103 protein-coding genes, 3 tRNA genes and 1 other annotated feature (1 of these 107 running past the window's edge) are annotated in these 115,343 nt (G+C 44.1%); of the genes, 73 read left to right on the top strand and 33 right to left on the bottom strand.

Going from position 1 to position 115,343, the window contains the following annotated elements; translation table 11 throughout:
- Positions 1-58 precede the first annotated feature (58 nt).
- Positions 59-1,477, top strand: a complete 1,419-nt coding sequence (locus tag NXZ84_RS08610; protein ID WP_258839855.1) for a SpoVR family protein — start codon at positions 59-61, stop codon at positions 1,475-1,477.
- Between the two features lie 80 nt (positions 1,478-1,557).
- On the opposite strand, the gene NXZ84_RS08605 is transcribed toward NXZ84_RS08610, so the two are convergent.
- The 6 genes from NXZ84_RS08605 to NXZ84_RS08580 form a co-directional block, all read right to left on the bottom strand.
- Complete coding sequence (locus NXZ84_RS08605) at positions 1,558-7,209, bottom strand: WIAG-tail domain (RefSeq protein ID WP_258839854.1); 5,652 nt, start codon at positions 7,207-7,209, stop codon at positions 1,558-1,560.
- Between the two features lie 180 nt (positions 7,210-7,389).
- On the bottom strand, positions 7,390-7,875 hold the full coding sequence (locus tag NXZ84_RS08600) for an N-acetyltransferase (protein WP_258839853.1): 486 nt from the start codon (positions 7,873-7,875) through the stop codon (positions 7,390-7,392).
- Positions 7,876-9,192, bottom strand: coding sequence for a YheC/YheD family endospore coat-associated protein (locus tag NXZ84_RS08595; RefSeq protein WP_258839852.1), 1,317 nt, complete (start codon positions 9,190-9,192; stop codon positions 7,876-7,878).
- Between the two features lie 12 nt (positions 9,193-9,204).
- Positions 9,205-10,584 (bottom strand): YheC/YheD family endospore coat-associated protein, encoded by a 1,380-nt coding sequence (locus NXZ84_RS08590; protein WP_258839851.1) that lies wholly within the window; start codon positions 10,582-10,584, stop codon positions 9,205-9,207.
- On the bottom strand, positions 10,581-11,702 hold the full coding sequence (locus NXZ84_RS08585) for a YheC/YheD family endospore coat-associated protein (RefSeq protein ID WP_258839850.1): 1,122 nt from the start codon (positions 11,700-11,702) through the stop codon (positions 10,581-10,583). Before NXZ84_RS08585 ends, NXZ84_RS08590 begins: the two co-directional genes overlap by 4 nt.
- Entirely contained in the window at positions 11,699-13,126 is a 1,428-nt protein-coding gene (locus NXZ84_RS08580) for a YheC/YheD family endospore coat-associated protein (RefSeq protein ID WP_258839849.1), read from the bottom strand. The genes NXZ84_RS08585 and NXZ84_RS08580 overlap by 4 nt, the downstream gene beginning before the upstream one ends.
- 166 nt (positions 13,127-13,292) lie before the next feature.
- Between NXZ84_RS08580 and NXZ84_RS08575 the strand changes: the two genes are divergently transcribed.
- From NXZ84_RS08575 to NXZ84_RS08560, 4 genes are all read left to right on the top strand, one after another.
- A complete protein-coding gene (locus NXZ84_RS08575; RefSeq protein ID WP_258839848.1) occupies positions 13,293-13,643 on the top strand; it encodes a YlbF family regulator in 351 nt (116 codons plus the stop codon).
- A gap of 11 nt (positions 13,644-13,654) precedes the next feature.
- A complete protein-coding gene (locus tag NXZ84_RS08570) occupies positions 13,655-14,344 on the top strand; it encodes a metal-dependent hydrolase (protein WP_258839847.1) in 690 nt (229 codons plus the stop codon).
- A gap of 181 nt (positions 14,345-14,525) precedes the next feature.
- Positions 14,526-14,807, top strand: a complete 282-nt coding sequence (locus NXZ84_RS08565) for a hypothetical protein (RefSeq protein ID WP_258839846.1) — start codon at positions 14,526-14,528, stop codon at positions 14,805-14,807.
- A gap of 82 nt (positions 14,808-14,889) precedes the next feature.
- Entirely contained in the window at positions 14,890-16,203 is a 1,314-nt protein-coding gene (locus NXZ84_RS08560; protein ID WP_258839845.1) for a DRTGG domain-containing protein, read from the top strand.
- A 43-nt stretch (positions 16,204-16,246) separates the two neighbouring features.
- Here NXZ84_RS08560 and NXZ84_RS08555 read toward each other — a convergent pair whose 3' ends face one another.
- From NXZ84_RS08555 to NXZ84_RS08530, 6 genes are all read right to left on the bottom strand, one after another.
- Positions 16,247-16,552 carry a YtpI family protein gene (locus NXZ84_RS08555; protein WP_258839844.1) on the bottom strand — a complete coding sequence of 102 codons (306 nt, stop codon included), beginning with the start codon at positions 16,550-16,552 and terminating at the stop codon, positions 16,247-16,249.
- A 44-nt stretch (positions 16,553-16,596) separates the two neighbouring features.
- On the bottom strand, positions 16,597-16,797 hold the full coding sequence (locus tag NXZ84_RS08550) for a YtzJ family protein (RefSeq protein WP_258839843.1): 201 nt from the start codon (positions 16,795-16,797) through the stop codon (positions 16,597-16,599).
- Between the two features lie 166 nt (positions 16,798-16,963).
- Positions 16,964-17,461 carry a hypothetical protein gene (locus tag NXZ84_RS08545; protein ID WP_258839842.1) on the bottom strand — a complete coding sequence of 166 codons (498 nt, stop codon included), beginning with the start codon at positions 17,459-17,461 and terminating at the stop codon, positions 16,964-16,966.
- Positions 17,462-17,788, bottom strand: coding sequence for a YtrH family sporulation protein (locus NXZ84_RS08540; RefSeq protein WP_258839841.1), 327 nt, complete (start codon positions 17,786-17,788; stop codon positions 17,462-17,464).
- An 89-nt stretch (positions 17,789-17,877) separates the two neighbouring features.
- The gene (locus NXZ84_RS08535; protein ID WP_396654016.1) at positions 17,878-18,573 is read right to left on the bottom strand and encodes an L-lactate permease; all 696 of its coding nucleotides are present in this window, start codon (positions 18,571-18,573) and stop codon (positions 17,878-17,880) included.
- Between the two features lie 56 nt (positions 18,574-18,629).
- Positions 18,630-19,388, bottom strand: a complete 759-nt coding sequence (locus tag NXZ84_RS08530; RefSeq protein WP_258839840.1) for an L-lactate permease — start codon at positions 19,386-19,388, stop codon at positions 18,630-18,632.
- Between the two features lie 186 nt (positions 19,389-19,574).
- Between NXZ84_RS08530 and NXZ84_RS08525 the strand changes: the two genes are divergently transcribed.
- The 10 genes from NXZ84_RS08525 to NXZ84_RS08485 all read left to right on the top strand — a co-directional run bounded on the left by NXZ84_RS08525 (position 19,575) and on the right by NXZ84_RS08485 (position 31,589).
- Positions 19,575-23,003 (top strand): DNA polymerase III subunit alpha, encoded by a 3,429-nt coding sequence (locus tag NXZ84_RS08525; RefSeq protein ID WP_258839839.1) that lies wholly within the window; start codon positions 19,575-19,577, stop codon positions 23,001-23,003.
- A 93-nt stretch (positions 23,004-23,096) separates the two neighbouring features.
- Complete coding sequence (locus NXZ84_RS08520) at positions 23,097-23,603, top strand: phosphatidylglycerophosphatase A family protein (RefSeq protein WP_258839838.1); 507 nt, start codon at positions 23,097-23,099, stop codon at positions 23,601-23,603.
- Between the two features lie 70 nt (positions 23,604-23,673).
- A complete protein-coding gene (locus NXZ84_RS15235) occupies positions 23,674-23,814 on the top strand; it encodes a DUF4260 family protein (protein WP_396654034.1) in 141 nt (46 codons plus the stop codon).
- A gap of 191 nt (positions 23,815-24,005) precedes the next feature.
- Positions 24,006-25,244 carry an NADP-dependent malic enzyme gene (gene ystJ / locus NXZ84_RS08515; protein WP_258839837.1) on the top strand — a complete coding sequence of 413 codons (1,239 nt, stop codon included), beginning with the start codon at positions 24,006-24,008 and terminating at the stop codon, positions 25,242-25,244.
- 29 nt (positions 25,245-25,273) lie between these two features.
- Entirely contained in the window at positions 25,274-25,924 is a 651-nt protein-coding gene (locus NXZ84_RS08510) for a FadR/GntR family transcriptional regulator (RefSeq protein WP_258839836.1), read from the top strand.
- Positions 25,925-26,109: 185 nt separating this feature from the next.
- Positions 26,110-26,970: an acetyl-CoA carboxylase, carboxyltransferase subunit beta gene (gene accD, locus NXZ84_RS08505; protein ID WP_258839835.1), complete on the top strand. Its 861-nt coding sequence runs from the start codon at positions 26,110-26,112 to the stop codon at positions 26,968-26,970.
- Entirely contained in the window at positions 26,967-27,929 is a 963-nt protein-coding gene (locus tag NXZ84_RS08500) for an acetyl-CoA carboxylase carboxyltransferase subunit alpha (RefSeq protein WP_258839834.1), read from the top strand. Before accD ends, NXZ84_RS08500 begins: the two co-directional genes overlap by 4 nt.
- A gap of 201 nt (positions 27,930-28,130) precedes the next feature.
- Complete coding sequence (gene pfkA, locus NXZ84_RS08495) at positions 28,131-29,090, top strand: 6-phosphofructokinase (RefSeq protein WP_258839833.1); 960 nt, start codon at positions 28,131-28,133, stop codon at positions 29,088-29,090.
- A 15-nt stretch (positions 29,091-29,105) separates the two neighbouring features.
- Positions 29,106-30,863, top strand: a complete 1,758-nt coding sequence (gene pyk, locus NXZ84_RS08490; RefSeq protein ID WP_258839832.1) for a pyruvate kinase — start codon at positions 29,106-29,108, stop codon at positions 30,861-30,863.
- 333 nt (positions 30,864-31,196) lie between these two features.
- The gene (locus tag NXZ84_RS08485; RefSeq protein WP_258839831.1) at positions 31,197-31,589 is read left to right on the top strand and encodes an FxsA family protein; all 393 of its coding nucleotides are present in this window, start codon (positions 31,197-31,199) and stop codon (positions 31,587-31,589) included.
- Between the two features lie 58 nt (positions 31,590-31,647).
- On the opposite strand, the gene ytvI is transcribed toward NXZ84_RS08485, so the two are convergent.
- Positions 31,648-32,790 (bottom strand): sporulation integral membrane protein YtvI, encoded by a 1,143-nt coding sequence (ytvI, locus tag NXZ84_RS08480; protein WP_258839830.1) that lies wholly within the window; start codon positions 32,788-32,790, stop codon positions 31,648-31,650.
- A gap of 401 nt (positions 32,791-33,191) precedes the next feature.
- On the opposite strand from ytvI, the gene citZ reads away from it, so the two are divergent.
- From citZ to NXZ84_RS08455, 5 genes are all read left to right on the top strand, one after another.
- Positions 33,192-34,304, top strand: a complete 1,113-nt coding sequence (gene citZ / locus NXZ84_RS08475) for a citrate synthase (RefSeq protein ID WP_258839829.1) — start codon at positions 33,192-33,194, stop codon at positions 34,302-34,304.
- A 115-nt stretch (positions 34,305-34,419) separates the two neighbouring features.
- A complete protein-coding gene (gene icd / locus NXZ84_RS08470) occupies positions 34,420-35,721 on the top strand; it encodes an NADP-dependent isocitrate dehydrogenase (protein ID WP_258839828.1) in 1,302 nt (433 codons plus the stop codon).
- Positions 35,722-35,741: 20 nt separating this feature from the next.
- The gene (gene mdh / locus NXZ84_RS08465) at positions 35,742-36,677 is read left to right on the top strand and encodes a malate dehydrogenase (RefSeq protein ID WP_258839827.1); all 936 of its coding nucleotides are present in this window, start codon (positions 35,742-35,744) and stop codon (positions 36,675-36,677) included.
- A gap of 89 nt (positions 36,678-36,766) precedes the next feature.
- Positions 36,767-37,243 carry a PH domain-containing protein gene (locus NXZ84_RS08460; protein ID WP_258839826.1) on the top strand — a complete coding sequence of 159 codons (477 nt, stop codon included), beginning with the start codon at positions 36,767-36,769 and terminating at the stop codon, positions 37,241-37,243.
- Positions 37,236-38,729 (top strand): PH domain-containing protein, encoded by a 1,494-nt coding sequence (locus NXZ84_RS08455; RefSeq protein ID WP_258839825.1) that lies wholly within the window; start codon positions 37,236-37,238, stop codon positions 38,727-38,729. The genes NXZ84_RS08460 and NXZ84_RS08455 overlap by 8 nt, the downstream gene beginning before the upstream one ends.
- A 27-nt stretch (positions 38,730-38,756) precedes the next feature.
- On the opposite strand, the gene NXZ84_RS08450 is transcribed toward NXZ84_RS08455, so the two are convergent.
- Positions 38,757-40,037, bottom strand: coding sequence for an SGNH/GDSL hydrolase family protein (locus NXZ84_RS08450; RefSeq protein WP_258839824.1), 1,281 nt, complete (start codon positions 40,035-40,037; stop codon positions 38,757-38,759).
- A 190-nt stretch (positions 40,038-40,227) separates the two neighbouring features.
- Between NXZ84_RS08450 and NXZ84_RS08445 the strand changes: the two genes are divergently transcribed.
- The 9 genes from NXZ84_RS08445 to NXZ84_RS08405 all read left to right on the top strand — a co-directional run bounded on the left by NXZ84_RS08445 (position 40,228) and on the right by NXZ84_RS08405 (position 50,026).
- Complete coding sequence (locus NXZ84_RS08445; protein WP_258839823.1) at positions 40,228-40,698, top strand: MaoC/PaaZ C-terminal domain-containing protein; 471 nt, start codon at positions 40,228-40,230, stop codon at positions 40,696-40,698.
- A gap of 187 nt (positions 40,699-40,885) precedes the next feature.
- Positions 40,886-41,599: a response regulator transcription factor gene (locus tag NXZ84_RS08440; protein WP_258839822.1), complete on the top strand. Its 714-nt coding sequence runs from the start codon at positions 40,886-40,888 to the stop codon at positions 41,597-41,599.
- Positions 41,596-43,368, top strand: a complete 1,773-nt coding sequence (pnpS, locus tag NXZ84_RS08435; protein WP_258839821.1) for a two-component system histidine kinase PnpS — start codon at positions 41,596-41,598, stop codon at positions 43,366-43,368. Before NXZ84_RS08440 ends, pnpS begins: the two co-directional genes overlap by 4 nt.
- Before the next feature lie 199 nt (positions 43,369-43,567).
- Positions 43,568-44,497 carry a PstS family phosphate ABC transporter substrate-binding protein gene (locus NXZ84_RS08430; protein WP_258839820.1) on the top strand — a complete coding sequence of 310 codons (930 nt, stop codon included), beginning with the start codon at positions 43,568-43,570 and terminating at the stop codon, positions 44,495-44,497.
- Between the two features lie 100 nt (positions 44,498-44,597).
- Positions 44,598-45,521 carry a phosphate ABC transporter permease subunit PstC gene (gene pstC, locus NXZ84_RS08425; RefSeq protein ID WP_258840369.1) on the top strand — a complete coding sequence of 308 codons (924 nt, stop codon included), beginning with the start codon at positions 44,598-44,600 and terminating at the stop codon, positions 45,519-45,521.
- Positions 45,521-46,441 (top strand): phosphate ABC transporter permease PstA, encoded by a 921-nt coding sequence (pstA, locus tag NXZ84_RS08420; RefSeq protein ID WP_258839819.1) that lies wholly within the window; start codon positions 45,521-45,523, stop codon positions 46,439-46,441. Before pstC ends, pstA begins: the two co-directional genes overlap by 1 nt.
- A gap of 13 nt (positions 46,442-46,454) precedes the next feature.
- A complete protein-coding gene (gene pstB / locus NXZ84_RS08415) occupies positions 46,455-47,213 on the top strand; it encodes a phosphate ABC transporter ATP-binding protein PstB (protein ID WP_258839818.1) in 759 nt (252 codons plus the stop codon).
- A gap of 15 nt (positions 47,214-47,228) precedes the next feature.
- Positions 47,229-47,888: a phosphate signaling complex protein PhoU gene (phoU, locus tag NXZ84_RS08410; protein ID WP_258839817.1), complete on the top strand. Its 660-nt coding sequence runs from the start codon at positions 47,229-47,231 to the stop codon at positions 47,886-47,888.
- A 161-nt stretch (positions 47,889-48,049) separates the two neighbouring features.
- Positions 48,050-50,026 carry an SBBP repeat-containing protein gene (locus NXZ84_RS08405; RefSeq protein ID WP_258839816.1) on the top strand — a complete coding sequence of 659 codons (1,977 nt, stop codon included), beginning with the start codon at positions 48,050-48,052 and terminating at the stop codon, positions 50,024-50,026.
- 12 nt (positions 50,027-50,038) lie between these two features.
- Here the strand turns inward: NXZ84_RS08405 and NXZ84_RS08400 are convergent, their stop codons facing one another.
- Complete coding sequence (locus tag NXZ84_RS08400; RefSeq protein ID WP_258839815.1) at positions 50,039-50,521, bottom strand: acyl-CoA thioesterase; 483 nt, start codon at positions 50,519-50,521, stop codon at positions 50,039-50,041.
- Positions 50,522-50,823: 302 nt separating this feature from the next.
- On the opposite strand from NXZ84_RS08400, the gene polA reads away from it, so the two are divergent.
- The 14 genes from polA to NXZ84_RS08330 all read left to right on the top strand — a co-directional run bounded on the left by polA (position 50,824) and on the right by NXZ84_RS08330 (position 61,992).
- Positions 50,824-53,475 carry a DNA polymerase I gene (gene polA, locus NXZ84_RS08395; protein WP_258839814.1) on the top strand — a complete coding sequence of 884 codons (2,652 nt, stop codon included), beginning with the start codon at positions 50,824-50,826 and terminating at the stop codon, positions 53,473-53,475.
- Between the two features lie 29 nt (positions 53,476-53,504).
- Complete coding sequence (gene mutM, locus NXZ84_RS08390; protein ID WP_258839813.1) at positions 53,505-54,332, top strand: DNA-formamidopyrimidine glycosylase; 828 nt, start codon at positions 53,505-53,507, stop codon at positions 54,330-54,332.
- Between the two features lie 91 nt (positions 54,333-54,423).
- Entirely contained in the window at positions 54,424-55,086 is a 663-nt protein-coding gene (gene ytaF / locus NXZ84_RS08385; RefSeq protein ID WP_258839812.1) for a sporulation membrane protein YtaF, read from the top strand.
- A 14-nt stretch (positions 55,087-55,100) separates the two neighbouring features.
- Positions 55,101-55,715, top strand: a complete 615-nt coding sequence (gene coaE, locus NXZ84_RS08380; protein WP_258839811.1) for a dephospho-CoA kinase — start codon at positions 55,101-55,103, stop codon at positions 55,713-55,715.
- The gene (locus NXZ84_RS08375; protein ID WP_258839810.1) at positions 55,673-56,311 is read left to right on the top strand and encodes a lytic transglycosylase domain-containing protein; all 639 of its coding nucleotides are present in this window, start codon (positions 55,673-55,675) and stop codon (positions 56,309-56,311) included. Before coaE ends, NXZ84_RS08375 begins: the two co-directional genes overlap by 43 nt.
- A gap of 99 nt (positions 56,312-56,410) precedes the next feature.
- Positions 56,411-57,451: a glyceraldehyde-3-phosphate dehydrogenase gene (locus NXZ84_RS08370; protein WP_258839809.1), complete on the top strand. Its 1,041-nt coding sequence runs from the start codon at positions 56,411-56,413 to the stop codon at positions 57,449-57,451.
- A gap of 65 nt (positions 57,452-57,516) precedes the next feature.
- The gene (nrdR, locus tag NXZ84_RS08365) at positions 57,517-58,011 is read left to right on the top strand and encodes a transcriptional regulator NrdR (RefSeq protein ID WP_258839808.1); all 495 of its coding nucleotides are present in this window, start codon (positions 57,517-57,519) and stop codon (positions 58,009-58,011) included.
- A gap of 82 nt (positions 58,012-58,093) precedes the next feature.
- On the top strand, positions 58,094-59,542 hold the full coding sequence (locus NXZ84_RS08360; protein WP_258839807.1) for a DnaD domain protein: 1,449 nt from the start codon (positions 58,094-58,096) through the stop codon (positions 59,540-59,542).
- Positions 59,539-60,468: a primosomal protein DnaI gene (gene dnaI / locus NXZ84_RS08355; protein ID WP_258839806.1), complete on the top strand. Its 930-nt coding sequence runs from the start codon at positions 59,539-59,541 to the stop codon at positions 60,466-60,468. The genes NXZ84_RS08360 and dnaI overlap by 4 nt, the downstream gene beginning before the upstream one ends.
- 71 nt (positions 60,469-60,539) lie before the next feature.
- Positions 60,540-60,615, top strand: a tRNA-Phe gene (locus tag NXZ84_RS08350).
- A gap of 3 nt (positions 60,616-60,618) precedes the next feature.
- Positions 60,619-60,693 (top strand) — tRNA-Gly (locus tag NXZ84_RS08345).
- 4 nt (positions 60,694-60,697) lie between these two features.
- Positions 60,698-60,786, top strand: a tRNA-Leu gene (locus tag NXZ84_RS08340).
- 154 nt (positions 60,787-60,940) lie between these two features.
- The gene (locus NXZ84_RS08335; RefSeq protein WP_258839805.1) at positions 60,941-61,531 is read left to right on the top strand and encodes a nitroreductase family protein; all 591 of its coding nucleotides are present in this window, start codon (positions 60,941-60,943) and stop codon (positions 61,529-61,531) included.
- Positions 61,532-61,677: 146 nt separating this feature from the next.
- Complete coding sequence (locus NXZ84_RS08330; RefSeq protein WP_396654033.1) at positions 61,678-61,992, top strand: riboflavin biosynthesis intermediates N-glycosidase; 315 nt, start codon at positions 61,678-61,680, stop codon at positions 61,990-61,992.
- Positions 61,993-62,070: 78 nt separating this feature from the next.
- Here NXZ84_RS08330 and queC read toward each other — a convergent pair whose 3' ends face one another.
- The 4 genes from queC to NXZ84_RS08310 form a co-directional block, all read right to left on the bottom strand.
- The gene (gene queC / locus NXZ84_RS08325; RefSeq protein WP_258839803.1) at positions 62,071-62,742 is read right to left on the bottom strand and encodes a 7-cyano-7-deazaguanine synthase QueC; all 672 of its coding nucleotides are present in this window, start codon (positions 62,740-62,742) and stop codon (positions 62,071-62,073) included.
- Between the two features lie 39 nt (positions 62,743-62,781).
- Complete coding sequence (locus NXZ84_RS08320; protein WP_258839802.1) at positions 62,782-63,486, bottom strand: 7-carboxy-7-deazaguanine synthase QueE; 705 nt, start codon at positions 63,484-63,486, stop codon at positions 62,782-62,784.
- Positions 63,483-64,010, bottom strand: a complete 528-nt coding sequence (queD, locus tag NXZ84_RS08315; protein ID WP_258839801.1) for a 6-carboxytetrahydropterin synthase QueD — start codon at positions 64,008-64,010, stop codon at positions 63,483-63,485. The genes NXZ84_RS08320 and queD overlap by 4 nt, the downstream gene beginning before the upstream one ends.
- 95 nt (positions 64,011-64,105) lie before the next feature.
- Positions 64,106-65,023 (bottom strand): 1,4-dihydroxy-2-naphthoate polyprenyltransferase, encoded by a 918-nt coding sequence (locus NXZ84_RS08310; protein WP_258839800.1) that lies wholly within the window; start codon positions 65,021-65,023, stop codon positions 64,106-64,108.
- Between the two features lie 205 nt (positions 65,024-65,228).
- Here NXZ84_RS08310 and NXZ84_RS08305 point away from each other — a divergent pair, with 205 nt between their 5' ends.
- From NXZ84_RS08305 to rplT, 13 genes are all read left to right on the top strand, one after another.
- Positions 65,229-66,638 carry an isochorismate synthase gene (locus NXZ84_RS08305; protein ID WP_258839799.1) on the top strand — a complete coding sequence of 470 codons (1,410 nt, stop codon included), beginning with the start codon at positions 65,229-65,231 and terminating at the stop codon, positions 66,636-66,638.
- Entirely contained in the window at positions 66,635-68,398 is a 1,764-nt protein-coding gene (menD, locus tag NXZ84_RS08300; protein WP_258839798.1) for a 2-succinyl-5-enolpyruvyl-6-hydroxy-3-cyclohexene-1-carboxylic-acid synthase, read from the top strand. Before NXZ84_RS08305 ends, menD begins: the two co-directional genes overlap by 4 nt.
- Positions 68,382-69,248, top strand: coding sequence for a 2-succinyl-6-hydroxy-2,4-cyclohexadiene-1-carboxylate synthase (menH, locus tag NXZ84_RS08295; protein ID WP_258839797.1), 867 nt, complete (start codon positions 68,382-68,384; stop codon positions 69,246-69,248). The genes menD and menH overlap by 17 nt, the downstream gene beginning before the upstream one ends.
- A complete protein-coding gene (gene menB / locus NXZ84_RS08290; RefSeq protein WP_258839796.1) occupies positions 69,241-70,056 on the top strand; it encodes a 1,4-dihydroxy-2-naphthoyl-CoA synthase in 816 nt (271 codons plus the stop codon). Before menH ends, menB begins: the two co-directional genes overlap by 8 nt.
- 109 nt (positions 70,057-70,165) lie before the next feature.
- Complete coding sequence (locus NXZ84_RS08285; RefSeq protein WP_258839795.1) at positions 70,166-71,656, top strand: o-succinylbenzoate--CoA ligase; 1,491 nt, start codon at positions 70,166-70,168, stop codon at positions 71,654-71,656.
- Complete coding sequence (gene menC, locus NXZ84_RS08280) at positions 71,653-72,765, top strand: o-succinylbenzoate synthase (RefSeq protein ID WP_258839794.1); 1,113 nt, start codon at positions 71,653-71,655, stop codon at positions 72,763-72,765. The genes NXZ84_RS08285 and menC overlap by 4 nt, the downstream gene beginning before the upstream one ends.
- A 102-nt stretch (positions 72,766-72,867) precedes the next feature.
- Entirely contained in the window at positions 72,868-73,524 is a 657-nt protein-coding gene (locus NXZ84_RS08275; protein ID WP_258839793.1) for a metal-dependent hydrolase, read from the top strand.
- A gap of 108 nt (positions 73,525-73,632) precedes the next feature.
- Positions 73,633-74,532: a putative sporulation protein YtxC gene (gene ytxC, locus NXZ84_RS08270; protein WP_258839792.1), complete on the top strand. Its 900-nt coding sequence runs from the start codon at positions 73,633-73,635 to the stop codon at positions 74,530-74,532.
- A 321-nt stretch (positions 74,533-74,853) separates the two neighbouring features.
- Positions 74,854-76,761, top strand: a complete 1,908-nt coding sequence (gene thrS, locus NXZ84_RS08265) for a threonine--tRNA ligase (protein ID WP_258839791.1) — start codon at positions 74,854-74,856, stop codon at positions 76,759-76,761.
- Between the two features lie 37 nt (positions 76,762-76,798).
- Entirely contained in the window at positions 76,799-76,939 is a 141-nt protein-coding gene (locus NXZ84_RS08260) for a hypothetical protein (protein ID WP_258839790.1), read from the top strand.
- Positions 76,940-76,961: 22 nt separating this feature from the next.
- Complete coding sequence (gene infC, locus NXZ84_RS08255; protein WP_309495815.1) at positions 76,962-77,510, top strand: translation initiation factor IF-3; 549 nt, start codon at positions 76,962-76,964, stop codon at positions 77,508-77,510.
- An 18-nt stretch (positions 77,511-77,528) separates the two neighbouring features.
- On the top strand, positions 77,529-77,729 hold the full coding sequence (gene rpmI / locus NXZ84_RS08250) for a 50S ribosomal protein L35 (protein WP_258839789.1): 201 nt from the start codon (positions 77,529-77,531) through the stop codon (positions 77,727-77,729).
- Between the two features lie 25 nt (positions 77,730-77,754).
- Complete coding sequence (gene rplT / locus NXZ84_RS08245; protein ID WP_258839788.1) at positions 77,755-78,114, top strand: 50S ribosomal protein L20; 360 nt, start codon at positions 77,755-77,757, stop codon at positions 78,112-78,114.
- A 154-nt stretch (positions 78,115-78,268) separates the two neighbouring features.
- On the opposite strand, the gene NXZ84_RS08240 is transcribed toward rplT, so the two are convergent.
- Positions 78,269-78,838 (bottom strand): nucleotidyltransferase family protein, encoded by a 570-nt coding sequence (locus tag NXZ84_RS08240; protein WP_258839787.1) that lies wholly within the window; start codon positions 78,836-78,838, stop codon positions 78,269-78,271.
- Positions 78,839-79,226: 388 nt separating this feature from the next.
- Here NXZ84_RS08240 and NXZ84_RS08235 point away from each other — a divergent pair, with 388 nt between their 5' ends.
- From NXZ84_RS08235 to NXZ84_RS08225, 3 genes are all read left to right on the top strand, one after another.
- Complete coding sequence (locus NXZ84_RS08235) at positions 79,227-81,629, top strand: heavy metal translocating P-type ATPase (RefSeq protein WP_258839786.1); 2,403 nt, start codon at positions 79,227-79,229, stop codon at positions 81,627-81,629.
- A 180-nt stretch (positions 81,630-81,809) separates the two neighbouring features.
- Positions 81,810-83,066: an MFS transporter gene (locus NXZ84_RS08230; protein WP_258839785.1), complete on the top strand. Its 1,257-nt coding sequence runs from the start codon at positions 81,810-81,812 to the stop codon at positions 83,064-83,066.
- Positions 83,067-83,310: 244 nt separating this feature from the next.
- Positions 83,311-84,099, top strand: a complete 789-nt coding sequence (locus tag NXZ84_RS08225; protein ID WP_258839784.1) for an alpha/beta fold hydrolase — start codon at positions 83,311-83,313, stop codon at positions 84,097-84,099.
- A 147-nt stretch (positions 84,100-84,246) separates the two neighbouring features.
- Here NXZ84_RS08225 and NXZ84_RS08220 read toward each other — a convergent pair whose 3' ends face one another.
- The 4 genes from NXZ84_RS08220 to thiD all read right to left on the bottom strand — a co-directional run bounded on the left by NXZ84_RS08220 (position 84,247) and on the right by thiD (position 86,448).
- Positions 84,247-84,453, bottom strand: a complete 207-nt coding sequence (locus NXZ84_RS08220; RefSeq protein ID WP_258839783.1) for a CDGSH iron-sulfur domain-containing protein — start codon at positions 84,451-84,453, stop codon at positions 84,247-84,249.
- Positions 84,454-84,623: 170 nt separating this feature from the next.
- A complete protein-coding gene (locus NXZ84_RS08215) occupies positions 84,624-84,899 on the bottom strand; it encodes a hypothetical protein (RefSeq protein ID WP_258839782.1) in 276 nt (91 codons plus the stop codon).
- 99 nt (positions 84,900-84,998) lie between these two features.
- Complete coding sequence (gene thiE, locus NXZ84_RS08210) at positions 84,999-85,640, bottom strand: thiamine phosphate synthase (RefSeq protein ID WP_258839781.1); 642 nt, start codon at positions 85,638-85,640, stop codon at positions 84,999-85,001.
- Between the two features lies 1 nt (position 85,641).
- Entirely contained in the window at positions 85,642-86,448 is an 807-nt protein-coding gene (gene thiD / locus NXZ84_RS08205) for a bifunctional hydroxymethylpyrimidine kinase/phosphomethylpyrimidine kinase (protein ID WP_258839780.1), read from the bottom strand.
- Between the two features lie 178 nt (positions 86,449-86,626).
- On the opposite strand from thiD, the gene NXZ84_RS08200 reads away from it, so the two are divergent.
- Positions 86,627-86,800, top strand: a complete 174-nt coding sequence (locus tag NXZ84_RS08200; protein ID WP_258839779.1) for a hypothetical protein — start codon at positions 86,627-86,629, stop codon at positions 86,798-86,800.
- 82 nt (positions 86,801-86,882) lie between these two features.
- Positions 86,883-87,965 (top strand): M42 family metallopeptidase, encoded by a 1,083-nt coding sequence (locus tag NXZ84_RS08195; RefSeq protein ID WP_258839778.1) that lies wholly within the window; start codon positions 86,883-86,885, stop codon positions 87,963-87,965.
- A gap of 63 nt (positions 87,966-88,028) precedes the next feature.
- Here the strand turns inward: NXZ84_RS08195 and sspI are convergent, their stop codons facing one another.
- Positions 88,029-88,256 carry a small acid-soluble spore protein SspI gene (gene sspI, locus NXZ84_RS08190; RefSeq protein ID WP_258839777.1) on the bottom strand — a complete coding sequence of 76 codons (228 nt, stop codon included), beginning with the start codon at positions 88,254-88,256 and terminating at the stop codon, positions 88,029-88,031.
- A gap of 114 nt (positions 88,257-88,370) precedes the next feature.
- Between sspI and NXZ84_RS08185 the strand changes: the two genes are divergently transcribed.
- The 7 genes from NXZ84_RS08185 (at position 88,371) to NXZ84_RS08155 (ending at position 94,943) form a co-directional block, all read left to right on the top strand.
- Positions 88,371-89,024 carry a potassium channel family protein gene (locus NXZ84_RS08185; RefSeq protein ID WP_258839776.1) on the top strand — a complete coding sequence of 218 codons (654 nt, stop codon included), beginning with the start codon at positions 88,371-88,373 and terminating at the stop codon, positions 89,022-89,024.
- 3 nt (positions 89,025-89,027) lie between these two features.
- Entirely contained in the window at positions 89,028-89,828 is an 801-nt protein-coding gene (locus tag NXZ84_RS08180; protein ID WP_258839775.1) for a TrmH family RNA methyltransferase, read from the top strand.
- Between the two features lie 56 nt (positions 89,829-89,884).
- Positions 89,885-90,147: a binding site (T-box leader), on the top strand.
- A gap of 46 nt (positions 90,148-90,193) precedes the next feature.
- Positions 90,194-91,228, top strand: coding sequence for a phenylalanine--tRNA ligase subunit alpha (gene pheS, locus NXZ84_RS08175; RefSeq protein WP_258840367.1), 1,035 nt, complete (start codon positions 90,194-90,196; stop codon positions 91,226-91,228).
- 12 nt (positions 91,229-91,240) lie between these two features.
- Positions 91,241-93,673 (top strand): phenylalanine--tRNA ligase subunit beta, encoded by a 2,433-nt coding sequence (pheT, locus tag NXZ84_RS08170; RefSeq protein WP_258839774.1) that lies wholly within the window; start codon positions 91,241-91,243, stop codon positions 93,671-93,673.
- Positions 93,674-93,818: 145 nt separating this feature from the next.
- Entirely contained in the window at positions 93,819-94,070 is a 252-nt protein-coding gene (zapA, locus tag NXZ84_RS08165; protein WP_258839773.1) for a cell division protein ZapA, read from the top strand.
- Entirely contained in the window at positions 94,070-94,597 is a 528-nt protein-coding gene (locus NXZ84_RS08160; RefSeq protein WP_258839772.1) for a CvpA family protein, read from the top strand. Before zapA ends, NXZ84_RS08160 begins: the two co-directional genes overlap by 1 nt.
- Before the next feature lie 139 nt (positions 94,598-94,736).
- Entirely contained in the window at positions 94,737-94,943 is a 207-nt protein-coding gene (locus NXZ84_RS08155) for a hypothetical protein (protein ID WP_258839771.1), read from the top strand.
- A gap of 109 nt (positions 94,944-95,052) precedes the next feature.
- On the opposite strand, the gene NXZ84_RS08150 is transcribed toward NXZ84_RS08155, so the two are convergent.
- Entirely contained in the window at positions 95,053-97,365 is a 2,313-nt protein-coding gene (locus tag NXZ84_RS08150) for a transglycosylase domain-containing protein (protein ID WP_258839770.1), read from the bottom strand.
- A 153-nt stretch (positions 97,366-97,518) separates the two neighbouring features.
- Between NXZ84_RS08150 and sleB the strand changes: the two genes are divergently transcribed.
- Entirely contained in the window at positions 97,519-98,553 is a 1,035-nt protein-coding gene (gene sleB / locus NXZ84_RS08145; protein WP_258839769.1) for a spore cortex-lytic enzyme, read from the top strand.
- Between the two features lie 126 nt (positions 98,554-98,679).
- Positions 98,680-100,821, top strand: a complete 2,142-nt coding sequence (locus NXZ84_RS08140; protein ID WP_258839767.1) for a 1,4-alpha-glucan branching protein domain-containing protein — start codon at positions 98,680-98,682, stop codon at positions 100,819-100,821.
- Positions 100,822-100,875: 54 nt separating this feature from the next.
- Here the strand turns inward: NXZ84_RS08140 and NXZ84_RS08135 are convergent, their stop codons facing one another.
- Positions 100,876-101,592: a class I SAM-dependent methyltransferase gene (locus NXZ84_RS08135; protein WP_258839766.1), complete on the bottom strand. Its 717-nt coding sequence runs from the start codon at positions 101,590-101,592 to the stop codon at positions 100,876-100,878.
- Positions 101,593-101,802: 210 nt separating this feature from the next.
- Here NXZ84_RS08135 and NXZ84_RS08130 point away from each other — a divergent pair, with 210 nt between their 5' ends.
- Positions 101,803-103,440: a thiamine pyrophosphate-dependent enzyme gene (locus tag NXZ84_RS08130; protein WP_258839765.1), complete on the top strand. Its 1,638-nt coding sequence runs from the start codon at positions 101,803-101,805 to the stop codon at positions 103,438-103,440.
- 30 nt (positions 103,441-103,470) lie between these two features.
- On the opposite strand, the gene NXZ84_RS08125 is transcribed toward NXZ84_RS08130, so the two are convergent.
- On the bottom strand, positions 103,471-103,821 hold the full coding sequence (locus tag NXZ84_RS08125) for a phage holin family protein (protein WP_258839764.1): 351 nt from the start codon (positions 103,819-103,821) through the stop codon (positions 103,471-103,473).
- Positions 103,822-104,045: 224 nt separating this feature from the next.
- Between NXZ84_RS08125 and NXZ84_RS08120 the strand changes: the two genes are divergently transcribed.
- Positions 104,046-106,406: an endonuclease MutS2 gene (locus NXZ84_RS08120; protein ID WP_258839763.1), complete on the top strand. Its 2,361-nt coding sequence runs from the start codon at positions 104,046-104,048 to the stop codon at positions 106,404-106,406.
- A 150-nt stretch (positions 106,407-106,556) separates the two neighbouring features.
- On the opposite strand, the gene NXZ84_RS08115 is transcribed toward NXZ84_RS08120, so the two are convergent.
- The 5 genes from NXZ84_RS08115 to recQ all read right to left on the bottom strand — a co-directional run bounded on the left by NXZ84_RS08115 (position 106,557) and on the right by recQ (position 114,514).
- Complete coding sequence (locus NXZ84_RS08115; RefSeq protein ID WP_258839762.1) at positions 106,557-107,729, bottom strand: S8 family peptidase; 1,173 nt, start codon at positions 107,727-107,729, stop codon at positions 106,557-106,559.
- 609 nt (positions 107,730-108,338) lie between these two features.
- A complete protein-coding gene (locus NXZ84_RS08110) occupies positions 108,339-109,745 on the bottom strand; it encodes an RsmF rRNA methyltransferase first C-terminal domain-containing protein (RefSeq protein WP_258839761.1) in 1,407 nt (468 codons plus the stop codon).
- Positions 109,746-109,907: 162 nt separating this feature from the next.
- Positions 109,908-110,930 carry a hypothetical protein gene (locus NXZ84_RS08105; protein WP_258839760.1) on the bottom strand — a complete coding sequence of 341 codons (1,023 nt, stop codon included), beginning with the start codon at positions 110,928-110,930 and terminating at the stop codon, positions 109,908-109,910.
- 170 nt (positions 110,931-111,100) lie between these two features.
- A complete protein-coding gene (locus NXZ84_RS08100; protein WP_258839759.1) occupies positions 111,101-112,108 on the bottom strand; it encodes a hypothetical protein in 1,008 nt (335 codons plus the stop codon).
- Between the two features lie 252 nt (positions 112,109-112,360).
- A complete protein-coding gene (recQ, locus tag NXZ84_RS08095; RefSeq protein WP_258839758.1) occupies positions 112,361-114,514 on the bottom strand; it encodes a DNA helicase RecQ in 2,154 nt (717 codons plus the stop codon).
- A gap of 217 nt (positions 114,515-114,731) precedes the next feature.
- Here recQ and NXZ84_RS08090 point away from each other — a divergent pair, with 217 nt between their 5' ends.
- A protein-coding gene (locus NXZ84_RS08090; RefSeq protein WP_258840366.1) for a spore germination protein crosses the window boundary here: on the top strand, positions 114,732-115,343 show its 5' portion. 831 nt of this gene lie beyond the right edge of the window; only the first 612 of its 1,443 coding nucleotides appear in the window; the start codon lies at positions 114,732-114,734; its stop codon lies off the right edge, out of view.

Here is a 115,343-nt window from a genome sequence, read left to right as displayed (position 1 = left end):
ATAATGATAAATATCACCGTGAGTCTGTGTGACCCACTGGGAAAGGGGAGTTGCAAGCGTGACATCAGCAGATCTTAAAGGGTTGGAGCGAGCAATTGATGAAATAACTGAAATCGCACGTGGTTTTAAACTGGATTTCTACCCCATGCGTTATGAGATTTGCCCTGCAGACATTATATATACTTTTGGTGCATATGGAATGCCGACCCGATTTTCGCACTGGAGTTTTGGAAAGTCATTTTATAGAATGAAACTTCAGTATGATCTGAATTTAAGCCGTATTTATGAGCTGGTGATCAACTCTAATCCGTGCTACGCTTTTTTGTTGGAAGGAAACAGCCTGATTCAAAATAAGCTAATTGTTGCCCATGTATTGGCACACTGTGACTTCTTTAAAAATAACGTTCAGTTCTCCCATACATCGCGTGATATGGTGGAAAGTATGGCGGCAAGTGCAGAGCGAATTCGTTCTTATGAAATACGGTATGGGAAACAAGAGGTAGAAGAGTTTTTAGATCATGCGTTAGCGGTGCAAGAACATATTGACCCAAGCTTAATGAGACAGAATTCTGACTGGGAGCAAGAGGATAAGAAAGAAGAGGGGGCAGCTAATCGTCCTTCTGCCCCAGCTCCATATGACGCATTGTGGAGATTGGATGATCGTGCGAATGAAGAGACAAGGGTAGAGCGCAAAAAGAGTAAGATGGAACCACAGAAAGATTTGCTTTTGTATATTATGCACCATAGTCAGGTGTTGGAAGAGTGGCAACAAGATGTACTAACGATGATACGGGAAGAGATGCTGTACTTTTGGCCACAGATGGAAACAAAAGTGATGAATGAGGGATGGGCTTCGTATTGGCATATTCGTATTTTACGCGAAATGAATTTGACAGAAGAGGAGACAGTGGAATTTGCAAAGCTTAACGCATCTGTTATCCAACCGTCTAGCACATCGATCAATCCGTATTACCTTGGGCTAAAAATGCTAGAGGATATTGAGCGCAGGTGGGATGAGCCATCAGAAGAAGAACAGGAGCGTTATGGACGAAAACCAGGTAGTGGGCGGGAGAAACTTTTTGAAATTCGTGAGGTGGATTCGGATACTTCCTTCATCCGTAACTATTTGACAAAGGAGCTGGTAGATGAGCTTGATCTTTATCTCTTCGGACGTAGAGGTAATGATTGGACCATAGAGGATAAAAATTGGGAAAAAGTGCGTGATCAGTTGGTGGCGAGCCGCATCAACGGAGGACATCCGTACTTGGTGGTACAAGAGGGTGATTATATGCAAAATCGAGAGCTTTATCTGAAACACCAGTATGAGGGGACCGAACTAGATGTGAAATACTTGGAGAAGACGCTACCCCATCTATTTGAATTATGGGGGCGCACGGTACACATTGAAACGACGATTGAAGGACGGAGTGTGTTATTTAGCTTTAATGGTAATAAATGCAACCGTCGTTTCTTGTAAATTAGAATAGAAAAGTAGCCACATAAAAGCGGGAATTCCCGCTTTTATGTGGCTTTTTTAGTTGTTTTTATAAAGTGGGTTTATGGATGTGTCCACTTGCCGTCGCTTTGAAACGGGGTAGGGATACTAGAGAGATCGCTTAGATCTTTTTGTGAGCGACGAATATGTTGATGAGCGGGAGAAGCTCCCATAGCGATCCAAGAGATGGAGCCTTGACAATCTGTTTCCTCACTATGAGCGCATTGTTGTACATTTACAGTAAAGCGTTTTTGTTGACGATCTACCAAGTGAACCTGAGTAGCATTGTTGTCAGTCATCGCGACAACAACATAGTCGCTGGCAGTGAAGTGTTGCTCCAAATCAATATGAATGAGGGTGTTGGTTTCATTCTCTTGAATTTGGAAATGGTGTGTTCCACATTGTGCTGAAAAGGGTGAATGGAAGATGATATTGGGATGAAAATTAAGTTTATCCAGTCCGATGGAGTGGGGTGCTATATGTTTGTTGCCGATGGAGCCGTTAGTTATATGTTCTGCCGAGATCGCTTGTGAAGCGATATGCTTTTGTTGAATGGCTTCAGCTTGAATGTGTGTGCTCACAATAGAATCGGGTGAGAGATGCTCAGCATGAATCGTATTTTTATCGAGATGAGTAGAGGTAACGCTTCCTTGAGATATATGGTTAGACTGGACAGATGAGGGTTGAAGATGCTTCGCTGTGATCGCTTCAGGAGCAATTTGTGTTTCGGTAATAGCATGCTCAGCTAGATGGGTTTCATCAATTGTGTTATGAGCGATATGAAATCCATGTACCACATCTTGCTGTAGGTGATCAGTGGCAATGGATTCGGGGGCGATGTGGTTACTGGTAAGGGTACAATCATTCAAATGCTCAGACTGGATACTCCCTTTTTTCAAATGTTTACCGTCAATGATTTGTTCCTGTAGATGTTCGCTGTGGATTGATCGTGGTGAAAGGTGTTCCGGTTGAATCGATTGTTTGCTGAGGTGTTCGCCCGTTACTGCGTCATGATTAAGCTGCTCACTGTCGATACTATTCGGTTGTATATGATCTTTCTCAATACTGTTGGTAGTAAGATGCTTGGCTTGGATACTTTGTGGTGCGATGTGGGCTCTGTTAATGGCTTCAGCTTCGATATGGCGTGTGCTGACTGCCTGATCTGCAATATGATCTCGCATGATGGAGCCAATTTTGAGGTGAATGTTGCTGATTGTATCAGGAGAGATATGCTCTCCTTGAATCGCTTCATTGCTGAGATGACGGTTGGTAATGACCCCATTTGAAAGATGGGCAGCAGAGATGGAATCACTTTGTATATGTTCCCCGCTGATACTGTTTATTTGAAGATGTGAATGATGAATTGCTTGATCAGCGATGTTTTCACCCGTTACAGCTTTTTTAGTTAGGTGATTGGTGTAGATGGAACCATCGGCGATGTTTTCACCCGTTACAGCTTTATTGGTGAGGTGATTGGTGTAAATGGAATCATCGGCGATATTTTCACTCTGAACGGCTTGTTGTTGTAGGTGACGATGGGCGACTGCTTCTGGCGTAAGATGTTGGCTGTAAATGATGTCTTCTTGTAGGTGAGAAGTGGAGATGGTTTCCGCTTGTAAGTGTTGATTACCCACACTTTCTGGCTGGAGATGGGTGGTGGATATCGCAGCGGGTGCAATATGCTCTGTTGAAATGAGATTTCTGGATAGGTGTCGGGCTGAGATTGCTTCATCAGCGATATTGTCGCTGTGAACGGTATCGGATTGAAGGTGTTTATGTTGAATGGATTGTTGTGTAAGGTGCTCGCTTTGGATGATATTTCCTTTAAGGTGTGTTGTATCAACTGTTTGTGCCTGTAAGTGTTGACTGCTGACACTTTCGGGTTGAAGATGAGGCGAAGCAATGGCGGCGGGTGCAATATGATCAGTCGTAATGGCTTCATTTGAGAGATGTCTTGCTTGAATCGATAGATTAGCAATATGCTCCCCCTGCACGGCATCTTCTTGCAATTGCGCTTGCCCGATGGATTGATCGGCGATGTGGTCGGCAGTAATGGCTTGACTGGTGAGGTGCTTTGTATGAATGGAATTCGGGGCGATATGTTCACCATGTACAGCATCCTGTTGTATTTGTTCGTGGCTGATGGCGCGATCGGTGAGATGATCTGTTGTGATGATATCATTTGAGAGATGTTTGGTGTCTATGGATTTAGCTGCGATGTTTTTGCTGTGTACTATATTTTCTTGCAAATGCTCATTGCTGATAGCATAGGGAGCGATGTGTTCATCTGAAATGACATGTTTGCCCAAGTGCGGAGCCTGGATAGCCTGCTTGGCGATATGTTCGTTTTGTATGGCTTCTGTTTGTAGGTGCGTAGAATGAATTGCCTGTGGTGCGAGATGTTGGGCTGCGATTACATGGTGGGTAAGGTGAGGCGTAAGAATGGAGTGATCGGCAATATTTTCACTGTGCACGATATTTTCTTGTAATTGTTCATACCCGATGGCTTGCTTTGCAATATGCTCACTTTGTACTGCCGCTTTTGTTAAATGCTTCGTCTGGATGGATTGGTCAGCGATATGTTTACTTTCTACGGCAGCGGTAGTAAGATGCTTGTTGTGAATAGTAGAGGGTGCTAAATGTTTCGCCTGCACGGTTTGTGAACTCAAATGTTCGGTGGAGATGGAATTGGGCTGAAGATGCTTTTGATTGATGGAGTGTGCGGCGTAATGGTGTTGCTGGATGGCATCTTCTTTGATGTGATCAGAACCGATACTTTGTTCGGTTAGGTGTTGGGTTTGCACACTATGTTTTCTAATGTGATCAGAATCGATAATACTAGGAGCTAGATGCTTGGCAAGGATAACTTTTTCTCCAAGATGTGCGCTAATTACGGTATGATCACGTAGGTGCTCTGTTGCAATAGAGCGGTGAGCCAAATGCTGCCCTTGAATAGAACCTGCTTGCATATGGTTTGTTTTGATAGATTCATCTTTTAGGTGCTCACCCGTTATAGAGTCAGGGGCGAGATGTTGTGCCTGGAGTGTTTGTTTCTTTATATGCTTTCCTTGAATGATGGTCGGTTTGAGATGAGTAGAATCAATGGCCTCATCCACTATGTGTCTACTCTGCACAGATTGGTGCTTAAGGTGGATATGATCCACGGAATTGTCCGCTAATTGCTCATTGGTTACTGAATCGATCGCTAAATGTTGGGAGTGAACAGAGAAGTCTGCTAGATGCTCACTTTGAATGGACTGGGGTTTTATATGGGTATCGCCAATAGATCCATCAGATAGGTGCTCATCTAAGATTGATTGGATCGCAAGATGGTGGGATTGAATGGAAAACTCATCAATATGATCCCCATGGATAGCGTTTTTTTGGATATGAGTCTGATCAATAACTCCCGGAGCAATCTGTTCAGATGTAATCGAATCTTTAGCAATGTGATCTTGTGTAATTGATGGGGGAGTAAAATTTTGCATAATGTCATCACTCAAGTGTTCGGAGGCAATGCTTCCGAGGGCGAGGTGTTCACTTTGGATCGAAGCGGGAGCAATGTGCTGACTATTGACAGATTGGTCACTCAAATGAGTAGATTGGACGGCCCGTTCAGCTAAATTCTTTCCCGTAACCGCTCCATTGTCGAGGTGTTTGTGCTGAATGGTTTGTGCACAGAGATGGTGTGGTGAAATGGTGTTGGATCCGATATGTTGGCTAGTGACGGATTGGCGGGAGAGGTGGTTAGAATGGACTGCTTCATTTGCTAATTGATCGCTGGTGATCGTTCCCTTAGTCAAGTGTTTGGGTGAAATACTCTCTTTTGCGATGTGTGATCCATCTATAGCCCCTGCTTTAATATGATCTGAGTCGACAGAACGTTCAGTTAAGTGCTTTCCTGAAACAGAAAGAGCACTTAAGTGTGTAGAAACGATCGACTCATCATCAATATGGTCGCTAGTGATCACTCCTTTTTGAAGGTGCTCACTTGCAATCGCTTCTTTAGCAAGGTGTTTACCTTGGATTGCTTCGTTATTCACATGTTCACTATTTACAATTTGTTCTCCCAAGTGATCGCTGGCGATCACTTGCTTTCCCAGATGGTGTGTTTGAATAGATTCGTCTTGCAAATGAAGGCTGTTGACGGTTTTCTCTAGGAGGTGTTGTTCTCCAATCGATTGTGGGGCTATTTTTTTTCCTGAGATGGCCTCTTTTTGGAGATGTTCACCTGAAATCGCTTCTTTGGCGAGGTGTTCGCCTTGGATTGCTTCATTATTCACATGTTCACTATTTACAATTTGTTCTCCCAAGTGATCGCTGGCGATCACTTGCTTCCCTAGATGATGAGTGTGAACGGATTCATCTTGCAGATGCTGACTATTTACAGTTTTATTCATTAGGTGTTGTTCTCCAATCGAATGTGAAGCTATCTTTTCACCTGAGATCGAGTCGTTAAAGAGATGGTCGCTGGTGATCGACTGGGAAGCGATATGTCGAGATTGAATCGCATGAGGTGCTATTTTCTTACCGACAACGGCTTGACTGTCCAGATGATCAGTTGTAATGCTAAGAGCACTGATGTGATTCTTTTTGACAGAGTCTTGTGTTAAATGTTTGGCTTGAATCGACTTGGGGGCCAGCTTTTTACTAGTTACAGACTCATTAGCTAGTTGGTCTTCTTGGATCGCCTGAGGTAGAATATGCTTCGCTTCAATAGACTTAGGATTGATGTGCTGAGATGCAATTGCGTTGGATAATATATGCTCACTTTGAATGGCTCCTTTTTTAAAGTGGACTCCCTCGATCGATCGAGAGGAGATATGTTTGCTGTGGATGGCTTGAGGAGCAATGTTATCCGTAGTGATGGAGTTGGGTGATAATTTATTTCCACTGATGGAGTGATCACGAACATGATGATTTACAACCGCTCCATGTTCTAGGTGCTGCGATTGAATGGCATGGGCAGAGATTTTGCCGCCTGTTATGGCTTCATTTTGAAGATGAGAAGTAGAGATCACCCCTTCCATCAGATGTTCACCACTTAAAGAGGCCGGAGCGATATAGGGGGTAGTAATTCGTCTAATGATGCTTTCAGATAAGTGTCTTCCTGCAATACTGCGATTTTGGATATGTTTTGCCTGAACAGCGCGTGGTAATATGTGATGGTCATGGATCGCTCCGGCTTTTATATGAGAAGCATCCACAGATTCAGTATGAAGAAAGGATTTCTTCCCCGTATTGGCTGTTTCGGAGGTATGGTCTGTAGTATGGATGACCTCGTCGTTTGAGTCCTCGTCCTCATCGAGTTCGGTGTTACCCCATTCTGTAGATCCGGCAAAGTCCCGAATATAGGAGGGGGGTGGGGCACCAGGCTCACTTTGCGAATGAGGATCAATCATGGATGAGATAAAGCTAACATCATCTGATTGCGCTTGTATTGATGAGGAAGAGAATTCTTCTTCATCTCGAATGGGTCCTTGTTGAAGGGAATAGTTATCTGGTTGGTGTAATTGATGATTTGATTCCACAGATCCTTTTTTTCTCGTATTCGTTGCGCCCCCGTTATCGGAGAGCCAGATGGTTGCCTGTTTTACCGGTGCAGGGTCACCGTGATGATGGACAATTTGCTTAAGTATACGTTCATCTTCCTGCGTAATATTTTTTTTCCCTTTTACAGAGCGCTTCGTTGGTCTTTTTTTGTTTTGTGCCAAAATGTCTCAGCCCCTTTCTAATTCGTATCTACTTATACCTATATTCATGATGGACGAATATGTAGACGTAAAGTAAAAAAAGGTACAACCCTTTTTCATATTTACTATAAGAACAGTGTGCAGGTGAATAAATAGACAAAGAACCCCGCTCATATTCAGGCAGGGTCCTTTGTTCTCCCTTTAAAGCGGAAGGGAGTTCTCATCTAGATAATGATCCAGTTCTTCTTCGCTCCAGTCGCCCCCTGCAAGCCATAAAGTAGGTTTTCCTGTGGTTCCCTGGATCAGTCGAAAGGCCATTAAACCGGCGTTGAAGCAAGCTTTTAAGCTAGCGGAATTGTCACACTCAATTCGACCATATAATTTCCCTAACTCCTCTTTCGCTTGTAACAGGAGGGTCTCTGCAATTTCTTGATTACGATAGGTGGAGTGTACGGCTAGCAAGGACTCTTCTATTCCATATCTACCCAGGACGAGAGCGCCAGCTAGCCTTTTTTGAGCGAGGGCAACAGTGGCGATTGTTCCTAACTCATATCCAGTATTTTGTTGGTTGTGTAGCCAGCGCAAGGATTGATAAGTGATGCGCTTCTCACCTTGGTTTTTGAAAAAATGAATCAGGTATGGACACATACGTTGAAACTGTTCAGATGTGAGAGTTTGGAACTCCATCTACTCCCCCTCCCCTTGCGGCTGATAGCCACTAATATAGAGAGAGTATTGGAGAATGCGTTGTAATGATAGTTGACGGATTTGTGGTTCGTCAAATTTCATTGGTTTCGAATTAGCCTCAAAGAACCAAATCTCTCCCTCTTTATCTACACCCATATCCATTGACATTTCCCCTAAAGATTGTCCTGACTGTACTTCGATATGCTTGGCGATTTTTATCCCTATCTTTTCTGCTTTTTTATAAATATAAGGATGATGGGTACCAAATACTTCACTTAATACCACGGTGGTATCTTCAATAGATCCGCCTCGAGGCACATGAGTAGAAATCGCTTCCTTCCCAGCCAATCGAGTACCGATGCCAGTAACGCCCCATTTTCCATTATTATCTTTTTGGGCTAATAGTCGGAGGTCGAAAGGGCGATCGCGGTATAGAGCAAGGCTAATTCCTTGTTGTAAGATATATTCGTGTGACTGTATGAGTTTATTTAGAAATGAAAAGAGAGTATTATTGGAAATTCCCTGGTATTTTTTTTGGCTCGACTTTGTTTGATAAACAACATCATAAGCATCATTTTGTTTATTGATGCGAATCATGCCGATGCCCGCTTTACCATCAACAGGCTTTAGGTAAAGGACGGGATGCTTTTTTATCAGTTGTTTACAGCGATCGATATGACTCCAAGGTGTCGTGTCGGGTAGTAGGGATGTAAGCGAGCTGGAGCGCCGAAGTAGTTTGTACAACGTCCATTTGTTAAAAAACGAGGGATTGAAAATAGGGATGTTGAGCTCGTTTAACATTTTGAGAGCCTGTTGCTCCAAGGGTCTCTCCTCAAAGGAGCGGTAGGGAATTCGGTTGTAAATAACATCTGGCATGGGAAGGGTACCTAACACCCATTTGTTTGTTTTGAAGCGAGGATCGAGAAGATAACCTTTCACGGTAGAGCGAGAGGGTTTAATGCCTTCGGGTGTTAATACGAATACGGTAATCCCCATCTTCCGTCCCATTCGGATTAAATCAGCAAAGTTTAGTGAGTTGCCGCGAAAAGGAGTGCGGCGATCGGCTGATGTTAAGATTGCGACAAATGGGCCGACACGGTATTGATCAGGAGCGACTTGAATGATGCGAGTAGGCATATAACGAGGAGAGGGTGTTGCATGCACGGTCGAGTGTGAAACAGGTAGCATCGCTTTCATCTTTTTACCTATCTGTGCCGGCAGTGTAGACGGCAAGGTAATTTTTTGCTGTTTATGAGGGATGAATACAGGCGACTGTTCTCTGGGATTCAACGCCAGCCATCCAGTTTGAAGCATCATAGGTTCCCTCCATTACACAAAATTGGTTAGTTTGAGACTATATTCGGTAATCATACGTGCGGACTGAAATCCAGCCGCTTTTAAACTGGGGTGAACGAAAATATGACGACCTGGCTTTGCGTTCACCTCAAAAAGCCATACATGGTGATTACAGTCAATTCCGATATCAAGTCCTAGTTCACCGATGGGACCATCAATGTATTGTTCCATCGTCTCTGCAATAATGATGGAGGCTTGCTTAATTGCCTTTTCTGCTAATGCGGCTTGGGATTGGAAAATGTCTGTCAATAATTGCTCTGTAGAGACTATTGATCCACCTGTTCGCGTGTGAGTAGTGACACTACCAAAGCCAGCCACTTTAGAACCAATACCAACTACTTGCCATCTCCCTTGTCGATCTTTGTTCATGTGTACGCGGAAATCGACAGGGCGATCATGATATCTGACTAGACGAATTCCCTGTTGAATAAGATATTGATTAAAGCGTTGCTTTTGATGTCCGAAATGATGTTCAATCAGGTTGTTAATAGAAGAAAATTTACGTAGAATATTACGGTCACCAGTACGAAAGCGACAAAAATAACCATTTTTCTTGTTTTTCGTAATGCGTAATATCCCTAATCCTAAACTCCCGCCATTAGGCTTGAGATAAACCATCTTGTGTTTATCCACCATATAGCGAACCAGTTCGATAGTGGGTGAGATATAGGTTTCGGGAATGAAGTATGATGTTTTTGATTGCTGATATAGGATTTCATGAATGGACCACTTGCTGAAGAAACCTTGATTAAATACTGGGCAGGCTCCTAATTCCTTCAGACGTTTTAGGCAAGATTGAACTTGGGGTAAAGATTCTGCTTTACGGTTGGGTATACGCTCATAGATGACATCAGGGAGGGGAGCTGTGCGCCGACTCCATCCATAGTCACCGTTACTTTTTTTATAATAAAACCAGCCAGTAGTCGTGTTCGTATTCCAGTCCACCATTTCAGGAGAAAAAACATAGAATATGGGATGCTCTTGTCTAGAGGCAAGCAAAAAACTACGAAATAAATTAGAGCGATTACCAAATGGCTTATCAAAGGAGCCTGTATACCCCGTGGTGAGAATGGCGATAACCGGTCCAAAGCGAAGGTGTCGATCACTGTAATGAACCCGCAGTTCTTTAATAGGGGGGAGGGCGAGTTGTTGAGCGAGGGTGGGATGGATATAGACAGCGTGTTCCTTACTGGGTAGATGAATTACACGGGCAATCAAGGTTTTTTTACCGACTGAAATTTTGATCGACTGTCTCTGAGAACAGCTCCATGTATCGAACAGTGGTTGCGTCAATATGATTGCTTTTAAAGGAACTTTAGTGAGACATTTTATTTTACAGATGAACGAGCTCATTGTTTCCCTCCTACTATACCTTCTAGTAAAGTATTAGCGTACTGAATAGGGAGTTCTATAGAGCGAGTACGAACCTCTTTTTCTCCCGTACGTAAAAAGACGGTGCGTCCCGGCTTTGAATTTACTTCTAGCAACCACACTTTACCATTCCTATCAATCCCCACATCTAAACCCAATTCAATCAATCGACCATGTTGCTTCTCAATATAGAGAGGAACGTGCTTTGATAACCATTGGATTGCAGTAAGGATATCAGGCATCTGCTTAGGGTAATGCTTGCTTAAGAACGGAATGATCCTTTCTGCACTTCCTCCGCCATGCAGGTTGGACGTCAGCGTATGTGGCTTTCCTAAGCGGACGGCCATGCCTGTGGTGGACCATTGTAGATTTCGATTTTTCTGTACAAGGATACGTACGTCGAAAGGTCGATCGTCTTTTGTTGTTAGTGAGAGGAAGGGTTGGTATATATAGCGCGCACTACCGATGAAGGCTTTCAACCAGGTTTGTAATGCGCTCGACTGATTGATGGTATGCTCGAAAGATTCATTATTTTGGGATCGTCCGCGGATTAAATATTCCTTTCCTTCAGAGGTAATGGCGATGATTCCTCTACCATGACTTCCCCCATTAGGCTTAAGTAAGCAAGAACCATGAGTACGCAGGAAATCGAGTACACCTTGTGACTCAGTCCAAGGGTGGGTGTTAGGCAAATAGGGGAGCAGGTCGGGGAGAGTTTGTAGCATTTCATGTGTACGCCATTTGCCACTTAAGGGACGACCAAGAATTTGACAGTCAGGATCTTGATGGATTTTGGTTACATAAGGTTTATAGGAAAGGAAGTGTTTTGTGTTTATATAGTAACAGCGGTCATATATAATCTGTGGCAAGATACTTGTCGTACGCACCCAACGATGAGAAGATTCTTGATACTGCCAGGCAACGACATAGCGAGTATTCCAGTCAATGGATTTGGGAGAAAAGACGATCAACTGAATGCCTAGCTTTTTTGCTTCCATGCTAAGGCTTTTAAAGTAAGATTCCTCATGAAAGGGGGGAGTGTGGTTAGCTTTGCAAACGATAACCCCCAATCTTTTTGTCTGTTGATGGAAATTATTCATATTGAAAGCCTCCATGACTTCTTTTGTTGGGACTTAGTAGGATTAGGGATGAGCAAGGATTGTTTAGAGAGATAGTAGCAATAGTCCATTAGTCTTCTAGCAGAAGGGCGGGGAATAGAACGCTCTTCCGTTACAGTGTCATCTGTTTTAGAAGGTTTAGAATTAATTTCTAATAACCATGATTTACCGCGGTTATCAAGCGCAAGGTCGATACCGAGCTCTGCGAAATGCCCAGGACAAACTTGATCAAATGATTGTGCGATACTTTTTGCATGTGCACATAGTTCCTTAACAGTGGGTTTGGTTGGTACATTGATCTCTTCTAAAGCATCACTTGCTTTTAGTACAGTTCCACCTCGGGCGAGGTTGGAGACGACATGTTGATCGTTTGCTATCCTGCCGACAGCAGAGGTGACGGCCCATTCTCCTTGACGGTTTTTTTGGACCAGAATACGAAAGTCGAGGGATCGCTTTTGGATGCGTACGAGATTTAGACCTTGTTGAATTAGATAGGGGTTTCTTCTTGTTTTTCGTTTAAGTGAATAGAGAATGTCATCGTGATTATCGAATGTCAGGGTGATTGCATTACCGTCTGCAGTGGTATATTCAATGGTGTATACTTCCTTAGGACAGCTGACCTTCATTACTCCACTGCCATGGCTGCCATTACTGGGCTTGAGGAAAACAGTATGGTATTTATTTAGTAAGGGGAGGAGTAAAGGGGTTTGATAAACGTAAGTTTCTGGAAGGTAAGTGCGAATTTCAGGGATATTTTTGAGAAAATCATACACCTGTTTTTTGTTAAGGAATTTCTCATTGAAAATGGAGACATTGTGCTTATTTCTTAATTGCTGTAGTGCTTCCTGGATTGAGGCTTGATTTTCTATTTTGCGCGAGGTGATCCGATTATATATGATATCGGGAAGGGGGGTTTTGGTGTACGTCCACTGCTGATCCTTAAATATCATCCCGTGTATCAATTGTTTCCCCAGAGATAGATCACTGGGCTTAAAGACAGTAACCACAATACCGCGGCTCTTCCCAGCTATGGAGCATTCTTCAAAAAAACGAGTCATTAATCCGGCAGCAGGATCTTGTTTGTCAGGATAGAGATCTGTATTGATCAAAATTCCGAGTAAGGTTCCGGTCTTTAACAGATGTCGTTTGGGATTATATTGAATGTTCATGGTTGTCCCTGGCATCAGGTTTAGATTTTTTATAAGTGTTGCACTCATGTGGATATAGGGGATGTGGGTATTGCTGGTAGTAACTAAACCTTTCGCGATGGAGGATCCAAAGGAGATCCAGATCGGATGGCGAGGAAGTCCAAGGGTTTTTGCGCTTTGTGTATCTATCACGAGATGAGAAGATGAGGGTAGCAAGTGGTCTGGAATTTTTTTTATTGTCTTGCATATATGCCCCATTAAAAATCCCCTTCCCCTGTAAGTAACTACTTCATCGTATGAAGGCATGTATCTTGCGGTGAAAAAAAGAGGCTTGTCAAAAAGGGATGGGGTATCCAGTTGTTGTATATGCATAGTAATGAGAAAAAGAAAAAGATGAAGGGTTAAAACAGAGAGGATGGATAGAATGCAAAATTTGTATGATATTGCGCACGAGATGGCTAAAGCATTTCGTCAATCAGATGAGCTAAGTGCTTTAGAGCGAGCGTTAAATGCGGTAAGGCTAGATCCTGTGCAGGAACAGTTATTAGTAAATATGCGTCAGAAGCAGACGCAGTGGGCACAAAAACAGATGAGTGGGGAGCAACTTACGGATGAGGAGAAGCAGGAAGCGAGCGAGTTGATGGAGAAAGTTAAGCAGTCGTCTGCACTACAAGTGTTTATGCAGGCAGAGCAGAGGGTAGGGATCATTTTACAGGATATTAACAAAATCATTTCTGAACCGATTGAGCAAGTATTTCAACAAGCAGAGAAATAGGAGGTTTTATCATGCAGATCACTTTCCATGGCCAAAGCTGCTTTCAATTGCAAAATAATAGTCATCGTTTAATTATTGACCCCTTTATTTCAGATAACCCGCTGGCACAAATAGATGTGAAAGACATTGAAACAGATTATATTTTACTTACTCACGGCCATGGTGATCATGTGGGCGACACCGTATCGATTGCCCAACATAACAAGGCAACAGTGATTGCCCCTTTTGAATTAGCAACGTGGTTAGGATGGCAAGGGTTAGAGGTGCACCCGATGCATATTGGGGGAAGTTATATGTTTAACTTTGGTCGGGTAAAGCTAACCCCAGCTTTTCATGGTTCGGCTTATGTGGATGAAAGGAAACAAGAGATTGTGTATACAGGTATGCCAGCGGGAATCTTGCTTACGATGGATGGAAAAACAGTATATCATGCAGGGGATACAGGTCTATTCCAGGATATGAAGTTGATTGGAGAGCGGGAAGATATTGATTTAGCTCTATTACCTATTGGCGATAACTTTACGATGGGTCCTGAAGATGCTTTGCTTGCGGCTCATTGGGTAGGTGCGAAGCAAGTGATTCCGATGCACTATAATACCTTTCCCGTAATTGAACAAGATGGTGATGCATTTGTTGAAGCGTTAAAGAAAGAAGGTGTCGATGGGAGGGTACTAGCACCAGGGGAATATATAAGAATATAGCTTCTTATAAGAGGGTCGTATTCTCTTTGGAATGGGACTAGGCTCGGCTTAGAGTCTCCCGATCTTAAGCTTAAGGAGAAGAAGGGCTTGATGAGTGCGCCTGCGGGTGCGCTCTTTTTTGTGCATGGGGGATAGTGTCTGTACATATTGTGATAGAGAAACCTTATGAGGAGGAGATGATGTGATGACACGTGCTAAAACAGGATTAATACTAGCAAGTAGTCTTATGTTATATGGAGTAATAACAATTCCGACCCCAGGCTGGAGCAATGGTGCTTCTCTTTTTTCATTATTGTGGATAGGATTGGCTCTACTTATGGTGGCGGCCTATTGGAAAAAGATTTTAATGATTGTGGAGGTAAGAAATAGGAAAGAGGAGCGTAAGAGGTGGGAAAAGTGGTTAAGAGAACGAGGAGAAGAACAAAGGCTTGTTAAGCGAGGCAGAAGGAGAAGAAGTGGATGATAATCCCTTTCGCTTTGTGATTACGTGGGAAAAGAGTGTATAATGTGTTAAAAGCGAGTCGGAGAAAGAAGGGTTTATAGACGTGGCCACAAAGCATGAACAAATCTTACAATTTATAGAAAGCCTTGAGGTTGGTCACAAAATCTCAGTACGGCAGATTTCCCGGGAACTTAGTGTGAGCGAGGGGACTGCTTATCGGGCGATTAAAGATGCAGAAACCAAGGGATTAGTGAGTACCATTGATCGGGTGGGTACCGTTCGCATTGAAAAAATGCAGCGTTCAGAGATTGAGAGGTTAACCTTTGCTGAAGTGGTTAATATCGTGGATGGCAATGTGTTAGGTGGACGAGAGGGATTACACAAAACGCTAAATCGCTTTGTGATCGGTGCGATGAAATTAGAAGCGATGATGCGGTATGTGGAGCCGGGCCATCTTTTGATTGTGGGAAACCGAGATAATGTACATCGAATATCCTTAGAGCGGGGCGCAGCGGTCTTGATCACAGGTGGATTTGAAACAACGGAGGAAGTAAAAGAACTAGCAGATGAATTAGAGCTACCAGTGATCTCTAGTAGCTACGATACCTTTACGGTCGCTTCTATGATTAACCGTGCCATCTATGATCGCTTGATCAAAAAAGAGATCTTATTGGTAGAAGATATGTTGGGTGAGGAGGCAGAACCGGTTAGTCTGTTCCTTAAAGACCCAATTTGGAAATATGATCAGAGCGTGCTAGATACGGGGCACAGTCGTTATCCTATTGTGGATGAAGCAGGCAGAGTACAAGGAATTGTTACAGCTAAAGATGTGATGGGTCATGCTTCACACGAATTATTAGAAAAGGTAATGACGAAAGACCCGATTATGGTGCGCCCGCAAACGTCGCTTGCGACAGCAGCGCATAAGATGGTGTGGGAAGGGATTGAGTTATTACCTGTATGTAATGAGCAACGTCATCTTCTAGGAGTGATTAGCAGGCAGGATGTGATTAAATCCCTTCAATATATGCAAAAGCAACCGCATGTGGGGGAAACCATCAATGATTTGATTTTTCAAGGTTTTGAGGAAGAAGAGGGTGAGGGAGGAAATCGTCTTTTTCGTGGTCGAGTGACTCCTCAGATGACGGATGCCCTTGGTAATATGAGCTCGGGAGTATTGACTGGTCTGATGACAGAGGCTGCTTTTCGTCATTTGCGTCGAAAACAGCGTGGAGATTTGGTGATGGAAAGTTTTACGATGTACACCTTAAAGCCAGTACAGTTAGAAAGCGAAATTGATATTCTTCCACGTGCATTAGATATTGGACGTAAGGTAGGTAAGGTGGATATCGAGGTATATGCAGAAGGACAGATCGTCGCAAAGGCGATGTTGAGTGCACAGATGATGGAGCGATGATGAAAACGAAAAGTAATCACCTTCGGTATGCTACCGGAGGTGATTACTTTTGTGAAGAGTGGGTATCTGTTTCAGGCTGATTGTGGTATCGTCTCCAGTTTCGAATCCCCACGATGAGATTAAAACCTCCAATTAGACTGATAAGAATAATAATGAGTAGGCGGAGGAAACCACCCGTATAGGAGAGGTTTAATGCGCCGACCGCAATAAAGAGCCACCCCATATAGAAGTTCATCTTCGCTTGTTGAAGTCCACGAAGGCGAGGTTGGGTCGCCCGATGATAGCGCATACTGTGATAAGTAGTTAAGCCTAAAGTGATCGTAATTATGGTAATGAAGAGTAAATTCACTCTGGGTTCCTCCTGCTGGTATGCGTATTTTGGCGTGAGTATAATTAATTCATGGTTCGTTCCTTGGCTTCCTCAGGAATGAACCAGTTGCCATGGGGGGTTCGATCGATGAAGACAGGGATCTCCAATTGTTGCAGCTCTTTGATGAGTAATTGCGTTACTTGGTCCGATTCCGTATAAGCGGAATACCCCTCCAGTAATCTCTTCAATTTTGCTTTGCACATACTTTTATGGTTAATAATCATACATGGATGCCCCCTTCCCTTCCACCTTTATTATACCCAATTGGGGAGAGTTTTGCGACTACTTTTGTACTTCTGTAACCAGTTTGTTAAGATTTTATGTTTATGCATGGAAGTAGACAAAAGAATGGGGCTCTCTATAGAGAGGGTAGAGGAAGGGGAGAAACAATTACTCCTCTATTTTTTTGGCTTCCACCCAAATACGGAGGGTGGAATGTTCGAAGACTAGATATTTTAGCGATAAATTAACTTTTATAGTGGAATTACCAGTGCCTGAAACATAAATGGTCCGATCAGTTAACATGTTATCTAGCATCTCTGGGTTAGTGCTAATCCATTTCATTGATTTTCCGATAAAAGGGTCGAGAATAGTGGCCACTTCCTCTTTAATATCTTCTTGTTTGAAGCGTTGCTCACTAATTAATTCTATCTGAAATTTCTCGATAAGGTCAGCTTGTTCTTGGCGATCTAGATCTTTTTGAGCGTATTTTTCAATCTCATCTGTGAGACGAACAATTTCTTTTTGTTTTTGATTATTAGAGTAATAAAGTTGAGCTCGTTCTAAGTACAAGTTGTCTAATTTTTGTCCAAAGATAAATAGCGTTCCGATGGCACCAATTAAGCTTCCGAAAATAAATGCCACCAATAAGCGGGAACGAACCCTCATTTAGGAGGGCTCCCCGATGAGCCACCGGATGAGTACGGTTCCCGTATGGGCTCCAATGAATGCACTGAGAATAAAAATAAATTGTTGCCCTACCTGATTTAACTCTCCACCTAGTATATTAACTTCAAATGCACGTATCGTATCAAAAGTGCCCCCTAGCGCGGCTACCAAAGCCCAGATCTTTAATTGATCGGCGAGATTCCACATGGTGTCCATCGGAGGTTGGTTTGTCAACAGCGCTCCAATCCCTCCCAAGACGGACCCACCTAGGACAACACCTAGTGCGATAAAAAAGTCTAAGACGGTTGTAGACCAGAATTGTCCCATATATCTTCCTCCTAAAAGCTTGTCTTCTTCTTTTCATCATATGAGGGAAGGGCAGTGGTTATGAGAAGAGTACGGACGGAAGATGGAGACTAGCTGGGTGATATCTCAAGCGAATAGAATAGATGCGTACTGATATATATCTCGCACATTAATAGAAGAATGGTTCCTAGTCCGATAAGAAATATATAACGAAGCAGTTGATTTTCACGCTCACCGATCCCACCGATGGTGGCGGCGAGCACAATACGAGCGGGGAAAGTCATCACTAGATGTGAAGAGCTGCTATTTTGGATCCAGGCAACGAGGTCGGGAGAGAGTTGAAGCGTTTCCGCAGTCTTAAGTTGAAGTTGGATAAACATGGCATTAGCACCTGTATTACTCCCCGTGAGAAAACCGCCCAGTCCACCGATAAGTGGAGCGATGTATAAATAGTAAGAACCAAAGAATAGTGCAAACGACTGGGAGATTAGAGTGATCATATTGGCATACACCATTACTTGCGACATAATGACAAATCCGAGTGTAGAGAGAAGGACAGGAGTAAATTGGCGAATCGAATGACGCATGCTCTGTGCGATAGTTACTCCCGTAAGGCGGAAGGAGATGATCGTATAGAGGCAGGCGAGCATGAGATAAAACCCTGGTGAGAAGAGAAGAGCGAGTGTAAAATCGTACTGAGGTAAGGAGATAACAAAATAGTGTCTAAATACGTCTTGTAATGCTGGGATCGTGCGGGTAATAGATAAAGATAAAATAAGAAAGAGATAGGGGCTTAATGCACGCACAATCTCTTTATAGTAAGGTGGTGATGTATAGGCAGATGCAGATGCCCTCTTTTTTCTTAACCACTGTAAATAGAGTAAATAGAAAGTGCCAACAGTCCTCCGAATACACCTGCTAACTCCACACTGACAGAAGAGCTGAAAAACCAGATTGAGATGGACAATGTACCACTGACCAACATGATTTCCCCGGCATGCTTTTTCAAAGCGGGGAGACCACCAGCGAGCAGAACGATGATGATAGCGAAATAAAAGAAGATGGGAATGGAAAACAAGGCTGTACCTGTTCCTAAGCGCTCGAGGGGCATATCAATTAAGCTGACTCCGATGAGGCTACCGGTCGCTAGTGCTCCCCAGGGGACAGCGGTAAGTCCGATAATGGACATGGCTACTGCTTTGAAGCGATCAAATCCTAAAGAGATTAGAATAGGGGTGATCACAACAACAGAGACACCAAAGCCACTAGCTGATTCCAGAAGAGGGGAAAAGGCCAGTACGAGCAGTATGACTTGGCGTGTTGGATTGTCCGTTGTACTGGCGACAAAGTGAGCGATAGACTTAATCGCCCCTGTCGCGTTCATTAGATGATAGAGAAAAATACCGAATATCAAGACATAGGAAACGATACTTGTTGTTAATATCCCCTTTATGACGGCTTGTAAGAGATCTGTAAGTGGGAGTGAGAAGTTAGAAGAAAAAAACGGTACCAACATGGCGAACATACAAGCGACGAGTGCAGCTTCTACAGTGGAACGTTTACAGATGAAAAGAAGAAAAAAGATGATAAGAATAGGTAAGGAAGCGAGAAAAAGTGTCATTGATGTTCCATCCTTTAGTGAAAGAGTAAGTGGACAAGTACATGCCTTAATTTCTTACATGATAGTAGATGGTCTGGTTTTCGTAAATAGTTGAGGAGTTACACCTTTAGCTCGATGGAAATGGAACGAAACGTGCGCTATACTTATTGTAAATAAGCGATCATAGGTTCGGAAGGTAGATGGAGTATGGGTTCATTTGTTCACCTGCATGTACACACAGAGTATAGTTTGTTAGATGGGGCGGCACGTATTGAAGAGCTTGTGAAAAAAGCGAAATCATTAGGAATGAATGCCTTAGCCATGACAGATCATGGGGTTTTACATGGAGCCATTCCGTTCTATCGTGCCTGTTGCGCTCATGGGATCAAACCGATTATTGGATGTGAGGTTTATGTGGCAGCGGGTGATCATCGTGAAAAATCGCAGGAACGTGGGAAAGATATTTATCATTTGCTTTTACTGGCCACCAATCTACAAGGATATCGGAATTTAATGAAGCTCACATCTTATGCTCATCTCGATGGTTTTCATTATAAGCCGCGCGTTGATAAGAAGCTGTTGCGTCGCTTTCATCAAGGGCTAATCGCAACGAGTTCCTGCTTAGCAGGAGAGATTCCAAGAGCGATTCTGGCTGATCAAACGGCGGAGGCACAGCGACTAACGAGGGAGTATCAAGATATCTTTGGAGAAGATCACTTTTACTTTGAGTTACAAGATCATCAACTTGCAGAACAGCAAAAAGTGAATCGTAAATTGATTGATTGGTCACGAGCATGGGGAGTTCCGTTAATAGCTACGAACGATGTTCATTACCTTGAACAAGGTGATAGTGATGTACACGATTGCCTGCTCTGCATTGGAACAGGTCGTAAACTTCAAGAGTCGAATCGTTTGCGGTTTCCCTCAGATCAATTTTATCTCAAGTCGGAAGAGGAGATGAAATCACTTTTTCGTCATGTTCCAGAAGCGATCACCAATACTGAAAGAATCGCGAAACGGTGTGTACTGGAGATTCCTCTGAAAGAGAAATTGCTTCCTCGCTTTCCCGTGCCTGCAGGCGAGTCTGCTCGCTCGTATTTAAAAAAGATGTGTGAAGAGGGTGTGATCGAGCGCTATGGAGAAGTGACAGCGGAAGTACATGAGCGCTTAGAGTATGAGCTAGCCGTGATAGATCAGATGGGGTTTAGTGACTATTTTCTCATTGTGTGGGATCTCATTCGTTTCGCTCATCAACAGAAGATCGCGACTGGACCGGGACGGGGTTCGGCAGCGGGAAGTCTTGTTGCCTATGTTCTCTATATCACAGATATTGATCCGCTCCGTTATGATTTGCTATTTGAACGTTTTCTTAATCCTGAGCGGATCAGCATGCCAGATATTGATATTGATTTTAATGATGAACGGCGTGACGAAGTGATTAGGTATGTAAAGGAAAAGTATGGTGGGGAACGGGTGGCACAAATTATCACTTTTGGAACGATGGCAGCTCGTGCCGCTGTTCGTGATGTGGGGCGTGTATTGGGTATTCCGTACCACGAAGTGGATCAGGTGGCAAAATTGATTCCTGCTAGGCCAGGCATAACACTTGCAAAAGCGTTCCAATTAGAACCAAAGTTAGAGAGAATTTGTGATGAGAATGCCTCTATAGCAGGACTTATGCGTAAAGTACGCCGCGTAGAAGGATTGCCTCGACATGTTTCTACACATGCAGCGGGTGTGGTTATGTCGGAAACGCCGTTGACAGAACATGTGCCTTTGATGGAAGGAAGCGATGGGATTCCGCTGACACAGTATCCGATGGGGGATCTGGAAGATATCGGTCTATTAAAGATGGATTTTTTAGGGTTGCGTAATTTAACTGTGATTGAACGCACCATGGAGTTAATGGAGGCAGATGGAGTAGATACAACCGGTTGGGAGGAAGATCCTGAATTTAAGGATCCAGCGACTTACCGTCTATTGACACGTGCTGATACCACGGGAGTATTTCAGATGGAATCGATGGGGATGAGGCGGGTGTTAAAGGAGCTGCGCCCATCGGAATTTGAGGATATTATTGCTGTGTTAGCACTATATCGGCCCGGTCCCATGGAGCAAATCCCTCGCTTTATTCGTGCTAAACATGGGAAAGAAAAAGTGAGTTATCCTCATCCGGACTTACGATCCATTCTTAGCAGCACCTATGGCATCATCGTGTATCAAGAGCAAATCATGAGGATTGCTGCGCAGATGGCTGGCTATCGCTTAGGGGAAGCAGACATCTTACGAAGAGCTGTCTCAAAAAAGAAGAGAGCGGAATTGCATGAGGGACGGATTACGTTTGTAAAAGGGTGCCGAGCGCAAGGATATGATGAGCAAGTAGCACATGAGGTATATGATCTGATCGTTCGCTTTGCTGATTATGGTTTTAATCGTAGTCACTCTGCCGCATATGCGGTATTGGCATATCGTACCGCCTATTTGAAAGCAAACTATCCGCTCTACTTTATGGCAGCACTGCTAACTTCAGTGGTGGGGAATCATAGCAAGATGGCGGAGTACATTGAGGAAGCTCGTCGGATGGGGATTGAAGTGTTACTGCCAGATGTAAATGAGAGTGGACGTAATTTTGCTGTGCAACAAGGACGAATTCGCTTTGGTCTAGCAGCCATTAAACATGTGGGTTTACACGCAATTGATTCGATTATACACGAACGAAAAGATCGCCCTTACCGTGATCTGTTTGACTTATGCGCGCGAATTCATTTACGGGTGGTAAACCGGAGGGTGTTGGAGGCTTTGATTCAAGCGGGTGCACTTGATTCCCTTTCTGGACATCGGGCTCAACAACTAGCAATGCTAGATGAAGCGTTAGAAAATGGAGCAGGAATGAAAAAGGGATCCCGGGATCAGATGAGTTTATTTGATCAATCGGTCCTTCCATCAGTTCCTCAGAAATATACGTATGAAGGGATTACTCCATATTCCGAGCAGGAGAAGTTACAGGCAGAGCGAGAAATGTTAGGGTTATATATATCTGCACATCCATTGGATGCGGTAGAATCTCAATTGCGTCAAGTGTCAACTCATACTCTTAAAGAAGCGTTAGAGGAGAAAGAGGGAAAGCAAGTTCGTGTAGGTGGCTTGCTGACACAGGTGAAAACGATCACGACCAAACGAGGGGAAAAAATGGCTTTTGCTACGGTAGAAGATAAAGTGCACAGTATCGAAGTAATCTTGTTTCCGAAGGTGTATCAAGAGGTGCAACTTCTGTTAAAAGAAGAAGACCCTGTATGTGTATATGGGAGTGTGCAAGTCGATGAGAAGGGTATACGTTTGATAGCAAAACAATTGCTGAAGGTGGAACAGACCTCCGCGATACAGGAAAGGAAGAGGAACGGAGACGGATCCGTAACAAAAGTATACTTGTTAATAACGGACGAGAATGAGAAGAGCCTCTTTCAACTTAAACAAGTATTGCAACGCCATCGAGGCGAGGTACCTGTCTTTCTCTACTACCAGCAGTCACAAAAACTGTTAGCCTTACCCCTTACCAAATATGGAATTTCTCCTACAGACGCATGCCGAGAGGAAATCCAGTCTATCCTAGGAACGCGAGCAGTGCGCTTTACTTAACCCGCTTGGCTATCTGCCGTGGACACGGGCATGGGAAGAAAAACATACGATGAAATACGAGTTAGCTAACCATGAGAGAAATAGGTGATATGAATGTTTTATGAGCATGCGATCGAGCTTTTAGATCGGCGAGGTGTAACCATCGAAGCAATTGCCGATATTGTATATGATCTACAACTGAAGTTTCATCCTCAGTTAACCCGCAGAGAGTGTGTGGAGAGTGTAGATACCGTTTTGAAAAAGCGGGAAGTACAACATGCCATCATTACGGGAGTGGCGCTGGATGAGTTAGCGGAGCAAAAAAAGCTTCCCTATCCCTTGCAGCAGATGTTAGAATCCGATGAACCGTTGTACGGGATAGACGAAATTGTGGCGCTCAGTATTACTAATGTATATGGAACAATCGGTCTAACGAGCTTTGGATACTTAGACAAGAATAAAAATGGGATCATCAGTCAGTTAAATAGCAATAAGGGCATGGTTCACGCTTTTTTAGACGATCTGGTCTCAGGGATCGCAGCAGCGGCGTCCGCGCGGATTGCTCATGAATACCCCGATTTTAGCCGGTATGAGATCAATGGGGAAAAGGATTCACTCTAAAGGTTGTCGAATTGTTTAGCCCAAGGGATCTTGGGCTTTTCTCGATCCTGCGTGTAGAAGGCTTGTTACTATTTTTATTTGCAACGTATCTTTTATGTCATCGCTGACGGGAGTATGTGGTTGTACTTATTGTTTATTTTTTCCCGATATGGCGATGCTAGCTTATTTGATCGAAACAAACAGGGGAGCTGTAGCTTATAACTTTTATTAGGGGCTAGTTCGATCAGTTTGTTCATCGGCCTAAATTTGGAGTTCCTATATTTGGTATGGATTGTATGGTAGGGTTACCCTATACAACGCTTGTGATTAGTAAGTGAAAGTTCATGTTATGCTATTGAATACTCTGATATAATAAGAATAAGATAGGTGGTCAGACCACTGCGAAAAAAGGAGTGAATGTGTTTGTCTTCATTTCGTGAAGAATCGCTCGGCTTGCATCGTGATCACCAAGGAAAGTTGCGTGTGGAATCGAAAGTTCCTGTTGAAAACACACATGACTTAAGTTTAGCTTACTCACCTGGGGTGGCTGAGCCTTGTAAAGAGATTCACAACCATCCGCATACTATATATGAATATACGATGAAAGGAAATACGGTGGCGGTCGTATCTGATGGGACAGCAGTTTTAGGGTTGGGGAATATTGGTCCCCATGCTTCTTTACCTGTGATGGAAGGAAAAGCTGTTCTCTTCAAGTCATTTGCGGGTGTAGATGCTTTTCCAATTGTTTTAGATACCAGCGAAATAGATCATATTATTGAAACCGTCAAACGCATAGCTCCTGGATTTGGCGGAATTAACTTGGAAGATATCGCAGCGCCCAAATGCTTCGAAATCGAGGAGCGCTTAAAGAAAGAATTAGATATTCCTGTGTTTCATGATGACCAACATGGTACGGCTATTGTGACACTGGCAGGGTTGATTAATGCTTGTCGCTTGGTCAATAAACGTATGGATGAGATTCGGGTTGTTGCGAATGGGGCAGGCTCAGCGGGAATTGCTATAATAAAATTATTGCTTAATATGGGCGTACACCATGTGGTGATGTGCGACAGCAAAGGTGCTATATATGATGGTCGTCCCTTTGGAATGAATGCGGTGAAAGAGGAGATTGCCAAAGTAACCAACCCAGAAGGGATTCAGGGGAATTTAGCAGACGCGATGAAAGGCGCCGATGTGTTTATTGGGGTATCGGTAGAAGGAGCTGTAACCCCTGAGATGGTAAGATCAATGAATCGAGATCCTATTATTTTTGCAATGGCAAATCCCACCCCAGAAATAATGCCGGATCTTGCCTACGAGGCCGGGGCAAAGGTTGTCGGAACTGGAAGGTCTGATTTTCCGAATCAGGTAAACAATGTTCTTGCTTTTCCTGGAATATTTCGTGGGGCTCTGGATGTGCGTGCTCGTTCGATTAACGAAGAGATGAAAGTAGCTGCTGCACATGCCATTGCTAAGTTGATCGATGAAAGGGCTTTACGGGAAGATCAAAGCGTGATCCCAGCACCCTTTGACCCAAGAGTCGCCCCTCATGTGGCGCAGGCGGTAGCACAGGCTGCAATTGAGACAGGAGAAGCACGGGTTCATGTTGATCCTAAAGATGTGTATGAGAAAACCTTGCGGTTAACAGGTACCATTAAATAATTATTTGCTAGGAGTGGAGGAGGCTCTTCGTGTTGCCAGCAGTTGGTTCTAACAAGTTTCAGTCTTTACTAAGCCAAATAAACGCGCTAATTACAATTGATCAGCTGGAGCCTGGGAGCCGCCTTCCTTCAGAGCGGGAGTTAGCAGAAAGGTTAGGTTCGAGTCGTGCGACTGTGCGAGAGGTGTTGCGTTCGCTCGAACTGTTAGGGATTATTACTACCAGACGTGGAGAAGGAACCTTTCTTAGCGAGATGGAAGGCAATCAGTTTGTGGAGATTTTGGCTTTTTATATCTTGCGGGATGCGAAATCTGAACAGGAACTGCTGGAATTGTGGGTGTTGTTAGAGGCAAACGCCATCTATTTGGCAGCCAAGCATGCGACGGAAAATGATATGTATAAACTGGACATGCATGTCGTTCAGATGCATAAAGTGAAAGATAACCAAGTTCACTTTCAAAAAGAAGTACGAAACTTTCATCATACGCTGGTTCGTTCTGCTCATCATTCACTCCTATTAAAAATTTGGCGTCTGGTGGTGGAGTACGGAAATACGCTACCCTCTCCCTTTCAGCAAGAGGATGTAGATCGTGCGATTCAATCACGAAAATCACTGATTGCCTGTGTACGAGCAAAGGAATGTTGGACTGCTATGGCAAGACTTTTGCAATTGGCACAGTAACAACTATGACACTTTTAATTCCTGATTTGGTAATAATGGTACTAAAGTTAGTGGGATTACTTATTTTGCTTTGATGAGGAAGAATTGAAGCTGTAAACAAAGTCTTTAGTCTCCAATTGTGGGAAGGTAGATCTTCTCTTTAGGGCGGCTAGGGGTTGTTTGTATTATGCGGAAGAGGTGTTATCGTGCTGAAGGATTTATTTCGCAAGAAGCGGAAATATGCCAGCGTTCCCTCTGATCATAACAAGCGAGATGTACCTGAGGGAATCATGCAAAAATGTCACGTTTGTGGAACCATCATCTATGCTAAAGAACTAGAGAAGAACTTAAAAGTATGTAAACATTGTGAAGCTCATATCACTATGACGGCACCTGAACGAATCCATTCACTCATTGATGAGGGCAGGTTTTTTGAATACGACACGGATTTAATTTCTACAGACCCTCTACAATTCCCGGGATATCTAGATAAAGTGAAAAAAGATATGGAGAAAACGAAGTTGAGCGAAGCGATTATTACTGGAGAGGGAACGATTGGCGGCTTTCCAGTCGTGATTGGGGTGATGGATTCCCGTTTTCGGATGGGTAGTATGGGTGCTGTGGTCGGGGAGAAAATTGCTCGAGCTGTCGAACAGGCAGCAACCAAAAAATATCCTTTTCTTTTGTTTTCAGCTTCTGGAGGGGCACGGATGCAAGAAGGTGTCCTATCATTGATGCAGATGGCAAAAACAAGTGTAGCATTAGAGCGTTTACATCGAGAAGGTGTTCTCTTCATATCGGTGATGACGCATCCAACGACAGGTGGAGTAGCAGCTAGCTTTTCTTCACTAGGTGATATTAATTTAGCAGAACCAGGGGCTCTGATTGGATTTGCGGGGAGGCGGGTGATTGAACAAACCGTACGTCAAAAACTTCCTGATGACTTTCAGACTGCTGAATTTTTATTAAAACATGGTCAGTTAGATCAAGTTGTTCCTCGTCATAAGATGAAAGAAACCATATTGAATATCTTGGATTTGCACTGTGAAAAGAGGGCAGAGACATGAATAATGGGTACTTACCTTTTGAACGACCATTGGTAGAGTTGCGTAGTAAAGTTCTAGAATTGAAAGCGTTTTCAGAGGAGAAGGGCATTGATATGTCGGTGGAGCTTCGTAGCCTAGAAGAAAAAGTAGAGCGCTTGGAAAATGAAATCTACGGTAATTTAAATGCATGGCAAAAGGTACAGATTGCTCGTCATTCCCATCGTCCTACAACGAAGGATTATATAGAAAAGATCTTTACTAACTTTATGGAGTTTCATGGTGACCGATTATATGGTGATGACCCTGCTATTATGGGGGGGATTGCAAAATTAGATGGGCTTCCGGTAACGGTGATCGGGCATGAGCGTGGAAAAGATACAAAAGAAAAGATTGCTCGCAACTTTGGCTTACCTCACCCAGAAGGATATCGGAAGGCATTACGTTTAATGCTACAAGCAAATAAGTTTGGACGTCCGATTATCTGTTTTATTGATACACAAGGTGCACACCCTGGGATTGAAGCGGAAGAGCGGGGACAGAGTGAGGCTATCGCTCGTAACCTTCGCGAGATGGCAGGTTTGAGGGTTCCCGTTATCTGTGTGGTTACTGGCGAGGGAGGGAGTGGAGGAGCACTAGCTATCGGTGTAGGCAATCGCTTGTTAATGCTCGAACACGCTTATTACTCAGTGATATCACCAGAAGGGGCCGCAGCTATCTTGTGGAGGGATGCAAGCGAGGCGCAAAAAGCGGCGAGCGCCCTAAAAATTAATGCTCAAGATTTGAAGTCGCTCGGGGTGGTGGATGAGATTGTGGCTGAACCAAAAGGAGGAGCACATCAAGACCCTACTCAACAGGCATCTTTGTTGAAAAAGTCCCTCGGTGCGCAATTATCTCCTCTACTTGAGATGAGTGGGGATGAGCTTCTACAAGATCGCTATGAAAAATATGCGAAAATCGGTGATTATACGACCGTGGGTTGATGCCCACGGCTTCTCTTTTCTTATCCTGTTTGCATCTAGGCTTAGGTGTAAAAAGAAGAGGTTTGGGGTATGAAAAAAAGATGAACATAAGCATCGTCTCCGATCGGGTGGAATGGTAATCCGATATGATGATATACCATGTGCCATATAGTTAAGCAGAAATGGATGTAGATTTAAGTGAAGGCAAGGAGTGAACAAGAGATGAAGCGAATCGCTGTACTGACGAGTGGAGGGGACTCGCCTGGCATGAATGCGGCTATCCGTGCCGTTGTGAGAAAGGGCTTGTATCATGGAATCGAAGTATATGGAATTTATCGTGGATATATGGGCTTAATCCAGGCAGATTGGACTCGATTATCCGTCGGTTCTGTTGGGGATATTATTCATCGTGGTGGAACAATCTTGCATACGGCCCGTTGTGAGGAGTTTCGGACGGCGGAGGGACAGGATCAAGCTCTTAGTAACTTGCGTAAGGAAAATATCGAAGGGTTAATCGTGATTGGTGGTGATGGGTCGTTCCGTGGAGCATTAGCATTAAATGATAAGGGCTTTCCTACAGTGGGGGTTCCTGGGACGATTGATAACGATATTGAGGGAACGGATTTTACCATAGGATTTGATACAGCTGTGAATACTGTCATCCATGCGATTGACCAGATTCGTGACACCGCTTCTTCTCACGAACGCACCTTTATTATTGAAGTTATGGGAAGGAATGCGGGTGATATAGCCATGTGGGCGGGTTTAGCTGATGGGGCGGAGTCGATATTAATCCCGGAGGCGCCCGTACAGTGGGATGAAATTGCGCACCGTTTGAAGAGAGGGAATAAGCGCGGAAAAAGGCATAGTATTATTATCGTGGCAGAGGGAGTTTGTAGTGGGACAGAAGCGAAAGAAAAGATCGAATCGATAACAGGCTATGATACTCGTGTGACCGTGTTGGGTCATATCCAACGAGGTGGAACACCGACAGCGATGGATCGTGTATTAGCTAGTCGCATGGGAGCAAAGGCAGTCGATGTGCTGCTTGCAGGTGAGTGCGGACAGATGGTGGCCATTCATCGTAATGAGATAAAAGCGGTGCCGTTGAGGGAGGCACTGGCAACCAAACGAACAGCTGATTTGTCCATGTATGATCTGGCAGAGATCTTAGCCATTTAAGATGAGGTGGAACTGATGCGTAAAACAAAAATTGTTTGTACAATAGGACCTGCAAGTGAAAGTGTAGAAGAGCTAAAGAAGTTGATGAAGGCGGGAATGAATGTAGCACGGCTTAATTTTTCACATGGTACACATGAAGAACATCGCGAGCGGATACGGAATATACGGCAGGCAGCGGCAGAAGCAGGCTGTATTGTCTCCATTCTTTTAGATACCAAGGGACCGGAGATACGTACCGGGAAATTATCTCGCGCACAGGAAGGGTATCAGTTAGAAGAAGGTGCCCAGATTACGTTAACAACAGAAGAGATCTTGGGGGATCAACATCGTGTTTCGATTACATATCATCAGTTGCCACAGGACGTGAAGAAGTCCGACCTTATTTTGGTAGACGATGGGTTGATTCGCTTACAAGTCACAAAAGTAGAAGGAACGGAAATTTATTGTAAAGTGTTAAATAGTGGTAGGTTGAAAGAGAAAAAAGGGGTAAATGTACCTGGAGTAAAAGTAAACCTGCCTGGGATCACTGAAAAAGATGCGGACGATTTACGTTTTGGTATCGCAGAGGAAGTGGACTTCATTGCGGCTTCCTTTGTACGGAAAGCAGAGGATATTCTTGATCTGCGCCGCATTTTAGAGCAGACAGGTGCGGATATTCCTGTAATATCTAAAATTGAAAATCAAGAGGCGTTGGAACATTTAGATGAGATCTTGATGGTGTCGGATGGTTTGATGGTGGCACGCGGGGATTTAGGGGTGGAGATCCCTGCGGAAGAAGTGCCGCTTGTTCAGAAAGAGTTGATTCAAAAATGCAACCGGTTAGGAAAGCCCGTGATCACAGCAACACAGATGCTGGATTCGATGGAGAGAAATCCACGGCCGACACGTGCAGAGGCTAGTGATGTGGCTAACGCTATTTTAGACGGGACAGATGCGATTATGCTGTCTGGTGAAACTGCGATCGGAAAATACCCGGAGGAAGCTGTTCTTACTATGGGACGGATTGCAGAGCGAACAGAGTCTTCTCCTCGTTATCGGGATAGCTATCGTGCGCGGTCACAACATCATCAACAAAGTGTAACTGATATTATTAGCCAGTCGGTGGTTCATTCGACTGAACACCTTCCTTGTTCTGCTATCGTGTGCCCAACAGAGAGCGGATACACAGCGCAGCTGGTCTCCAAATATCGTCCACATGTTCCTATCATCGCGGTTACACCGCATGAAAAGGTATTGCGTAAGCTAACGCTGGCGTGGGGAGTGTATTCCGTCAAGGGGAAGCATGTAAAGAATACGGATGAGATGTTACAGCGCGCAATTGAAAGCGCATTGCAAAGCGAGCTGGTAAAGATGGGGGATGTGGTAGTGATTACCGCAGGTGTTCCTGTGGGAACTGCGGGTTCTACCAACTTTATGAAGGTACACATCATTGGCGATATGGTTGCTAGTGGTCAAGGCATTGGTGGTGATGTGGTAACGGGCAAGGTAGTAACCGGGACAACGGTAGATGAAATCTTGGAAAAAATGAATGAAGGGGATATTCTTGTTACGATGGGTACCGATCGCGACTTGATGCCAGCTTTGGAGAAAGCCAAGGCTATTATTACCGAAGAGGGTGGACTCACTTCACATGCCGCTGTGGTAGGACTGAGCTTAGGTATTCCTGTGGTGGTAGGGGTTAATGATGCCACTCAAAAATTAAAAGATGGGATGGAAATTACGCTTGACGGACAGAAGGGGCGTATTTTTTCGGGTAGGGCTAATGTGCTATAAGTGAGTGGGAAAAATAAAAGCTGACTAAGCATGTAGGAAGGCGCATTAGTCAGCTTTTCATTATATCCCAAATTAAATACCGATGAGATGCGGGTAGATCCACCAGCGTAACCGCCGCCTTTTCTTACGAGCTCGTTCTTTCATGTTGCTATGACTCCTTTCACTGTTAAAAAAAGTTGCGTGGCGAATAAAGTGCCTCACTACTATTGTAGGCTTTTTGATGAGGGGGATATGAACAGTATGTGTGAAAAGGGGAAAAAATATTGATGAAGAGGATTACCGTGAAAAAACTGGTAGGTATCGAGAAGATAGTCTGACAAAGGGGATGAGGAGATGCTGCGTTGGCTTATACTTTTATTAATCGCTATTCCTGCACTGGAGATTTGGGGGCTTATCAGTGTGGGGCGATGGCTTGGAGCAGTACCTACTGTGCTGATGGTCGTTGTCACTGGTGTCGTTGGGGGTTATCTGGCTCGCAATGAAGGGATGAAGACGTGGCAACTTGCAAACCACCGCATGAAACGTGGAAAACTTCCAGGGGATGAGATTTTAGACGGAATATCTATTTTAAGTGGGGGATTGTTACTGCTTACTCCTGGATTTTTTACTGATTTTATCGGTTTTCTTCTCCTGGTTCCGTATACACGTGCAATAGTAAAATTGGGGATGAAAAAGTGGTTGATCAAAAGGATGACACGTGGTGATATAATGTGGCGTCGCTTTTAAAAAGAGCCAAGGCGGTATGCTACTTGGCTCTTTTCGTATAAAGAGAGATGCTCATATTTTATAGATGACGATCCGTCAATTTTAACGGGTTACCGCGAATGTAGCGCCATAAATCCTGGAATACATGTGCCCGGTATAAGGTGAGCATGATCACCATGATAACGGGTCCAACGAGCAAACCGATAATACCGAACAGTTGAAGTCCAACAAAGAAAGAGATTAAGGTAAGAAGCGGATCTAGACCTATACTTGTACCGATCAATTTTGGCTCAATCATCTGTCTGAATACGACGATGACAGAGTAAAGAACGAGAAGGCCAATGGCCAGTGACAAATCGCCAGAAAGAAATTGATATCCAATCCAGGGGACCATGGCAGCGCCTACTCCTAGATAGGGAAGAAGATCAACAAAGCCAATGATCAATGCAAGAGTGAGTGCATACTCGACACGCAAGATGGATAAGCCGATAAACACGATCATAAATGTGATACTGATTAATGTGAGTTGGGCACGTAAGAATCCTAGTAAGGCACGCCGTAGATCATTGAAAATCACACCGAGGGTAAAATGAATCTCTTCGGGTATGATTGTTTGTCCGGTATTCATCAAGCGTGGCCACTTGAGTGAGATGAAGAAAGAGGCGAGTATGATAAAGATGGATACCGTTAAAATATAGGGTAGGTCGGTAAGGAAAACGGCGATCCAATCAATAATTTTGGTTAGAAGTTCAGTCCCCTTTTGAGTAAATACTCCCATATTATCCTGTATACTATCCATGATCTGTGTTTTTTGAGCGGGATTATTTTCAAGGTATTCTTGCGTCTGGTGAATGATACGCGATATAGGTGATTCTTCATGCAATAAGGTATTGAATAGATACTGATTGAGATCGTTAAAATACTCAGGAAGACGTTCGGTAAGCCTGGTTACCTCGATGACGATGCGTGAGATAATAAACAGAAACAATGAGGTGAAAAGGCCAATAATAATTGTGAGCATTAAAGTGACAGCTGTCCAACGAGGGAAGCGTAAGCGTGTATGTAACCACCGGACAGCTGGTTCGATCATCATTGCAATCAGCCACCCGATAATGAAGGGATAGAGCAAAGGGACCGAAATGATGAGGGTAAATGCGAGGAGTAGAGTAGAGAACAGGACAATAACTCCTCGGGTCAACTGTCCACGTAGCGGATTATTCATCGTATTCCTCCGTTCTCATAACTGCTTACATTATACTATGAAACTCGTGGTTAAAAAAAGGAAAAAGAGTATCTCCTCCCATAGGAATTGGACGGGACCATTCTACTTCTGTAGATGATATGAGAATTTATTTATGGTAAACTAAAAAGGGCAAAACAGTCAGGATTCATTCTTCGCTTGTGAATGTGTAAGCATCTGATTAATTTTTACATATAGTGTGAACCGCAGACAGGTATTGCAGTAAAGATTGATCATGTGCTTTCACGTTTGTTATTTCTATACAGATTGATTGGGACATGGGGTATGAAGATTACATACCGACCAAGTCAGACCGGCTGTTCGGCCGCGGCATGAGGGTGCTATATCTTATACGTTTTTAAGTAAAGGAGCGACCAGATCATATGTCTAATGCAAAAGGATTGGAGGGCATCGTAGCCCTTACATCACAAATTAGCTCAATCATCGATGGTGTTCTCACCTATCGTGGAATTAATATCGATGATTTAACAGACAACGCTAGCTTTGAAGAGGTTATATATTTATTGTGGAATGGTTCTCTTCCGACGCAAGCACAATTGGATGAATTAAAAGTGCAACTGGATGCGCATGCGACGCTACCTCAACAGTTATTGGAGCAGATGAAGGCGTATCCAAAAGATGTTCATCCAATGGCTATCCTACGTACTGCCATTTCCGCTTTAGGATTATTTGACGCGCAAGCAGATGATAATAGCACTGAAGCAAATCAACTAAAAGCAGTTAATTTAACTGCTAAATTGCCTACAATTATTTCTACTTTGCATCGTCTGCGCAATGGTTTAGAACCGGTTTCGCCTCGCTCTGGGTATGGTTTTGCTAGCAACTTCATATATATGCTGACTGGTGAAGAGCCTGATGAAATAGCTGTAAAAGCAGTCGATAAAGCTTTGATCTTGCATGCGGATCATGAGCTAAATGCTTCTACCTTTGCGTCCCGTGTGACGACAGCTACGCTTTCAGATATGTATTCTGCTATTACTACAGCCATTGGTACATTGAAAGGGCCTCTGCACGGTGGAGCAAATGAACGAGTTATGGCAATGCTAGAAGAAATTGGTGAGCTGGATGCAGTAGAAGCTGTGGTTAATAAAAAGTTGGCTAATAAAGAAAAGATCATGGGCTTTGGTCATCGTGTGTACAAAGATGGAGATCCACGTGCAAAACATCTGCGTGAAATGTCCCGGCAGTTGGCTGAACTTACGGGTGAGCAGAAGTGGTATGAGATGTCCATTAAGATTGATGATATGATTGTGAGTCAAAAGGGATTGAAGCCAAACGTAGATTTTTACTCTGCTTCGGTTTACAACTACCTAGGTATTCCACGTGATCTCTTTACGCCTATCTTTGCGATGAGTCGTGTTTCCGGTTGGACTGCTCATGTAATGGAACAATACGCAGATAACCGCTTAATTCGTCCTCGTGCAGAATATGTAGGTCCAACGCATCAACCTTACGTTCCTATGAACGAACGTTAATTTAGTAAGCAGTGGCGAAGTGACAGCAGGGGCGGACTTGACGGTGCCCCCTGTTTTTATGTGCTTGTAAGTTTTAAAATGGATTACAAAGACGAAGAAAAAAGGGGTAAGATTCATGGCAGGGACAGACGTGTCAATAAATCACCAATCTATTGGTGAGAAGATTACCATTGAAAAAAGCGGAGAACTTCGTGTTCCCAACAACCCTATCATCCCATTCATCGAAGGTGATGGTATTGGAACAGATATATGGAAAGCAACTAAGCGTGTTCTTGATGCAGCAGTAGAAAAAGCTTTTGATGGAAAGAAGAAAATAGCATGGTTAGAAGTATATGCGGGTGAAAAGGCATACAACCATAAGAATGAATGGCTTCCAGAAGAAACTTTAAACCAGATTCGTGAATACTATGTTGCTATAAAAGGTCCTTTGACAACTCCTGTGGGTGAAGGAATTCGCTCTCTTAATGTTGCATTGCGACAAGAGCTGGATCTATATGTGTGTTTGCGTCCGGTTCGTTACTTTCAAGGTGTTCCATCGCCAGTGAAAAAACCGGAACAAGTAGATATGGTTGTGTTTAGAGAGAATTCAGAGGACATATATGCAGGGATTGAGTGGCAAGCAGAGACGAAAGATGCAGAAAAGATGATTCACTTCCTACAAACGGAAATGGGCGTTAAGAAAATCCGTTTCCCGCAAACGTCTGGAATTGGGCTAAAACCAGTTTCTCGTGAAGGTACAGAACGTTTGGTGCGCTCTGCCATACAATATGCATTGGATCATGGTCGCAAAAGTGTCACCTTGGTTCATAAAGGCAACATCATGAAATATACAGAAGGTGCTTTTAAACGCTGGGGATATGAGCTAGCGGAGAAAGAGTTTTCTGAGCAAACCTTTACTTGGGCCGAGTATGATCGGATTGTGGAAGAGAAGGGTAAAGAGGAAGCTAATCGTGCACAGTCAGAAGCAGAAGCGGCTGGAAAAGTAATCATTAAAGATTCGATCGCAGATGCGTTCTTACAACAGATTTTAACTCGTCCGAACGAGTATGATGTGATCGCCACACTCAACTTGAATGGGGACTATATTTCGGATGCGTTAGCGGCGCAAGTAGGAGGCATCGGGATTGCACCAGGGGCAAACATCAATTATGAATCAGGGCATGCGATCTTTGAAGCTACCCATGGGACTGCTCCAAAGTATGCTGGGATGGATAAGGTCAACCCAGGTTCACTGATTCTCTCCGGAGTATTGATGTTAGAACACCTAGGATGGCAAGATGCGGCTGATCTTGTTTATGGTGCAATGGAAAAAACAATCTCGCAAAAAACGGTTACCTATGATTTTGCTCGTCTCATGGATGGAGCGACAGAAGTAAAATGTTCGCAGTTTGCGGAGAAACTGATTGAAAATCTATAACTTAGGGGAGGAAGATAGACATGGCAATTAAGAGGAGAAAAATTTCTGTTATCGGTGCAGGCTTTACTGGCTCGACCACTGCTTTAATGGTGGCACAAAAAGAATTAGGCGATGTTGTATTGGTCGATATCCCTCAGGTAGAAGATCCAACGAAGGGGAAAGCACTTGATATGCTAGAGGCAAGTCCAGTACAAGGGTTTGATTCTAACATTGTTGGCACCTCTGATTATGCAGAGACCGCTGGTTCAGATGTTGTTATCATTACAGCTGGAATTGCACGGAAACCAGGTATGAGCCGTGATGATCTGGTTGCGACTAACGCTAAGATTATGAGGAGCGTTGCGCAAGAAGTAGCAAAACACTCTCCAGAAAGTATCATCATCGTTTTGACCAACCCGGTGGATGCAATGACATATGAAGTATTCCGTACGTGTGGGTTCCCGAAAAACCGTGTCATTGGACAATCTGGTGTACTAGACACCGCTCGTTTCCGTACTTTTGTCGCACAGGAGCTTAACGTGTCCGTAGAGGATGTAAGTGGCTTCGTATTGGGTGGACACGGTGATGATATGGTACCATTAATTCGTTACTCTTACGCGGGGGGCATTCCTCTTTCCAAACTGATACCACAAGATCGCTTAGATGCGATTGTAGAGCGTACTCGTAAGGGTGGCGGTGAGATCGTAGGTTTGATGAAGAATGCAAGCGCGTATTTTGCACCTGCAGCTTCACTCACACAAATGACAGAAGCTATTTTGAAAGATAAGAAACGTATTTTGCCTGCGATCGCTTATCTTGAGGGTGAGTATGGTTATCAAGATATGTACCTTGGTGTACCCACAGTGATTGGTGGCGCTGGTATTGAGAAGATCATCGAATTGGATCTATCTGATGAAGAGAAAAAAGCATTGGATCAATCAGCTGATTCAGTTCGTAACGTAATGAAGTTATTGTAATACATTAGATAATAAAGAATAAGATGAGAAACCCAGGAGGCATGGATGATGTTTCCTGGGTTTTTTGCCAAGCGGGAGGGGACGTTCAGATGCGAGCCGAGCCTAAACATCGTATTGATGAGAAAGCACTCACAGTCTGGTATTGGGAAGGGGTTATCATAGGTTTAGTCCTGATTGGACTGTTCAGTGTACTTATATATGCACTATATCGAATAGAAGTGAGCATGTGGCTAACTGCTCTAGTGATACCTATTCTAGTGGTTATAGGCTCGTGGATGATATGGGGATGGCCTAAGCTACGCTGGAAGCGGTGGCGTTATGAAGTGACAGAGAATGAGATTGAACTTCAGTACGGGGTATGGATAGTAAAGCGTACCTTGATACCGATGGTACGTGTCCAGCATGTGGATACGAAACAGGGACCATTATTACGCCGATATGGTTTAGCTGCAGTAATGATTTCCACTGCGGCTGGAACTCATGAAATACCAGCGTTAGAGGAATTAACAGCAGAGTTGCTGCGAGATCGCATCGCGGAGTTAGCGCGGGTGATAGATGATGTTTGAGCCACGAAGACAACATCCTCTCTATGTCCTTATTCATTTATTTCAAGCGATTAGATCATGGGTATCTCCTTCCGTTTTTCTTGTTGTGTATGCGGTGACATCAGGTAGGTTGAGCGGAAACTTATTAGTGGTTGTAGGGAGTTCGCTCATCTTTATGATTCTAATATTCTTGGGATTGGGATTTTACAGTTGGCGTAGGTATACATACATGATTAAAGGAAATGAGCTGGTCATTCATAGTGGGATCTGGGTTCGCAAACAGCGAATAATCCCACAATCAAGAATTCAATCTATCGATTTGACAGAGGGGATATTTCATCGCTTATTTGGGTTGGTTCGTGTGCGAATTGAAACCGCAGGAGGGTCTGAGCCTGAGGTGGCGATGGATGCCTTGTTAAGAAGTGATGCGTATAACCTACAAATAGCGCTGAAAAAGAATTTATCTGAAAAAGAAGACGAAAAGAGTGGCGAGGGTAGTATAAAAGCTGATCAGAGGAAGAGTGAACGAAAACTGCAGACAAAGGAGCTCCTTCTTGCGGGAGCGACTTCAGGCGGAATTGGAATCGTCTTTCCATTGATCGGAGGGCTATTCTCTACAGTATATGAGTTGTTACAAATGAGTGAGTGGTGGTCATCATTAGATTGGTTTCATTTATTTCAGTCTTCCGTTTCTGCCCTATCGGTGGCTACGGTTCTCTTAGTATTGTTTAGCGTTCTCTTTCTTTCTTGGATGTTGGCGATAGTGGGAACTATACTTACAAATGCTCACTTTACGGTTCGACGAGAAGGAAATGATTTACTATTACAGAGAGGATGGTTGGAGAAAAAAAGGGTATCCATTCCATTAGCGCGCATTCAAGCAATCCGAGTTGTAGAGGGAGTTCTGCGGCAACCTTTTGGTTTAGCAGCTTTGCATGTGGAAAGTGCAGGTTTTGGGAATGAAAATGGCGATTCAACCGTTTTGTTCCCTTTAATTCGTATGAGAGATATAAAACCTTTTTTAGCGGAGTTTGTTCCGGAATTTTCAACAGATGTGGTGGTTACTAGCCTACCGAAACACGTGCGAAAGCGATATATCGTACGCTCCCTGTGGATGCCGTTAGTGGGTGTACCGGTGCTTACGATGATGTTTTATCCGTTGGGATTACTATCGCTCTTTTTTATACCTCCGGCTGTAGCATGGGGTTGGTGGAAGTACCGATTCGCAGGTGTGGGCAGGGAAGGAAATTTTTTGTATCGTCTGCGGTGGCAAGGAGTGTGGAGGCGTACCACCGTTATCGTAACTCGCCCCCGCATTCAAGCCCTGGTATTGAAGAGGAACTGTTTTCAACGAAGGGCTCGTGTATGTACAGTTGAGGTACAAATAGCCTCAGGGAGTGGATCGGGTTATTATCGGGTGATTGATGTCGATGAGAAAGAAGGGGAGCGATGGCATGATATGCTTCGCAATGATAAAGAAAAGATGACTTCTTCTAGGATACTCTAAAGAAGAAGTCATAGCAGATGAGCGGAATTATGGAAGCAGAGAGAGGTAGGCCGTCTGTGCCATCTTTTGATATCCTAGATCACTTGGGTGTAAGTGATCGCCAGAATCATAGATGGGGAGGAGACGCTGTGGGTCGGCAGGATCTTGAAGTGCATGCTCAAAATCGATAACAGCGTCTGCTTCACCGCTTTGGCGAATCCATTCATTTACTTGTTGGCGGACACGTTCACCCTCTGCAGTGTAAAACCGAGCGCCCTTATATGGAAGAAGTGTACCCAGATAAATACGAACGTCTTGATCGTGTGCCTCCCTGATCAGTTTTCGATAACCGGCAATCATTGTTTCAGCAGAGATAGTAGGTTGTGCTCCAATATCATTTATTCCAATTAAAACGATGACATCAGTAACACCAGAGCGTTGTAGCACATCGCGCTGAAAGCGACCCAAAAGTTTTTCTCCATAAATCGGATGGTCACGCAAAAGTTTATTTCCCGAAATCCCAGTATTAACGACGGCGATCGGTAAATCTTCTTGGCGTAGTAACGTAGCCAAATGGTTGGGATATCGTTGGTTGTTATCTTGTGTAGAGGTGGAACCATCTGTAATTGAATCTCCCACAGTAACAAGGGTATAAAAGGTTTGATCTAGGCGTTGTACATCTAATCCAGCGATATAAAACCAAGAGTAAAGGGAAGAGGCGAAGGCATGCTCAGATGGGTCTAAGGAATAATTTCCTGGTGTCGATAAGTAAGAAGTTTGTTTAGCAATGCGGTGCCAACTCATCGCTCCACTTCTGCCTGGAATATATAGATTGATCGCAATATCTGTTTCTGGTGAAACCACCATGTTTATGGGATCACTATAGACTTCTTCACCTACAGCTAATGTGATATGTTGCTTACCATCAAAGGTAGCGGTGTGAAGTGAACCAGGAACTAAGGTTGCACCTTCTTTAACTAACCCTATGGTTACCTCCTTGAAGGCAACTGCTGTATCTCCATATGGATTAGTAAGATGAACCCGAACTTTGTTTCCGCCGATCGAGGGACGAATAATCATGCGCAAGGTTCGATTTGTGATGCCTGTTTGTGCGGCTCCAGAAGGTGGCTGATGAGCTGTACTCCATGTGGATATCCATGAGGTTGAAGGGGTGGGCTGTTTGGGTTCATTTATACTCAGGGTGTTTTGTTGAGCAGAAGGGTGTTCACCTACAACAGGTTCCTTTAAAATGATAGTATCTAGTACATAAGCAGTCAGGAAAATGGAGACTGTTATCAATATAAAAACAATTTTTTTCCATTTTTTCATAAATAGAACTCCGTTCTAACTTCAAATTAATGAGTGTATATGATGCGTTATTCACTTACTATTCTATTTTCGCTGATTTAGAAGGAAAAAATCAAGGGATACAGCATAGTTGTGACGAAATTGTAATTCATTGAGTTCATATCTGGAAAACGATATAATGTAAGCGCATACAAAGAGGAGGACGATGAGCGTGTTGGGGCAAAAAAGAGGACAAGGGAAGAGATGGGATGAATTAAAAATAGGGGAGAGCGTCCATGAGAAGAAGGTATTAGCAGTTCGGGATATTGTCTTATATCTTGGGCTGACAGACGATACAAATCCAGTGTTTGTAGAAGCTAATTATGTGCATCAAACCCCATATGAACAGTTGTTGGTCCCTTCCGGGTTATTAAGTGGCTGGGTAGAGTCTTTGATATCTACGAAATTACCAGGTGCAGGGAGTCTCATTTGTGCCCAGTCTCTCACATTTCCTAAACAGGTGACTCATGGAGAACGGGTGGAGTGCTCACTAGAAGTAATACACAAGGATGAAATTCAGCAGCGGATATCAGTGGCTGTTCATATACAGAATGAACAATCGGAAGATGTGACTGTGGGTGAAATACAGGTGATTCCGCCTATAACGAAGTCGATCTTACAGCAAACCTATGATAATTTTTAAAGATAAATAGCTGAGAGCTGCGGTCAAATGGTTGGTGTGATATATATTCTAGGAGTAATCGGGACCCTTTGAAGAGAGAAGGGGCTATTTCCGGATACTCTTTTTTTTGGTCTCTCTTTTTTTATTTATGCTATGATGAGAAAGGAAGAGAATGTATTCTCACACATAAATACAGGGAGAAGGGGTATTGATGAAGCGTATTCTCGTCGTAGATGATGAGCCCTCTATTGTTAAGCTAGTCCAATTCAACTTAGAAAAAGAAGGATATAAAGTTGATATTGCTACAGATGGCTCTACTGCATTGGAGATGGCAAAAAACCAAGATCCAGATTTAGTCGTTTTAGACTTAATGCTACCTCAAATGGATGGACTTGAAGTTTGTCGGCGCTTACGCCAAGAAAAACATTATATGCCCATCCTTATGCTCACAGCTAAAAACGAAGAGTTTGATCGTGTGCTAGGATTAGAGCTCGGCGCTGATGACTATATGACAAAGCCTTTTAGCCCTAGGGAGTTACTGGCTCGCATTAAAGCAATATTTCGCCGAGTGGAAGCTGTTCATGCCCCTGTATCTGCTGAATCGAAGGAAGAGTGTATCCATATAGGAGAGTTGATGATACTACCTGAAGGGTATGAAGCAAAATTAGACGGTGAATTGTTAGAGCTTACACCTAAGGAATTTGAATTGTTGCTCTTTATGGCTAGGAGTAAGGGTAGAGTGTTATCACGAGATCAGTTATTAAATGCAGTTTGGAATTATGACTTCGTGGGAGATTCACGCATTGTAGATGTACATGTGAGTCATTTACGAGAAAAAATAGAAAAAGATACTCGGAAACCTATTTATATTAAAACCGTACGGGGAATTGGCTACAAGTTTGAAGGACCGAAGTCTGGATGAAAACGCTACGTAAAAGATTAACCACTCAGTTTTTGTGGGCGATTAGCATTTCAATACTCGTGACTGGTATTATTGTAATTTCTTTAGCTAAGTCTTCTTATAACGAAAGAATAGAAGAGCGTTTGTTGCAAGAGGCCAACATGATTGTTACCGCTATTGACAGAGATGATGTTCAGCATGCCTCGTGGCAAGAGGCAGGCAGAACATACTCTCAAATATTACAAGCGGAAGTATCTCTGTTTTCTTCTAAAGAGGAGAGCGTAGCGGATGAAAGTGAGCGGAAGCGCGATTCGGCTTCTGAGAAGCGACAAGTACAAAGGGTATTTGAGTCGGGTGAATCATATACAAGCTCTACACTATGGGATCAATCTCAAGTTGTTATTGTTCCTATCTTAAACAGTAAGCAAGAAGTTACGGGGGCAGTTCGGATTGAGCTAGTGGATTCATCGTTTGGTAGTAGTATTCTTCGATATTGGATATATCTACTTTTAGTCGGTGTGATCGCTGTGATGCTAGCGGTAGGCGTAAGTGCGCTGATGGCATACGGATTGACGAAGCCAATAGAAGAGGTGACCCGAATTGCTACAGATATTGCACAAAAAAACTTTCAGCGTATCGTGACGGTTCAGAGTGAGGATGAGATCGGTCGCCTAGGGCAAGCGATTAATCGAATGGCAAGTAGTCATCAGAAGCAGATGGCATCAGTGCGTAAAAGTAAGCGTCGATTAACCACTGTCATTGAGACGATGGACAGTGGTTTGCTCATGGTTAATGGAAAAGGAGAAATTAATTTAGCTAATCGAGCGCTGGAAGAAATGTTAGGAGTAGAAAATGAGCAGGTAATAGGTACGGATGTGCAGATGATTCCTTATCCGCATGAAATTCGCACACTTTTAAACCGTTGTATCGAACAGGGGGAACGAATTCGCGAAGAGATTCATCTGTATCTTCCTGAAGATCGGATCATTGAAGTGCGGGTGGTACCAATTGGGGGTCAAAATGAAAGGCTAGGCGTAGTAGCTGTTCTTCATGATATTACCGCTATACGTCGTTTAGAAAAAATGAGAACTGAGTTTGTCGCAAATGTTTCCCATGAATTAAAAACACCTGTCACCTCATTGCGAGGATTTACAGAGACTTTATTAGATGGTGCGATTGATGATAAGGAGACCGCGCGTGAGTTTTTAAACATTGTGTTGGGAGAAAGTTTACGCTTAGAACGGTTAATTAGTGATTTGTTGGATCTATCCCGGATTGAGTCGAAAAAGTTAACATTGGAGCGAGACTGGGTACAAGTAGATGAGTTAGTGGTGTCTACAGTACGTTCTTTCCGTACAAAAGTGGAAAAGCGACAACAGGACTTGCAGCTATGTATAGAGAATCCTTTCCCTGTATATATCGATAGAGATCGATTTGAGCAAATCCTGCTCAATTTACTTTCTAACGCGATTGCCTATACGCCACCTGGAGGACAGATCACTGTTGAAGTGATACAGATAGCCGATGAATGGCGTCTGGAGGTAAAAGACACAGGAATTGGGATACCTGAAGAGGATTTATCCCGTATATTTGAGCGTTTTTATCGGGTAGATAAAGCACGTTCGCGCGAATCTGGAGGAACAGGCTTAGGCTTAGCTATTGTAAAACACTTAGTGGAGGCACATGAGGGTAAATTAGAGGTGAAGAGTTCTGTGGGAGAAGGAACGACCTTTTCTGCTACGTTTCCGCTGGTATTCATGGAACACAAGGAAAAATCTAGCGATAACTAATAGAAAGACACACGTGGATTAAGCGTGTGTCTTTCGTTGTGTATTGAGTTAGAGAGTTGTAGTCCATTCTATGATTGGAGCATTTTATTTCTACGCTTTAACATAACCTTTACATTTCGTTTATGATCTCACAAAATGGGTACGCTAATCTATGAATTGTAGAAGTTAATTCACACTCGCCCAAGGGGGAAACACAGTTATGTTTAAGCGCACCATACTTTTAGTTGGGGCCTTTGCTCTATCATTTGGTATGATGATCGGCTGTAGTAGCAGCGAAGAAGGAAATAAAAATGGGGCTGAACTATCAGGTACAGTAAAAATTGATGGATCCAGCACAGTATATCCAATCACTCAAGCGATGGCAGAAGAATTTATGATGGAAAACCCTGAGGTAGAGGTGAATGTTAGTACTTCTGGTACAGGTGGCGGCTTTGAGAAGTGGGTGAAGGGTGAAATCGATATTAATAACGCTTCTCGCCCGATTAAAGATGAAGAGACCAACAAAGCAAAAGAAAATAATATAGAGCCGATTGAAATTCCAGTCGCCTTCGATGGCATTACCGTAGTTGTAAACAAAGATAACGACTTCGTCGATGAACTGACGATGGAAGAATTAAAGAAGATATGGGAACCAGATAGTAAAGTGAAGTCATGGAAAGACGTGCGTTCGGACTTCCCAGATAAACCAATTAAATTATACGGGCCAGGAACCTCTTCGGGAACCTTTGATTACTTTACAGATGAAGTGGTGGGCGAAGAAGGGAAAAGCCGTACTGATTATCAACAGAGTGAAGACGATAATGTGTTGATTACAGGAGTTGCGGGTGACGAATACAGTTTGGGATACTTCGGATACCATTATTACATCGAAAATAAAGATAAGCTGAAAGCTGTTAAGATTAAAGCGGATGCCGATGCAGTAGAACCGACTGAAGAGACAATTAATGATGGATCATATAAGCTTTCTCGTCCAGTCTTCATCTATCCGAACAAACAAGCATTACAGAAAAAAGAAGTAAAAGCGTTTATTGAATATTACTTAACGGATGGCAAAGAGTTAATTCCAAGTGTAGGATATATCTTGATGCCAGAGGAAGAATACGAGAAAGCGTTAGAGCTGATTAAGTAGGAATATTGGATAGGGATCGTGTGGTGTACTCAGGGAATGTGTTCCCTTAGCGCACCGCACGTTTGCCGTTTTACGAAAGGAGAGGATTTAGTTGGATAAAGTGGCACAACATAACGGGAGTCGCTTCCGTTCTCCCCGGACAGGACGTCATCGGGTCGAAGCATTAATCCCGAAAGTATTATTATTTATGGCATTGATATCTGTATTTACAACAATAGGGATCGTTCTTACATTGCTCTTTGAAACGGTTGCCTTCTTTCGCGAGGTTTCATTTTTAGAGTTTGTAACCGCAGACAAATGGACTGCATTATTTAGCGCGGAACAGCGAGAATTTGGGATTATGCCGCTAGTGGCAGGAACGTTGTTGGTGACAGTGGGTGCAGCGTTCGTGGCAATCCCCATCGGAATTGGTAGTGCTATTTTTCTAAGTGAATATGCTCCAGATGGATTGCGGAAAGTAGTAAAGCCGATGTTAGAAGTTTTGGCTGGGATTCCGACGATTGTATATGGGTTTTTTGCCCTTACCTTTGTAACACCGTTATTACGACAGGTTTTCCCGGGCATGGGTGTGTTTAACGCACTTAGCGCTAGCTTAGTGGTAGGTATTATGATTATCCCTATGATTGCTTCGTTGTCAGAAGACGCTATGCGTTCTGTACCTCGTGGAATTCGCGAGGCAGCGTATGCTTTAGGGGCGACCAAATTGGAGGTGGCGGTCAGAGTGGTTCTACCAGCCGCTCTGTCAGGTGTGATTGCCTCGTTTGTGCTGGGTATTTCCAGAGCGATTGGAGAGACGATGATTGTTACTATCGCTGCAGGTGCTACGCCAAACTTAACATTAGATATGACGGATTCGATTCAAACGATGACGGCTTATATGGTTCAAGCGGCTACTGGGGATAACACATATGGAAGTACACCGTACCTTTCCATCTATGCTGTCGGTATGACCTTATTTATCTTTACATTTATTATGAATATGTTGGCGCAATTTATTGCTCGTCGCTATAAGGAGGAATATTGATGCGAGGTGATTCCATCAGCGAAAGCAGAAATATATCAGCTAATGATCAGGGTTCTGCAAATAAAGAACGGAGGCGGGTTGGATTCCGGCGTTTTAAAAATCGACTTGCCTTCGGCTTGTTCTTTCTCTCGACGCTATTTGGGATTGTGGTACTGGCAGTGTTACTCATCGACGTTTTCCGCGATGGGGCAGCTTGGATTACTCCTCACTTTTTTGAAAACTTTGCGTCGCGCCTGCCTGAACGTGCGGGGATTAAAGCCGCTTTGTGGGGCTCTATCTGGGTGATTGGGTTAACCACTCCCATTACATTTATTTTAGGTGTAGCTACCTCGATCTATTTGGAGGAATATGCACGTAAGAACTGGTTTAGTCGTCTCATTCAGCTCAATATTAGTAACTTGGCTGGAGTTCCTTCTATCGTGTTTGGGATTTTGGGCCTTACGTTGTTTGTACGAGAGTTCGGCTTAGGTCCAAGTATTTTGGCTGGAGCATTTACCATGTCCTTATTGGTATTGCCGATCGTGATTGTCGCTTCTCGCGAAGCGATTGTAAGTGTACCTCAAGCTTTGCGGAACGCATCCTATGCCATGGGCGCGACACGCTGGCAAACAATTCAAAAGGTGGTACTACCTTATGCGATGCCAGGAATTTTAACAGGTACGATTCTTGCACTCTCGCGTGCGATTGGGGAGACAGCTCCGTTAATTATGATCGGTGCTGCTACGTATGTCGCTTTTACTCCGGAAAATGTGCTGGATTCGTTTACTGTACTACCTATTCAGATTTATAGTTGGGTTGGACAACCAAAGGAGGAGTTCCAATTCCTTGCAGCAGCTGGCATTATTGTCTTGCTGGGTGTGTTACTCTCAATGAATGCGATTGCGATATATTTACGTAATAAGTTTCAGCAAAAACCTTAAGGAGGGAAAGCACATGTCGCATATAGCAATTTCTGTAGATAAATTAGATCTTTATTACGGAGAAAAGAAGGCATTAAATCAGATATCGATGGACATGGATTCCTATTCTGTCTCTGCGCTGATCGGACCATCTGGATGTGGGAAGTCTACCTTTCTGCGCACATTAAATCGCATGAACGATATGATCGAGGGAGTGCGTATTGAAGGTGAAATTAATATCCATGGGGAAAATATCTATGATAAGCGCGTAGATGTAGAGGTACTGCGCAAGCAAGTTGGAATGGTATTTCAATCCCCCAATCCGTTCCCAAAAAGCATCTATGATAACATTGCCTATGGTCCGCGTATCCATGGTACTCGCGATCGGAAGAAGCTAGATGAAATTGTAGAGAGAAGCCTACAACAATCTGCATTGTGGGACGAAGTGAAGGATCGCCTTAAAGATCGAGCTACTGGTTTGTCGGGAGGACAACAACAGCGTCTCTGTATTGCACGCGCATTAGCGGTAGAACCAGAAATCATTTTAATGGACGAGCCGACATCTGCCCTTGATCCGATTTCAACGGGCAAGATTGAGGAGTTAATGCAGGAACTGAAGAAGAATTATACCATCGTCATTGTTACTCACAATATGCAACAAGCGGCGCGAATTTCGGATAAGACAGCGTTTTTTCTAAATGGTGATCTTGTTGAATACAGTGATACAGAGAAGTTGTTCTCCACACCAGAAAATCAAAAAACAGAGGATTATATCACAGGCCGTTTCGGGTAACGGGAGGAGTGAAAAGTGGTAGTGAGACAATTTGATCAATCCCTGCAAGAGTTGAAACAAGCACTTTTGGACATGGGTGAAAAACTGGAGATTGCCATTGATAAGGCGGTTCGCTCATTGGTACATCTGGATGTGAATTTGGCACAAGAAGTACTGGCAAAAGATGAGGTTATCGACCGTATGGAAGATCAGATCGATGACATGGTAGCGTTGTTGATTGCCACTCGTCAGCCTGTTGCCACTGATTTACGTAGAGTGATTGCCGCTATGAAAATTGCTTCTGATATGGAGCGGATGGCCGATCTGGCGGGTAATATTGCAGAAGTTACAGTTAAGATGGTACGTAACGATCAAAAGCTTTTTAAAGAGCTCGTCGATATTCCACGTATGGCTAAAATCACACAGAAAATGGTGCATGATGGGATTAATAGCTTTATTGATGGGAACGTAGAATTAGCGCGCGAATTAGCAAAAACGGATGATGAAGTGGATCATATTTATGAGAAAGTGGTTAAAGAGTTATTACAGTATATGATCGAACAGGAGCAGTACACCGAAGTAGCGTTGCAACTCTGTTTCGTCGGCCGGTATTTGGAACGGATCGCTGATCATGCGACCAACATTGCGGAAAGCATTGTTTATATTGAGACGGGGAAAAGGGTGGACTTGAACTAGTTTTAGTGATTGCATGGAAAGCTTTTCAGCTCTCCATGCTTTTTTTATGTCTTTGAAAAGTACGTGGATGAACGCATTTAAAAATATTTTACATATGCTGGAACTGTCGCTTTTAGTTAATCATATGCTATGAAGAAATAGGTATAAAGGGAGGAAGGCGTGTGTCAATCCAGCATGCAGAAGATATTTCGTTTCACATTCCTTATGACCAGTACACCCTAATCTGTCAGCGGGATCGAATATTATTTTCCCACCCTGAAGGAAATGTTTCTCCTCTAGGACTCCATTTTAGAAACCATGATGCTGGGGTTCGCTTACATGAGGAAGACGATAAGATCGTATATCGACGTTTGTGGGATGGAATTGATGCCATTCTTTATAAAGGACGGGAGTTAAAGTATGAATTTGAAGTTTCGCCAGGGGCGAAGGTAACTGATATTCGATTTTGGTTTAGTGGTGTGAAAGCTACTTTTATTGATCATGAGGGGAACATGCAGTTACAATGGGGGAAGGGATGGCTAACGGATCGTAAGCCGATAAGTTTTCAGCAGAATTGGGGTAGACCGATTGTAACATCGTACCAACAGTATGCAGATGAAGATATCGGCTTTAACATAGAAGGGGAGTACGACGAAACGAAGACATTAATAGTAGATCCTGTTGTGATTTATTCCACCTATCTGGCAGGGAGCGGTTCAGATTTTGGACTAGCGATAGCAGTTGATCATGATGGAAATGCCTATGTCACAGGAAATACAAGCTCAACTAATTTTCCTGTGACAAGTGGAGTGTTTCAGACTAGGCTTAGGCAGGTGGATGCGTTTGTAAGTAAGCTAAACGCTAGTGGAACGTCGCTTCTTTTTTCTACCTATCTAGGAGGAAGTAATATCGATGGGGGACTTGGGATTGCGGTCGCAAGTAACCGTACCGTATTTGTATCGGGGCAAACCAACTCATTTAACTTTCCTGTGACAAGTGGTGCTTTTCAAACGGGGCTAAAGGGCGAAACAGATGCCTTTATTACAAAGTTATCTGCTACGGGTTCAACCCTCTTTTATTCTACGTATTTGGGTGGTGGGGGTCAGGAACCAAATGCGAAGGTGGCGATTGACGACGATGGTCATGCCTATGTAGGAGGAGCAACTCAATCGACTAACTTTCCCGTGACGAGTGGTGCTTTTCAAACCGTGTTTGGGGGAAATGAAGACGCATATATAGCGAAGCTAAACCCGACAGGTAGTTCGCTCTTATTTGCTACTTATATCGGTGGATCGGGTGTAGATTTCGGTGAAGATATCGCTCTTGACTCCAATCATAATACGTATATTACAGGCTTTACAGATTCTGAAGATTTCCCCATTACCAGTGGTGCTTTTCAGACGCAACTAGGAGGAATGAATAATAACAATGCCTTTATCACTAAATTAAATGCGCAGGGAACCTCACTTGCCTATTCCACCTATTTAGGTGGAAGTAGGGGGGATAGTGGATGTGCTATTACTGTTGATTCTTTTGAGAACGCATACGTGACAGGGACCGCTTTTTCAAGAGATTTTCCAACTACCGCGGTTGCTTTTCAGACTATAAATAAGGCAGAAGATGGCACGGCGTTTGTGAGCAAATTAAATGATGTGGGAAGTATGCTGAAGTTCTCCACCTTTTTAGGGGGAAGTGTATCAGATATAGGCGCGGGAATTGCGGTTGACCGTGATCAAAACGCATGGGTTGTGGGGGGGACATTATCTACGGATTTTCCGATAACCTCCGACGCGTATCAAGCTCACCTGGGTAGAGTGGGATCGATGAACTATTTTGTGACGCAAGTAAGTTCGAGTGGGCGTGGGATTTTATATTCCACTTTTCTTGGGGGGACAGGACAAGATCTAGGTTCTGATATAGCGGTTGATACTAGCAACTGTGTATATCTAACTGGGTCAGCCACCTCCAATAATTTCCCTACGACTGACGGGGCTTTCCAAGAAATAGCCCCTGTAAAAGGTGGTTCGTTTGATTTTTATGCAACCATAACGGCATTTCGTAACGACTCGCTCAGAGGAGCGACCGGTGCAACGGGACCTCGTGGTCCCCGCGGTCCACGAGGAGCGAGAGGTCCGCGAGGTGGCGAATCTGAGGGATAGTATATAAGTCTATTATGAGAATGAATTTTTCTTACGTTCTCGGCGCTTCTGATGACGATTGGGTGCCGTGCGATAGATTTCCTCTTCCTCTTCGGTGGTGGGGATGACAGCAGGCACCTGAATAGGCTTACCGTTTTCATCGATGGCCACCATCGTGAGAAAAGAGGTGGTGGTCACTTCTTGTACTCCGGTTCGGATATCTTCGTTCAACACTTTACAGTATACTTCCATCGATGTACGTCCAGTCCATGTGACAAACGCTTCAAGGGTGATAATATCTCCTTCACGGACAGGAGTGAGAAAATCGACAGAATCGATTGAGGCGGTGACCACCATTGAGCCACAATGTCTCATTGCAGCAATAGCTGCTACCTCATCTATAAAGGCGAGCACTTTTCCACCGAATACGTTACCTAAGTAGTTGGTATCTGGAGGTAGGACGATTTTAGATTGAATGGTACGAGATCGATCGCAAGTTACTGATTGTCGCGTCATAGTGATCCTCCTAGTAATAATGATATAGGGGCTGTTGGAACATCCACTTTGGTTATATAGATTGCCACATAGATGACCATGTATATCTTACCATAATGTTGGCGTTCCCATGCTTTTTTGTTTTGGCATCACATAATCATACAGCTATTTACATATCAAACGATCCCCTCCATCGAAGCACCTTCTTTCCTGGAAGCGGCTCTTCCCACATGATACAATGAGAGTAATAGTTATGCTCCTACTGTGAAAATGCGAAGAGCGATAAACCTAGGGAGGTTAGGGCTGGTGGACAGCCATGAAATATGAAAAAGTTGATTCTCGTCGATGGTAATAGTATTGCCTTTCGCGCATTTTATGCGTTGCCTCTGTTAACCAATAAATCAGGTCAGTTTACAAACGCAGTGTACGGATTTACGATGATGTTGATGAAGTTGATGGAAGAGGAGAAACCTTCCCATCTCTTTGTTGCTTTTGATGCGGGGAAAGAGACGTTTCGTCATAAGCAGTATGCAGAGTACAAGGGCACCAGACAGAAAACACCCAGTGAGCTATCGGAGCAGTTACCCGTAATGCGCGAAGTGTTGGATGCCATGGGGATTCATCACTATGAAAAGAAGCAGTATGAAGCAGATGATATTATTGGCACCTTAGCTCACTCTTTAAAAAGTGAAGCAGAGGAAGTCCTCATTGTGACGGGGGATAAGGATTTATTGCAGTTGGTGGATGATAATGTTACTCTCTTGATGACCAAAAAGGGAGTGACGGATGCAACCCGTTATGACCGTGCTAAAATTGAGGAGCAGTACGGGTTAACTCCAGATCAGATTCGTGACTTAAAAGGTTTGATGGGTGATTCTTCCGACAATATCCCAGGGATTCCAGGGGTGGGGGAGAAGACTGCACTTAAATTGTTGCATCAGTTTGAGAGCGTAGAAAGTGTGTTGGATCATATCGACCAACTCCCGGGGAAGAAACTGAAGGAGAAGGTTGCGGCTCATCAAGAACAAGCTCGGATCAGTAAAGAGCTGGCTACGATTTATTGTGAAGTTCCATTGGAACTATCCGCACAGGATTTACGGTGTGACGAGCCCAATCACGATCAGCTGCGCACCCTTTTTAAAAAATTAGAGTTTAAGAAGCTACTGGAAAGATTGGATCCAGAATCCTCTCAACCGGAAGAGGAAAGTGCTGTTCATTTGCAAGAGGTCTCTTATCAGATGGTGTCGGAGATAGATGAAAACTTAGCCGAGTGGTTCTTGCAAGAAAAGTTGGGTTGTGTAGTCGAGTTGAGCGATGAGCACTACCATCATGGCGAAGTTATTGGGATGGCTCTTTCTGATGGAGAAAAACAACTTTACCTTCCGTGTGAAGTGATGAAGGAGTGGAAGGCTTTTCGCACTTGGTTGGCAGACGGGAGTAAAGAAAAAATTGTTTACGATGCTAAGAGAACACAAGTTTCTTTAACACGACAAGGTTTTAGAGTTAATGGATTATCTTTTGACATCATGTTGGCGGCATATTTACTAAACCCTTCAGAATCCGAGATTTCGTTAAGTGAGATTATGGAACAGCACCTGGGGGGCGGATTGCCCACTGATGAAGCGGTATATGGAAAAGGAGCAAAGCGACAAGCACTTCAGGGAGAAGCACTAGGGGAGCATTTGGCGCGAAAAGCAGTTGTGGTAACGCAACTAGAAGAGCTGTTACGGACTAAATTGAAAGAGGTAGAGCTAGACAAGCTTTACTTCGATATCGAACTCCCTTTAACGGATGTGCTGGCTCGAATGGAGCAAGAAGGGATTCGAGTCGATGTAGAAGGATTAGAAGCATTGGGTGAAGAATTGCGGGCTCGCCTAAATGAGTTGACAGATAAGATTTATGACTTGGCTGGCACACAATTTAATATTAATTCCCCTAAGCAGATGGGAGAGGTTTTGTTTGATAAACTGGGGCTCCCTGTCATTAAAAAGACGAAGACGGGGTATTCGACAAGTGCAGATGTGTTGGAGAAGCTTGCTCCCCAACATGAAATCGTAGAGTATATCTTGCATTATCGTCAAGTAGGCAAACTGATATCTACCTATATTGAAGGTTTGCTCAAAGTGATTGAAAAAGAGCAGAGTAAAATTCATACTCAGTTTAACCAGGCGATAACTGCGACAGGACGATTAAGCAGCACGAATCCTAATTTACAAAACATCCCTATTCGCTTAGAAGAGGGACGTCGTCTTCGACGAGTGTTTGTGCCATCGAAGCCAGGTTGGTCTATTTTAGCAGCGGATTATTCGCAGATTGAATTGCGGATTTTGGCAAATATCTCAGGGGATGAAACGTTGATTCAATCCTTTATCGAGGAAAGGGATATTCATACCCAAACAGCAATGGATATTTTTGGGGTTAATGAGGACGATGTTACTTCTTTGATGCGCAGTCATGCAAAAGCTGTTAATTTTGGGATTGTATATGGAATTAGTGATTATGGGTTATCGCAGAATCTCGATATTTCCCGTAAAGAAGCGGCTGCCATCATTGATAAGTATTTTAGTAGCTATCCTGATGTGAAAAAGTATCTAGATGATGTGATTGAGAAGGCGAAAAAAGAAGGCTATGTAACGACGATCTTTCAGCGACGTCGTTATTTACCAGATATTCACTCGTCTAATTTTAACCGCCGTAGTTTTGCTGAACGCACGGCAATGAATACACCCATTCAGGGATCGAATGCAGATATCATCAAAAAAGCGATGGTAGAGATGGATCATGAATTGCGAGAACGTGGATTGGAAAGCCGCATGCTATTACAGGTGCATGATGAATTAGTGTTTGAGGTGCCGCAACATGAGATTGACACTCTCACACAGTTGGTAAAGGAAGTGATGGAGGGGACTGTTTCACTTCGCGTTCCTCTAAAAGTGGAGGTTAGCAGTGGCTCTTCATGGTATGAAGCCAAGTAGGATAGAAAGGACGAGCAGGTGACGTAAAGATGCCAGAACTACCAGAAGTAGAAACTGTCAAAAGGACGCTAACAGAGCTTATTGTAGGAAAACAAGTAGCTGATGTGATCATCACACTACCTCGTATCATTCAGCGACCCAGTGATCTGGAAGAGTTTCGACAACAGTTGTTGGGGACGACGATTCAACGAATCGAACGAAGAGGTAAGTTTTTAAAAATTTATTTTGATGGATGGGTGCTCGTCTCTCATTTGCGAATGGAGGGGAAGTATCGTGTAGAAGATGCTTCTGAGCCTCCGGCGAAACATACGCATGTTCGTTTCCGATTTTCGGATCGGAGTGAACTGCGCTATTTGGACGTACGGCAATTTGGAACGATGCATTTATTTAAAGCAGGAGAGGAAGAAACGAGTAAGCCTTTAGATCGATTAGGTCCAGAGCCGTTGACAAAGGCGTTTACGCTAGAGAATTTTCGATCAAGGATGGTAAAACGGAAAACAAATATTAAAGCGTTACTGCTAAATCAGTCTTTTGTTGCGGGCTTAGGCAATATCTATGTGGATGAAGCACTTCATCATGCCAAGATTCATCCTGAACGAGGTGTTGCAACTCTGTCGGAGGAAGAGCAGGAAAAGCTATATGACAGCATTCAGTCTACGATTAAAAAAGCGATTGCTGTCGGAGGCTCCTCAGTTCGTTCCTATGTGGATGGAAATGGGGAGATGGGGATGTTTCAATTACAGATCCAAGTGTATGGTCGGAAAGAAGAACCGTGTTATCAATGTGGCACCCCAATTACACGAACGGTAGTAGCGGGACGAGGAACGCATTACTGCTCTAACTGTCAGAAAGTATAGCTAAGAAGGTGGGGTGAAGCTCTAGACGCACACCTTTTCCTCCCTTTCCATAAGATAGGTTAGAATCTTGTGTGGAGGGAGAGGATGGGGGGTGTGGGCTTTTATCTCATTGATTTTTATCTCATCTGCCATCAGTATTGACAGCTTTGGAGTGGGTCTAACGTATGGAATGAGGGGAATGCGCTTACCTCTTACATCGATCTTCATCATTGCTGGGTGTTCGGGAATGGTAATGGCATTGTCCATGACAGTCGGATATTGGAGCAAGGATTGGTTTTCGCCGCAGGCAACACAGGCGCTAGGGGCATGGATTTTAGTTTTATTAGGAGGATGGAGTTTACTGCAAGCATGGAAACAGTCACATCAAAAGCAGGCTTTCACCATTCAAACAGCTTCAATCCACTCAGAAAGAGAGTTATTCTCCATCGAACTTCGTACTTTGGGATTCATGATTCAAATTTTACGCACCCCGATGTCAGCCGATCGTGATCAATCGGGAACAATTTCTGCCACCGAAGCCGTTTTGTTAGGGATGGCATTATCATTGGACGCTTTTGGGGCAGGGATTGGAGTAGCATTTCTCGGCTACCCATCTTGGCCAGTGGCTACTATGATCGCTGTCATGTGTGCATTATTTTTACGAGTGGGGCTGGAGGTCGGGTTTCGGATAAATAAGAACGGAAAAATTTCATTCTTCAAATATATACCTGGACTTATATTAATTGTGATCGGACTTTTGAAAAGTATACCTTGAGAGGAGGACGGGTGATGATAGTAGGGTTAACTGGTGGAGTTGCGACGGGAAAAAGTACTGTTGCGAAGATGTTGGTCGCCCGTGGAGCCAGATTGATTGATGCGGATCAGCTAGCACGCACCGTTGTAGAGCCTGGAACGGAGGGTTTGGCAAAGGTGCGGGCTAAGTTTGGAGAAAGCGTTATAACGACCGAGGGCGAGCTGGATCGTGGACGCTTGCGCCACCTAATTTTTCAAGATGAATCCCTGCGCACAGCGATAAATGAAATCATACATCCATTAGTACGGCAAGAGATGCGCAGACAGATCATGCGATATCGAGAAGCTGATCCGGAAGAAGTGATTATTCTCGATATTCCCTTGCTATATGAATCTCAATTGACGCATATGGTGGAAAGTGTGATTGTCGTATACGTGCCATTCAGGATACAATTAGAAAGACTAATATTGCGCGATCAGATGGGACAAGCTGCTGCTGAACGCATGCTTGCTGCGCAATGGTCGATTGAAAAGAAAAAGGAAATGGCTGATTTTTGTATAGATAATTCCAAAGATCTTGTGGATACGGAAAGACAGGTGGATCTATTATGGAGACAACTCACGCGAAAAGAAGACGAACTAAATCAGTAAAGAGAGTGTTTCCTTCGTTTCGTTCCATTATTTTTCTATTTTTCATTGCTGCTGCTGCTTTCTTCTTTTTTACGCCTTACTATGAAGAGTGGAGATACCCGCTGGCATATGAGGAGGAGATTTTTTATAGTGCTGATGTGCACGATATGGATCCGTATTTGGTGATGGCGGTTATTCGAGTAGAGAGTCGTTTTGATCCGAATAATGAATCGCACAAAGGCGCACAAGGTTTGATGCAGCTCATGCCAGATACAGTGAAGCATATTGTGGAAAGTGGTGGGTTCTCCCCCTCATTTAATCAGGAGGTTAATGACCCTGGCATTAATATTCGTATGGGTACGTGGTATTTGGATTGGTTGGAAAAGGAATTTAATGGGAATCAAGTAGCTATGGTCGCTGGTTATAATGCAGGACCTGGTAGTGTAAAGAGATGGATGCGTGAAGGAACGTGGGATGGAAGTATGGAGCATGTCGAGAACATTCCGTTTAAGGAAACACGTGAGTATGTAGAAAAAGTATTTTTCTATTACGAGAAGTATGAAGCCGTCTATAAGACCTTAAATTTAGAGCCAGAAACCCGTAGTCCACAAGAATAGGCACGGGTTTTCCTTTTATTTGCATTGCAATATGTGTCATACTGATTATAATGGTAGGAGGAATTAATGTGTGACATTAGAGGGAAGGGGTTTATAATTATGACTACACGTATTGCTATAAATGGATTTGGACGAATCGGACGAATGGTATTTCGCCGTGCCATGCACGATAAAAATATAGAAATTGTAGCTATTAACGCTAGCTATCCTGCTGAAACCCTTGCTCATCTTTTAAAATATGATACGCTTCATGGAGCGCTTGAAGATGATATTCGGGCTGAGGATAACAGTCTTTTAATAAATGGTGAGCGTGTGCTGCTAGTAGCGGATCGTGATCCTGCACGCCTTCCGTGGAAGGATCTACAGATTGATGTTGTGGTGGAGGCGACAGGGAAGTTTCGGGATCGTGAAGGAGCAGGGTTACATTTGCAAGCGGGAGCCAAAAAAGTAGTTATTACGGCTCCTGGAAAAAATGAGGATGCAACAGTGGTTATTGGTGTAAATGAAGATACCTATGAACCGACGAAGCATCACATTATCTCTAATGCTTCGTGTACGACAAATTGTTTAGCTCCCGTAGTGAAAGTGCTACATGAAACTTTTGGGATCGAACATGGATTGATGACGACTGTTCATGCCTATACAAATGATCAGAAGAACTTGGATAATCCTCATAAAGATTTACGTCGTGCTCGTGCATGTGCTCAGTCGATCATTCCCACGAAAACAGGGGCAGCTAGAGCAATTAGTGAAGTTTTACCGGAGTTAGAGGGACGAATGAACGGAATTGCTTTGCGGGTACCTACACCAAACGTCTCTATTGTTGATCTGGTGGTGGATCTAGAGAAAGAAGTGACAGCAGACGAAGTAAATAAAGCGTTTGCGCAAGCAGCAAACACCACCTTGGCAGGGATATTGGCGTATACGGAAGAACCTCTTGTTTCTAGTGACTATAACGGGAATGACCACTCTGCCATTGTAGATGGCTTAACGACAATGGTTACAGGAAAGAAACAAGTTAAGGTATTAGCATGGTACGATAATGAATGGGGATACTCTTGTCGGGTGGTTGATCTTGTCCACTTAGTAGGAGAATCTGTAGGGAAAGAGGCAGTAGAAGAGACTACGAGTAGCGTTTGAACGCTTGACGTTGTCTAATAAATGGGAGAGACTAAAAGGGTAGTCCGATTCGGGAGGGATAGCGAATGCGGTGCCCTTTTTGTCATTTTACGGGGAGTAAAGTATTAGATTCACGTCCGGTGCACGATGGACGCACGATCCGACGTAGAAGAGAATGTGACAAATGCGAACGTCGCTTTACTACGTTTGAGATGGTGGAAGTAAAACCTTTGATTGTCGTCAAAAAAGATGGAAAACGAGAAGAGTTTTCGCGTGAAAAGTTATTGCATGGCTTGATACGTGCGTGTGAGAAAAGACCGGTTCCCGTTGGTGAGCTTGAGGAAATGGTGGATGATATTGAAAAATCCCTGCGTGAAGTAGGGGAAGCTGAGGTTCCATCTCGTGAGATTGGAGAACGGGTGATGGAGCGATTGATTCATGTGGATGAAGTGGCTTATGTTCGTTTCGCTTCAGTATATCGGCAATTTCGAGATATTAATGTCTTTGTGCGTGAGTTGGAAGATCTGCTGGGTAGATCACGTGAAGGTAGCTCGACTGAGAAGGGTAAAGAAAAAGAGTAGAAAGTGGGTACCGAAAAGCAAATAAACCTTAATTATGCTAAAATGATAAGATAGTTTTTGTACAGAGAATGGGGGTTTGCTGATGAATTGGAAAGAGTGCTCACCCATGGATCTCTTTCGGGTGCGGACGGAAAGTCCGATTCAATTCAGTGACATCAATGCGTTGCTCCATCTGTATCAACCGATGGTGGGAGCGACAGCTGCTAGTTTATATTTGACATTGGCTCACCAGCCTCCATTTCAACAAAGTGGACGATCAGCGTGGTTTCCTCATCGCTACCTCATGAATTTAACGGCATTGCCTTTTATACAGATGCTAGAAGCCAGGTATCAGCTGGAAGGAGTCGGCTTGCTGACTACACGAGTTTCACAAAAAAATGATAGACGCTGCTTCGAATATGAGTGGATTGCGCCGCTTTCGCCAGCTCAATTTTTCGCGAGTGATGTACTAAACATTACTCTCTTTCATCGGCTAGGTAAAGAGCAGTATACCAACTTGCGTAAGCAAATGATACAGCCGCTAGAGACAGAAGAACAGCGTGGAACATGGATGGAAGTGACTAAATCATTTCAAGATGTATTTGGTACACTAACCCCATCAGAAATGCAGGTAGCAGCGGAGATAGAGACTAAAGCAGTCTCGGTTCCGGCGCAAGGGGTCCAAAAACAAAAAACAACGCCCACCATCTCCATTGCGGAGGAGTCAAACCTAAACTATATATATAGCCGGATGCGACCGCTGTTACATGAGCATGTCTGGACTGAAACGTTGCAAGAGCAGTTGCAACAGATTCAGCTCCTATATGAATTGAGTGAGTGGGACTTGTTGCGTGCACTCCAAAATCCGGAGGTAACAAGAGCTGGACATATCGATATGGAGCGACTCCGTTCATTTATACGAAGTGAATATCAGGCCAGGTCTCAGCGCAGTGCCCCGGATATGTCAATAGTGAAAGACAACCCATCCCCGCAGCAACAGCAAGTGGAACGAGATGAAGTGGAAACAGAAGAAGAGAAGCATTTTCGCCAGTTGGAGTCAATTTCTCCACTTGAGTTCATGTCATACTATCATCAAGGAACGCGTATTCCTAAAGCCGATATGGAATTGGTTGAGTGTTTGATGACAGATTATCGTCTACCGCACGGCGTCATTAATGTGCTGCTCGACTATGTGCTGCAAACACATAACAACAAGCTTCCGCGCCCCTTAGTAGAAAAGATTGCAGGACACTGGAAGAGAGAACGTGTAAATACTGTAACAGAAGCAGTGGAGTTGGCACTTAGAGAACGTCATGGGCAAGGAAGGCAAAATTCGGATGTGAAAAGAGTGGCAAAGCCACGACGATCTCCTATTACTAAGAGGGATAAAGTTCCAGAAGCTGTTGCCAAAGGAAGAGATCAGCAGGCGAAAAACGAAGCAAAAGAAGAATGGGATGCAGATCCGCAAGCACAAGCAGAGATTATGGAGCAACTCCAACGGATGCGCAGTCGCTTAGATCAGAGAATGCGTGAAAAGAGGCAGAGCAGATGAAACGGATCGGAGAAAATTTAGGAAGAAAGGAATCTCAGATAGGGAAACGGCGGGCCAATGAACAGTTGCGTTTACTTCTTCAACATCCATTGTTGCAAGAGTTTCAGGGGCATCACCCCCACTTGACTCGTGAGGTTTATATCCGTTCACTCCTCCATGTGCGTCAATATGTAAAGGAACAGGAACAGTGTTTGCAGTGTCCGGGTCTTTCGAAGTGCCCCAATATGATGAGTGGTCATAAACCCGAGCTCTCAGCTACGAGTGGTTATATAGAATTACGGATGCAGCCGTGTTCACTGTGGAAAGCAGAGCAACGTAAACAGCAGAAAGAGAAATTGATTAAAAGTCATTACATCCCAAAAGATATTTTAGAAGCTACATTTGAAACGATTACGGCCAATCCAGCTCGTATTGCTGCTGTTCAAGCAGCTATTCATTTTTGTGAACAATTTGGTGATGAACGACCACAAAAGGGATTGTACTTGTACGGTGACTTTGGTGTGGGTAAAAGTCGTATTGCTGGTGCGATTGCGCAGGATTTAACTCGTCATGATGTAGACTCGCTTATGGTGTATGTACCCGACTTTATGAGAGAAATTCGAGATGCGGTTAATGATGGTTCACTCAGTAAAAAACTAGAGGCGCTTAAAAAGGCGACTGTGTTGATATTAGATGACATAGGTGCAGAGTCACTTACCCCGTGGATTCGAGACGAGATTCTGGGTGCAATTCTACAATACCGGGTGGCAGAGGGCCTACCTGTCGTATATACCTCCAATATGAGTTTGGAGGAGTTGACCGATCACTTGGCCTATTCTAATAAGGGTGGAGTAGAACGAACCAAGGCACTCCGTATTATGGAGCGAATCTCGCACTATGTGAGACCCATCTTAGTAGAGGGCCCTAATCGTCGTGAAAAAAAATAGAGATCATTTTATAAAAGTACTTGCACGGAAAATTAATCCGTGCTACAATAGATTTTGTCAGCCAATAAAGTGGTTCGATAGCTCAGTCGGTAGAGCAGAGGACTGAAAATCCTCGTGTCGGCGGTTCGATTCCGTCTCGAACCACCATAAGCGGAAGTGGCTCAGGGGTAGAGCATCGCCTTGCCAAGGCGAGGGTCGCGGGTTCGAATCCCGTCTTCCGCTCCATCTTGCCGGGGTGGCGGAATAGGCAGACGCACGGGACTTAAAATCCCGGGGTGGGTTCCCACCGTGTCGGTTCGAGTCCGACCCTCGGTACCAACCGTAAACCTTCTTTGACGAGTAAACTCGTTAGGGAAGGTTTTTTAGTATATATTGACTAGGATTCACTGATGAACTTGACAGATAGAGAGAAACTGGTTACTATTGAAAATGATTATCATTTACAATAGAGTACCGCGGAGAGTGATTATGAATGAATGTGATAGAAGCGATTAAAACCCGTCGTACAATCGGGAAAGTAAAACAAGACCCAATCTCTAAAGATGTGATTGAAGAACTATTGGAGGCAGCACGATGGGCACCAAACTATCATTTAACAGAACCGTGGAAGTTCTTTGTGCTGACAGGGGAAGGTCGCCGTCCTCTAGGGCGAGTTCTAGGTGAGATTGCAATGGAAAAGTTAGAGGATCCGACGAGTGATGAGGGTAAAAAAATGGTGATGAAGAAGAGCGAAAAGCCTTTCCGGGCTCCAGTAGTTATTGCGGTCGCTCTTACTCCGCCCGAGCATCCAAAGTCGATATGGATAGAAGAAGTGGCAGCTGCGAGCGCGGCAGTACAAAATTTATTGCTTGCCGCACACGCTCGTGGTTTGGGAGCGATTTGGCGTACAGGTAAACCTACATACCATCCGAAGATGAAGGAGCTGTTTGGGCTAAAAGAGAAGGACGAGATGTTAGGATTTATCTACCTGGGTTATCCGGATATGAAGCCTAAAGAGGGTCGTCGGACATTAATCGAAGAAAAGACAGTTTGGATGAGTGAAGATATTTCATATTTAGGGTAAAAACACCTTATCTAGGGTGTTTTTCTTTATAATAGAGAGGTTGAGGGGTGAGGAGATGACTATATACTTTTATAAAGTGAGTGAAGAGCACGGATGCTTTTCTAACTTTTACCCTAGTCCCATAACGGTGGAGGGACGGGTGTGGAATACAGTCGGATAGCCCATATGAAGAAGAGATTCGTCTTGCTTCTAACCCGATGGAAGCGGGGATTGCTGGACGTGATCGGCAGAAACCGCTGCGTGCCGATTGGGAAGAAGTGAAAGATGAGGTGCGAATAGCAGTACAGGCTAAATTTGAGCAACATCCTGATTTAAGAGAAACGTTACTTGCGACGGGAGAGGAAGAGATTGTGGAGCAGACGAGTAACGACTATTATTGGGGCTGCGGCAAAAAGGGGACGGGGAAAAACATGTTGGGTGTTATTTTAATGCAGATTCGCACTGAGTTAGCAGGAGAGTAGAGGTTTACAGGTTTAGGTATTATACATGAGAAAGAATGAAAAAAGACAGCCATACCTGGGCTGTCTTTTTTGAGTATGTCACCGGTAGGAAATAGGGTCAGTAAGACCTAACTCCCGGAAACCTTTGAGGCGGAGGCGACAGCTATCGCACACCCCACAAGCCTCTGTCTCCCCTTGATAGCAAGAAGTAGTAAGGTGATAAGGGACATCTAGATCATGCCCCCATTTAATCGTCGCCGCTTTAGATAGATGAGCAAGTGGGGCTTCAATTACAAGTGGCTCTTTTTCTTGCGATGTTTTGGTACCCAGTTTCATTGCCTCATTCATCGCTTCAATAAATTCAGGACGACAGTCTGGATAGCCACTGTAATCGACACCGCTAACCCCGATATAGATGCGTTCTGCCCCAACCACTTCGGCATAGGAAGTAGCGAGGGAGAGGAAGATGATATTGCGAGCCGGAACATAGGTGATCGGAATGCCTTCTTCTTCACCATGGGTCGGAATATCTAATTTATCATCGGTTAAGGCACTGCCGCCGATCTGCTGGAGGAAATCCATGTTAACGATGCGGTGCTCTCTAGCCTGATAATGCTCTGCAACGTGGCGGGCATGTTCTATCTCTTTATCGTGCCGTTGTCCATAGTTAAATGTGAGGGCGTAGATCTCATATCCTGCCTGAGAGGCGATGCCCATACAGGTTGTACTATCTAATCCGCCGCTCAAAATAACGACTGCTTTTTTATTCATATTATATTTTCCTCCATTCCCAAGTGGATAAACTCAATTTTATACCCCGCGCTGATCAGGATGCCAGATATATTTATGGGTTTGTAGATTTAGTCTGATCTGTTTTTGATTCGAGGCGAGCATCCACTCGACAAGTGTCTGCGGGGAAAGTGAGGTCCACTCGGGACTAAAGAGGATTTCTCCTTCCTTTACTTCATGAGTAACCGTTTCCAGAGCTTCAACAAAATCTTCGCGGTCGGATATAACAAACTTCACTTCATCACGAGCGAGAAGATCTTCAAAGTTGCGCATAAGCATACGGGTGCGTTCCCCGCTTTTGCTCAACTTGAAATCCATGATAAACCGGACCTTATCTCCTTGAGGATGTTGGATGCGCCATTGGTGAAAAGGAGTAAGGTCGATCGCCCCATTGGTTTCTATATGAATATCTTCAATATATGGACGTTCCGCTAATTGTTGAATCAGGATAAGCGCTTTTTCTGTGTAGAGTAAGGGCTCACCCCCGGTTAAGCAGATGTAGCGATTTTGGTACGAGTCTACATCGGTCATTATCTCTGTGACGGTAGCAGTATATTCTGGTTTGTGGGGGGCGTAGCTATAGGGTGTATCACACCAGGTACAACGTAGATTACAATTGTACAAGCGGATAAAGGTGGTTGGGTAACCTGTCTTTAACCCTTCCCCTTCTACTGTTTCGAAGATCTCTACCATCGGGATGCTTGTTTCCAAAGCAAGGGTACTCATGCTTCATCCACCATCCATTCCCGTTTGAGATAGGCGGAACTGGTTGGAGTTTCATAGAGACGGATTGCTTCTAAACGCAGTTCTTGCTCAGGGGTACCCATGGTGAGTAGTCCTTGTTCCAGCTCTTCCCAAACCCATACGATCATGTTTTCAACACTCGTGTTCATAAGTGGGAGCACTTCATTGATATATTGATGATCCAAAGGCTTCATAATTCGCTCTTTGACTAGTTTTTTCAAATCTTTAAAGTCAATAACTAAGCCGATTTCATCCACCTTTCCACTCACTTGTAATATGAGGCGGTAGGTATGACCGTGCAAACTTTTACACTTTCCCTCATATAGGTGTAGATGGTGAGAGGAATCAAAAGTAAATTCTTTTTCTACTGCGACACGCCGGTGATGATATCGCAGCTGATCTTTGGTAATATCTTTGCCGAAGTATTGAAGTTTCGGCGGAAAAGTAAAAGCTCCTTCTGTGTCGAGCTGAGAAGGAGTTACATGAGTTGAATTGTCATTGGGCATAATTACACGCTCCCTAGTTTTGTTTAAAGAGTGGTGGGCTTTTCGACACTCTTTCTGTACTCAGTATAGCATATGGTGGTATGGTGTCACGTCATCTATAGCCAAAAATCTACTAGTAGGCCGATTGTGAGCAGTAGCCCATAAAGTGTATTGGTTTGTGCGGTTGCTTGCATGGCGGGCATCATTTTACTGGGAGAGGAAGAGTCGCTAAATCCCTTGATAGCGGTTACCGCTTTAGGAAGGCTGAGAAGGACAATGAGTACCCAAGCCGAAGTGAAATGAAGAAAGATTCCCAAGATAGTCCAGCTATAAGCGAGTAGAAAGAGAGTGGTAAGTAGGCGGACCGCACCCCGATGCCCAAGAAAGATGGCTAATGTTTTTCGTCCTCGTTCTTGGTCGCCCACGCGATCGCGGATGTTATTTGCTAATAAAATACCTGCGATTAAAATGGCTAAAGGGATAGAGACGAATACGCTTTTCCCTGTGACGGTACCTGTCTGAATATAAAAAGAGATAAGAACGATGAAGTTTCCCATAAATATCCCAGCGGTTAATTCACCAAAAGGGGTATAGGCGATAGGAAAAGGTCCTCCTGTGTATACATAGCCGATAAAGATGCTAACAAGCCCGACGAGAGCAAGTATCCAGCTCGTCATTTGGCATATATAAACTCCTAATAAAATGGCGACGATGCAAAAGGCGATGGCAAGATTGAAAACCTTTTGTGGTGGAATGCCATCCCTTACAATTGCTCCGCCGATCCCCACTGAATCTGCTGTATCTAATCCTCGTTTATAATCGTAGTACTCATTAAACATATTGGTGGCCGCTTGTATGAGAATGGAAGCAACCATCATGGCAAAAAAGAGAAGCCAATCGAGTCTACCATAGGATAGTGATAGGACGGTGCCCACGCTGACAGGAACAAACGATGCGGTCAATGTATGAGGACGAAGAAGTCGCCACCATATATGCCAGCTGGATGAAGTGGATGAAGATGTTGGTTTTTTCATAATGATTCTCCTTACTACAAGTATATTAAACAAGAGATAGATGAGAAAAAAGCGGCAGCATGTGAGTGCTTATTCATTTTACATCAAGATGATTGCCGATTGAAGAGGACGGGAAGGACTACTTAGATTGACAGGAAATGAGATGTGAAAGTATGCTAAAATACGAGAGAGAATACTGGGGTTATATAGATCGTGAGGGAGCAATGTGACAGCAACACAATATTCAACAATCGTGGATTTGAGTACAGAAGCTTTTGCGCAAGCTAACCAAACAGGTCAGCCCGTATTGCTCAGTGTTTCCGAACGGGTAGAGGGAGTTTCGCCGCTTGTGTTTTTTCATGCTGGAAAAGAACATTATGGTGGAAAGCGTGCATTTTGGGGAACTCCTACAAACGATCTTACTTTGGTTGGTTTGGGCTATGAATATATAATAGAGACAGAAGAAAATGAGACGCGCTTTCAGTTTGTGCAGACTAAATGGTCAACACTGTTGGAGCGCAGCTTTGTGGATAAGAAAACGGATCAAGTGGGAGTGGGGCCGCTCCTTCTCGGTGGGTTTTCTTTTGATCCGTTAAAGGAAAAAGATGTACTGTGGGAAAAGTATAAGTCTGCTTCGATGGTGTTGCCTACCTTCCTCTTAAGTGCAACCAGCACAGGGACATGGCTGACAATGAATCGTATCCTTATGCCGGGAATGAAGATGGAAGATGAACGTGTACGCTGGCAGCACGAGTGGAACGAACTCCTTCAGCATCGATGCACGAAGGGATTGAACCCCCCTTCTAGTTGTTATACGGTAGAGGAAGTTGCGCCGGAAGCGTATTTAAATGCCGTTGCCAATGTCGCTTATGCAGTACGTACGAGTGAGTTGGATAAGGCAGTGATCGCACGGGAGTTAAGGTTATCATTGGAGCATTCTCTACAGGCGGAGCACGTATTGAAGCGACTTGCTGATGAACAATCGGGAAGTTATTTGTTTGCGTTCGAGCGCGAAGGAGACTGTTTTATTGGGGCAACCCCAGAAAGGTTGGTCAAAAAGAAGGAAGATGAACTTCTCTCAACCTGTCTAGCGGGAACTACTCGTCGTGGAAAGTCGCCGTCTGAGGATAAATACCTAGGTGATGAGCTCCTTCATGACCAGAAAAACCGAGAAGAGCATGCGGTAGTGGTTCGTAAAATTACGGAAGCATATACTGCGATGTGTGGGGAGGTCGATGTTCCAGAGGCACCTGTTCTGCTGAAACTAAGAGATTACCAGCATTTGTATACTCCCGTTTCTGGACAGATCAAAAAAGAGCTAACATTGCTAGATGTTGTAGCACAAATGCATCCGACACCTGCGCTTGGGGGGCATCCTTCTGCTCGTGCACTTGAGGTGATTCGCCAAGAGGAAAAATGGGATCGTGGTTGGTACGCTGCACCGATTGGTTGGATTGATCAGTATGGGGATGGGGAGTTTGTCGTTGCTATCCGATCGGGATTGTTGCGTGATAATTATGCCTCTCTGTTTGCAGGTGGAGGTATCATGGGTGATTCTAATCCTGTGTGTGAATATCTCGAGACGCAGACAAAATTTCGCCCGATGCTGTCTGCTCTGGGGGTGCGGCCTGAGTGAATCATCAAGATGAATTGACGTATTATTTGGCTGCATTTGTAGATGAGTGGGCACGGTTGGGCTTAAAGCATGTGGTGGTTAGTCCTGGTTCTCGATCGACTCCCCTTGCTATGTTATTTGCCGCCCATCCTCAGATTCAGATATGGATGCATGTAGATGAGCGTTCAGCCGCCTTTTTTGCATTGGGAATGGCGAAAGCAGAGAAAAGGCCGGTAGGCTTGCTCTGTACTTCTGGTACTGCAGCTGCTAATTATTACCCAGCGATTGCAGAAGCGTGGCACTCCCGTATACCTTTACTGGTATTAACTGCTGACCGTCCTCATGAATTACGTGAGGTGGGTGCGCCTCAAACCATGCGTCAGCAGGGACTATACGGATCTTTCGTGAAGTGGTATCAAGAAGTTGCCCTCCCTGAAGCTTCCCCAACCATGAAGCGTTATGCCCGCACTGTGGCAGCTCGTTCGTTTTCATCGGCTACAGTGACGCCACAAGCACCGGTTCATCTCAATTTTCCATTGCGAGAACCACTGATACCGCGTTTAGATGCCCCAGAATTGTGGCGGGAAGGGAGAAGTGAGGGCAATCCATATGTAACCGTGACGGCGGGAAGTAAACATATGGAGCTAGTGCAAATGGAGCCTTTGTTGAAGCGGTTACGGGAGATCGAACGTGGATTAATTATATGCGGTCCTCAAGAGGATAGAGAGTTAGCACAAACTCTGGTCCACTTGGCGGAGTATTTGCGATATCCACTGCTTGCTGATCCGTTGTCGCAGGTGCGTAGAGGTGGCATGACGAGTGAATGGATAATAGATAGTTATGATGCCTTTTTGCGTCACGGGTTAAAAGATAAGCGTTTGTCACCACAACTGGTTCTTCGCTTCGGGGCAATGCCTGTTTCTAAGCCGTTGTTACAGTTTTTGCAAGTACATCCTCAAGTGGAGACATGGATGGTTGATGACGGAAATGGTTGGCGAGACCCCACCTTATTGGTGCAGGAAGTGATATGGACAGATCCCGTATCGTTTTGTGGGCAGTTAGTAAGTCAACTGACTACTCAACCTGCTATACGAGCAAACGAAGAATGGGAGATGGAATGGGGGAGACGCAATCGGGATGCACGGATGGTCGTTTCTGATTTTGGAGGAAGCAACCATCACTTTGAAGGGAAAATCATGCATGAAGTGATTGAGGCATTGCCACCAGATGCAACGCTGTTTGTAGGTAATAGTATGCCTATACGCGATTTGGACACTTTTCTCCACAGTGGGGGCAGCCCGATACAGGTAATGGCTAACCGTGGAGTTAATGGGATTGATGGGCTTGTTTCTACTGCTCTGGGTGTAAGTGCGTTGAGAGAAGAGGCGGTTGTGCTTGTTGTGGGTGACTTATCTTTCTATCATGATTTAAACGGGTTGATCGCTGCTAAACTGTATCCACTTTCGCTCACTATCGTCGTGGTTAATAACGATGGAGGTGGGATTTTTTCCTTTCTCCCACAAGCAAAGCAGGAAGCCCACTTTGAAACCTTGTTTGGAACTCCCCTCGGCTTAGATTATGAGGCCGTGGTTCGCATGTATGAAGGAACTTTTCAGCGAGTTGTAGAAGGGGAGGCGCTCACACCTCGAGTTCAGACAGCGATCCAAACCGGGGGTCTAAATGTGATTGAAGTCCGAACGGAACGAACATTTAACGCAAACATACATCGTCAGATGTGGGAAGCTGTAGAGCAAGCTTGTCAGTATGAGGGTAGGGGGTGAGGAAATCCGTATTGATGTGAATGGATTTCACTATTATGTGGAAGTAAGAGGAGAAGGTGAACCTCTGTTGTTGTTACATGGGTTTACGGGCTCTACTCGTACCTGGTCCTCGTTCATCCCCAGTTGGGAGAAGCATTATCAACTTGTGATGGTAGACTTTCCTGGGCATGGAAAAACAGATACACCAGCTGAAATATCACATTACTCAATGGAGCAAGTTCTTATAGATCTTTGCTGCATTCTGGATCGTCTTCAGATCGATCATACCCATCTCTTGGGATACTCGATGGGAGGACGAGTGGCGCTTGCGTTTGCCCTCACTTTTCCAGAACGCGTGAAGTCGCTTCTTTTAGAAAGCACTTCGCCGGGGTTGGAGCGGTGTGAGGAACGAAAGAAACGAAGAGAACAAGATCATCGTCTGGCGGAACAAATTGAGCGAGAAGGGATGGACTCATTCGTATCTTATTGGGAAAACATCCCGCTTTTCCGCACCCAGACACAACTGCCACTTGCTCTTCGGGCCAGACTTCGATCCGAACGTATGCAGCATCGCCCGCTCGGCTTAGCTAATAGTTTACGTGGCATGGGAACAGGGGCGCAACCTTCATACTGGAGTAAGTTACAAAATTTAACGATATCGGTGTTGCTCATGGTGGGAGAGTGGGATCATAAGTTTTGTCAGATAGCAGATGCAATGAAGAAGGAATTACCATATGCTGAACTGGTGCAGATCTCACAAGCTGGTCACGCAATTCATGTGGAACAAACGCAGGTTTTTGATAAAATAGTAATGCAGTATCTTAATTCACAATCTAGTCTAAACAGAGAAGGAGGTTCCACCCATGATTGAATGGAAGTCGGAACGAAACTATGAAGATATTCTTTATGAAACATATAACGGTATTGCGAAAGTGACGATTAATCGTCCAGAGGTACGCAACTCTTTTCGTCCAAGAACGGTTCATGAGTTGATCGATGCCTTCTCTTATGCGCGTGATGATTCTAATATTGGCGTTATCTTATTAGCTGGAGCTGGTGACAAAGCATTTTGTGCTGGTGGGGACCAATCCGTCCGTGGTCATGGCGGATATGTAGGCGATGATCAGATCCCGCGCCTCAATGTATTGGATTTGCAACGCCTTATTCGTGTTATTCCAAAGCCTGTTATCGCGATGGTTTCCGGATATGCTATTGGCGGAGGACATGTGTTACATATCGTATGTGACCTAACTATTGCCGCCGATAATGCGATCTTTGGTCAGACTGGACCTAAAGTAGGTAGCTTTGACGCTGGCTATGGGGCAGGTTACTTGGCTCGTATTATCGGCCACAAAAAGGCACGTGAAATATGGTTCCTCTGTCGTCAATACAGTGCGCAGGAAGCACTGGATATGGGATTAGTCAACACGGTAGTACCACTGGACAAGCTTGAAGAGGAGACGGTACAGTGGGCAGAAGAGATCTTGGAAAAGTCGCCGACAGCGTTACGCTTCCTCAAAGCTTCTTTCAATGCCGACACCGATGGGTTAGCCGGCCTACAACAGTTAGGCGGAGATGCGACACTTCTGTATTACACCACGGAAGAGGCAAAAGAAGGTCGCAATGCCTTTAAAGAGAAGCGGAAGCCGGATTTCGGTCAATTCCCTCGCTTTCCGTAAGTTGAAGCAAGTGTGAGTATGGATCTATTATGATGATCAAAAACAGCTGGCTGATGAGAGCTAAGCTGTTTTTGATCACTTTTTTATAGGAGTGAAAGGGGAGTCTCATATGTTATCAGAGCAGATGTTGCCTAACTGGTTAAAAAAGAGAGCGCATACCACACCAGACCGAATCGCCATGATTTCGGATGAAGGCAGGAATGTAACTTTTGAACAATTGCATGAGCGAGTTAGTGTGGTTGCGGCAAAGTTAGCGGCGTGGGGAATTGCGGAAGGAGATCGAGTGGCGCTCTTGATGGGAAATAAAGAAGTGACGGTAGAATGTATTCATGCACTGGCTTACTTAGGTGCTGTTGTTATTCCTCTTAATACTCGCCTTGCGAAAGCAGAATGTTTGTTTCAAGTGCGTGATGCGGAGGCTACATTTTTGATCACAGATGATACATATAGCACGCAAGCGATCGCAGTGGGTAAAGAAGCAGCACTGCACGTCTCTTCTTTTTCTCAATTATCACAATTAAAAGAGGGGTATGTGCCGATCAAGGATCACTTCTGTTTGGATGAAGTATTTACCATCATGTACACCTCTGGGACGACTGGAGACCCGAAGGGAGTACAGCTTACCTACGGAAATCATTGGTGGAGTGCGATTGGTTCAGCTCTCAATCTGGGGCTCAATGCTAGTGATCGATGGCTCGTCTGTGTCCCTTTATTTCATATGAGTGGCTTTTCGATTTTGATGCGCAGTGTGATCTATGGGATGGGGGTTGTTCTTCATCCTTCCTTTGATGTGGAGCGTGTGCATCACTCACTCTGTCACGATCGAATCTCGCATATTTCTGTGGTAAGTACTATGATTCAGCAATTACTGGATCATGTGGATGGGAAAACATGCCCGAATACACTGCGGTGTGTGTTGTTAGGGGGTGGCCCGGCACCTACTCATCTATTGGAGCGTTGTCGCGATAAAGAATTGCCTGTATACCAGACATATGGGATGACAGAAACGGCATCACAAATGGCAACTTTAGCACCTGAAGATATGATGAGAAAACTGGGATCAGCGGGTAAACCCTTATTTCCAGCGGAGCTGTGCATCGTAAAAGAGGGTGAGCAACAGCCAGTGGGACAGGCCGGGGAGATTGCTGTGCGTGGCCCCAATGTAATGAAAGGGTATTGGAATCATCCAAAGAAAAATAGAGAAGTGTTTCAAGAAGGTTGGTTTTATACGGGTGATATTGGCAAAGTGGATGAGGAAGGGTTTCTCTATGTGCTGGACCGCCGTAAGGATTTGATTATTTCTGGAGGAGAAAATATTTACCCAGCACAAATCGAAGCAATCATATCTCAACACCCGGCTGTACATGATGTAGCCGTAGTAGCGCAAGCAGATAAACATTGGGGACAGGTGCCAATCGCTTTTGTCAGCCTGTACTCAAGTGTAGAGGAAGAGGAATTGCGGCGACATTGTGCCGCTTCGTTAGCTTCCTATAAAGTGCCTAAAGAGGTGCGTGTTGTTTCTGAGATTCCGCGTAATGCGTCTAATAAAATAATGCGACACCTTCTCGTAGAAAGGCTAATAAAGGAGGAGAAAAGATGAGGGTTTGCTCTGCTACGCTCCATCACATTTGCATGCGGCTGAAAACCCCATTTGTAAACAGCTTGACCACTGTGGAAGAAAGAAACTTAATTTTAGTGGAGTTAGAAGATGAGCTGGGAACGAAGGGATGGGGGGAATGCGTTGCTTTTTCTTCTCCGTGGTACACAGAGGAGACGATTACCACCGCTTGGCATGTGATGACCAACTTTTTACTTCCGTTATTGCAAGGCGTAACCATCACATCTGTGTGGGAGGTGAGTAAGCTATTTGCTCCTGTCCGCCGTAATCCGATGGCAAAAGCGGGCATTGAGGGAGCTGTTTGGGACCTTTTTGCTCGCCGTCAAGGGGTAGCTCTTTCATCTTTGATGGGTGGGAAACCGGGTGAAGTGAAAGCAGGTGCCACAGTTGGGCTAAAGGCATCCCTGGCACAGATCGTGGAGGAAGTTTCTTATCTTCACCATGATCAAGGGTATGAACGCGTAAAAGTAAAGATTAAACCAGGACGTGATGTGGATCTTATTCATTGTTTGCGACAAAGATTTCCACAGTTAATGTTAATTGCTGATGCCAACTCTGCTTATACTTTGGCAGACCTGGATCACCTTCGCTTGTTGGAGCCTTATAAACTAACGATGATTGAACAACCGCTGGCTGCTGATGATATTGTGGATCATGCCACCTTGGCGAAGCAGCTGCGTATTCCTATCTGTTTGGATGAAAGTATCACCTCGGCTGAAGATGCTCGCCGCGCATTGGAACTGGGTAGTTGTCAGGTGATGAGTATCAAGATCGGTCGTGTAGGAGGGATTGCTGAAGCGATTCGCATCCATAATCTATGTGCACGCCACAAGGTGCCTGTCTGGGTAGGCGGAATGCTCGAGTCAGGTGTTTCACGTGCGCAACATCTTGCTTTGGCAACACTCCCCAATTTTACGATACCCGGAGATCTATCAGCATCGACACGTTATTGGGAACAAGATGTAACAAAGCCTGAGGTGAAAGTAAGTCAGGGAAAGATTCGTGTACCTAGTGGTACGGGCATTGGCTTTCATATAGATGAGGAGCGATTAAGAGCGGTTACGGTGCGCTCGCTAAAGAGGCAACTGTAAGGGATAGAGCTCATATTGCATTGTCATAATGAAAAACGGCTGCTAGCATGATATGATGAGTGAAAACAAACAAACGTTTGTAATAGAAAGGAGGGTTTAGTGGTGACAGGTAAAACTCATTGGGGTCTTGGTGTCATGTCTGGCGTCGCTGTAGCAGGATTAGATTCGGTACATGGGGATGCGGTAGCCACTGTGCTTACTGTGGTAGTGGCAACGCTTGCTTCAATTTTGCCAGATATTGATGATGAGGGTTCCGTGGTTAATAAATTTCTCTTTCAGGGTGTGCGCAAATCATGGCGTTCGTTCGCACTTGCCTTTGTCGGTGTGGCGATCATGCTGTTCTCCCTTTTTTATCAAGCTCCCTTGTGGGTATTGTTGGCGGGTTTATTTGCCTTATCGGTTGCTTTTGTTCCACACCGTTCATTTACACACTCGCTACTTGCATTGGCAGCCGTAGCGGGTATTACATATTTGGCGTCCCCGGTTCTGGTCCCAGCGATGGTTGCAGGGTATGCCTCGCACTTGTTAGCCGATTCGCTTACCCCGGCGGGAGTACCACTTTTGTGGCCGCTGTCCGTTCGGATCGGATTTGGACGCATCGGTCTACATTTTCCCACAGGGGGATGGGGAGACCGTGTATTAGGACGTCTTTCTTTGTGGATGGCTTCTCTTATGTGCGTATGGTTTCTCTTTGATGGTTTGTTCGTTGAAGGGACATGGGCAATGAGCTGGATTGAATCGGTATTATCTTATTTCTAAAAGAAGTGTTCGCGCTTTTTCCTCTCTCTCCTAGCTTGATCGGCGTATACTCTCTAGTAGTCGCCCATATAATATGAGTAAATGGTTGGACAAAGGAGAGGGCGGGGAATGAATGCTTATCGCATAACGTTACCAGCGGCATATGGGTTAGATGATGTAGGGCAGATGAGAGACTCTTTACAGCTCCAATTAGATAAGTTAGTTCGACTTGGATATCCTTGTACATATGAAATGTATGAAGAGAATGAGCGTACGATCTTCCGCTGTCAGTTGCATACGCATAACAAGGGTGAGTTACGCTTTCGCTATGGTCTGGGTCTAGCACTTGCTGATTATATTCTCTCATATAAGGCTCATGCTATTATACGTTCATTGATTCAGAAGCAGTTTCAATATGCTCATCCAGAGGAGACAGATGAAATTGAAGCGCATGTGCATCTATTGCTCCGTGAGCGAGAGCGTAAACAGAAAGAGAAGGGGGTACGGCTCACATACGAAGATCGTGTTGCACGTGGCGTAGCCCATTTCTTGGCTGCTCATCAGCAGGTGGCGGTGGATGGCTTTCTCCATTTTCGGATGAAGTCGTATCGGCGTTCACTAGAGCGGGTGGTAGAAAAGGCGATTGAAGATTATATGCTGGATCAGGAGTACAAAGAGTTTATTCAATTACTGCGGTACTTTGTACAGATCCAAGAATCAAAGATGCCTTTAGTTCATGTATTACATGTGGGACAACGTCGTTTTCGTCTCTTGGATCGTGAGGGTTCACCAGTACAAGTAGAAGTAGAGGGGAGCCCATCTTCCGATCTGATGGAACAGGTACACTCACACGAAGATTTGGTGGTAAGTACACTGCTTACGATGGCCCCGGCACATGTGATTTTACACTCGCGTCACCTTGAAGAGAATGTGATCCGTACCTTGGTACAAATTTTTGAAGGGCGAATTGTCGTCTGCGAAGGCTGTTCCGATTGTACCGCCAGCCTATATCTGAAAGGAGATGCTTGACATATAGGATAATGGTGGGTATACTACATACAATATTTTAATGCAATGACGAGGACACGCTTGTTCGTTAGCGGAAGAACCAGAGAAAGAGGGCCAGTGGCTGGAAGCCCTTTTCCTTTTCGCACAAATGAGTACCCCCTCCGAGCGGAAACTGGGAACACTTTTCGAAGTTAGTATCAGTTGACGGTGTTCACCCCGTTATCGGTGATTGAGGATGATCAAGGTTTTTCTTGATGATCGAACAAGGGTGGAACCACGGCAACGCTCGTCCCTTTCCAGGGATCGGAGCGTTTTTATTTTGTCTAAAAAGGGGAGAAGATGATGAGTGTAGCAGTAAAGTTACCTGATGGATCAGTTAAAGAGTATACGGACCCGGTGTCCGTAATCGAGGTGGCAACCTCTATTAGTAAGAGTTTAGCTAAAAAAGCGGTTGCTGGGAAAGTAAACGGTGAAGTAGTCGACCTAAATAAGGTGGTACAAGATCAAGATGAAGTGCAGATCGTTACCCTGGAGGATGAAGAGGGTTTAGAAGTGTATCGTCATAGTACCGCACACTTGATGGCGCAAGCGCTAAAGCGTTTGTATCCAGACGTGAAATTAGGGATTGGGCCAGTTATTGAAAATGGATTTTATTACGATGTGGATTTATCGGTAAACTTGACTCCAGAAGATTTGCCGAAGATTGAAGCGGAAATGAAGAAGATTGTAAAAGAGAACCTACAGATTAGGCGAAAAGTGGTATCGCGTGAAGAAGCGTTGCGCATCTACGAAGAAGTGGGTGATCCGCTAAAGTTAGAGCTGATTCGGGAATTGCCAGAAGGCGAAGAGATTAGTATCTATGAGCAAGGTGAATTTTTCGACTTATGCCGGGGCTCACATTTGCCGTCCACCGGTAAGATTAAAGCATTTAAATTACTTCATGTAGCAGGGGCGTATTGGCGCGGCGATTCTGATAATCAGATGTTACAACGTATCTATGGAACCGTGTGGCCAAAGCAGTCTGAGTTGGAAGCATACCTATATCAGATTGAAGAAGCAAAGAAGCGGGACCATCGTAAACTGGGGAAAGAACTAAAGCTGTTTATGTTCTCAGAAGAAGCGCCTGGAATGCCGTTTTTCCTTCCTAATGGCATGACACTGTGGAATGAATTGCAGGGTTTAGAGCGGGAAATGATTGCCCCGATGGGCTATGAAGAAGTGAAAACCCCATTGATGATGAATCAACGCTTGTGGCAACAGTCGGGTCACTGGGATCACTATCGTGAAAATATGTACTTCACCGATGTAGATGACACGGTGTATGCCCTAAAACCGATGAACTGTCCTGGTCATATGCTCATCTTTAAAAATGAGCTGCGTTCGTATCGTGAGTTGCCGATGCGGATCGCTGAATTTGGACAAGTGCATCGACATGAGCTCTCTGGGGCATTAAATGGAATGTTTCGTGTGCGTACTTTTACTCAAGATGATGCACATATCTTTGTTCGTCCTAACCAGATCGAAGTTGAAGTACAAAAGGTATTAGAGTTGGTTGATCAAATGTATTCTGTCTTTGGATTTCCGTATTCGATGGAACTTTCTACCCGTCCGGAGGACTCCATGGGTGAGGACCATCTATGGGAGCAGGCAGAAACTGCTTTGCAAAATGTATTAGACCGTTCGGGCGCGCAGTATCGGGTTAACGAAGGGGACGGGGCTTTTTATGGTCCTAAGATTGACTTTCACATTCGTGATGCATTGGGACGTAGTCACCAGTGTGCAACCATTCAGGTAGACTTCCAAATGCCGGAGAAGTTTGAGCTCAGTTATATTGATGAACAGAACGAGAAGGAACGTCCTGTCGTTATTCACCGTGCTGTTTTTGGCTCGTTAGATCGCTTTATCGCAGTTTTGATTGAACATTACGCAGGGGCATTTCCGGTATGGCTTGCTCCTGTACAAGCGAAAGTGTTGATTATTTCAGAAGCACAGTTAGAGTACGGGCAAGAAGTGGTTGCGCGCTTACAGCAGGCAGGTATTCGCGCTCAATTAGATGAACGCAATGAGAAGATCGGTTACAAAATCCGAGAAGCCCAGCTGGCTAAGATCCCATATATGTTGGTGGTAGGAGCGAAAGAAGCGGAAAACGGACAAGTGGCAGTGCGTAAACGTTCCGAAGGGGATGTGGGTGCTGTCGCCATAGATGATGTGATCCAAGAGATTGAAACGGCGATAGCGGAGCGCAAGTAAGACAGGAGATAGGGTTGTCTGTACTTGACGCTAGGCAATGAGGCATGATAGAATACAGAAAGTAACAAGCAGAAGCGCCCCGCTTCTCACCCGCTTGACGCTGATAAAGCAGTTGACGGGTTCTTGGGATGGTACGGAAGAACAAGTGCGGGCGTATGTACGCTCCGCACTTTTTTAATGGATATAACAGGTGAGCGGGGATTTCTGAATATCTCTTTCGGAGGTGGCAAGTTATTAGCAAGGATCATCAGGTAAATGATTCCATTCGCTCCCGTGAGGTGCGTGTTGTCGGTGAAGACGGTCAACAAGTTGGAATCATCCCAACCAAGGAAGCGTTGCGCATGGCTCAAGAGGCCGAGCTTGATTTGGTAGCAGTAGCACCACAGGCGAAGCCGCCCGTTTGTCGTATTATGGATTATGGCAAGTATCGTTATGAGCAGAGCAAGCGTGAAAAAGAGGCTAAAAAGAATCAAAAGATTATTCAGGTCAAAGAGATTCGCTTTAGTCCTTCGATTGAGGAACACGATTTGCAAACGAAACTGCGGAATGTGAAGAAGTTTTTACAAAATGGCGATAAAGTGAAATTGACCATTCGTTTCCGCGGTCGGGAAATTACTCACCAAGATTTAGGTCGCACAATCATGAAACGCATCGCTGACGATATGAAAGAACTTGGTGATGTAGAGCGTCATCCGAAGTTGGAAGGTCGCCATATGATCATGATTTTAGGTCCTAAGTCGACAGACTAAGTGAGGAGGTAATCAATCATGCCAAAAATGAAGACACGTCGTAGTGTGGCTAAGCGCTTCAAAAAGACAGGAACTGGTAAGATCAAGCGGTCTCATGCATTCATGAACCATATGCAGATCAATAAGCCAAAAAGTGCAAAGCGTAAACTGCGCAAGAGTGCTCTTTTGAGCAAAGGGGATACCAAGCGTATCGCACAGCAAATCACTTACATGAAATAATAGAAGCACCTAGGAGGTTTTGAACATGGCACGAGTGAAAGGCGGAGTTGTTACTCGCCGTCGTCGTAAAAAAGTGTTAAAGCTAGCCCGTGGTTATTATGGTTCTAAGCATACGCTTTTCAAAACGGCGAAACAACAAGTAATGAAATCCTTAATGTTTGCATACCGTGATCGTCGGCAGAAAAAGCGGAATTTCCGCAAGCTCTGGATTACACGGATTAACGCGGCAGCACGTATGAACGGTATGTCTTATAGTAAGTTGATGTTCGGCTTGAAGCAAGCAGGTATTGATATTAACCGTAAAATGCTGGCTGATCTCGCGATCAATGACGAAAAAGCATTTGCCGAGTTGGCTAACCTAGCAAAAGCGAAAGTAAATGCATAAAAAAGAAGGAAGCCCCATCTGTTCATTGTAACAGATGGGGCTTTTATCTTGTCCGAATGGGTTACCCCCACATCTATTAGTGGTTTTTTCAATCAGATGAAGTCCAAACTCCATCTAATATCCCGGTGTTTTAGCTTAAGCAAAAACGAGTGAGTTAAAGCGAGGCAGGAAGGTCAACTTGGAGGAGCGGCCACGTGGAGCGCCAATCTTTTTGCTTAACGCGCTTTGTATAGACAGCGATCATAGAAGGGTTTGTGCGAACATAGGGTGTAGGACATACTCGCAACTGAAAAGCATCTTTTAAGCCGTAGGGGTAAACAAAGTGGAGCTTTCCATCCTTACAAAGACGAACTCCTAGCGCAGTTGCTGTCTCCGGAAAGTGAGCGATCCCATCGCTCGCTGAACGATAAGGTGGAATGTGATTAATATGATGCATGCGAGCTTGGTTTTTGACTGACCATGGAACATCAGGGCGGAGTAGGTGTAAAGTATGTTCTATTTTTTTCTCGTGACTCTCTTCCGGACGATGAGAAAAATAGATGAGATCAATGTCAGGTAAGGGGGTTCGTTTGGTAAAGCCATGAATCTTATCCCATATTTTTGATCTGATAAAACCCGCACAAATCCACCAATCAGGTAACTGCTGTGTCGCTGCTACTTCTAGTATTCCCATCATCCATGGGTCCTCTTCTATCCATGTATGTAGATGATGTACATAATTCATATAAAGCCTCCTCGTAGGCAATCCTTTGCTTCATTCCCCTACCGTCTTTTTTCGGTGCGGCTTGCATTTTTCTTTCACACTATACCATAGTAATAGTAACCTAAACGAGGCAAACTAAGGGGTATAAAATGACCATATGATTGCTACGTTCATATCGCTAGTTTCCTTTAGAGTAGAGAGGTACCCAAAGTAGAGGGTGAATGGCGTTAACTACGTAAATGACAACGTTGTGATTAAGAGAAAAAAGGGAATACGAAATATAAATGTTAATAGAGCGGCAGATGGGTTGATAACAAAACCATTTCTATCTGATGAGGAGAATAAACATCCGTTGGCAACCGATTTCGCAACTTGAAGGAGGAAGAATGATGGGGAAAATAAAAGCAATTTGAAGCAGGTGACTTTAGATATAACGGGAATGACATGTGCCGCTTGTGCCAATCGGATCGAGAAAGGTTTGAGTAAAGTGAAGGGGGTGGCAGGTGCCAGTGTAAATTTTACACTTGAGCAGGCAACTCTCGATTACGATCCGAATGAGGTAGATCGTTCTCAGTTAGAAGAGAAAGTAAGGCAGTTGGGTTATGATACAGTGAACGAAGTGGCAGATTTCTCAATTTCAGGTATGACGTGTGCTGCATGTGCCAATCGAATTGAGAAGGGACTTCGTAACATAGAAGGAGTATCCTCTGCTACCGTTAATTTTGCTCTGGAAAGTGCTCGTGTGGAGTATGCTCCAGGAGAAGTATCACCGGTAGAGGTGGAGAAGAAAGTTGAAAAATTAGGTTATGGGGCGAAAGTACGCGCGGAGGAGAAGGAAGGAGACCATCGTGATGAGGAATTGGAAAGACAGAAGCGCAAGCTTCTTTTCTCTGCACTCCTTTCTCTCCCACTTTTATGGGGGATGGTCGCCCACTTTTCCTTTACTTCATCGATATATATTCCTGATTTGGTGATGAATCCATGGTTTCAGCTCCTCTTAGCAACGCCAGTTCAATTTTATATTGGCAAGCAGTTTTACGTAGGTGCCTATAAGGCGTTGCGTAATAAGAGTGCGAATATGGATGTGCTCATCGCATTGGGTACATCGGCGGCTTATTTATATAGTGGTTATCTCACCATCAAATGGTTTCTTGAAGGTGGGATTCATCATGAGATCCCATCCTTGTATTTTGAGACGAGTGCTGTTTTAATTACGCTTGTGATAATGGGTAAACTGTTTGAATCGCTGGCAAAGGGCAGGACATCAGAAGCGATTACCTCTTTAATGGGGTTGCAGGCAAAAACAGCAGTTGTGATTCGTAATAAAGAAGAACTTACGATATCCATAGATGACGTGCTTGTTGGGGATGTTCTTCGTATACGCCCGGGTGAAAAAGTACCCGTAGATGGAGAAGTGTTGGAAGGTGTTTCTTCGATAGACGAGTCGATGCTAACGGGGGAGAGTCTTCCTGTCGAGAAGAAGCCAGGGGATATGGTGATCGGTGCGACGATAAATAGGAATGGCGTGTTGGAAGTTAAAGCAACAAAAGTGGGTAAGGATACAGCGTTGGCACACATCATTAAAGTGGTGCGAGAAGCGCAAGGTTCAAAAGCCCCGATCCAGCGAGTGGCAGACGTGATTTCTGGAGTCTTTGTTCCAGTCGTGGTTGCGATAGCACTAGCTACATTTTTTGTATGGTTTTTCATAATTACCCCTAATCAGTTTGCAGAGGCGTTAGAAAAAGCGATCGCTGTATTGGTAATTGCATGCCCTTGTGCCTTGGGATTAGCTACACCTACCTCAATCATGGCAGGCTCGGGACGAGCGGCTGAACTTGGCATATTATTTAAAGGCGGCGAGCATCTAGAGCAAACGCATGAGGTGGATACGGTCGTATTAGATAAGACGGGAACTGTAACAAAAGGAGAGCCAGAGCTTACGGACATCATAGCCATTGACGATGAAAGTCACTTTTTGCGAACCGTAGGGAGCGCAGAAAAAAACTCTGAGCATCCGCTCGCAGAAGCGATAGTGGGGGGGATTCAAGAGCGAGGAGTTGAGCTAGAGAAAAGCTCCATGTTTGAAGCGATTCCAGGGTTTGGAATTAAAGCGGTAGTCGCAACAAAAGAAGTGTTGATTGGAACGCGCAGATTGATGGAGCAGCGTGGTGTGAATGCAAAAGCAGGATATGAAGAGATGGCGGTACTGGAAGAGCAAGGGAAAACTGTAATGTTAGTAGCGATTGAGGGTAAATATGCGGGTATGGTTGCTGTAGCAGATACGGTAAAGGAAAGTTCGCGGACTGCTATTGCTCGCCTTCAACAAATGGGGCTAACGGTGATGATGATCACGGGGGATAACGAGCGCACTGCACAAGCGATCGCGCATCAAGTTGGCATTCAACATGTACGGGCAGAGGTATTACCTACTGATAAGGCAGAAGAAGTGAAAAAGCTGCAATCAGCAGGGAAGAAGGTAGCGATGGTAGGAGATGGCATAAATGATGCTCCTGCCTTAGCAGTTGCTCATACTGGGATGGCGATCGGCACAGGAACGGATGTGGCGATGGAGGCGGCTGATGTAACCTTGATGAGAGGAGATCTGACACGTATTGCTGATGCGATAACAATGAGCCGCAAAACTATGATCAACATAAAGCAAAATCTGGGGTGGGCGTTGGGTTACAATACGCTTGGCATTCCTATCGCAGCTATGGGTTTCTTAGCTCCGTGGGTTGCCGGAGCGGCGATGGCGTTAAGTTCTGTTTCCGTTGTGCTTAATGCACTGCGATTACAACGGGCAAAAGTGTAGAGAAACTCCAGGGATCGTTTCTATAGGAAGAAGCACAATGGGTGCTTCTTTTTTGTGTGAGAATATCTTTTTCTCCATCTAAAGGAGGAGGAAGCATTCATCCTATATGCGCATGTCTTCATTTCTATAGTTGGATAGAATGAGCAAGAGAATGGAAGAAGTGGAGGGAGAGCGCTTATGATGCGGGGAGAACGTTCGTTTACGGCGTTGGTTCTCACAGTTTGTATGACAAACTTAGCTTATATCTTTTATACAATGGCAGTCGTGACGCGCCTGTATCAGGTATCCGCTTCAGCGGCAGTGGCAATTTTTATTGTGTCTGTGAGCGCGCGTATTGTTAGCAATACGTGTTTACCGTTGTTTGTAGATCGACTTAGAACGCGCTCTTTATTGGGATGGGCGCAAGCTGTACAACTCGTCATTGCAATGTTGATATGGGTGCTCGTTCAGTTTGAAAACAAGGAAGATTCCATGGACTTTATTGTCATCTTATTTATCTTGATTGCGATAATCTCTTTTTTTAATGGATGGATCCATCCATTAAAAAGTACCTATGTACGACTCTTGGTAGTGAAGAAACGACGAGTACGAGCGAACAGTATACTGAGTACGATTGATCATATGTTTTTATTTGCAGGATGGGCGTTGGGAGGGGTTTTTGTAGCTCTGCTTGGAATCAACGTGGCATTGCTTGTGACAGTAGTTCTTACGATCATCGCTATGTTGATGTTATTCTTGTTGCCAGTAGGGAGGAGAGAACGGAAGGGGAGTGAGATGAAGGAAAGGTGGAGCAAACGGCTGGCAAGTGGCTGGCGTGTGATTTGGAAGCAGCCTTTCTTACGCACTCTGATTATAATGGATGGGTGGGAAGCCTGGGCAGGAACGATTTGGATTGCTCCTGTCACCTTTGCGTATACAGAACAAGTTCTACAGGAAGGAGAAGCGTGGTGGGGGTATATTAACGGAATATACTATCTGGGTACATTTGCAGGTGGTTGGTTAGTCTATCGGTTTGCTACACGCATGGAAAAGAAGATTTGGATCTATATGGTGTTAGGTGCAGCTAGCTTTGGATTGCTTACATTGATTTATGGCTTGACATCACAGCCATGGTTAGCGTTAGTCCTCGTTTTTTTGATGGGTCCTGCCTATCAAATGCGGGATCTTGCTCAGGAAACGATGATACAAAATAGCACAGATGCGGAAGCCTTAACGAAAGTGATGGCAGCTCGTTCTAGCATGGTGCAGGTTATTTTCTTATTTTCGATGTTGATCATTACCTCTGTTATTACTTATATAGGGGTGGAGTGGATCTATATTGCAGCAGGAATGATGTTGCTCGTTTCTGCGGGATATGGAGCGAGTTGTTTTTCGAGAATGCAGACAGAAGGAAGTTTACTACTAGAGAATACGAGAGGAGAGCGTGTATATGAGTAATGGGTGTGCTCTCTACCGTCCGGTCAATTACACGTTAAGGTTCTGATCATCGCTTCTCTTATTTACGCTGCGGGGCTCTTAAGTCAAAATGGAGCCCACTTACTGCTGGTTTGGTCATGATAACGTAAAAGTGAAAAATATCTATATTCTTTATTGACATGGTATTCCATATCGTGATATTTTTATATGAAATCTCTATAGTTACATTAATATTGATATACATATCTATATTTAGGGGGAAGTTATGGATCACCACTATATTCATGTTAATAATATTCAGCTACATTATCTAGAGAAGCAGGGGAAGGGTCCAAATGTTCTACTATTGCATGGTTTAATGGGACGAGCTGCAGGGTGGTTTGAGAGGAACCAATGGCAATCTACACAATATCGGGTGGTGGCTTTTGATCAACGAGGTCATGGCTTAAGTGAAAAGGTTGAGGATGATTATTCACGCGATCAATATATAAATGATATTATTACTGTTATCGAAAATTTAAAAATGAAGCCTACTGTTCTCATCGGACACTCTCTGGGTGCATTGTATGCTTGGGGGGTTGCTGCCCGCCGTCCTGATTTAGTATCAGGTCTTATTATAGAGGATATGTCAGTGGTACAAGGAGAAAAACAAGCAGAGTGGAGAGAATGGTTAGATAGTTGGCCTATTCCCTTTCCGGACTTGAAAGCGGCGCATGAGTTTTTTGGGGCTTATCATGCTAGTTCAGCAAATAATTTTATGGAATTATTAGTGAAAAAAAGCGATGGTTATCGTCCTATGGTTCAGTTTGAGCATATCATTCAAACGATTGCCGGATATGAAAACAGGGAGTACTGGGATGAGCTAGATCATATCGAATGTCCAACCCTCGTTGTAGGTGGCGAAGAGAGTCATGTAGCAAAGGAAGAGCTAATCAGGATGGCTGATCGATTAAATGGTACATATATTGAAGTACCTCATGCAGGACACGTGATTCACTATGATCAACCAGAGGCATGGCAAGTATTAGTGGATCGTTTTATAGCGAAGCTGTAACACAAAGACTTCGTGCTAGATTCAAAAAATCCCCTTTCCTCAAAAGAGTAGGAGATTTTTTGAACATATAAGTGCAAGGTGTACTTGGATTTTAGTTTTGAGCTAAGTAGGTACGGAATACGGTAGCAGTTTGGAGATTATTTTACATTACAGCATGCTGTTCGCACGTGCGCAATCTTCAAATTCCCCTGCGTGCGCCCCATCACAAAACGGCTTCTTTTGCGAAAGACCACAGCGACACAGCGCAAATACTTTTTTTGTTGTAAATGCATTCCCATCGGCATCGATCAACTCAACCTCCCCTTTTACTAACAAAGGTCCTCGATCGGCTACCTTAATCGTTACATCTGCCATATGTACACCCCCTCATGAGTGTATTCTCCACCCCTTTCGTGAACCCTTTTAAAAGTTCACACTCGATATGAGTAACTGAACTGAGGGAGAGGATGGGATATATGTTTCTTGTATTCCGTGATCCATATAGAAATGGCCTATTAAAAAGAAGGGGACTTCTCCCCTTCTTTTTAATAGGCCAAATTTTGTGCTTGTCCGATTTCTTGTTGAGCTTGTTGGAGCTGATGTTGCGCCTGTTGGAGCTGGTTTTTTTGCTGTGCATTAGCTTGGACGTTAGCAAGGTTTTGAGCTTGTTGGATTTGCTGTTGCGCCTGTTGTAGTTGTTGCTGAGCTTGTTGCAATTGTTGCGGATTCATACTGCCCTGTGCTTGTTGAACGGCCTGATGAGCTTGTTGAGCGGCTTGCATAGCTTGTTGAATCTGCTGAGCTTGGTTTTGTGTCTGCACAAAAGTGGCCCCCTCGAATGAAAGGATGTGTGTTAAGGGTTTTCCTTAACAAATTGTAGTATATCCTTTAAAAGATGTATTATGCCATCGATAAAATGATCAACTTTTGTTAAGGTGGGTGGCTGCTCTGCGAGGGTTCTGGGAAGCGGTGATGGCAGAGATGACTGCTACTCCGTCGGCATAACGACGTACGTTTGCCGCATTCTCTACGGTGATACCACCAATCCCTACTGTGGGAAGGGGTTGGTCCAGGGTGGCGAGTATGTTAGGAATGGCATCCGGTCCAAGGGGTTCTCTTGCATCCTGTTTAGAAAAGGTAGTGTACATCGGACCGATGCCAAGATAATCAGCACCATCTAACTGAGCTTGTTCTGCCTCTGCCGGGGTTGAGACAGAGACCCCCATGATGAGCTTTGATCCTATTAATTGACGTACGGCTGCTGCAGGGAGATCAGTTTGCCCTACATGCACGCCATCTGCCTCTAAAGTAAGTGCTAAGTCGATACGATCATTCACAAAGAAAGGGATGTGATGGTGGCTACAGAGCATTCTTAATTTTGTTCCTAACTCGACGATCTCTTTCATCGGTAGAAGGGAGCCTTTTTCTCGAAACTGAAAGCAGGTGATACCGCCGTGAATCGCTTCTTCTAACACAGTGAGCGGGGAAGCGTGCTGACAATCTTGGCTTCCCATAACGAGATAAGTATGTAGTTGAGAGGGTAGTATATTACTTTTAGTCAAGTTACACTTCCTCCTTTCGTTGTTGATACGCCCAGTGATTTGTAGGGCCGTGTCCTTTCCCGATATTTATGGGTGAAGAGATTGCAGCTGTAATAAAGTCTTTCCCCAGCTGAACGGCTGCAGATAAGCTTTGTTTGCGGGCCAACTGTGCGGTGATGGCGGCAGATAATGTACAACCCGTTCCGTGTGTATGGATCGTGGTATAACGTTTTTGTGTAAAAGTATAAAACTTTTTCCCATCAAATAAGAGATCAGTAGCAAGTTCTCCCTGCCAATGCCCACCCTTGATGAGTACGGCACCCGCTCCCAAGTCGTACAAAGCATGAGCAGCCTCTTTTACCTCTTCCCAGTGTTTAATTTTGCGGCCTGTGAGTGCCTCAGCTTCCGGGATATTAGGGGTGATTAAAGTAGCGAGTGGAATGAGTAAGTCAATCAACGCTTCTTTAGCTTCTTCTGCAAGTAGGGCATCACCACTTTTAGCGATCATGACAGGGTCTACTACAACGCGTGGTAAGCGAAAGCGGATAATCTCTCCGGCAACTGCTTCAATGATTCGACTATTAGCGATCATTCCAGTTTTTACAGCATCAATGCCAATATCACTGGCAACCGCTTCGATTTGTGCTTGCACCATCTTGGGCGGGAGCTCATAAATCTCAGTTACTGTTTCCGTGTTTTGCGCCGTAACAGCAGTGATCGCACTCATACCGAATACATCGAGCTCTTGAAATGTTTTTAAATCAGCTTGTATTCCAGCGCCGCCGCCGCTATCTGATCCTGCTATGGTTAGTGCTCGCGCAATGCTCATCGTAAATTCTCCTTTTAATCTTTTTGTTCCTCTCATTATTGTATCGTAAACAAACAAGAGAGTAAAAAGTGGATCTATGCGTAAGTTAGGCGATTTATAGAGGCAATATCGACTATACCAAGTGATGATAAAGAACGTAGTTTATAGAGAGGCAGCCGAAATGAAGGAGGAGTGCGGGATGAGTGATGCAAGTCTTAGTAGCTGCTTTGGTGGTTATGGATCGGGTTGTATTTGGCTGATCATCATTATATTGATCATCTTATTTGTACTATGTATTTGTTGGTGGGGCTTCTCATCTTGGTTTGGTGGTTATGGATACGGTGGCTATGGGCCTTGTAACCCTTGTTACTAAAAGATTCAAGCCTCTCTTTTTGAGGCTTGTTTTTGTGTTAGAATAAAGATGAGTGTCAAGTCGATAAAAGGAGAAATACATAATGGGAAATGAGAGAGAAACATTGAAAGAACTTATGCGTGAATTGACCGAAACTCCCGGTCCATCTGGAAACGAAGCACCTGTGCGTAAGGTTATGGAAAAATGGGTGAAGCCATATGCAGATGAGTTGACAAGTGATGGTCTGGGAAGTCTGATTGCTCGTAAAGGAAGTAAAGGCCCGCGGGTTATGATAGCAGGACATCTCGACGAAATCGGTTTTATGGTAACTCGCATTACGGATGAAGGATTTCTTAAGTTTGAAACTCTGGGTGGTTGGGTGACCCACATGATGTTGTCACAGCGTGTGGAAGTGATGACGGATAAAGGCATTATCCTAGGTGTGATCGGTTCGGTTCCACCACATATTATGACAGCGGAACAGCGCAAAAAATCATTTCAGATGAGCGAGCTCTTTATTGATATCGGGGCAAAAGATCGTGAGCACGCAGAGGAGATGGGCGTACGTCAAGGGGATACAGTCGTGCCATACTCTCCTTTTACAGAAATGAATGGAACTGACATGTGGCTCGGTAAAGCTTTTGATAACCGCATCGGATGTGCTGTAGCAGTAGAAGTGATGCGTCAATTACAGAATGAAGCTCTCCCTAATGCACTCTATTCAGTAGGCACAGTGCAAGAAGAAGTAGGGTGTCGAGGTGCTCGTACATCAGCAGCCGCTATTCAACCAGATATTGCTTTTGCTGTCGATGTGGGCATTGCCGGTGATACTCCAGGTGTAAAAGCGGACGATGCTCCAATCAAAGTGGGGGAAGGTCCGGCACTGGTGTTGGTTGATGGGGGCCATGTAGTTCATCGAGGTTTATTGCGCTTTGTGCAACAAACAGCGGAAGAAGCGGGTATCCCTGTGCAGTATGAATGGATGAATGGTGGTGCAACGGATGCTAGCTACATTCATTTGAATAACAGTGGTGTGCCTACGATTTCGATCTCTGTACCCACTCGTTATATTCATGGTCACACCGCTATGGTATTAAAGGATGACATTGAGCAAGTGGTCGCATTATTGACAGCTGTTATTCGTAAGCTGGATGAGCAAGCAGTGAAACAGATTTTGGAGCAATAGCTTATGATAGAATCTACAAAAAGAGACCTTCACCCAACAAGGGTGGAGGTCTCTTTTTGTAGGTTATAAGGGGGCTTTTGCGTTTTCAGGCATCGCTTGATGTAAAACGTTAACTAGTTGCTGTTTTTCTTCTTCATCGCTATTTTTCCACACTAATTCAAATACGACTCCAAGCCCAGGGAGTAGCTTTTCGTCTCCCTCTTTGATGGAATCTTGTATCATGCCAGAGAGCTCTTCTTTATCCATTTCATGGATGTTGTAGATGACAGCGCCTCGCACATCGAAATTCATCTCGCACCACCTCCTGTCATGTGTTATTGTGACCAACGGAGGCTGACTTATCCGTTGATGGTCGATTATGTTATAATGAGTCCACGATTTCTTGTGAGGACAAGGGGGAAGGGTATGAGTAAACAATTTGCTGTAGTCGGTTTGGGGAGATTTGGAGGTAGTGTAGCGAAAACCCTCCATGATATGGGATACGAAGTGCTAGCGATTGATCGTGATCCTGAGCGTGTTCAGGAGTATGCTCAAATTGTGACGCATGCGGTCGAGGCAAATTCGACCGATGAATCAGCGCTAAAAGCACTGGGACTGCGAAATTTTGATGTGGTGGTGGTTGCTATTGGGGAAGATATCCAATCTAGTATTATGACCACCCTATTGATGAAAGAAAGTGGTGTGAGTAACGTCGTGGTGAAGGCACGAAATGATCTTCACGGTAAAGTGCTTTATAAAATTGGAGCAGATAAAGTCGTTTATCCTGAGAGAGATATGGGTGTACGGGTTGTCCATCATCTAATCTCCCCCAATATCTTAGATTATATTGAACTAGCGGACGATTATAGTATTGTGGAGATCCGTGCAAATGAGTTTTTTGCGGGGAAAACATTACAAGAACTAGATATTCGTGCGCGCTTTGGTTGTAACGTGATGGCGATTAGAAGTGGAAAGGGCTTTAATATCGCGCCATTGGCGGATGATACGATTCGCTTAGGAGATATGTTGGTTGTCATTGGGCACAACAATGATCTGAAAAAATTAGAGGAGAAGGCTTAAACGATGCGGATACAAGCAATCGGCTCCACTCACAATGATAAGTTTAAGCGCTGGTCGAAACTAAAGACGAGTAAAGGACGGAAAAAATACCGCGCCCTCTTGATTGAGGGAGAGCATTTGCTTCAGGAGGCGATGCAAGCGGGTTGGCAAGTTAACGCTGTAATCATAGATGATGAAAATGAAAAAGCATGGCAGCAAGTGGAGGTCTACTTTAATCAAGAGGATGATCAACTTGTCTATGCATTGGAGAGTGGGTTGTTTCATCAATTGATGGAAACCTATTCCCCACAAGGAATAGCAGCAGAGGTTTCGTTTCCAGCTGAGATAGAGAGCATTGATGACGATAAAGGCGTCGGGCCGCTACTATTATTAGATGAGATTCAAGATCCTGGGAATATGGGAACACTTCTGCGAACAGCGGAAGCAGCAGGGGTAGCGGAAGTATGGATTGGTGAGGGAACAGTAGATTTATACAATAGCAAGGTAGTGCGGGCGGCAATGGGCTCTCTTTTCCGTCTACGCACACGGCATGTAGATTTATATGAGGGGATTTCAGACTTACAACAGCGAGGAATTTTAGTGGTGGGTACGGCGCTTGAAGGGGCGATAGATTGTTATTCAGCTTCCTATCCTGATCGGGTGGCATTTTTATTTGGGAATGAAGGAAGTGGAGTAGACCCCTCTTTACAAACACTGTGCGATTTGAAAGTGAAAATTCCAATGCAAGCTCCTGTCGAGTCTCTCAATGTGTCTGTTTCAGCGGCAATCTTATTGTATGATTGGGTGAGACGACAGCAAGGTTAGTCTCGCACTTGCAAGCAAAGAGGGAGCTTGCTATAATAAAAGTTGAATTTTCAAGGGTAAATGCTAAGAAAGAGAAGAGTAAATGATTCATCCTTGCCAGGGAGAGAGTGTCACGACTGGAAACACTCTTCATGATGATGAATGATTGAAGTTCGCTCTGGAGCAGTCCTCTAAAATGACCGTTAGTTAGGTGTGAGAGTAGGAGGTACCGGGTACGCCCGTTATTGCGTGTAGAAGAGGAATAGTGATGTACATAAGCGTGTTTAGGATGCGCTCACACTGTTCAATGAGGGTGGTACCGCGGTCTCTCGTCCCTTTATCGGATGAGGGATTTTTTTGTGTATATAGAAAGGGGTGTATGTGTGATGCAAGAGCGCTTAGAAGAGATTAAGCAAAATACATTGTCACAGCTCGCTACAGCTTCGGATCTGGAGCAAGTGAAAGAGTTACGTGTAAAGGTACTCGGAAAAAAGGGGGAGATTACGCAAGTATTGCGTGGGATGGGTAGTTTGTCCGCGGAAGAGAGACCGCGTGTGGGGCAATTAGCCAATCGTTTGCGGCAAGAAGTAGAGGCAGCTATAGAGACGAAAGAGAAAGAATTGGAAAAACAAGCGATGCAACAACGTTTGCAGGAGGAGAAGGTAGATGTTACATTGCCAGGTGTTCCTCGCCCTCTAGGGGCTATTCACCCTTTAACTGCAGTGATCGAACAAGTAGAAGATATATTTATCGGAATGGGCTTTGCGGTAGCTGAAGGACCTGAAGTGGAACAAGATTACTATAACTTTGAAGCTCTCAACGTACCGAAAGACCATCCAGCTCGCGATATGCAAGATACATTTTATTTGACAGAGGATTTATTGCTTCGTACTCAGACATCGCCAGTGCAAATTCGTACGATGCGTAAGAAAGAAGGTCATGTGCCGATTCGTATCATCTGTCCAGGTACCGTGTATCGTCGAGACGATGATGATGCTACCCATTCTCATCAATTTATGCAAATTGAGGGATTGGTAGTGGATCGGGGTGTATCGATGACAGAGTTAAAAGGTACCTTACTTGCTTTTGTAAAGCAGATGTTCGGCGAAGAACAATCCATTCGATTGCGTCCCAGTTATTTCCCCTTCACGGAGCCCAGTGTAGAAGTAGACATCCGCTGTATGAAGTGTAATGGTGGAGGATGCCGAATCTGTAAAGAGACAGGATGGATTGAGATTTTGGGAGCAGGAATGGTTCACCCCCATGTGTTGAGAAGTAGTGGTTATGATGAGAAGCGTTATACAGGATTTGCTTTCGGTATTGGAGTGGAGCGAGTGGCAATGCTGAAATATGGAGTGGACGACATTCGGCATTTCTATACCAATGATCTTCAATTTTTACGTCAATTCCGGTCAGTATAAGGAGTGAGTTAGATGAAAATATCAACCCGATGGTTACAAGAAGTGGTGTCTGTACAGGATATAGCGGTAGATAAGATTGCTGATAAATGTACCTTTGGCGGAATTGAGGTAGAGGGAGTAGAATCGCGCAATAAAGGAGTTTCAAAAGTCTTATTAGGACGGGTTGTTTCTGTAAAGGCTCATCCTGATGCAGATAAATTACGAATTTGTTTCGTAGATATAGGCGAAGAGGAAGATCGACAAATTGTGTGTGGCGCTCCCAACGTGGCAGAAGGGCAGTGGGTGCCTGTTGCAATAGAAGGGGCACGCCTTCCTGGTGGTATGAAGATTAAGCGTTCTAAATTGCGTGGTGTTGAGTCTCGCGGGATGATCTGCTCGGCGAAAGAGATCGGACTGGAAGAGAAACTTTTACCGAAGGGAAAGGAAGAAGGAATTCTCGTTTTAAATGAGAGCGATGCGCCTGTAGGAACTCCGATTACAGATGTGTTGGAACTGGATGATCAGATAATGGAACTAGGACTTACCCCTAATCGCTCTGACTGTCTTTCCATGTGGGGAATGGCATATGAAGTAGCGGCTCTCTTTGAACGGGATCTTTCTATACCACAAGCGGAAGAACTCCAGCCTGGTATAGGTGCGGTGGAACATATTGAGATCCACTTACAGGCGGAAGAAGAATGTCCGTTGTATGCAGGCCAAGTGGTTGATGTGAAGATTGCTCCCTCACCACAATGGATGCAAAACCGGTTGATGGCGATGGGGATTCGCCCAGTGAATAACGTTGTTGATATTACAAACTATGTGATGTTAGAGTATGGTCAACCGCTACACGCGTTTGATTATGATCGTATTAATGCTCAAAAAATTAAGGTGCGGCATGCGTTTGCTGAAGAGAGAATACAAACTTTGGATGGAGTAGAGCGCATCCTGGATGAGGAAATGTTGGTGATAGCTGATGGGCAAGATGAACCGCTTGCGTTGGCGGGTATTATGGGGGGATCTTCCTCTGAAGTAACAGCGGAAACGACTCGTGTGTTAGTAGAATCAGCTTACTTCACCCCAACCATGGTAAGACAAACTTCGCGCAAATTAGGTTTGCGTACTGAAGCGAGCAATCGCTTTGATAAGGGTGTTGACCCTGAACGTGTGATTCCAGCACTACAGCGAACGGTTCAATTACTAGTGGAACTGGCAGGAGGGAGTGTACGTTCTTCTGTGACCTCGCAACATGTTGGCGGGATTGAAGATGTGACCATTAGTCTAAAGCATGAGCGCTTAACGACTTTGTTGGGTGTACAAATTCATCCTGAAGAGGTGGAAAAAATCTTTCACCGGCTCCGTTTTGATGTTAAGCGGGAAGGGGAGCAATACTTTGTAACGGTACCTTCACGTCGTCAAGATGTAACACTAGATGTTGATTTGATCGAGGAAGTGGCGCGTCTTTACGGATACGATCGCCTTCCTACCACGTTACCTTGGGGAAAACAATCTCCTGGGGGATTGACGAAAGACCAGCAGATGCGGCGTGTGATACGTCAAACTCTTCGTTCGATGGGGATGCATGAAGTAAAAACTTATTCATTGACGAAAGAGACAGCTGGGAAAGAGATGGCATCGATTACAGGAAAGGAACAACCTAAACCCATTCCCGTGATGATGCCGATGAGTCGGGAGCATAGTGTATTGCGCACCAGTCTGTTGCCTCACTTGATTGAGGTGGCTTCGTATAATATTAAGCGGCAACATGAACGGGTATCGTTATTTGAGATTGGCCGCACGTACATTAATGAAAAGGACGATTTATTAGAGCAACCATATGAACGGTGGGAATTATCAGGTTTGTTGACTGGGGATTTAATTCCTTCTAACTGGAATATGAGCTCTCCTCCGATCGATTTTTTTGTTGCCAAGGGTGTGCTCCATACTCTCTTTATGCGTTTGGGTATCGAAGAGGTTGAATACCAGGCTGCACAGCCAGTAGGGTTTCATCCAGGTCGAACAGCACAGATGGTACTTGCTGGAGAGGTGATTGGATTGATAGGTCAATTACACCCTCTTGTAGCAGATCAGCATGGCTTGGAAGATACTGTTATATGCCAAATTGATCTTAGTTTACTGTTTCAAGTGGCAGGCCCACAGATTAAATTTGAAGCGCTAAAGCGTCATCCAGCAGTATCGCGTGACTTGGCATTGGTTGTAGGAGAAGATGTCCCTTCAGCTCAGATTGAAACAGCAATCTTAAGTGTTGGTGGAGAGTGGTTGGAGCGTGTCAACTTGTTTGATGTATTTGCGGGTAACCAAATTGGTGCTGGTAAAAAAAGTGTGGCATATGCGCTAACTTATCGCCATCCAGAGCGGACGCTGACGGACGAAGAGGTTCATCAAATGCATGGGAAAATCGTACAACATATAACAGAAACACTGGGAGCAGAGCTCAGGCAATAAAGAGGCGAAGTTGAGGAGTAATAGACGGCTCCTCAACTTTTAAAACAGATGGTGGCTCTTTCGCTTTTCGATGCTCTCATTATATAATAAGAGGAAACAAGCCTATTTGTTATGGGTTGTGGGTGTCATGGATGGGGGATCGATGATGAGCAAAAACAAACTACATGTAGAAATTTATGATCGTACCTATTCACTTACGGGTAAGGCGAGTCCCGGATATATGCGTGAAGTGGCTCGACTGGTCGATGAAAAGATGCATACGATCGCGCAATCGAATGAACGGCTGGATACAACTCGAATTGCAGTATTATCAGCTGTAAATATAGCGGATGAATATATGAAATTACAGCGTGAACATGAAGAGATATTACATCTGATTGAGGATGAGGAACTCTAATGAATGTGCTCGATGGCTTGATTATATGTTTTATTGGGATTCGTTTGCTTCGTGGCTATCGACTGGGATTTGTATTGCAGGTTGCGTCTATGATTAATATGATGATAGCTGTTCTATTTGCATACTCCTTCAAAGATGATTTCGTCCCGATACTCAAGCGGATATTTTCTCTCCCTCAAGCGATCGACAGTAAAGGGTTGTCCGGTTTCATACCTGTTGAAGACGTGGTGTACCATCTGCTCGCATTTTTCTTTTTATATGTGATGATGAAAGTGATGTTATCGTTGGTAACTTCCGCTATCAATCGGTTGACACAGCTGCCAGTGCTCTCTACTCTCAACGGATTGAGTGGATTAGCGCTTGCCTCGTTGCAAGCTGTATTTATTCTATTGATTGGCCTTAATCTATTTAGTGTTCTACCACATGACGAAGTTCAGGTATGGTTACATCAATCAGTATTGGCTCCTTATTTTTTACAATGGGGACCAGAGTTAGTTAATATGTTATTATTAACGATCAGCTCATAAAAAAGCAGTGAGACGTAAACGCGTTTCGCTGCTTTTTTATAGTTAAAAGTTGAAATTATCGCTTTAGTATACAAAGGTTGTTACCAGAATCATAATAGCGCATAGCATATGGTGAGTAGAAAAAAAGGAGGTGGGTAGTGTGAAGATGAGAGATTTAATGAATGAATTAATGAATGAACTAGCAACTACGCCCCGCAATAGACGGACGGCTTCGACTAGAGGGGGACGTAAAAGTGGTCGTCGTTCAGTAGCGACGAGTGTAAATGGATCTGGTGCAAGAGAAACGGTTTCCGGAAATGGCAAATCGTATAGCTACACTAACACAAGAAATCGCCGTCGCGGTTAAGCATAGCAACCTAGAGATCGCGCCAGGAGGCAGCGAATGATGTTATGGTTTAAGGGCTGATTTCTATACTGTATGGATTGATGTGAATAGTGGAATCCAAAAAATAGAATCATAAATCATGTTCAGGATCGATAGAGCCTTCTCCCTCAGTGGGAGGGGGCTCTTCCTCATTTGTTTCATCGTCGATGATGCGAGCTGTTAACGTGACTTGATATAGATTGGATGGTGAGGATGTCTTGCCACTTTGTTGGTCGATAGCAATGACGCGATAGCTGTATGCCCACTCTTCCTCATCTTCTGAAGGAGTGGGGAGGTCGGCATCCTTTAAAGTATCAGTATAACTTCCCTTATCTACGGTAGTAAGGGTTTCCCAATCTTGATTTTGGATTGAACGCTGTACCTCGTATGCAACTCGTTTGCCTTGGTCACTCCATGTTAAGGAGATAGATTGTGAACTCTGGGTATAAGAGCCTTGTAAATCTTGTACCTGTTGTAGTTGAAAAGGAGGTTGCGGTAGAGGAACCCCTGGGTTTCGGAATGAGCGAATGGGCTCCCCTTCCAAGGTGCGACTCATGGTCTTCTGAAAGATATGAGCAGGGATTGTTCCCCCAGCAAGTGTTGATTGTTGTGTAGGATCCTCTTGATACACCATGACCGCCATCACTAGTTCAGGTGTATAGCCAACAAACCAACCAACATCGCTGTTTTGTGTAGTTCCCGTTTTTCCTGCGGCAACACGGCCGTCTGCTAATTTAGCATTATTACCCGTACCATGATCGACAGCGTATTGTAATAGACGAGTCATATAATAGGCCGATTTTTTACTGATCCATTGAATCGTTTTACGCTCTGTTTTCGGTTGAATTTCATTCCCATCAGCATCTACGATTTGACGGATAGCGTGAGCTTCTGTCTTCTCTCCGCCATTGGCTAACGCACTGTAAGCCTCAGCCATTTCTTTTGTCGTTACGCCATAAGTGAGACCGCCGAGGGATAAGGCGGCGGGTGAGCGATCTTTCTCGTCTAAGGTCAGGCCAGCTGTTGAGCCATACGTATATGCTTTATCTTCACCAACGACTTCATGAAGTAAGCGGGCGGCCGTAATATTATACGATTGGGCAACCGCAGTTTTAAGATATACACTACCGTGTGTTGTCTGATCGGCATTTTGCGGCTTCCAGTCTCCGATGTGATAAGGGTCATCAGAGACTTGAGTATATTCGTTGTATCCATGTTCCTCAATGAGTGGAGAATAGACAGTAATCGGTTTGATGGTGGAACCGGGCTGACGACGCAACAAGGCACCATGCGTATATCCGTGTTTATAATTGCGACCACCACCGACGGAGACAATCTCCCCTGTTGAAGGATCAAGCATGATTGCTCCACTATTGAGGTTGTTTTGTCCTTGATATGTTTCATTTGCATCAAGACTCTCTTCTAAAGAGGTTTGGATAGAAGGACGGAGAGCGGTATACACTTTATAGCCTCCATTAACAAACTCTTCAGCTTCCATCTCGTAACGCTCAGCGGCTTCTTGAACGACAAGGTCTACATATGCTTGATATGGGTCATTTTTTATATGTTTGGAGAGGTAATCAGGATTTACACCTAAGTCAGCTGCCTGATACTTTTTCTTCTCCTCAATGGTTATCAGACCTGAGTTAGCCATGACGGCAAGCACAGTGTTTCGACGTTCTTTCGCTAATTTGGGGTTTTTATATGGATTGTAAATATCTGGACCTTTGGGTAGGCTGGCTAGCATGGCAATTTCATGTGGCTCAAGCTTATCTGTGCTTAAATCTTTATCAAAGTATATCTTTGCCGCCATCTTGATGCCGCGGACATTGTTTCCTAAGTATATGTAATTTAAATATGATTCTAGGATCTCATCTTTACTGTAGCGTCGCTCTAAGTTCCAAGAAATAAACACCTCTCGGATTTTCCGTACCATTCTTTTTTTACGACTGTGGAGAATGGTGTTGCGTGCTACCTGCATTGTGATCGTACTTCCCCCTTCAGCAGGTTTTAAAGTACGAGCATTAACGGTGAGCGCGCGAACGATACCATAATAGTCAACACCATTATGTTCATAGAAGCGTGAATCCTCCACAGCTAACACGGTTTTTACGAGCAGAGGGGTTTGTATATCTTCGAGCGCTATGTGCTCACGGTTACTATCGCCCATAGTTAGTGCTGGTTGTCCCTTTGCTTCATAGAGGGTGGAGGCAAATTGCATTTGTTGCATCTCATCTAGATCATAAATTTTCGCGGTGAGGGCAACTGTAGCCAATGCAATCAATAACAAAGAGAAGGAAACCCCTGCTACGAAGAATAACCATTTTTTTGTGATCATACTGCGAAATAATAAAAGGTAGCGGCGCATCATACGCCAAAAACCTACTTGCGGTGCCTTTTTCATTTCCAACTCCTCCTTGTGACATTATAGCATATAACGTATTGACAAATGCAGCTGCGTACGTGCCTATCGTTGTGAAGTTGAATGGTAGTGCATATCCACGTAGGAGATTGACATAATAACGGTAAAGCGAATCATGAGAAAGGTTGACAAGCAATGAATAAACGACGATTAATGGTATGGGTAATTTGTATGTTATTGCTTGGTGGTAGTTTGTTCTTTTCTTACCAAGCCGTCGTCTCTGCCTTTGGTAGTGAAGAGCTAAAAGTAGGAGCAAAAGGTGGAGACGTGTATGAATTACAAAACAGATTGAAGTATATAGGCTTTTATACGGGGAAAGTAGATGGACAGTTTGCTGATCGCACGGAAAAAGCGGTGCGCCTCTTCCAGTACTCTTTTGGTATGAAGGTAGATGGTGTAGTAGGTGGCAAGACTAAACGTAAATTATGGGAATCAACGAAGGCGTGGACCCCAGGTTTAAGTGGACGCATATATGTAAAAGGGGATGCAGGTGGCTATATATGGGAATTACAACAGCGCCTTTCCTATCTCGGTTTTTATACGGGCAAAGTGGATGGTCACTTTGGAGAGAGAACGTATAAAGCGGCACGACTTTTCCAATATGAATTTGGGATTCCCGTAGATGGAAAAATCGGTGTGAATACGCGTGAAAAATTATGGGTTGCCACAAAAAATTGGAATCCAAAAGCGGATGATTTCAAAGAAAATAGCGATATAGTTAAAAAAGGAAAAAATGAATCCCCGAAGGGTGATACATCCGAGCAGCAGAAAGGAAAAGGGGAAGAACAGCTTACCAAGAAAGTAGCCGGGGGAATGGATGAGGGAGATATTCAGTTGATGGCGCGAGCGGTCTATTCAGAGGCACGCGGTGAGCCTTATGTGGGTCAAGTAGCAGTAGCAGCTGTTATCCTTAATCGGTTGGATGATGAAAAGTTTCCTAACACACCATCCGGAGTTATTTTTCAACCACTTGCTTTTGAAGCTGTGGCCAATGGAACTTTTTGGTTGGATCCCAATGAACAAGCGAGAAAGGCCTGCTTTGATGCTCTTAATGGATGGGACCCCACAGGTGGATCTATATATTATTTTAACCCAGACACTGCTTCGTCCGATTGGATTTGGGGACGCCCACAGACAAAACAGATAGGCAAGCATATTTTTGCTAAGTAGAAGAAGGGGCTGGTACTCACCAGCCCCTTCTTTATTTTGTATTGGGGGAAGGGAATAGGGAAGATCTAATGGTCATAACCATAACAACATATCATTCCCGCACGATGAATGAGGTGGTGCAAAATAATGAACATAGAGGAACAGATCATTAATTTATTTCGCAATGGAGAAAAATTGACTACTCTGAGTAATCGTTACTCTATTTCGATGGCACAATTACACACTATTTTATATGAGGAGATGAAGAAACCTAATATCCCCAAGCAGAAATCGAGCACGACTAAGAAATGGTCATTGCTATTGCCAGAAGATTATGGTGAAAATATGTTAGTTATGCATCCTTACAGTTCAACAAAAGTTTTTCTTTATTGGGAATGGAATGCCTCCTTGAAGAGAATGATTGCTTCCTTTCTTGATAAGAATCAGCAATCGGCTGACATGGTGTTGTGTGTGTACGATATCACTTATACGAAAGATGAGGGGAATGGAGATCTGTATTGGGAAAAGGTGATTGATCCCACTACACGGGAGTGCTTTATAGATGTAACAGAGGATCGGATTTATTGTGCCTATCTCTGTTTAAAGTACAAAGAAGGGATCCATCTTCCACAGTATACTCCCTTACTTTCTTCAACATCAGTAGCAACAAGCGGGCAGGAAAAGAAGTTTGCTGATGCAGAAATATTAAAAGCGATGGAACAGGAGTATTGGCTTTATCGTCATCTTCATATGGCAGAAAAACGGATGGGGAAAATAACGAGTGGCTCTTCACCGCTTAAACGGCGTGCGATGGTGCTGGCGAGTAGAAGGCTACGTAGTGCTCAGGCCGATTGGATCTCACTACATAAGAAGGGAGTTGATCGGGATGAGACGATAGAACGGATTCATGGTCATTTAGTACAGTTTACTAAGATTTATGATGATATCCGCCTAGGTTTAATTGATCCGGTGGAGTTAGAGCAGATGGAAAAAGAAGATGAATATTCAGATATAAAAGAAGATGAGCAATTGCTGAAAAGAAGCGATTCTCAAACAGTGGGGTGGGAGACGAAAAAAAGCTTAAGTGTGATGATCCTCTGCTGGGAATTTCCGCCACGATTTGTAGGGGGAATGGGAACAGCGGTATATCAATTAGCACGCCATTTAATCAAGCAACAGATAGAAGTGCATATGATTACGTACGAAGTAAAAGAAGCACCTACTTATGAAAAGGTGGAAGGAATCCACGTTCACCGTGTGCAGACAGTGGATGAAGACCAGATAGAGGCAGTGGATCACCTGCAATTTTATCACTGGATTTTCCAACTCAATGTTGCCATGATGAGAAAAGCAGAGCAGTTACTGCGTGCAGGATTGCAAATAGATGTGATTCATGCACATGAATGGTTGACGTTTTTTGTGGCAGAGGAGTTAAGCACGAGACTACGCCTACCCTTACTCTACACTTATCATGGTATTCAACATGTATATGATCGTATTATGGGTAGTCCTAACTTAACCTATGTGCACAACATAGAAAAATCAGCTTCTGTGCATTCATCTATGTTAGCCGTGTGCAGTCAATATATGAAGGAGGAATTGATTCAAGGGTTTTCCGTTTCTCCTACCAAAGTAAGAGTGATTCCTAATGGCGTGGTGATGCCGCGTTCACCCACCAAAGAGGAACGTAAGGAGGATATGGAAGCACGCAAGCGCTATGCTGAGGAGAAGGAGAAAATCATATTATATGTAGGACGTATGACTCCACATAAAGGGGTGCAAGGATTGATCGAAGCTTCTCCATATATTGTGAATAGATTTCCCCACACTAAATTTATTCTCGTCGGGAAGGGATCTGAGACGGACTCATTAAAAGAGCGGGTTGCTGCGTTGGGGGTAGAAGAAAAGGTAATGTTCTTAGGTCATGTAGATGAGTTAGAGAAAGAGCGACTGTATAGATGTGCGGATGTATTTGTTCTTCCAAGTTTCTATGAGCCGTTTGGAATCGTTGTCTTAGAAGCGATGGCGCATCGAGTCCCCGTTATTGTTTCTCATACAGGAGGGCTAAAGGAAATAGTGAAACATCGTGTTAATGGGCTTACTGTGATTACGGGTCATGTGGAATCGTTGTTTGATCAAATATGTGAGGTACTTCAGCAACCACCGGAGCTAACGACGTGGATTGAAACAGCTTACCGGGAACTTCAATGGAAGTACCAATGGGATGGGATTGCACAAAAGGTGGGTCAATTGTATCAGGAGTTGAAGCAGACATCGCGCCTCCAATAAAGATGTGCCCCAACAGGCAGTGTAGAGATGCCTTAGGGGCACTGATTCGTACTGTTACTTTGTACAAGCTAAACTAACAATATCAACCTCGTCCAGTTGTGGAATATTACATGTAAATTGTACATCGTGTAAGGTGAAGGCATTTAATTCATGGATAAGAGCGTCAATATTGCCGTGAAGGTTGGGATCTTCTACGAACACATCGAGAAAGTAATTGTGAAGAGAGGTGCTATTTTTAATGATATCGACGGTAAGTAATAACTGTCCTTCAGGTTTTAGCCAAGTATGTGCATTCTCCCAAATCTTTCTTCGTGCTGAGGCGTCAATATGTTCTACAGAGCTGATGGAATAGATGCAATCAAACTCGCTTTCACCAAACTGCAGCTGATTTACGTCGGCATGGTAAGAGATGATGTTGGGATGAATGGGATGATAATCGATAAAGCCCCATTCATACCACTGAGAACGATCAGCTCCCCAATAGCGATCCTTTTCTTTAAAAAAATCGACTGTATATACCTCGGCCCCTTGTTGAGCCAGGTGGATAGGTAATGGAGAGAGGCCTGTTCCAATATCTAAGAACTTTTTACCTCTGATTTCATGTAACTGTGATAAAAGCCAAACATATTCGTAAGCACGTGAAGTGTGTTTGGTAAAGAAGGCGAAATATTGACGCGATAGATAAACCAATCGATCCAATAATAAAGGGTTTATCGATTCTGTACGTAACTTTTCTAACAAGCTTTCAGATATGTCCTGCTTGCTTCTCATCGATCTGGCACTCCCTTAGCGATCTACTTACTTACGGGTCTAATTGCAAGAAGGGATCATGTATGCCCCCGCTTCATTCTATTCTTGGAACGGAGGGAACATGAGTGGAGAATCCCGTTCTATACCCGTTCTTAGCCTCTTTTTCTTACTATGTGGCGCCTGTATCATGAAGATAAAGTCACATAAACATTCAATTTTACATATAAGAGAGTGTATTCCTCCATTTTGCGCATGGTTATATGGGATGACCAGAGAGGGAGTCTGCCGGTGGATGGGGGAGAAAGTGAGGATGTGAACGGTTTGCAGGTAAATGGTATCGAGATCGCAGCGTGGGGGATAGTGGAAGCGGGGGTTCATTCTGCTTATGGTGTCTACGGTTTTCCCGCTACACAATTGGGGGAAAAATTAGATACACTCTTCCCACGGTTTACTTGGAATATAAATGAGAAGGTTTCGCTAGAGATGGCATTAGGGATTTCGATAGGGGGGTATCGTTCTGCCGTTATTGTAAAACAGGCGGGGATGGGTGTTTTATATGATACGTTGGTGAATGCGGTTGTTCATAGTATCGGCGGAGGATTGGTTATTATAGCAACAGATGACATTGGCTGCAAGGCATCTACTGTGGAACAAGATTCGCGTCAACTGGCTAAAATTGCAGGTGTTCCTGTGTTGGACCCTAATAGTGCTCAAGAGGTACGGAAATTGATTCCATGGGCATATCAATTATCTGAGCAAGCATCAGTACCGGTGTTGATTCGACTGAGTTCCCGCTTATTAATGGATAAGTATGAGGGGGAAGTGAAGGTTTGTGATACAGTACTCCCCCTATTTCCTTACACAGGAGGAAGGGTCGCGAGGGGGCTTTCTAAAATAGGGAGAATGCATCACTACGAACAGTATACGCTACCGGTTGTCAAACGCATCATAGAGGGATCGTCAATGGAAGTGCGCTCGGGTCGTGATGTTGGTGTTGGGATTATTGCAACCGGAGGTTGTTCCACCTTAGTAACAGATGAATCGCTTCCCTTATTACAGCTCAGTTCTTTATGGCCAGTAGATGAAAAACATGTGCTCAGCTTTATGAAAAAATATAAAAGAATTCTTGTATTAGAAGAGCCACATCCATTTGTAGAGGTGGAGTTATATCAGTTAACACAGAAGTATGAACTAAATTTAACGATAGTGGGTCGTCTTTCAGGAGCATTTTCAGCGGGGGATCGCTTGGATGAGAATAGGGTAAATGAGGTGATCGAGCAGATACAAAAAGGTGAAGATCCTGAGATTATCCGTGTATCTCCTTCTGCGCGAGGATTAAAATCACCAGAACAGGATCAACCGTTAGTACGTATTTATGATGCTATTTCTGCATGGACGAAAGCATCAGGGGCTAAAGTGGCAGTCGACGTTGGTTCATCGATCGCCCTGTGCTATCCTCCATATAATAGTGCAGAATGGAGCTATGGCTTGGGATCTCCGATCGGGGTGGTTGCAGGTTTAGCCAGTATTGATGCACTTGCGGTAGCGGTAATTGGTGACTATGCTTTTCTTCACTCAGGTATGGCTCCTTTGATGGAAGCCGTAGTACAAGAGAAAGAGATGATGGTCATTATTATTCATGATTATATCTCTCGCAGGACAGGGAGACAAAAAAACGCTTTATCCCATCAGACTGAAGCGGGAGTTCCTTCTTTAAACTTACTGTCTATCTTATCTGCCTGTGGTGTAGATCATTGTTCTCAGTTAATGGTTTCAGCGACCACAACGGGGAAGGAAATTAAAGAGCAGTTAGCGTTGGCAAGAAGGAAGAGGGGGGTAAAGGTGGTGGTTTTCACCCTTGCCCCATAACCGATGTAATGAGTAAAGCTAGCGCAGATATTACTCTGCGCTAGCTTTAAATTTTCCTTTGATCGGAACAAAAAGGTCAACAATACCGATAACAAGCGCTGCCATGAGTGCACCCACTAAGCTTACTTTCATGCCATTTATAAAGAACTGTGTGAGATAGATGACGGCTGCACTGACGAAAAAACCAATCACACCTCGGGCGTAGGGGGAGATATCTTCGCCAAAAATTTTCTCCAACGCCCAACAAAACAAGGCGATAACGATAGCGGCAAAGAAGGCGCTCCAAAAGTGATTGAGTTGAAATCCGGGTACAATGGCAGCGATGAGTAGTAATACGATCGCAGCTACAAAAAAACGAATCACATGTCGAATGAGTTTCATTTGATAGATCGCCACGGGTCCATGCCGTCTTGCTTATGCATCCGTGACCATAGCCCTCCCTTTCTAGAAGCTTTTTATGTTGACGCATAAGAGTAGCTTATCCTGAGTGAGGAAAAGTATGAAGACAAAGGTTGCAGTCAGAGGGGAGGCATTGCTTTTACTTCCACTTAACATGGTATAATAAGGGGTGAATGCTTGATGACGCAGAAAGGAGCGTAATAAGTATGGACGCTCATACTCTTCGTGTATTAGAATACCATCGCGTTCTCCAACTGGTGCAAGAACAAGCAACGTCCCCGTTGGGTGAGGAGCGAATACAAAACTTAAAACCGAATACAAACTTGAAGGAAGTAGAAGAGCAACTGGCAGAGACAAAAGAAGCATTAGATCTTCTGCGCCTAAAAGGAGAACTTTCATTCCGTGGATTAAAGGATATGGAAGGAAGCCTTAAAAGAGCAGAAATCGGAGGGATGTTACAGTCATCAGAACTTGTCGCTCTATATAAGATGCTAGTTTCAGCTCAACAAGCTGTTCGTAAAATAAGAGAAATCGAACCGGAGGAACTGCCTCTTCCTATATTGCGGGCAGCATTGGGACAAGTTTCTTTGCAACCCGAGTTACGGGATCGAATGGAGCGAACCATCGATGAAGAGGGAGAGATCCTTGATCATGCTAGTCCTGAATTATCGCGGTTAAGAAGTAAGATCCACACGTTGGGTGCGCGGGTACGCTCTACTCTAGATCAGATGTTAAAAAGTGCTCGCTATCAAAAAATGCTGCAAGATCCACTAGTCACATTACGCAATGACCGCTATTGTTTACCTGTGAAGCAGGAGTATCGTCATGAATTCGGCGGTTTGGTACATGATCAGTCTGCTTCGGGAGCAACCGTCTTTATGGAGCCCAACGCAGTGGTTTCTTTAAACAATTCATTGCGTGAATGCCACTTGGATGAAGAGCGTGAAGTGGAGCGAATCTTATATGAACTTTCGGCTGAGGTGGCGGAGGTGGTTGATCCGCTCCGAGTAAACATGGAAGTGCTGGCGCATCTCGATGTTGTTTTAGCAAAGGCACGTTTTGGGAGAAAAGTTCAAGGTCATTGTGCACATGTCCATGATGGGCGTCACTTGCAATTGAAGCAAGCACGACACCCATTAATTCCTTCGCAGGAGATTGTTCCGATCAATCTTGAGATTGGAGAAGAGCATCAGGGAATTATTGTTACAGGACCTAACACGGGTGGCAAGACAGTAACATTGAAAACGGTCGGGTTGTTTGCCTTGATGACACAGAGTGGCTTACCTATTCCTGCTAATGATGGTTCGTTTATGCCTGTTTTTCAGCAAGTGTTTGCTGATATTGGGGATGAACAAAGTATTGAACAAAGTTTAAGTACGTTTTCCAGTCATATGACCAATATTGTGACCATGTTAAAACGTGTGGATGAGAAAAGTTTAATCCTATTGGATGAGTTAGGTGCTGGGACTGATCCGATCGAAGGGGCGGCGTTAGCGATTTCCATCCTGGAGGAAATATTACAACGCCAAGCACTTTTTGTGGCAACAACCCACTATAGTGAGTTAAAAATGTTTGCTCATACGGATCCACGAGTCGTAAATGCGAGCGTCGAGTTTAATGTAGAGACTCTTCGCCCTACTTACCGCTTGCTTGTAGGAATTCCAGGACGTAGTAATGCATTTGCGATTGCTGCGCGCCTGGGATTACCAGATGGGATTATTGAGCGCGCAAAATCGGAGTTGAGCCAAGATCAACACCAATTAGAGGATTTAATTGCTACCCTGACGGAAGATCGACGGATTGCAGAAGAGCGTCGTCTGCAGGCAGAATCTCTCCAGCGTGAGGCAGCGCAATTACAGCGACAGCTACAAGAAAAAGTGTCGACTTGGGAGCAGGAGAAAGCGAAGATGCGCGAAACTGCTCGGCGTGAAGCACGTTCACTTATTACAGATGCAAAACATGAAGCGGAAGAGGTGCTGGTTCAACTGCGGGAATGGGCCAAGATGCGTCCGACAGAGTTGAAAGAGCATCAGCTGACAGAAGCGAAGAAGCGTTTAAACGACGCTGTTCCTGGGTGGGAGTTACAAGGTGGAGCAGTCACTGTAGTAGAAGAGGATACTACGATTCAGATAGGCGACGAAGTGTTTGTACAAACAGTACAGCAAAAGGGTGAAGTTGTGGAGGCGCTTAGTAACGATGAGTGGCTTGTACAAGTTGGAGCCTTAAAGATGAAAGTGGGTCGCAGTGGTTTAAAGCGTGTACAGAGGAAGAAACAAGTAAAGCAGGAAAGCGCTTATACCTCCTATCAACGAAGTTCCAGTAGGATTAGCCCTGAAATAGACTTGCGCGGTAAGATGGTAGAAGAAGCATTAGCACAGACAGATAAATACTTAGATGATGCACTCATGAGTGGGTTTCAGCAAGTGTCGATCATCCACGGTAAGGGAACAGGTGCTCTACGATCGGGCATTACCCAGTTTCTACAAAAGCATAAGCATGTTAAAAGCTTTCGCTTAGGTGGATATCGTGAAGGTGGGACTGGAGTTACTGTCGTAGAACTGCAGTGACGGTAGGAAGGGGAAAGAGGGAAGAATGGAACGTCTAGCAAAGATTTTGATGATATGTGCAGTACTTTTCTTTGTCATCGGACTGATCTGGTTTTATCGTAATGCATAAAAAGAGAGGGAGGGCATTTGAAAATGCCCTCCCTCTTTTTTTTAATAGTTGACAGCATCTTTTGCGTTGATGCGGCCGTTTTGGAATCTGAAGCCTGTGCCAGAGATTGAGTCAGCAGTATTTTCAATTGCATCGCGAATTTCTTGATTGTTGCGGCCTTGTGAGGCGAGTAACCCCGCTAAGCCAGCTACATGAGGAGTAGCCATAGATGTACCGGAATAAGATTCATATCCTCCATTAGGAACAGTGGATAAAATGTCAACTCCGGGTGCGGCGATGTCAACCCATCTTCCCCAGGTAGAAAAAGAAGCGATTTGATCTTGTGAATCGGTAGCGGCGACAGCGATCGCGTTATTGTATCCAGCAGGGTAGTTTTTAAAGAAAAATCCATTATTACCGGCGGCTGCAACTACGACCGCACCACTGTTCCAGGCGTAGTTAACAGCATCTTTTAATGTGTTAGAGCCAAAGAGGGAGCCCAAGCTGAGACTGACGACATTAGCATTGTCAGCTGCATGGCGGATTCCTTCAGCTACATCGTCGAGGCTTCCCCCTCCGTTTTCATCCAAAACACGAACAGCGTAGATAGAGGCGTTTGGTGCCATCCCAGCAATTCCTATGTTATTATTGGTAATGGCAGCAGCAATGCCTGCACAGTGGGTACCGTGACCTTGTTCATCATTGGGATCATTATCATCATCGACGAAGTCATAGCCATTGATCACTTTACCTTTAAGATCAGGATGGCTATCATCTACACCTGTGTCGACAATCGCAATTCGAACGGAGCTGTCACCTTTTTCAATATCCCAAGCAGCGGGTGCTTTTGAAATTTGGGGCCCGTATTGTTGAGTAAATTTAGAGTCATTGGGAGTCCACTGTGTGTAGAAGCGGTAGTTGGGTTCCACATACTCTACCTGTGGCAGTGCTTTGTACTCTTTGATTGCTTCTTGCACGGTCTTCCCTTTCAGTTTTATCACATCAAAACCCATCTTGGTGCTACGTTTCTTTAGCTTTCCATTTTGTTTGTGTACGGAAGCAATCGTATTTTTGGATGTTCCGTCTTTAAATTTAACGATCACCTCATCGGGAATCATTTGTTGCATATTACTTTTTTCATTTCCCCTATCTGGGGCAGCTGTGGCGGTACTGATGGCGGGCAAAACCATGATAACGGCGAGCAGCAGTGAGAACAGGACACGTGCGATGCGCATGTGTAACTCCTCCTTCAAGTTAGGGTTAGATAAGAGATTCGACCATAATTATTATAATCCTGCTAATAATCAAAAAATTTGAAATAAATATTTTATCTAGGCTTTTCCCCGCTATTTGTGCCTCTATATTTTTAAAGAAGGAGAGTAAGAAACTTGCAAAAAGTGAGTTGCTAATGAGAACGAGCACGAATCCGAATGAGGATAGGGGATGACTTTGGTTTAGAATAGGATGGAGAAGTATCTGGGTTATGAGAAGGTTTTTCTTCCGTCGGAAGCCAAAAGGGATAGGGACCATAATGACTTAAGCCAGGCTGTAAGAGGGAGATCATCCAAGCTGTATGAAAATAGGAATTCCATGATGATGATAAGGTGGAAGAAGGGATTGGCATTGTGATCAATGCTTTGTCACCTCGCAAAAGGGATGATAAAGGTTACTTAAATGTACGAATTTACAGAGCGAATATACATTGGCGCTGTAAATTCGAATTAAAGATATAATCATCCATATGAAAAGGATGCATCGGAAAGCGATGTGAAATGATCCGCTTTTATAGGAAGGCAAGAAGAATATAAGCAGCGGGAGATAAAGGCAGAAAATTCTTCCTGCCTTTATCTAGTTGACATCATGTTTTCATCCCAGCGCATCCACTTAGGATAATGGTTTTTTAGTAATCCACCGGAGACTTTCCCCCACCCTAGGCTAAACCCATCAACAGTGACCAATGTCCAACCTTTTACTTGGGCAGTGGGTAGTGCTTCTCCTTGGAGGTATTGAAAAAGTGATGATTCAGTAGCAGAAAAGTTGATGGTTCGCTGCGCTTCTTTTGGTGTAAGAGAAAGCGCCAACGCATGGGAAGGAACAATCCGACTCTTCTTGAGCTGACCGATATAAAAACCAGGCCGTTTAACTTTTAATCCTTTGAGTGAGGGAAGTTCTTCATGAAGGCGATAAAGATGTTCCCCGAACAAAACATAGTTACCGCTGGGTGGCTTCACCTTGAGCTCATCTCGATAAAAAGATTGAAGTAATTGTTGGTCCTGCGCAGATATTTGTTTAGCTTTACCAGGGCGGACCTTTTGCAGGGGTGCTTGTGCAGACTTTTGTAGAACAGCGACAAAGTGTCCTTCACCGCGTAAGTGATGTGGCCACAGTCGTGCGCTCTGATGCAATGCGGGATCTGCCTGAGCCCATTGAGGTTGACCAGATTGGAAGTAAACATTATTTGGAAGCTTTTCTATTGAAAAGCTAGGTTCTTGCTGCATAAATCTCTGTAATGCTCCTTCGTTCTCATTCGGATTAAACGTACAAGTAGAGTATACGAGTCGGCCACCTGGTTTTAACATGAGGGCTGCTTCGAGCAAGATCTCTAATTGCAGTTCTGCTGCTCGCTCCGTTGAGCGAACGCTCCAACGACCACGGGCATCGTTATCCTTACGGAACATGCCCTCTCCGGAGCAGGGGGCATCAATAAGGATACGATCGAAATAGCCTCTAAAGTGCTTCGCCAAACGGGCTGGTGTCTCATTGGTAACGACTGCATTTTTTACTCCACAGCGCTCGAGATTTTCTACCAGAGCGTTGGCACGTGAACTGTCAATTTCGTTAGAGACCAGGATTCCCTTACCTTCCATCTTAGCAGCTATTTGCGTCGATTTCCCACCAGGTGCTGCGCATAAATCTAAAATGCGTTCCCCGGGCTGTGGTTCCAGTGCTTCAGCTGGAGCCATCGCGCTGGGTTCCTGTATATAATATACCCCTGCGGCATGGTAAGGGTGTTTCCCAGGTCTTGTGGTCTGGTGTTGATAATAAAACCCTTCTTTGCACCAAGGAATCGGTTCTAGACGAAATTCAGTTAGTGCGAGGAACTGTGAAATGGTGCTTTTCAATGGGTTTACACGTAGCCCGCGCTGAATGGGTTGTTCATATGTAGCAAGAAAAGCGTCAAATTCAGTTTGTAATAACGACTTCATCATTGTTATATAGTCTTCTGGTAATGGCAGTGGTGTATATGGCAACGAGGCTCCTCCTCACGGAAACGGTTTACAATAGATTCAAAGCTCATTGTAGCAAAAAAGGAGTGGGAATGGAAAGGAGAGTGGGTGAAGGGTTCCACAGACAGAGCCGATGGTTTACTAAATAGAAAGGCCCCTCATCAAGAGATGAGAGGCGAGACATCGTTAGTGCCAGCTTACATTAAACGAATCGTCCTTCTTGGGCTGTGAAGAGTTATCTTCTATAACAGAAGGGGGTTGCTGTATGGCAGGTGGTGGTGAATGCGATGCTGTTACTGCAGCCTGAGCCGGTTCTGTGGGAAAGTATGTTGGACGAATATATTTGACATAACGATAGTAGATAGACTTAAGGGATAAGGTAGGTATGATAGGTACCAAAAAAAGCACGTAAAATACCCCACATATAAACAGGATGAGGCCAATAAATATCTGTAGGCCGCTGTGCCCGTCTAGGAGAGCCATGAGGGCAAATAACAGTATCCCTACTAGGTACAGGAGCACGAGAAGGAGAATGTAAGAAAAACTTATGAGTCCGGACATCAACACGTTGCCCATCGAAGTGAAGAATACATGAACGGAGTTACTAATGGATTGTCGGATGGACTGATCTTCAACAGTAAAAAAGATAGGGGCATGCATCATCAATAAACCATAGAAGATGAGACAGATCGCGCTAATAAGAACAAGTACAACCCCTAGAATATTAAGAATGAGTACATCCATACCAGTAAATATCGTTCCTGCGATGAATAGAAAGAGAATCGCCCCTGCAATCAAAAACAAGGTTATGTAAAAGAGGATAGTCTTAAAAAAATTTTTAAAGCCATACTCAATTAATGTGCTAGCACTTGTACGACCTTTATTCACTATCTCCTGAATAATACCGAGTAGACTAGAGATGTGAAAAGAGCAAAGAATGGCATACAGCGCTGAAGAAAGGATGATTAAATAGACAGCAAAAAAGAGAAAGGCAATCACGCCGGCATTATCGATAAATTCCGCAGGGGACGAGCCGGCAGCGGTTGTTGCTCCTAACAAAGCGACAAAAAAGAGGCCGATAAATAGAAAGATATAGTATACAATGAACGCCGCAGTGGATAATGCTGTATAAATAAGATATGAAAGCCAACTTAACCCCCATAAGGAGGCCCAGTTATTACGGACAAGCGTAAAAAAATTAGGTACCATTCAACATCCTCCCATACATTTCCTTTTAATAATATATCATATAGTAATCGATCTATTATAATATATTCTTCGATTATTTTACATGAAAAGATATATGTAAGCTAGTAGATATTGGAGACGATATGGGAACTTATTTCTATAGGGATAAAGACGGCTTAAATGACGACCTTTTAATGCCACTTTATGATAATATTACCCTCATTTTTATCGTCAGAGGGAATCGAGTTGGCTAATTTGGACTCTACTATAGCAGATGATGAAATATTTGAAGGATCGTGAGGGTAGCATGGAGGACGAATATGTTTGTAATAACGATAAACGATCGACTTTAAGGATACGGCATGGATAAATGGAATGAGAAAAAAAACGAAAAATAGGCCATAAAAAAACAGCAATATGCCGATGAGAACTTGTACGGGTGCGATTCCTTTAGCAACGATCATCAGGGGTATGAATAGGATGCCTAGACCGAGAAAAAGAACGATAATAAAATTTATTCCTATATAGGTTAGGGCAGATAATATTACCTTACCCAGTGAGGTGAAAGTGACTCGAACAGAGCTGAGAATAGAATCCGCAATAGATCGTTGCTCGAGGGTAAAAATGATGGGGGCGTGCATTAAAGATAAGGCAGTAAATATAAAGAGTAATATGGTTATCATAACGAGGAAGAGGATCCATGAAAACGAAAGTACTTCAGCTTGATCTAACTGGATGATTATTACTAAACACAAAAATGGGATGGATAAAATAAGAAAAATAGTGAAGTAAAGAAGCGATGATTTGACAAATCTACTAAATCCCGAGGTCATAAGAGTGTTGGTATTGGGAGCTTGTCTTGCTATCATCTCTTTAAATACACCGAATAATCCGGAATAATAGTAACTGTAAGGGATGGCTTGCGCTAGCGCTTGTAGAAGAATGATCAAGGTGATCATGATAGTAGAAAAAGCAACCCCATATTCCGTGGGAAACTGATTCAACGCTTCACCAAAATCAGAACTTACGCCTGAGGAGACTCCTACAAGGCCGATTACGATAACAAAGGGGATAAATATTAGATATGCCAGCAGTGCGGCACCAATACTAAGCCCAGAAGTTACGATGAATGAGAGAAGGTGCAGCCCCCATATGGATGGCCAGTTGTGTCGAATAAGAGTAGAAAATCTAGGTATCATGAATCAGCCTCCGCTACATAATATCTCAAATATTACTCTATTATTTTACAATAAAAGAAACTAAATGACTAGTAGAAATTGGAGATGAAGGAATGCGAATCAAATGTAAAGAAGAGCCCTGCTTGCATAAGAGGGGCTCTTCTTTACAATTGATTATTCTCGCACGACGAACCAAAATTCTTTCTCATTTGAGGGATAAATAAGTACTTGTTTTCTTGTGCATATCATGAGAAGGGAGGTATGGAGGTTAAACTATTTCCAGATACCATTTTTAATAAGAACGGCTTTGATCGTACCGTATTCGATGGTAGAAGGAAGATTCTCTTTTATTGGCTTTAATTTTACTTCTTGTAGCTGGTTATAGGCAGCTAATATCAGCGCTTCATGTTGTTCAGGAATAAGTCGATCCCAGTTGATTTCAAACCCTTCTTGTGCGGAGCGTAATAAATGGGCTTCAACGGTACGTTCTTTCAGTTGTCGTTCATTAGCAATAGCTGTAATGCTCGCCCCTTGTTGGAATTGTGCTAAGGTGAGCAGATGGCTCGCTTCTTTGTTGTCGTTTTCCTTCGTCTGTGGTGTTAAGAGCTGGGTTTCCACAGGGATGGGGTCTAGGGTTGTGATGAAGTCAGGATGGTGTTGCAAAAAGGTTTGGATCGCTTCAATAAAGAGTAACCCGTAGCGCTTCCATTTTTCAGTCCCAACCCCTTTGATAAGCAGCATCTCTTCTTCTGTTTGTGGGAGGCGGATGCTCATCTCGCGTAAGCTGGCATCGTTAAAAATAACATAGGGGGGAACTCCTTCGTCTTGAGCCAACTGCTTACGAACCTGCCGCAACTCTTGGAATAAGGCATTATCGCTTACGATTTTACTCATAACACGAGTGGTTTTGTGGTATACTTTCTCATTTCCTAGTAATGTTTGCACCGCTTGTTCTCGTAAAAACACGACTGGGTATTGATCATCAGTCAAACCCAGGTACCGTTCGGCTATGAGGAATTTTATCAAGTCTTCAACTTCTTTCGCCCCTTGATCTTTCATCACTCCGTAGGTAGGAAGTTGCTCTAACTGTAGCTGATAGATGCGTTTGCTCTTGGAACCGACGAGCACCTTGGCAATCATGGAGATACCAAATCGTTCACGCATTCGTTTGATACAAGAAAATATTTTTTGTGCTTCCAGTGTAATGTCGCTTTTTTCCGTGGTATCAGTACAGTTGCTACATGTACCACAAGGAGCAACTAATGTTTCACCAAAGTAGTTGAGGATAGAAGAGGTTAAGCATTGTTGGGTGTAGCAATAATCCATCATTGCTTGTAATTTTTGATACTCCATCGCTTTTCGTTCCTGGGTGAGGTCAGATTGCTCCAATAAATATTTTTGTAATTGAACGTCCTTGGATTCGAATAGAAGAATACACTCGCTCGGTTCACCATCACGACCTGCACGACCTGCTTCCTGGTAATAGGACTCCATATTTTTTGGCATATTGTGATGGATAACGAAGCGTACGTTTGATTTATCGATACCCATGCCAAATGCATTGGTGGCAACAATGATCCTCGTGTCGTCGAAGAGGAAGCGCTCCTGTGCCTCTTTGCGTTGGTCATCACGTAAACCAGCATGATAAGTGCCAGCTTGAACACCTGCTTGTTGAAGGTACTGAGTTAACTGGTCAGCTTCTCTGCGGGTAGCAGTATAAATAATTCCTGCGTCATCAGGGTTTGTTTGCAGATAACGTTTAATATAGTTGCGCTTATTTACTCCGCGTAAGACTGAAAGGGACAAATTTTCACGAGCGAAGCTGGTGAAGTAAGTGTTGGGGTCACGCAGCTCTAACGCTTCTTTCATATCACTTATTACTTCAGCGGTGGCGGTGGCAGTAAAAGCTGCAACGATGGGGCGAGGAGATAGCTGTGTGATCAATGGTGCGATCATGCGATAGCTAGGACGAAAATCGTGGCCCCATTGGGAAACGCAATGAGCCTCATCAACGGCTATAAAAGAGACGGTGAGGGAGTGTAATAAGGAGCGGAAAATAGAGGAATCCAACCGCTCAGGAGCAACATAGATCAGTTGGTATTTGCCCTGACTGGCTTTTCTTACCCGTTCGTTATTTTCCTCGGTCGAAAGTGTACTGTTGAGATACGTTGCGGGAATGCCTACACGACCTAAGGCATCTACTTGATCTTTCATAAGGGAGATCAGGGGTGAGACGACAAGTGTTACTCCGGGAAGGAGGAGTGCAGGGATCTGATAACAGATTGACTTCCCGCCCCCAGTGGGCATAATCGCCATTGTATCATGACCGTTAACGATACTATCGATCACTTGTTGTTGACCGGGACGAAAGGCTGTATACCCATAAATCTCATGTAGCAGGCGCTGGGCTTCGTGTGAAGTACTCATAACAAACTCCTCTTTTTATGTTAAGTATGATTACAGGCATTCTATCATAGTGAAGAGCGGGAGGTTTGAAAAACCGATAGTGTTTTCGTCAAACCGGGAATCTCTTTCGTTAGGGAAGAATGTCTATCAAGACATACTGACATACTACATATGGAAAGCTTACATAGATCGAGGGGGATGTTAGGTGGGTCAAGCACTGAAAGATCGTGCACAAACGATGAAGGTCAGCAAAAAGTTAGATGATAACACCGAGGTATTAGATCAATTGTTGGGAGTAGAAAAAAGTTACGATATGAATCGACGCGACCTTTCGTATGCAGGGAAGCGCTTTGTTCTCTATTTTGTCGATGGCCTGGTTAAAGATGATATTATGAACTTTATCATGACGAATTTGGCCAATTTAGAACGGAAAGAGCTAAGTATTGATCCAATTCAGCGCTTGTTGCAGACAGAAATACCGTATATTGAACTTGAAAAAACAGATAAGATGAAGGATATTATTAACCAACTTTTATCTGGTCCGGTTGTTCTTTTTATTGAAGGAGCAGAGGAAGCGTTGGTGATTGATGCCCGTACTTATCCGGTGCGCTCTCCGCAAGAGCCGGATTTGGAGAGAGTGGTGCGTGGTGCGCGTGACGGTTTTGTGGAGACAATCGTGGTAAATACTGCTTTGACACGACGGAGAGTGCGGGATCCTTCCTTTCGCTTAGAACATGTATCGGTAGGAAAGCGGTCGAAGACAGATATTTGTATAGGATATTTAGAAGATATAGCGAACCCCCCTTTAGTAGAAAATATTAAACAAAAGTTAAAGAAGATTAATGTGGAT

The sequence above is a fragment of the Mechercharimyces sp. CAU 1602 genome, assembly GCF_024753565.1.
Taxonomy (GTDB): Bacteria; Bacillota; Bacilli; order Thermoactinomycetales; family JANTPT01; genus Mechercharimyces.
Note: the sequence above shows the minus strand (reverse complement) of the source record. Positions and strands in the feature narration are given on the sequence as shown.

Coding starts and splice junctions, on each gene's coding strand:
- NXZ84_RS08430 (WP_258839820.1), top strand. CDS start 43,568: ATGTTTAAGCGCACCATACTTTTAGTTGGGGCCTTTGCTCTATCATTT.
- NXZ84_RS08360 (WP_258839807.1), top strand. CDS start 58,094: ATGAATTGGAAAGAGTGCTCACCCATGGATCTCTTTCGGGTGCGGACG.
- NXZ84_RS08115 (WP_258839762.1), bottom strand. CDS start 107,729: ATGCGCATCGCACGTGTCCTGTTCTCACTGCTGCTCGCCGTTATCATG.
- NXZ84_RS08335 (WP_258839805.1), top strand. CDS start 60,941: ATGAATGTGATAGAAGCGATTAAAACCCGTCGTACAATCGGGAAAGTA.
- nrdR (WP_258839808.1), top strand. CDS start 57,517: ATGCGGTGCCCTTTTTGTCATTTTACGGGGAGTAAAGTATTAGATTCA.
- NXZ84_RS08285 (WP_258839795.1), top strand. CDS start 70,166: ATGTTATCAGAGCAGATGTTGCCTAACTGGTTAAAAAAGAGAGCGCAT.
- NXZ84_RS08125 (WP_258839764.1), bottom strand. CDS start 103,821: ATGAAACTCATTCGACATGTGATTCGTTTTTTTGTAGCTGCGATCGTA.
- NXZ84_RS08520 (WP_258839838.1), top strand. CDS start 23,097: ATGTTTTATGAGCATGCGATCGAGCTTTTAGATCGGCGAGGTGTAACC.
- mdh (WP_258839827.1), top strand. CDS start 35,742: ATGGCAATTAAGAGGAGAAAAATTTCTGTTATCGGTGCAGGCTTTACT.
- NXZ84_RS08100 (WP_258839759.1), bottom strand. CDS start 112,108: ATGATACCTAGATTTTCTACTCTTATTCGACACAACTGGCCATCCATA.
- ytxC (WP_258839792.1), top strand. CDS start 73,633: ATGAATGCTTATCGCATAACGTTACCAGCGGCATATGGGTTAGATGAT.
- NXZ84_RS08260 (WP_258839790.1), top strand. CDS start 76,799: ATGAGGCATGATAGAATACAGAAAGTAACAAGCAGAAGCGCCCCGCTT.
- pheT (WP_258839774.1), top strand. CDS start 91,241: ATGAAAATATCAACCCGATGGTTACAAGAAGTGGTGTCTGTACAGGAT.
- pstA (WP_258839819.1), top strand. CDS start 45,521: ATGCGAGGTGATTCCATCAGCGAAAGCAGAAATATATCAGCTAATGAT.
- menB (WP_258839796.1), top strand. CDS start 69,241: ATGATTGAATGGAAGTCGGAACGAAACTATGAAGATATTCTTTATGAA.
- NXZ84_RS08180 (WP_258839775.1), top strand. CDS start 89,028: ATGCGGATACAAGCAATCGGCTCCACTCACAATGATAAGTTTAAGCGC.
- NXZ84_RS08135 (WP_258839766.1), bottom strand. CDS start 101,592: ATGAGAAGCAAGCAGGACATATCTGAAAGCTTGTTAGAAAAGTTACGT.
- NXZ84_RS08105 (WP_258839760.1), bottom strand. CDS start 110,930: ATGGTACCTAATTTTTTTACGCTTGTCCGTAATAACTGGGCCTCCTTA.
- sleB (WP_258839769.1), top strand. CDS start 97,519: ATGAATAAACGACGATTAATGGTATGGGTAATTTGTATGTTATTGCTT.
- ytvI (WP_258839830.1), bottom strand. CDS start 32,790: ATGAATAATCCGCTACGTGGACAGTTGACCCGAGGAGTTATTGTCCTG.
- NXZ84_RS08400 (WP_258839815.1), bottom strand. CDS start 50,521: ATGACGCGACAATCAGTAACTTGCGATCGATCTCGTACCATTCAATCT.
- NXZ84_RS08460 (WP_258839826.1), top strand. CDS start 36,767: ATGCGAGCCGAGCCTAAACATCGTATTGATGAGAAAGCACTCACAGTC.
- NXZ84_RS08200 (WP_258839779.1), top strand. CDS start 86,627: ATGAGTGATGCAAGTCTTAGTAGCTGCTTTGGTGGTTATGGATCGGGT.
- NXZ84_RS08540 (WP_258839841.1), bottom strand. CDS start 17,788: ATGGGACAATTCTGGTCTACAACCGTCTTAGACTTTTTTATCGCACTA.
- NXZ84_RS08185 (WP_258839776.1), top strand. CDS start 88,371: ATGAGTAAACAATTTGCTGTAGTCGGTTTGGGGAGATTTGGAGGTAGT.
- pyk (WP_258839832.1), top strand. CDS start 29,106: ATGCGTAAAACAAAAATTGTTTGTACAATAGGACCTGCAAGTGAAAGT.
- NXZ84_RS08595 (WP_258839852.1), bottom strand. CDS start 9,192: ATGATGCTTCAAACTGGATGGCTGGCGTTGAATCCCAGAGAACAGTCG.
- NXZ84_RS08230 (WP_258839785.1), top strand. CDS start 81,810: ATGCGGGGAGAACGTTCGTTTACGGCGTTGGTTCTCACAGTTTGTATG.
- recQ (WP_258839758.1), bottom strand. CDS start 114,514: ATGAGTACTTCACACGAAGCCCAGCGCCTGCTACATGAGATTTATGGG.
- NXZ84_RS08550 (WP_258839843.1), bottom strand. CDS start 16,797: ATGATTATTAACCATAAAAGTATGTGCAAAGCAAAATTGAAGAGATTA.
- NXZ84_RS08485 (WP_258839831.1), top strand. CDS start 31,197: ATGCTGCGTTGGCTTATACTTTTATTAATCGCTATTCCTGCACTGGAG.
- mutM (WP_258839813.1), top strand. CDS start 53,505: ATGCCAGAACTACCAGAAGTAGAAACTGTCAAAAGGACGCTAACAGAG.
- NXZ84_RS08500 (WP_258839834.1), top strand. CDS start 26,967: ATGAATAATGGGTACTTACCTTTTGAACGACCATTGGTAGAGTTGCGT.
- NXZ84_RS08320 (WP_258839802.1), bottom strand. CDS start 63,486: ATGAGTACCCTTGCTTTGGAAACAAGCATCCCGATGGTAGAGATCTTC.
- rplT (WP_258839788.1), top strand. CDS start 77,755: ATGGCACGAGTGAAAGGCGGAGTTGTTACTCGCCGTCGTCGTAAAAAA.
- zapA (WP_258839773.1), top strand. CDS start 93,819: ATGAGCAAAAACAAACTACATGTAGAAATTTATGATCGTACCTATTCA.
- pfkA (WP_258839833.1), top strand. CDS start 28,131: ATGAAGCGAATCGCTGTACTGACGAGTGGAGGGGACTCGCCTGGCATG.
- NXZ84_RS08585 (WP_258839850.1), bottom strand. CDS start 11,702: ATGAATAATTTCCATCAACAGACAAAAAGATTGGGGGTTATCGTTTGC.
- NXZ84_RS08455 (WP_258839825.1), top strand. CDS start 37,236: ATGTTTGAGCCACGAAGACAACATCCTCTCTATGTCCTTATTCATTTA.
- coaE (WP_258839811.1), top strand. CDS start 55,101: ATGATAGTAGGGTTAACTGGTGGAGTTGCGACGGGAAAAAGTACTGTT.
- NXZ84_RS08530 (WP_258839840.1), bottom strand. CDS start 19,388: ATGACACTTTTTCTCGCTTCCTTACCTATTCTTATCATCTTTTTTCTT.
- NXZ84_RS08370 (WP_258839809.1), top strand. CDS start 56,411: ATGACTACACGTATTGCTATAAATGGATTTGGACGAATCGGACGAATG.
- NXZ84_RS08150 (WP_258839770.1), bottom strand. CDS start 97,365: ATGAAAAAGGCACCGCAAGTAGGTTTTTGGCGTATGATGCGCCGCTAC.
- NXZ84_RS08545 (WP_258839842.1), bottom strand. CDS start 17,461: ATGAGGGTTCGTTCCCGCTTATTGGTGGCATTTATTTTCGGAAGCTTA.
- NXZ84_RS08570 (WP_258839847.1), top strand. CDS start 13,655: ATGCAGATCACTTTCCATGGCCAAAGCTGCTTTCAATTGCAAAATAAT.
- thrS (WP_258839791.1), top strand. CDS start 74,854: ATGAGTGTAGCAGTAAAGTTACCTGATGGATCAGTTAAAGAGTATACG.
- rpmI (WP_258839789.1), top strand. CDS start 77,529: ATGCCAAAAATGAAGACACGTCGTAGTGTGGCTAAGCGCTTCAAAAAG.
- NXZ84_RS08140 (WP_258839767.1), top strand. CDS start 98,680: ATGAACATAGAGGAACAGATCATTAATTTATTTCGCAATGGAGAAAAA.
- queC (WP_258839803.1), bottom strand. CDS start 62,742: ATGAATAAAAAAGCAGTCGTTATTTTGAGCGGCGGATTAGATAGTACA.
- pheS (WP_258840367.1), top strand. CDS start 90,194: ATGCAAGAGCGCTTAGAAGAGATTAAGCAAAATACATTGTCACAGCTC.
- NXZ84_RS08580 (WP_258839849.1), bottom strand. CDS start 13,126: ATGGGGCATATATGCAAGACAATAAAAAAAATTCCAGACCACTTGCTA.
- NXZ84_RS08525 (WP_258839839.1), top strand. CDS start 19,575: ATGGGTTCATTTGTTCACCTGCATGTACACACAGAGTATAGTTTGTTA.
- NXZ84_RS08590 (WP_258839851.1), bottom strand. CDS start 10,584: ATGAGCTCGTTCATCTGTAAAATAAAATGTCTCACTAAAGTTCCTTTA.
- NXZ84_RS08575 (WP_258839848.1), top strand. CDS start 13,293: ATGCAAAATTTGTATGATATTGCGCACGAGATGGCTAAAGCATTTCGT.
- NXZ84_RS08450 (WP_258839824.1), bottom strand. CDS start 40,037: ATGAAAAAATGGAAAAAAATTGTTTTTATATTGATAACAGTCTCCATT.
- menC (WP_258839794.1), top strand. CDS start 71,653: ATGAGGGTTTGCTCTGCTACGCTCCATCACATTTGCATGCGGCTGAAA.
- NXZ84_RS08240 (WP_258839787.1), bottom strand. CDS start 78,838: ATGAATTATGTACATCATCTACATACATGGATAGAAGAGGACCCATGG.
- pnpS (WP_258839821.1), top strand. CDS start 41,596: ATGAAAACGCTACGTAAAAGATTAACCACTCAGTTTTTGTGGGCGATT.
- thiD (WP_258839780.1), bottom strand. CDS start 86,448: ATGAGCATTGCGCGAGCACTAACCATAGCAGGATCAGATAGCGGCGGC.
- polA (WP_258839814.1), top strand. CDS start 50,824: ATGAAAAAGTTGATTCTCGTCGATGGTAATAGTATTGCCTTTCGCGCA.
- queD (WP_258839801.1), bottom strand. CDS start 64,010: ATGCCCAATGACAATTCAACTCATGTAACTCCTTCTCAGCTCGACACA.
- NXZ84_RS08375 (WP_258839810.1), top strand. CDS start 55,673: ATGGAGACAACTCACGCGAAAAGAAGACGAACTAAATCAGTAAAGAGA.
- NXZ84_RS08120 (WP_258839763.1), top strand. CDS start 104,046: ATGGACGCTCATACTCTTCGTGTATTAGAATACCATCGCGTTCTCCAA.
- NXZ84_RS08600 (WP_258839853.1), bottom strand. CDS start 7,875: ATGGAGTTCCAAACTCTCACATCTGAACAGTTTCAACGTATGTGTCCA.
- dnaI (WP_258839806.1), top strand. CDS start 59,539: ATGAAACGGATCGGAGAAAATTTAGGAAGAAAGGAATCTCAGATAGGG.
- sspI (WP_258839777.1), bottom strand. CDS start 88,256: ATGAATTTCGATGTGCGAGGCGCTGTCATCTACAACATCCATGAAATG.
- pstB (WP_258839818.1), top strand. CDS start 46,455: ATGTCGCATATAGCAATTTCTGTAGATAAATTAGATCTTTATTACGGA.
- menH (WP_258839797.1), top strand. CDS start 68,382: ATGAGGGTAGGGGGTGAGGAAATCCGTATTGATGTGAATGGATTTCAC.
- NXZ84_RS08225 (WP_258839784.1), top strand. CDS start 83,311: ATGGATCACCACTATATTCATGTTAATAATATTCAGCTACATTATCTA.
- NXZ84_RS08160 (WP_258839772.1), top strand. CDS start 94,070: ATGAATGTGCTCGATGGCTTGATTATATGTTTTATTGGGATTCGTTTG.
- NXZ84_RS08310 (WP_258839800.1), bottom strand. CDS start 65,023: ATGAAAAAACCAACATCTTCATCCACTTCATCCAGCTGGCATATATGG.
- NXZ84_RS08220 (WP_258839783.1), bottom strand. CDS start 84,453: ATGGCAGATGTAACGATTAAGGTAGCCGATCGAGGACCTTTGTTAGTA.
- NXZ84_RS08195 (WP_258839778.1), top strand. CDS start 86,883: ATGGGAAATGAGAGAGAAACATTGAAAGAACTTATGCGTGAATTGACC.
- icd (WP_258839828.1), top strand. CDS start 34,420: ATGGCAGGGACAGACGTGTCAATAAATCACCAATCTATTGGTGAGAAG.
- citZ (WP_258839829.1), top strand. CDS start 33,192: ATGTCTAATGCAAAAGGATTGGAGGGCATCGTAGCCCTTACATCACAA.